This window comes from Rhizobium sp. Rhizsp42 (assembly GCF_047304155.1).
Taxonomy (GTDB): Bacteria; Pseudomonadota; Alphaproteobacteria; order Rhizobiales; family Rhizobiaceae; genus Rhizobium.
The window spans coordinates 1-115,343 of sequence record NZ_JBGLYS010000009.1 but is presented as its reverse complement, the minus strand read 5'-3'; the positions used below and the strand labels follow the sequence as shown (position 1 = coordinate 115,343).

102 protein-coding genes and 6 pseudogenes (1 of these 108 running past the window's edge) are annotated in these 115,343 nt (G+C 61.6%); 49 read left to right on the top strand and 59 right to left on the bottom strand.

Going from position 1 to position 115,343, the window contains the following annotated elements; genetic code table 11:
- Together pcaF and pobA are read left to right on the top strand one after the other, a co-directional pair.
- Positions 1-1,174 carry the 3' portion of a 3-oxoadipyl-CoA thiolase gene (gene pcaF / locus ACCD05_RS11600; protein ID WP_413392704.1) on the top strand. 32 nt of this gene lie to the left of the window's left edge, so the window shows 1,174 of its 1,206 coding nt (coding positions 33-1,206); its start codon lies beyond the left edge, outside the window; its stop codon occupies positions 1,172-1,174.
- A 41-nt stretch (positions 1,175-1,215) separates the two neighbouring features.
- Positions 1,216-2,388 (top strand): 4-hydroxybenzoate 3-monooxygenase, encoded by a 1,173-nt coding sequence (gene pobA / locus ACCD05_RS11595; RefSeq protein WP_413392702.1) that lies wholly within the window; start codon positions 1,216-1,218, stop codon positions 2,386-2,388.
- Here pobA and pcaQ read toward each other — a convergent pair.
- Complete coding sequence (gene pcaQ / locus ACCD05_RS11590) at positions 2,367-3,320, bottom strand: pca operon transcription factor PcaQ (RefSeq protein WP_413392700.1); 954 nt, start codon at positions 3,318-3,320, stop codon at positions 2,367-2,369. The genes pobA and pcaQ overlap by 22 nt on opposite strands.
- A gap of 93 nt (positions 3,321-3,413) precedes the next feature.
- On the opposite strand from pcaQ, the gene pcaD reads away from it, so the two are divergent.
- The 10 genes from pcaD (at position 3,414) to ACCD05_RS11540 (ending at position 11,985) form a co-directional block, all read left to right on the top strand.
- Positions 3,414-4,223, top strand: coding sequence for a 3-oxoadipate enol-lactonase (gene pcaD, locus ACCD05_RS11585; protein ID WP_413392698.1), 810 nt, complete (start codon positions 3,414-3,416; stop codon positions 4,221-4,223).
- Positions 4,216-4,620: a 4-carboxymuconolactone decarboxylase gene (pcaC, locus tag ACCD05_RS11580; RefSeq protein WP_413392696.1), complete on the top strand. Its 405-nt coding sequence runs from the start codon at positions 4,216-4,218 to the stop codon at positions 4,618-4,620. The genes pcaD and pcaC overlap by 8 nt, the downstream gene beginning before the upstream one ends.
- A gap of 9 nt (positions 4,621-4,629) precedes the next feature.
- Positions 4,630-5,379, top strand: a complete 750-nt coding sequence (gene pcaH / locus ACCD05_RS11575) for a protocatechuate 3,4-dioxygenase subunit beta (RefSeq protein ID WP_413392694.1) — start codon at positions 4,630-4,632, stop codon at positions 5,377-5,379.
- Positions 5,379-5,993, top strand: a complete 615-nt coding sequence (pcaG, locus tag ACCD05_RS11570) for a protocatechuate 3,4-dioxygenase subunit alpha (protein WP_413392692.1) — start codon at positions 5,379-5,381, stop codon at positions 5,991-5,993. The genes pcaH and pcaG overlap by 1 nt, the downstream gene beginning before the upstream one ends.
- A gap of 59 nt (positions 5,994-6,052) precedes the next feature.
- Entirely contained in the window at positions 6,053-7,102 is a 1,050-nt protein-coding gene (locus ACCD05_RS11565) for a 3-carboxy-cis,cis-muconate cycloisomerase (protein WP_413392691.1), read from the top strand.
- A gap of 125 nt (positions 7,103-7,227) precedes the next feature.
- Positions 7,228-8,400, top strand: a complete 1,173-nt coding sequence (locus tag ACCD05_RS11560) for an ABC transporter substrate-binding protein (RefSeq protein ID WP_413392689.1) — start codon at positions 7,228-7,230, stop codon at positions 8,398-8,400.
- A gap of 251 nt (positions 8,401-8,651) precedes the next feature.
- A complete protein-coding gene (locus tag ACCD05_RS11555; protein ID WP_018897878.1) occupies positions 8,652-9,515 on the top strand; it encodes a branched-chain amino acid ABC transporter permease in 864 nt (287 codons plus the stop codon).
- 13 nt (positions 9,516-9,528) lie between these two features.
- Positions 9,529-10,527 (top strand): branched-chain amino acid ABC transporter permease, encoded by a 999-nt coding sequence (locus tag ACCD05_RS11550; RefSeq protein WP_413392686.1) that lies wholly within the window; start codon positions 9,529-9,531, stop codon positions 10,525-10,527.
- On the top strand, positions 10,524-11,288 hold the full coding sequence (locus ACCD05_RS11545) for an ABC transporter ATP-binding protein (protein ID WP_413392684.1): 765 nt from the start codon (positions 10,524-10,526) through the stop codon (positions 11,286-11,288). Before ACCD05_RS11550 ends, ACCD05_RS11545 begins: the two co-directional genes overlap by 4 nt.
- Positions 11,269-11,985 (top strand): ABC transporter ATP-binding protein, encoded by a 717-nt coding sequence (locus ACCD05_RS11540; protein ID WP_413392682.1) that lies wholly within the window; start codon positions 11,269-11,271, stop codon positions 11,983-11,985. The genes ACCD05_RS11545 and ACCD05_RS11540 overlap by 20 nt, the downstream gene beginning before the upstream one ends.
- A 23-nt stretch (positions 11,986-12,008) precedes the next feature.
- Here the strand turns inward: ACCD05_RS11540 and ACCD05_RS11535 are convergent, their stop codons facing one another.
- The 12 genes from ACCD05_RS11535 to ACCD05_RS11480 all read right to left on the bottom strand — a co-directional run bounded on the left by ACCD05_RS11535 (position 12,009) and on the right by ACCD05_RS11480 (position 29,389).
- On the bottom strand, positions 12,009-12,503 hold the full coding sequence (locus ACCD05_RS11535; RefSeq protein WP_413392680.1) for a GNAT family N-acetyltransferase: 495 nt from the start codon (positions 12,501-12,503) through the stop codon (positions 12,009-12,011).
- 127 nt (positions 12,504-12,630) lie between these two features.
- Entirely contained in the window at positions 12,631-14,994 is a 2,364-nt protein-coding gene (locus ACCD05_RS11530; RefSeq protein WP_413392678.1) for a beta-glucosidase, read from the bottom strand.
- A 33-nt stretch (positions 14,995-15,027) separates the two neighbouring features.
- The gene (locus tag ACCD05_RS11525; RefSeq protein WP_047514171.1) at positions 15,028-15,507 is read right to left on the bottom strand and encodes a MarR family winged helix-turn-helix transcriptional regulator; all 480 of its coding nucleotides are present in this window, start codon (positions 15,505-15,507) and stop codon (positions 15,028-15,030) included.
- Positions 15,508-15,568: 61 nt separating this feature from the next.
- Entirely contained in the window at positions 15,569-16,159 is a 591-nt protein-coding gene (locus ACCD05_RS11520; RefSeq protein ID WP_112949301.1) for an isochorismatase family cysteine hydrolase, read from the bottom strand.
- 2 nt (positions 16,160-16,161) lie between these two features.
- Complete coding sequence (locus ACCD05_RS11515) at positions 16,162-17,211, bottom strand: ABC transporter ATP-binding protein (protein ID WP_047514163.1); 1,050 nt, start codon at positions 17,209-17,211, stop codon at positions 16,162-16,164.
- The gene (locus tag ACCD05_RS11510; RefSeq protein ID WP_047514160.1) at positions 17,198-17,977 is read right to left on the bottom strand and encodes an ABC transporter permease; all 780 of its coding nucleotides are present in this window, start codon (positions 17,975-17,977) and stop codon (positions 17,198-17,200) included. Before ACCD05_RS11510 ends, ACCD05_RS11515 begins: the two co-directional genes overlap by 14 nt.
- Positions 17,978-17,987: 10 nt before the next feature.
- On the bottom strand, positions 17,988-18,902 hold the full coding sequence (locus ACCD05_RS11505) for an ABC transporter permease (protein ID WP_112949300.1): 915 nt from the start codon (positions 18,900-18,902) through the stop codon (positions 17,988-17,990).
- The gene (locus ACCD05_RS11500) at positions 18,892-19,968 is read right to left on the bottom strand and encodes an extracellular solute-binding protein (protein WP_111562487.1); all 1,077 of its coding nucleotides are present in this window, start codon (positions 19,966-19,968) and stop codon (positions 18,892-18,894) included. The genes ACCD05_RS11505 and ACCD05_RS11500 overlap by 11 nt, the downstream gene beginning before the upstream one ends.
- Positions 19,969-20,342: 374 nt before the next feature.
- Positions 20,343-22,580, bottom strand: coding sequence for an MGH1-like glycoside hydrolase domain-containing protein (locus tag ACCD05_RS11495; RefSeq protein WP_112949299.1), 2,238 nt, complete (start codon positions 22,578-22,580; stop codon positions 20,343-20,345).
- 17 nt (positions 22,581-22,597) lie between these two features.
- Positions 22,598-25,282 carry a carbohydrate-binding protein gene (locus tag ACCD05_RS11490; RefSeq protein WP_413392674.1) on the bottom strand — a complete coding sequence of 895 codons (2,685 nt, stop codon included), beginning with the start codon at positions 25,280-25,282 and terminating at the stop codon, positions 22,598-22,600.
- Positions 25,283-25,295: 13 nt separating this feature from the next.
- A complete protein-coding gene (locus tag ACCD05_RS11485) occupies positions 25,296-28,838 on the bottom strand; it encodes a molybdopterin cofactor-binding domain-containing protein (protein WP_112949297.1) in 3,543 nt (1,180 codons plus the stop codon).
- Positions 28,835-29,389, bottom strand: coding sequence for a (2Fe-2S)-binding protein (locus tag ACCD05_RS11480; RefSeq protein ID WP_413392671.1), 555 nt, complete (start codon positions 29,387-29,389; stop codon positions 28,835-28,837). Before ACCD05_RS11480 ends, ACCD05_RS11485 begins: the two co-directional genes overlap by 4 nt.
- 358 nt (positions 29,390-29,747) lie before the next feature.
- Here ACCD05_RS11480 and ACCD05_RS11475 point away from each other — a divergent pair, with 358 nt between their 5' ends.
- The 7 genes from ACCD05_RS11475 to ACCD05_RS11445 all read left to right on the top strand — a co-directional run bounded on the left by ACCD05_RS11475 (position 29,748) and on the right by ACCD05_RS11445 (position 36,632).
- The gene (locus ACCD05_RS11475) at positions 29,748-30,884 is read left to right on the top strand and encodes an FAD-dependent monooxygenase (protein WP_111562482.1); all 1,137 of its coding nucleotides are present in this window, start codon (positions 29,748-29,750) and stop codon (positions 30,882-30,884) included.
- Entirely contained in the window at positions 30,881-31,681 is an 801-nt protein-coding gene (locus tag ACCD05_RS11470; protein ID WP_112949296.1) for an alpha/beta fold hydrolase, read from the top strand. Before ACCD05_RS11475 ends, ACCD05_RS11470 begins: the two co-directional genes overlap by 4 nt.
- A gap of 68 nt (positions 31,682-31,749) precedes the next feature.
- The gene (locus ACCD05_RS11465) at positions 31,750-32,502 is read left to right on the top strand and encodes an Asp/Glu racemase (protein ID WP_112949295.1); all 753 of its coding nucleotides are present in this window, start codon (positions 31,750-31,752) and stop codon (positions 32,500-32,502) included.
- Between the two features lie 11 nt (positions 32,503-32,513).
- Entirely contained in the window at positions 32,514-33,167 is a 654-nt protein-coding gene (locus ACCD05_RS11460) for an N-carbamoylsarcosine amidohydrolase (protein ID WP_112949294.1), read from the top strand.
- A 44-nt stretch (positions 33,168-33,211) separates the two neighbouring features.
- Positions 33,212-34,243: a leucyl aminopeptidase gene (locus ACCD05_RS11455; RefSeq protein WP_111562479.1), complete on the top strand. Its 1,032-nt coding sequence runs from the start codon at positions 33,212-33,214 to the stop codon at positions 34,241-34,243.
- A 120-nt stretch (positions 34,244-34,363) separates the two neighbouring features.
- Entirely contained in the window at positions 34,364-34,849 is a 486-nt protein-coding gene (locus ACCD05_RS11450) for a MarR family transcriptional regulator (RefSeq protein WP_112949293.1), read from the top strand.
- 712 nt (positions 34,850-35,561) lie between these two features.
- A complete protein-coding gene (locus tag ACCD05_RS11445; RefSeq protein ID WP_112949292.1) occupies positions 35,562-36,632 on the top strand; it encodes an ROK family protein in 1,071 nt (356 codons plus the stop codon).
- Here the strand turns inward: ACCD05_RS11445 and ACCD05_RS11440 are convergent.
- The 7 genes from ACCD05_RS11440 to ACCD05_RS11410 all read right to left on the bottom strand — a co-directional run bounded on the left by ACCD05_RS11440 (position 36,605) and on the right by ACCD05_RS11410 (position 43,133).
- On the bottom strand, positions 36,605-37,612 hold the full coding sequence (locus ACCD05_RS11440) for a phosphosugar isomerase (RefSeq protein ID WP_112949360.1): 1,008 nt from the start codon (positions 37,610-37,612) through the stop codon (positions 36,605-36,607). The genes ACCD05_RS11445 and ACCD05_RS11440 overlap by 28 nt on opposite strands.
- Positions 37,613-37,677: 65 nt before the next feature.
- A complete protein-coding gene (locus ACCD05_RS11435) occupies positions 37,678-38,571 on the bottom strand; it encodes an ABC transporter substrate-binding protein (protein ID WP_413392667.1) in 894 nt (297 codons plus the stop codon).
- Between the two features lie 69 nt (positions 38,572-38,640).
- Complete coding sequence (locus ACCD05_RS11430) at positions 38,641-39,426, bottom strand: amino acid ABC transporter ATP-binding protein (protein ID WP_047515116.1); 786 nt, start codon at positions 39,424-39,426, stop codon at positions 38,641-38,643.
- Positions 39,423-40,289: an amino acid ABC transporter permease gene (locus ACCD05_RS11425; RefSeq protein WP_112949291.1), complete on the bottom strand. Its 867-nt coding sequence runs from the start codon at positions 40,287-40,289 to the stop codon at positions 39,423-39,425. Before ACCD05_RS11425 ends, ACCD05_RS11430 begins: the two co-directional genes overlap by 4 nt.
- The gene (locus ACCD05_RS11420; protein WP_112949290.1) at positions 40,286-41,236 is read right to left on the bottom strand and encodes a BadF/BadG/BcrA/BcrD ATPase family protein; all 951 of its coding nucleotides are present in this window, start codon (positions 41,234-41,236) and stop codon (positions 40,286-40,288) included. Before ACCD05_RS11420 ends, ACCD05_RS11425 begins: the two co-directional genes overlap by 4 nt.
- Before the next feature lie 218 nt (positions 41,237-41,454).
- On the bottom strand, positions 41,455-42,354 hold the full coding sequence (locus tag ACCD05_RS11415) for a TolB family protein (protein WP_112949289.1): 900 nt from the start codon (positions 42,352-42,354) through the stop codon (positions 41,455-41,457).
- Positions 42,355-42,359: 5 nt separating this feature from the next.
- A complete protein-coding gene (locus ACCD05_RS11410) occupies positions 42,360-43,133 on the bottom strand; it encodes a sugar phosphate isomerase/epimerase family protein (protein WP_112949288.1) in 774 nt (257 codons plus the stop codon).
- 344 nt (positions 43,134-43,477) lie between these two features.
- Here ACCD05_RS11410 and ACCD05_RS11405 point away from each other — a divergent pair, with 344 nt between their 5' ends.
- Both ACCD05_RS11405 and ACCD05_RS11400 read left to right on the top strand, forming a co-directional pair.
- Positions 43,478-44,140 carry a LacI family DNA-binding transcriptional regulator gene (locus ACCD05_RS11405; RefSeq protein WP_413392663.1) on the top strand — a complete coding sequence of 221 codons (663 nt, stop codon included), beginning with the start codon at positions 43,478-43,480 and terminating at the stop codon, positions 44,138-44,140.
- Positions 44,103-44,531: a substrate-binding domain-containing protein gene (locus ACCD05_RS11400; protein ID WP_413392661.1), complete on the top strand. Its 429-nt coding sequence runs from the start codon at positions 44,103-44,105 to the stop codon at positions 44,529-44,531. The genes ACCD05_RS11405 and ACCD05_RS11400 overlap by 38 nt, the downstream gene beginning before the upstream one ends.
- 36 nt (positions 44,532-44,567) lie before the next feature.
- On the opposite strand, the gene ACCD05_RS11395 is transcribed toward ACCD05_RS11400, so the two are convergent.
- Positions 44,568-46,013: an NAD(P)-dependent oxidoreductase gene (locus tag ACCD05_RS11395; protein WP_112949287.1), complete on the bottom strand. Its 1,446-nt coding sequence runs from the start codon at positions 46,011-46,013 to the stop codon at positions 44,568-44,570.
- Positions 46,014-46,554: 541 nt separating this feature from the next.
- On the bottom strand, positions 46,555-47,469 hold the full coding sequence (locus ACCD05_RS11390) for a LysR family transcriptional regulator (protein ID WP_112949285.1): 915 nt from the start codon (positions 47,467-47,469) through the stop codon (positions 46,555-46,557).
- A 105-nt stretch (positions 47,470-47,574) separates the two neighbouring features.
- Between ACCD05_RS11390 and ACCD05_RS11385 the strand changes: the two genes are divergently transcribed.
- The 3 genes from ACCD05_RS11385 (at position 47,575) to ACCD05_RS11375 (ending at position 49,701) form a co-directional block, all read left to right on the top strand.
- Entirely contained in the window at positions 47,575-47,829 is a 255-nt protein-coding gene (locus tag ACCD05_RS11385; RefSeq protein ID WP_112949284.1) for an Atu4866 domain-containing protein, read from the top strand.
- A 69-nt stretch (positions 47,830-47,898) separates the two neighbouring features.
- On the top strand, positions 47,899-49,317 hold the full coding sequence (locus tag ACCD05_RS11380; RefSeq protein ID WP_413392659.1) for an NAD-dependent succinate-semialdehyde dehydrogenase: 1,419 nt from the start codon (positions 47,899-47,901) through the stop codon (positions 49,315-49,317).
- Positions 49,318-49,332: 15 nt separating this feature from the next.
- Positions 49,333-49,701, top strand: a complete 369-nt coding sequence (locus ACCD05_RS11375) for a hypothetical protein (RefSeq protein ID WP_112949283.1) — start codon at positions 49,333-49,335, stop codon at positions 49,699-49,701.
- A 254-nt stretch (positions 49,702-49,955) separates the two neighbouring features.
- Here the strand turns inward: ACCD05_RS11375 and ACCD05_RS11370 are convergent.
- Both ACCD05_RS11370 and ACCD05_RS11365 read right to left on the bottom strand, forming a co-directional pair.
- A pseudogene (locus ACCD05_RS11370) lies at positions 49,956-50,084 on the bottom strand (LysR family transcriptional regulator); the annotation flags it as partial.
- Positions 50,085-50,174, bottom strand: a pseudogene (locus ACCD05_RS11365) (TetR/AcrR family transcriptional regulator); the annotation flags it as partial.
- Between the two features lie 162 nt (positions 50,175-50,336).
- On the opposite strand from ACCD05_RS11365, the gene ACCD05_RS11360 reads away from it, so the two are divergent.
- Positions 50,337-51,041 (top strand): aspartate/glutamate racemase family protein, encoded by a 705-nt coding sequence (locus ACCD05_RS11360; protein WP_112949282.1) that lies wholly within the window; start codon positions 50,337-50,339, stop codon positions 51,039-51,041.
- Between the two features lie 156 nt (positions 51,042-51,197).
- Here the strand turns inward: ACCD05_RS11360 and ACCD05_RS11355 are convergent, their stop codons facing one another.
- From ACCD05_RS11355 to ACCD05_RS11340, 4 genes and pseudogenes are all read right to left on the bottom strand, one after another.
- Positions 51,198-51,521, bottom strand: a complete 324-nt coding sequence (locus ACCD05_RS11355) for an alpha/beta hydrolase (protein WP_112949281.1) — start codon at positions 51,519-51,521, stop codon at positions 51,198-51,200.
- 144 nt (positions 51,522-51,665) lie between these two features.
- A complete protein-coding gene (locus ACCD05_RS11350; RefSeq protein ID WP_112949280.1) occupies positions 51,666-52,247 on the bottom strand; it encodes a TetR/AcrR family transcriptional regulator in 582 nt (193 codons plus the stop codon).
- Positions 52,248-52,308: 61 nt separating this feature from the next.
- Positions 52,309-52,717 (bottom strand): annotated as a pseudogene (locus ACCD05_RS11345) (DUF1348 family protein).
- A 304-nt stretch (positions 52,718-53,021) separates the two neighbouring features.
- A complete protein-coding gene (locus ACCD05_RS11340) occupies positions 53,022-53,960 on the bottom strand; it encodes an AraC family transcriptional regulator (protein ID WP_112949358.1) in 939 nt (312 codons plus the stop codon).
- A gap of 107 nt (positions 53,961-54,067) precedes the next feature.
- Between ACCD05_RS11340 and ACCD05_RS11335 the strand changes: the two genes are divergently transcribed.
- The 3 genes and pseudogenes from ACCD05_RS11335 (at position 54,068) to ACCD05_RS11325 (ending at position 56,507) form a co-directional block, all read left to right on the top strand.
- Positions 54,068-55,270, top strand: a complete 1,203-nt coding sequence (locus ACCD05_RS11335; RefSeq protein ID WP_413392656.1) for an MFS transporter — start codon at positions 54,068-54,070, stop codon at positions 55,268-55,270.
- Between the two features lie 126 nt (positions 55,271-55,396).
- Positions 55,397-56,116: pseudogene (locus tag ACCD05_RS11330) on the top strand (DMT family transporter); the annotation flags it as partial.
- Positions 56,117-56,243: 127 nt separating this feature from the next.
- Positions 56,244-56,507 carry a hypothetical protein gene (locus ACCD05_RS11325; RefSeq protein WP_413392654.1) on the top strand — a complete coding sequence of 88 codons (264 nt, stop codon included), beginning with the start codon at positions 56,244-56,246 and terminating at the stop codon, positions 56,505-56,507.
- A gap of 19 nt (positions 56,508-56,526) precedes the next feature.
- Here ACCD05_RS11325 and ACCD05_RS11320 read toward each other — a convergent pair whose 3' ends face one another.
- The 4 genes from ACCD05_RS11320 to ACCD05_RS11305 form a co-directional block, all read right to left on the bottom strand.
- Positions 56,527-57,564: an AI-2E family transporter gene (locus tag ACCD05_RS11320; RefSeq protein WP_112949279.1), complete on the bottom strand. Its 1,038-nt coding sequence runs from the start codon at positions 57,562-57,564 to the stop codon at positions 56,527-56,529.
- Between the two features lie 150 nt (positions 57,565-57,714).
- The gene (locus ACCD05_RS11315; protein WP_112949278.1) at positions 57,715-59,529 is read right to left on the bottom strand and encodes an SLC13 family permease; all 1,815 of its coding nucleotides are present in this window, start codon (positions 59,527-59,529) and stop codon (positions 57,715-57,717) included.
- A gap of 57 nt (positions 59,530-59,586) precedes the next feature.
- Positions 59,587-60,108: a DUF1269 domain-containing protein gene (locus ACCD05_RS11310; protein WP_112949277.1), complete on the bottom strand. Its 522-nt coding sequence runs from the start codon at positions 60,106-60,108 to the stop codon at positions 59,587-59,589.
- A gap of 137 nt (positions 60,109-60,245) precedes the next feature.
- Positions 60,246-61,301 (bottom strand): alpha/beta hydrolase, encoded by a 1,056-nt coding sequence (locus ACCD05_RS11305; protein WP_413392651.1) that lies wholly within the window; start codon positions 61,299-61,301, stop codon positions 60,246-60,248.
- Positions 61,302-61,687: 386 nt separating this feature from the next.
- On the opposite strand from ACCD05_RS11305, the gene ACCD05_RS11300 reads away from it, so the two are divergent.
- From ACCD05_RS11300 to ACCD05_RS11275, 6 genes are all read left to right on the top strand, one after another.
- Entirely contained in the window at positions 61,688-63,517 is a 1,830-nt protein-coding gene (locus ACCD05_RS11300) for an SLC13 family permease (protein WP_112949275.1), read from the top strand.
- A 109-nt stretch (positions 63,518-63,626) separates the two neighbouring features.
- The gene (locus ACCD05_RS11295; RefSeq protein ID WP_112949274.1) at positions 63,627-65,069 is read left to right on the top strand and encodes an amidohydrolase family protein; all 1,443 of its coding nucleotides are present in this window, start codon (positions 63,627-63,629) and stop codon (positions 65,067-65,069) included.
- A 258-nt stretch (positions 65,070-65,327) separates the two neighbouring features.
- Positions 65,328-66,389, top strand: coding sequence for a helix-turn-helix domain-containing protein (locus ACCD05_RS11290; RefSeq protein WP_162724572.1), 1,062 nt, complete (start codon positions 65,328-65,330; stop codon positions 66,387-66,389).
- A 373-nt stretch (positions 66,390-66,762) separates the two neighbouring features.
- Positions 66,763-67,812 (top strand): helix-turn-helix domain-containing protein, encoded by a 1,050-nt coding sequence (locus ACCD05_RS11285; RefSeq protein ID WP_112949272.1) that lies wholly within the window; start codon positions 66,763-66,765, stop codon positions 67,810-67,812.
- A gap of 381 nt (positions 67,813-68,193) precedes the next feature.
- Positions 68,194-69,231 carry an efflux RND transporter periplasmic adaptor subunit gene (locus ACCD05_RS11280; RefSeq protein WP_413392648.1) on the top strand — a complete coding sequence of 346 codons (1,038 nt, stop codon included), beginning with the start codon at positions 68,194-68,196 and terminating at the stop codon, positions 69,229-69,231.
- Positions 69,228-72,374: a multidrug efflux RND transporter permease subunit gene (locus ACCD05_RS11275; protein WP_112949271.1), complete on the top strand. Its 3,147-nt coding sequence runs from the start codon at positions 69,228-69,230 to the stop codon at positions 72,372-72,374. Before ACCD05_RS11280 ends, ACCD05_RS11275 begins: the two co-directional genes overlap by 4 nt.
- A gap of 49 nt (positions 72,375-72,423) precedes the next feature.
- Here ACCD05_RS11275 and ACCD05_RS11270 read toward each other — a convergent pair whose 3' ends face one another.
- The 12 genes from ACCD05_RS11270 to ACCD05_RS11215 form a co-directional block, all read right to left on the bottom strand.
- Positions 72,424-73,404, bottom strand: coding sequence for an urea transporter (locus tag ACCD05_RS11270; protein WP_112949270.1), 981 nt, complete (start codon positions 73,402-73,404; stop codon positions 72,424-72,426).
- Between the two features lie 102 nt (positions 73,405-73,506).
- Positions 73,507-75,210, bottom strand: a complete 1,704-nt coding sequence (ureC, locus tag ACCD05_RS11265; protein ID WP_018897751.1) for an urease subunit alpha — start codon at positions 75,208-75,210, stop codon at positions 73,507-73,509.
- 9 nt (positions 75,211-75,219) lie between these two features.
- Positions 75,220-75,525 (bottom strand): urease subunit beta, encoded by a 306-nt coding sequence (locus ACCD05_RS11260; RefSeq protein ID WP_047511344.1) that lies wholly within the window; start codon positions 75,523-75,525, stop codon positions 75,220-75,222.
- 10 nt (positions 75,526-75,535) lie between these two features.
- The gene (ureA, locus tag ACCD05_RS11255) at positions 75,536-75,838 is read right to left on the bottom strand and encodes an urease subunit gamma (RefSeq protein WP_018897749.1); all 303 of its coding nucleotides are present in this window, start codon (positions 75,836-75,838) and stop codon (positions 75,536-75,538) included.
- A 24-nt stretch (positions 75,839-75,862) separates the two neighbouring features.
- Positions 75,863-76,621: an urease accessory protein UreD gene (locus ACCD05_RS11250; protein ID WP_413392645.1), complete on the bottom strand. Its 759-nt coding sequence runs from the start codon at positions 76,619-76,621 to the stop codon at positions 75,863-75,865.
- Positions 76,622-76,792: 171 nt separating this feature from the next.
- Positions 76,793-77,323, bottom strand: a complete 531-nt coding sequence (locus ACCD05_RS11245; protein ID WP_413392643.1) for a YqhA family protein — start codon at positions 77,321-77,323, stop codon at positions 76,793-76,795.
- A 53-nt stretch (positions 77,324-77,376) separates the two neighbouring features.
- Positions 77,377-78,075, bottom strand: coding sequence for an urease accessory protein UreF (locus ACCD05_RS11240; RefSeq protein WP_413392641.1), 699 nt, complete (start codon positions 78,073-78,075; stop codon positions 77,377-77,379).
- A gap of 71 nt (positions 78,076-78,146) precedes the next feature.
- On the bottom strand, positions 78,147-78,725 hold the full coding sequence (locus tag ACCD05_RS11235; RefSeq protein ID WP_112949267.1) for a HupE/UreJ family protein: 579 nt from the start codon (positions 78,723-78,725) through the stop codon (positions 78,147-78,149).
- Positions 78,726-78,821: 96 nt separating this feature from the next.
- Positions 78,822-80,258, bottom strand: a complete 1,437-nt coding sequence (locus ACCD05_RS11230; RefSeq protein WP_112949266.1) for a GntP family permease — start codon at positions 80,256-80,258, stop codon at positions 78,822-78,824.
- A gap of 303 nt (positions 80,259-80,561) precedes the next feature.
- Complete coding sequence (locus ACCD05_RS11225) at positions 80,562-81,572, bottom strand: hydroxyacid dehydrogenase (RefSeq protein ID WP_112949265.1); 1,011 nt, start codon at positions 81,570-81,572, stop codon at positions 80,562-80,564.
- The gene (locus ACCD05_RS11220) at positions 81,569-83,425 is read right to left on the bottom strand and encodes a DUF2264 domain-containing protein (RefSeq protein WP_112949264.1); all 1,857 of its coding nucleotides are present in this window, start codon (positions 83,423-83,425) and stop codon (positions 81,569-81,571) included. The genes ACCD05_RS11225 and ACCD05_RS11220 overlap by 4 nt, the downstream gene beginning before the upstream one ends.
- Before the next feature lie 5 nt (positions 83,426-83,430).
- Positions 83,431-84,462 (bottom strand): LacI family DNA-binding transcriptional regulator, encoded by a 1,032-nt coding sequence (locus ACCD05_RS11215; protein ID WP_112949263.1) that lies wholly within the window; start codon positions 84,460-84,462, stop codon positions 83,431-83,433.
- A 137-nt stretch (positions 84,463-84,599) separates the two neighbouring features.
- Here ACCD05_RS11215 and ACCD05_RS11210 point away from each other — a divergent pair, with 137 nt between their 5' ends.
- Together ACCD05_RS11210 and ACCD05_RS11205 are read left to right on the top strand one after the other, a co-directional pair.
- Complete coding sequence (locus tag ACCD05_RS11210; protein ID WP_112949262.1) at positions 84,600-85,883, top strand: ABC transporter substrate-binding protein; 1,284 nt, start codon at positions 84,600-84,602, stop codon at positions 85,881-85,883.
- A 72-nt stretch (positions 85,884-85,955) separates the two neighbouring features.
- Entirely contained in the window at positions 85,956-86,600 is a 645-nt protein-coding gene (locus ACCD05_RS11205; RefSeq protein WP_112949261.1) for a ThuA domain-containing protein, read from the top strand.
- Positions 86,601-86,674: 74 nt separating this feature from the next.
- On the opposite strand, the gene ACCD05_RS11200 is transcribed toward ACCD05_RS11205, so the two are convergent.
- From ACCD05_RS11200 to ACCD05_RS11165, 8 genes and pseudogenes are all read right to left on the bottom strand, one after another.
- A complete protein-coding gene (locus ACCD05_RS11200; RefSeq protein ID WP_112949260.1) occupies positions 86,675-88,120 on the bottom strand; it encodes a lytic transglycosylase F in 1,446 nt (481 codons plus the stop codon).
- 78 nt (positions 88,121-88,198) lie between these two features.
- Positions 88,199-89,863: an arylsulfatase gene (locus tag ACCD05_RS11195; RefSeq protein WP_112949259.1), complete on the bottom strand. Its 1,665-nt coding sequence runs from the start codon at positions 89,861-89,863 to the stop codon at positions 88,199-88,201.
- 197 nt (positions 89,864-90,060) lie between these two features.
- Complete coding sequence (locus ACCD05_RS11190) at positions 90,061-91,383, bottom strand: BatD family protein (RefSeq protein ID WP_112950653.1); 1,323 nt, start codon at positions 91,381-91,383, stop codon at positions 90,061-90,063.
- Positions 91,380-92,933, bottom strand: coding sequence for a VWA domain-containing protein (locus tag ACCD05_RS11185; protein WP_112950654.1), 1,554 nt, complete (start codon positions 92,931-92,933; stop codon positions 91,380-91,382). The genes ACCD05_RS11190 and ACCD05_RS11185 overlap by 4 nt, the downstream gene beginning before the upstream one ends.
- The gene (locus ACCD05_RS11180; protein ID WP_112950655.1) at positions 92,930-93,919 is read right to left on the bottom strand and encodes a vWA domain-containing protein; all 990 of its coding nucleotides are present in this window, start codon (positions 93,917-93,919) and stop codon (positions 92,930-92,932) included. Before ACCD05_RS11180 ends, ACCD05_RS11185 begins: the two co-directional genes overlap by 4 nt.
- A complete protein-coding gene (locus ACCD05_RS11175) occupies positions 93,906-94,412 on the bottom strand; it encodes a DUF4381 domain-containing protein (protein WP_112950656.1) in 507 nt (168 codons plus the stop codon). Before ACCD05_RS11175 ends, ACCD05_RS11180 begins: the two co-directional genes overlap by 14 nt.
- Entirely contained in the window at positions 94,412-95,383 is a 972-nt protein-coding gene (locus ACCD05_RS11170; protein ID WP_112950657.1) for a DUF58 domain-containing protein, read from the bottom strand. The genes ACCD05_RS11175 and ACCD05_RS11170 overlap by 1 nt, the downstream gene beginning before the upstream one ends.
- Positions 95,362-95,772 (bottom strand): annotated as a pseudogene (locus ACCD05_RS11165) (inositol monophosphatase family protein). Before ACCD05_RS11165 ends, ACCD05_RS11170 begins: the two are co-directional and overlap by 22 nt.
- A 254-nt stretch (positions 95,773-96,026) precedes the next feature.
- Between ACCD05_RS11165 and ACCD05_RS11160 the strand changes: the two are divergent.
- From ACCD05_RS11160 to ACCD05_RS11150, 3 genes and pseudogenes are all read left to right on the top strand, one after another.
- Positions 96,027-96,398: pseudogene (locus ACCD05_RS11160) on the top strand (PQQ-dependent sugar dehydrogenase); the annotation flags it as partial.
- Between the two features lie 395 nt (positions 96,399-96,793).
- The gene (locus ACCD05_RS11155; RefSeq protein WP_413392635.1) at positions 96,794-97,807 is read left to right on the top strand and encodes an ABC transporter substrate-binding protein; all 1,014 of its coding nucleotides are present in this window, start codon (positions 96,794-96,796) and stop codon (positions 97,805-97,807) included.
- 59 nt (positions 97,808-97,866) lie between these two features.
- Positions 97,867-99,303 carry an amidohydrolase family protein gene (locus ACCD05_RS11150; protein ID WP_162724722.1) on the top strand — a complete coding sequence of 479 codons (1,437 nt, stop codon included), beginning with the start codon at positions 97,867-97,869 and terminating at the stop codon, positions 99,301-99,303.
- A gap of 45 nt (positions 99,304-99,348) precedes the next feature.
- Here the strand turns inward: ACCD05_RS11150 and ACCD05_RS11145 are convergent, their stop codons facing one another.
- Positions 99,349-100,239, bottom strand: coding sequence for a LysR substrate-binding domain-containing protein (locus ACCD05_RS11145; RefSeq protein ID WP_112950660.1), 891 nt, complete (start codon positions 100,237-100,239; stop codon positions 99,349-99,351).
- 148 nt (positions 100,240-100,387) lie between these two features.
- Between ACCD05_RS11145 and ACCD05_RS11140 the strand changes: the two genes are divergently transcribed.
- The 7 genes from ACCD05_RS11140 to ACCD05_RS11110 all read left to right on the top strand — a co-directional run bounded on the left by ACCD05_RS11140 (position 100,388) and on the right by ACCD05_RS11110 (position 106,774).
- A complete protein-coding gene (locus ACCD05_RS11140; RefSeq protein WP_413392632.1) occupies positions 100,388-101,431 on the top strand; it encodes an ABC transporter substrate-binding protein in 1,044 nt (347 codons plus the stop codon).
- A 68-nt stretch (positions 101,432-101,499) separates the two neighbouring features.
- The gene (locus ACCD05_RS11135; protein WP_112950662.1) at positions 101,500-102,291 is read left to right on the top strand and encodes an SDR family oxidoreductase; all 792 of its coding nucleotides are present in this window, start codon (positions 101,500-101,502) and stop codon (positions 102,289-102,291) included.
- Positions 102,292-102,302: 11 nt separating this feature from the next.
- A complete protein-coding gene (gene allB, locus ACCD05_RS11130) occupies positions 102,303-103,736 on the top strand; it encodes an allantoinase AllB (protein ID WP_112950663.1) in 1,434 nt (477 codons plus the stop codon).
- Between the two features lie 5 nt (positions 103,737-103,741).
- Positions 103,742-104,581, top strand: a complete 840-nt coding sequence (locus tag ACCD05_RS11125; RefSeq protein ID WP_112950664.1) for an ABC transporter ATP-binding protein — start codon at positions 103,742-103,744, stop codon at positions 104,579-104,581.
- On the top strand, positions 104,578-105,354 hold the full coding sequence (locus ACCD05_RS11120; RefSeq protein ID WP_112950665.1) for an ABC transporter permease: 777 nt from the start codon (positions 104,578-104,580) through the stop codon (positions 105,352-105,354). Before ACCD05_RS11125 ends, ACCD05_RS11120 begins: the two co-directional genes overlap by 4 nt.
- A gap of 43 nt (positions 105,355-105,397) precedes the next feature.
- Positions 105,398-105,811, top strand: a complete 414-nt coding sequence (locus ACCD05_RS11115; RefSeq protein WP_018900979.1) for a DUF3830 family protein — start codon at positions 105,398-105,400, stop codon at positions 105,809-105,811.
- A gap of 6 nt (positions 105,812-105,817) precedes the next feature.
- Positions 105,818-106,774, top strand: coding sequence for an acetamidase/formamidase family protein (locus ACCD05_RS11110; RefSeq protein WP_112950666.1), 957 nt, complete (start codon positions 105,818-105,820; stop codon positions 106,772-106,774).
- A gap of 83 nt (positions 106,775-106,857) precedes the next feature.
- Here ACCD05_RS11110 and ACCD05_RS11105 read toward each other — a convergent pair whose 3' ends face one another.
- From ACCD05_RS11105 to ACCD05_RS11085, 5 genes are read right to left on the bottom strand one after another with little or no spacing between them, the layout of a single operon-like run.
- The gene (locus tag ACCD05_RS11105) at positions 106,858-107,643 is read right to left on the bottom strand and encodes an ABC transporter ATP-binding protein (RefSeq protein ID WP_413392628.1); all 786 of its coding nucleotides are present in this window, start codon (positions 107,641-107,643) and stop codon (positions 106,858-106,860) included.
- 1 nt (position 107,644) lies between these two features.
- Positions 107,645-108,493 carry an ABC transporter ATP-binding protein gene (locus tag ACCD05_RS11100; protein WP_112950668.1) on the bottom strand — a complete coding sequence of 283 codons (849 nt, stop codon included), beginning with the start codon at positions 108,491-108,493 and terminating at the stop codon, positions 107,645-107,647.
- Positions 108,486-109,397, bottom strand: a complete 912-nt coding sequence (locus ACCD05_RS11095) for an ABC transporter permease (protein ID WP_112950669.1) — start codon at positions 109,395-109,397, stop codon at positions 108,486-108,488. Before ACCD05_RS11095 ends, ACCD05_RS11100 begins: the two co-directional genes overlap by 8 nt.
- Before the next feature lie 4 nt (positions 109,398-109,401).
- On the bottom strand, positions 109,402-110,463 hold the full coding sequence (locus tag ACCD05_RS11090) for an ABC transporter permease (RefSeq protein ID WP_112950670.1): 1,062 nt from the start codon (positions 110,461-110,463) through the stop codon (positions 109,402-109,404).
- Between the two features lie 24 nt (positions 110,464-110,487).
- Positions 110,488-112,083, bottom strand: coding sequence for an ABC transporter substrate-binding protein (locus tag ACCD05_RS11085; RefSeq protein ID WP_112436487.1), 1,596 nt, complete (start codon positions 112,081-112,083; stop codon positions 110,488-110,490).
- Between the two features lie 128 nt (positions 112,084-112,211).
- Between ACCD05_RS11085 and ACCD05_RS11080 the strand changes: the two genes are divergently transcribed.
- The 3 genes from ACCD05_RS11080 to ACCD05_RS11070 are packed head-to-tail and all read left to right on the top strand — an operon-like array spanning position 112,212 to position 114,994.
- On the top strand, positions 112,212-112,922 hold the full coding sequence (locus ACCD05_RS11080; protein ID WP_112436488.1) for a GntR family transcriptional regulator: 711 nt from the start codon (positions 112,212-112,214) through the stop codon (positions 112,920-112,922).
- A gap of 13 nt (positions 112,923-112,935) precedes the next feature.
- On the top strand, positions 112,936-113,844 hold the full coding sequence (locus ACCD05_RS11075) for a dihydrodipicolinate synthase family protein (protein WP_112436493.1): 909 nt from the start codon (positions 112,936-112,938) through the stop codon (positions 113,842-113,844).
- Positions 113,845-113,854: 10 nt separating this feature from the next.
- Positions 113,855-114,994 carry a mandelate racemase/muconate lactonizing enzyme family protein gene (locus ACCD05_RS11070; RefSeq protein WP_112436489.1) on the top strand — a complete coding sequence of 380 codons (1,140 nt, stop codon included), beginning with the start codon at positions 113,855-113,857 and terminating at the stop codon, positions 114,992-114,994.
- 168 nt (positions 114,995-115,162) lie between these two features.
- Here the strand turns inward: ACCD05_RS11070 and ACCD05_RS11065 are convergent.
- The coding region (locus tag ACCD05_RS11065; protein ID WP_413392624.1) for a Gfo/Idh/MocA family oxidoreductase at positions 115,163-115,343 on the bottom strand (181 nt) is incomplete at its 5' end.

The window sequence follows — 115,343 nt, the reverse complement described above, 5'->3', positions numbered from 1 at the left end:
CACGCCGATCGGCCGCTTCGGGGGGGCGCTCGCCTCCGTGCGCGCCGACGATCTCGGTGCTGTCCCTCTGCGCGAGCTGATTGCGCGCAACGTCTCGGTGGATTGGGAAGCGGTGGACGATGTCATTTTCGGCTGCGCCAATCAGGCGGGCGAAGACAATCGCAACGTTGCCCGCATGTCGCTCCTTCTCGCCGGCCTGCCGGCAAGCGTGCCGGGCACGACGATCAACCGGCTGTGCGGCTCCGGGATGGACGCCATCATCGCGGCTGCGCGGGCGATCAAGGCTGGCGAGGCCGAACTGATGATCGCCGGCGGCGTCGAAACCATGTCGCGCGCGCCATTTGTCATGCCCAAGGCGGATACAGCATTCTCGCGCCATGCCGAAATCCACGACACGACCATCGGCTGGCGCTTCGTGAACCCCGTGATGAAAGAGCTCTACGGCGTCGATTCCATGCCCGAAACCGGCGAGAACGTCGCCGAAGACTATAAGGTCAGCCGCCAGGATCAGGACGCCTTCGCGCTAAGGTCCCAGGAGAAAGCGGCGGCGGCGCAGCAGAATGGCAGACTTGCCAAAGAGATCGTCGCGGTTTCGATCCCTCAGCGCAAAGGTGACCCCGTTGTCGTCGATCGAGACGAACATCCTCGCGCTACCACGATCGAGGCGCTAGCCAAGCTCGGGACGCCATTCAAGCGCGAGGGCGGAACGGTCACCGCGGGCAATGCGTCTGGCGTCAACGACGGCGCCGCAGCGCTGATCATCGCTTCGGAAACAGCCATCAAGAAATACGGCCTCACGCCAATCGCCCGCATTCTGGGCGGGGCGTCAGCCGGTGTGCCTCCTCGCATCATGGGCATCGGCCCGGTGCCCGCTTCGCAAAAACTGATGGCCAGGTTGTCGATGACCCAGCAGCAGTTCGACGTCGTCGAACTCAACGAGGCCTTCGCCAGCCAGGGCCTCGCGGTGCTACGCCAACTCGGCATCGCCGACGACGACCCGCGCGTCAACCGCAACGGCGGCGCGATCGCGCTCGGCCATCCGCTCGGCATGTCTGGCGCGCGCATCACCGGCACGGCAGCCCTGGAGATGGCCGCCAGCGGCGGACGCTTCGGCCTTGCGACCATGTGCGTCGGCGTCGGCCAGGGGATCGCCATCGCGCTGGAGCGTGCCTGACGCGCCGTTAAGCTTCGCGGGAGAGGAAGCTGGGAGGATACATGCGCACCAAAGTCGCCATCATCGGCTCGGGTCCATCGGGGATGTTGCTCGGCCAACTGCTGACCGAAGCCGGCATCGACAACGTCATACTCGACCGGGTCTCCAAGGATTACATTCTCGGCCGTGTGCGGGCGGGCGTGCTGGAGGACGGCACGGTCGGCCTGATGGATAGGGCGAAATCCGGCGCACGGATGCATGCCGAAGGGTTGCTCCATAACGGCTTCTCGCTTGCCTTCGATGGCCGCGACCATCGCATCGATCTCGTCGGCTTGAGCGGCGGAAAGCGCGTCATGGTCTATGGCCAGACAGAGCTGACCCGCGACCTGATGGAACAGCGCGAGGCAAGCGGCGCGACGTCCATCTACGAGGCGGCCAATGTCACGCCGCACGATTTCGATGGCGATAATCCATACGTAACCTACGAGAAGGATGGCGTAACCCATCGCATCGACTGCGATTTCATTGCCGGATGCGACGGTTTTCACGGCGTGAGCCGCAAGGCGGTGCCGGAGCGGTCGATCCGCACCTTCGAGAGGGTCTACCCTTTCGGTTGGCTCGGCATTCTGGCCGATGTCGCGCCTGTTAGTCATGAGCTGGTCTATGCCAACCATCCGCGTGGCTTTGCGCTCTGCTCGATGCGCTCGCAGACCCGCAGCCGCTATTACATCCAGGCTCCGCTCGATGAAAAAATCGAGGACTGGAGCGACGACCGCTTCTGGGATGAGCTGCGCCGCCGACTGCCCGCACATCATGCCGAAGCGCTGCTGACCGCCCCGTCCTTCGAGAAGTCGATCGCCCCGCTTCGCTCTTTCGTTGCCGAGCCCATGCGTTTTGGCCGCTTGCTTCTGGCAGGCGACGCGGCCCACATCGTGCCGCCGACAGGCGCCAAGGGCCTGAACCTTGCGGCCAGCGATGTGCACTACCTGTTCTCAGGCCTTTCGGAATATTACGCGGAACATTCGCGCGCCGGGATCGACGCCTATTCGCAACGGGCGCTATCGCGGGTCTGGAAGGCGGTCCGTTTTTCCTGGTGGATGACGACCATGTTGCATCGCTTCCCTGATACCGACGACTTCGGCCAAAAGATCCAGGAGGCGGAGCTCGATTATCTCACGCATTCGCAAGCAGCAGCGACGGTCCTGGCCGAAAACTATGTCGGATTGCCCTTCTGAGCGTCCGTCTTTGAACCGGGCACCTCCATGGCCGCCTCACGGATGGTCTGCATCAGGATCGAAAGCGGCAGCGACGGGATGGCGTCGTTGCGCATGGTCAGGCCCACGGGGCCCTTGGTCTCGCTCGTATCAATCGGCAGCACCGCCAGCGCGCCATCCTCGATGTCGTTGGCGACGACGCCGGCGGAGATGATCCATATCGCATCGCTCGCGCGCACGAAGGCGCGGCCAAAGCTGTCCGAGACCGTTTCGATCTGGTTCGGGAGGCTGGGCACGCCGTTGGCGATCAGGAGCCCCTCGACGAAGGGGCGGATGATCGACGCGCGGGTCGGCATCAGGATCGTGTAGTCACCGAGCGCATTGAAGTGCGACTGCCTTGCCTTGAGCAGCGGATGGCCGGCGCGCACCGCGAAGACCACCTGCTCCGAGTAAAGATGCTCGAAGGAAAATCCTGTCATCTTTTCCGGCCCTGCAAGCCGCCCCACAACGAGGTCGAGATCGCCGACACGAAGCTGCTCGAGAAGCACCGCGTTCTCGCCGGTAACGATCTTCAGCCGGCTCCAGGTGTTTTCCTTCAGAAAAAGCTGCATCGCCCGCGGCATGATCCTCGTCGATACTGTCGGCAAGGCGCCGATGCGGATCGGTGGCGCATCGCCGATGCGCTCCTGCGTGACTGAATCGAGCCCCTGCCGCAGTGCCGTCAGCGCCGCGCCGGCGTGTTTCAGAAAGACCTCGCCATAGCGGGTGATCTTGATACCGCGGCCGTCGCGCTCGAAGACTTCGACGCCCAGAACGCCTTCAAGCTCTCGAATGGTCTTGGTCACCGCGGGCTGGCTGACATGCAGCAGCTCTGCCGCCTTCATCACGCTTTTCTGGCGCGCGACCTCGACAAAGGTTTGCAGATGGCGGAACTTTATGCGGCTGTCGATCATCTCTTACATAACTCTCAAGTTATAGGATCGCCACGAAATATCATTTTACCTAACCAGATTAAACATTCAATTTCCTGTCAGGAGGAGTTTCCAGTGCAGTTTGCCCGCGTCAACGACATCGCGATCCACTACCAGGTTATCGGCGACCCGGCCGACAAGCCGGTACTTGTCTTTGCGAATTCGCTTGGCACCGATTTCCGCATCTGGCGCGACGTGATTGTCCGGCTGGCAGGCGATTTCGCCATTCTGCTCTACGACAAGCGCGGCCACGGCCTCTCAGATGTCGGCCAGACGCCCTACACGATCGAGGACCACGCATCGGACCTGATCGGCATCATGGAAACGCTTGCGATCAAGAAGGCGATCATCTGTGGCCTTTCGGTTGGCGGGTTGATTGCCCAGTCGCTCTACCGGCAGCGGCCCGATCTCGTCAGCGCGTTGATCCTCTGCGACACCGCCCACAAGATCGGTACCGCCGACAGCTGGAACACGCGCATCTCGGCGATTGAACAGAACGGCATCGACAGCATGTGCGATGCCATCATGGAGCGCTGGTTCACACCGGCTTTCCGCCGCCCGGAAAACACTGCCTATAACGGCTATTGCAACATGCTCGTCCGGCAGCCAGTGGCCGGTTATGTCGCCACCTGCGCGGCCGTGCGCGATGCCGATTTTACCGAAGCGGCGAAAGCGATCGCCGTGCCGACGATCTGCGTCGTTGGCGATCAGGACGGCTCGACGCCGCCCGACCTGGTCAAATCGCTGGCACAGCTGATCCCCAACGCCCGCTACGAAATCATCCGCGATGCTGGCCATATTCCCTGCGTCGAGCAGCCCGAGGCGCTGACGGCGGTGATCCGCGCATTCATCGACTTCGCATTAGATGGAAAAGCTCATGAGTGACACTCCGCTTGCCTCCGAGCGCTACAGGCAAGGCATGGCGACCCGCCGTGCCGTTCTGGGCGACAGCCATGTCGATCGTGCCGAAGCCGCTTCGACGGCATTCGACAAACCGTTTCAGGACCTCATTACCGAGGCAGCCTGGGGCCACCTCTGGTCGCGCCCGGGGTTGACCAAGCGCGAGCGCTCTGTCGTCACGATCGCGCTTCTGGCCGCACTCGGACAGGACGACGAGGTGGCCATGCACGTGCGCGCCACCGCCAATACAGGGGCCAGCCGGGACGACATCTGCGAAGCGCTGCTGCATGTCGCGATCTACGCCGGTGTCCCGGCCGCCAATCACGCGATCAAGATCGCCAAGCAGGTCTTCGAACAGATGGACGCCGAAAAGGCGGTTTGAGAGGAAGTCATGTCCGAAATACCGAACCGCAAGCCCGAGACGGGCGCCTTCTTCGCCCGCGACCTCAGCTGGCATCCGCCTGCCTATGCGCCCGGCTACAAGACCTCGGTCCTGCGCTCGCCGAAGCGCGCGCTTCTTTCGCTCGACGGCACGATCTCGGAGATCACGGGCCCGGTCTTCGGCCACTCGATGATCGGCGAACTCGACAACGATCTGCTCCACAACTTCGCCAAGCCGGGCGAAAGCGCGATCGGCGAACGCATCATCGTCCATGGTCAGGTGCTCGACGAACGCGGTCGGCCGCAGGCCGGCGTTCTGGTCGAGTTCTGGCAGGCGAACGCCGGCGGTCGCTACCGCCACAAGAAGGAAAGCTATCTGGCGGCGATCGATCCGAATTTCGGCGGCTGCGGGCGCGCGATCACCGATGAGGACGGCCGCTATTTCTTCCGCACGGTCAGGCCCGGCGCCTATCCATGGCCGAACGGTGTCAACGACTGGCGCCCGGCGCACATCCACTTTTCGATCTTCGGCCACGGTTTCTCGCAGCGCCTGATCACCCAGATGTACTTCGAAGGCGACCCAATGATCTGGAAGTGTCCGATCGTCGGCACCATCCCCGACAAGGCCGCCATCGAACAGCTGATCGCGCCGATGGATTGGGGCAACACCATCCCCATGGACAGCCGAGCCTACAGGTTCGACATGGTGCTGCGCGGGCGGCGTTCGACGATGTTCGAAAACAAGCTGGAGGGCAACTGATGGCCCAGGAACTGCGCTATCTCAAGGAAACGCCCTCGCAAACGGCGGGTCCCTACGTCCATATCGGCCTGACGCCGAATTTCTGCGATATCGGCGGCGTGTACGAACGCGATCTCGGCGTCGCGATGGTCAACGACAAGACAACAGGCGAGCGGATCACCATCACCGGCCGCATCTTCGATGGCGCCGGCGCGCTGGTGCGCGATGCCGTCATCGAGATCTGGCAGGCCGACAGCGCCGGGCTCTACAACAGCCCGTCGGAAATGCGCGGTGCCGCCGATCCGAATTTCACCGGCTGGGGCCGCTGCCCGACCCGCGCCGAGGATGGCGTCTATAGCTTCGATACCGTCAAGCCGGGCAAGGTCCCTTTCAAGGACGGGCGCAGGCAAGCGCCGCATATCAGCTTTTGGATCGTCGCGCGCGGCATCAATGTCGGCCTGCAGACGCGCATGTATTTTCCGGACGAGACCGAAGCGAACGGCGCCGACCCACTCCTTCAGCGTATCGAACACCGGGATCGCGTTGCAACGCTTATTGCCGTGCGCGACGGTTCTACCTATACGTTCGACATCCGGCTGCAGGGCGAAAACGAGACCGTGTTTCTCGATATCTGACGACGGAGCGGAACCGTTCATTCCACATCCGCCGAAGACCATGAACAACGGGACGACACATGGGCGCGACTGCCTTCGACCACCCCTTTCTCTCCGGCCTAGCTGGCGACGAGGAGACGTCGGCCTGGTTCACGGCCGAGGCCGATATCCGCGCCATGCTGCAATTCGAGGCGGCACTTGCGCGCGCCGAGGCCGCCCATGACGTCATTCCTGAGGCTGCCGCGCAGGCGATTTCCGCCGCCTGCGCCGAGTTCAAGGCCGGCCTACCCGCTCTTCGCGCCGCCACTGCCCGCGACGGCGTCGTCGTTCCCGAGCTTGTTCGCCAGCTGCGCGCCACCGCCGGCGACGCGTCCCCTCATGTCCATCTCGGCGCCACCAGTCAGGACGTCATCGATAGCAGCCTGATGTTGCGGCTGAAGCCCGTCGCCTTTGTGTTCGCGGCGCGTCTGGCGACACTCGAGCTGCGCTTCGGGGAGCTGCAACAGACCTTTGGTGACAAGCCGCTGATGGGCCGGACCCGCATGCAGGCGGCAATTCCGATCACCGTTGCCGACCGGCTGCGCGCTTGGTCAGCTCCGTTCGCCGGCTACCGCGAGACACTGACTGCGCTGCGCTTTCCCCTGCAGTTCGGAGGGGCGGCCGGCACGCTCGATAAGCTTGGCGACAAGGCGTCAGCGGTGCGGAGCTCGCTGGCGCAGGAACTTGGTCTCGTCGATATCCAGCAATGGCAGAGCCAACGGGCCGTCATCGCGGAGTTTGCCGGTCTGCTCACACTGATTTCGGGCAGCCTCGGTAAGTTCGGCCAGGACGTCGCGCTGATGGCGCAGGCGGGAGACGAGATCGAATTGACGGGTGGCGGTGGGTCATCCGCCATGGCGCACAAGCAGAACCCCGTCGCGGCCGAAACGCTGGTGGCACTAGCACGCTTCAACGCGACGCAGATCTCCGCGATCCAGCATTCCATGGTGCACGAACAGGAGCGCTCCGGCGCGGCCTGGACGCTCGAATGGCTGGTCCTGCCGCAAATGACGATCGCCACCGGTGCTGCGCTGCGACTGGTGCATGAACTGGCGAGTAACATAAGCCGCCTCGGCACCGCCGATGCATAACTTGTAGATCATGAATTATGGCATTTATTTCATTTTACATCACCGTTTCGCATGACAAACTGGCCTGAAAACTTTAGCTGCGCGCTAAATTGGCGTTGGAGTCGCCAAAAAGGGAGAGAGAAAGAATGAGGAAGCTGCTTCTGGCCGCCGCCGCGGCCCTGCTCATGGGTTCGGGCGCTTATGCCGACACGATCAAGGTTGGCGTGGTTGGCCCGTTCTCCGGTCCGTTCGCCCTTCAGGGCAAGAACTTCAAGGCCGGGATCGACGCCTATATGGCGACCAATGGCAACAAGGTCGGCGACAACACGGTCGAGATCATCTATCGCGACCTCCCGGCCGCCGACCCCGCGCAATCCAAGTCGCTCGCCCAGGAGTTGGTGGTTAAGGAAAAGGTCCAGTATCTGGCCGGCTTCTATTTCACCCCTGACGCGATGGCCGTGACGCCGATCCTGAAGCAGGCCAATACGCCGCTGGTGGTCATGAACGCTGCGACCTCTGCTATCGTCACAAAGAGCCCGCTGGTCGTGCGCACCTCCTTTACCACTTGGCAGACATCGACACCGATGGCGCAGGTTGCCTTTGACAAGGGCGTCAAAAAGATCATCTCGGTAGTCAGCGACTACGGACCGGGCGTCGACGCCGAAAACGCCTTCAAGGCGGGCTTTGAGAAGGCGGGCGGCGAAGTCGTCGAGGCGATCCGCATGCCGCTTACCACCAATGATTTCAGCCCGGTCATGCAGCGCATCAAGGATTCCGGCGCCCAAGGCGTCTTCGCCTTCCTGCCGTCGGGCCCGACAACGCTCGGTTTCGTCAAGGCCTATAACGAGAACGGCGTGAAGGGCGCCAACATCCAGCTCTTCGCCCCCGGCGACCTGACACAGGAATCCGACCTGCCAGCGCTCGGCGATGCAGCACTCGGCATGCTCACGACCTTCCACTACGCCGTCTCGCACGATTCCCCTGAGAACAAAGCCTTCGTCGAAGCGGCCGGCAAGGCGATCGGCAACCCCGCGGAGCTCACCTTCCCGGCTGTCGGCGCCTATGACGGCATGCACGTCATCTACAAGATGATCGAAGCGACCGGCGGCAAGCAGGATGCGCAAAAGGCAGTCGACGCGGTTAAGGGCCTCGCCTGGACAAGCCCGCGCGGTCCTGTTTCCATCGATCCCGAGAGCCGCCACATCACGCAGAACATCTATCTGCGCGAAGTCGCCAAGAGTGACGACGGCAAGTTCATCAACAAGGAAATCCAGACCTTTGAGAAGCAGGGCGATCCGGGTCTTGCTGCTTTGAAGTGAGCGGTTTCGCAGGAAACGTTATGCCAGCGGTTACGACGTGAACGTTGTGCCGCAGGCCCCCTCACCCTACCCTCTCCCCGCTGGGGAGAGGGGAAGTGAACACGGTGCCTGACATCCCTTCCGTCCTTCGGGGGCCGAAGGACGGGTCAAGACAAGCGGCGCAACCTCGCGGTGCCGCCAGGGATAAGGGGCCACGCGGGGCAAAGCCCGGCAGTGTCTGCCTCGTATATAACAAGGACCATACCGAACCCATGCAAACTGTCTTCAGCATAGCCGTCGATGCGCTCGCCTATGGCATGGTGTTGTTCGTAATCTCGATCGGCCTTTCGGTGACCATGGGCCTGATGCGGGTCGTCAATCTGGCGCACGGCGCCTTTGCGATGATCGGCGGCTATATCGCCTCCTATGCGGTGCGCGACCTTGGCCTCGGCTATGGCATCGGCGTGATTGCAGCCGTGGTCGGCACGATCATCATTGCCATTCCGATGGAGCGCTTCCTTTATCGCCGCATCTACGGCGCCCCCGAGTTGACGCAGGTGCTGATGACGATCGGCATCACCTTTTGCATCATCGGCATCGCCAACTATGCGATGGGACCGACGCTGAAGACCATACCATTGGCTGAGAGCCTGCAGGGCTCAGCCAACCTCGGCTTTCGCACCATTCCCGTTCACCGCCTGTTCGCGATCGTCTGCGGCCTTGGCGTCGCCGTTGCTCTGTGGTTCACGATCGAGCGGACGAGCTTCGGCGTGAAGCTGCGCGCCTCGGTCGACAATGCGGCCATGGCGGCAGCACTTGGGGTGCGCACGGAGATCATCTATGCGCTGAGCTTCGCGGTCGCCGTCGGGCTTGCGGCTTTCGGTGGCGTCGTCGGCGCCGAACTGCTGCCCGTCGAGCCATACTACGCGCTGCGCTACATGGTGACCTTCCTGGTCGTCGTCTCCGTCGGCGGCGCTGGCTCGATCCCCGGCGCGTTGATCGCCTGCTTGGTGCTCGGCGGCATCGACACGACCGGCCGCTACCTGATGCCCGAATTCGGCGAATTCTTCTTCTACCTCGCCGTCATCGCCATCATCTGCATCTTCCCGCGTGGCTTTGCCGGAAGGGCGAAATAGGATGACGCTCGCCATGAACACCAACACCGACACGACTGCCACTGTCCGAAGCCACCGCTCCGCAGGTCGCGATCTCGCGGGCATCGCGGTAATCATTGTGCTCGCCGCCATCGGCTACCTGTTGTTTCCCGACAACCTGGCGCTCTTGACGCGCATCATCGCCATTGCGCTGCTGGTGCTGTCGCTCGACCTCGTCACCGGCTATTGCGGTATCGCCACGCTCGGCCATGCGGCCTTGTTCGGCAGCGGCGCCTATGCCGCGGGGATCGTGTCCGCTCACTATGGCATCACTGATCCGCTGCTGATGACGCTGGCAGGCATCGTCGGCGGCGCGGTTGCGGGGCTGATCTGCGGCGCGATCATTCTGCGCGCGCATGGGCTTCCACAGCTGGTGCTGTCGATCGCGCTGATCAACCTCTTCCACGAATTGGCCAACAAGGCCTCGTCCTGGACAGGCGGGAGCGACGGCCTCTCCGGCATTTCCGCCGATCCCCTGCTCGGCTATTTCGAATTCGATCTCTATGGCCATACCGCCTATGTCTTCGGCGTTGTCCTGCTGCTCGTCGTCTTCGTTTTGCTGCGCCTGCTTGTGCGTTCTCCCTTCGGCATGCTCTGCCGCGGCATCAAGGAAGACCCGCTGCGCATCAAGGCGATGGGCGCATCGCCGAAGGCGGCGCTGATGAAGATATACGTCATATCGGGCGCCGTCGCCGGGGTTGGCGGGGCGCTGACGGCGATCTCGACGCAGGTCGTAGGCCTCGACAGCCTATCCTTCACGCTGTCGGCTGAAAGCCTCGTCATGCTCGTGCTTGGCGGCACCGGCTCGCTGTTCGGCGCGCTCTCGGGAACCGTCATCTTCATGCTCTTCGAGGATTACGTCTCGGCCGCCAATCCTTTCCATTGGCTGACCATGGTCGGCGCGCTGTTGATCCTCGTCGTCCTCTTCGCGCCGAAGGGCATTTACGGCACGGCCGCCGCCCTGCTTTCGAGCCGCAAGGAGGCCGCCGAATGAGCGCGGTCTTCGAAGTCGCCAACCTGAAGAAATCCTTCGGCGGCCTGGCCGTCACCAACGACGTGTCGATCTCGATGCATCCCGGCGACCGCGTCGCGCTGATCGGGCCGAACGGCGCGGGCAAGACCACCTTCGTCAATCTGGTCACCGGCAATCTGGCGCCCGATTCCGGCGATGTCCGGCTGGGCGGAGAGACCGTGACCCGGGTGGACGCCGCCGGTCGCGTCAAGCGCGGGCTGGTCCGCTCGTTCCAGGTCACCAGGCTTTTCCAGGATATGACGCCCGCCGAGCATGTCGCGCTCGCCATCCTGCAGCGAGACGGACGGACGGGCCGGATGTTCGGCAACTTCCTGTCGATGCCGGGTGTCATGGACGAGGTGACCAGCATGCTGCACGCGCTGGGCCTCGAGCGCCTGATGCACCGCAAGGTCAACGAGATCGCCTACGGCCAGCAGCGCCTGCTGGAGATCGCCGTCGCCATGGCGCTGAAACCGAAGGTGCTGCTGCTCGACGAACCGGCGGCCGGCGTGCCGCAGAGCGATACCGGGCGCATCGAACAAGCGCTGGCAGACCTGCCCGCCGATCTTGCCGTGCTGATGATCGAGCACGACATGGATCTCGTCTTCCGCTTCGCCAAGCGCGTTATCGTGCTCGCCGCCGGCGCCATCATTTTCGACGGCTCGCCCGCCGATGTCACCAAGGACGAGCGCGTGCGCGAAGCCTATCTCGGGAGCTATGCCAATGCCAGCAACGTCGCTTGAGGTCGAGAACCTATCGGCCGGATACGGCCCGACGCGCGTGCTCGAACATGTTTCCTTCTCGGTTCCTGCCGGCGCGCGGCTTGCGGTACTCGGCCGCAATGGCATGGGCAAGACCACGCTGCTCGCAACGCTTGCCGGACAGACAAAACGCTACGACGGCCGCATCAAGCTGGGCTCCGCCGATGTCACGGCGATACCGAGTGCGGCGCGGGCGCACCAGGGATTGGGCTATGTGCCGCAGGCACGCTGCATCTTCCCGACGCTGACGGTCGAGGAGAACCTCTTCGTCGGCTTGAAAGGACGCCCAAAGACGGCGATCGAGGAAGCCTATCAGATGTTTCCGCGCCTCAAGGAACGCCGCCGCAATCTCGGCAACCAGCTTTCCGGCGGCGAGCAGCAGATGCTCTCCACCGCCCGCTCCATTCTCGGCCGCCCCTCGGTGCTGTTGCTGGACGAGCCGCTGGAGGGCCTGGCGCCCGTCATCTGCGAGGAACTGATGACTGCTTTCGCCGAACTCGCGAAGACCGGCGACATGACCATCCTCCTCGTCGAGCAGCGCATCCAGAGCGCGCTGGAATTCGCCGATCAGGTCATCATCCTTGAGCGTGGCAGATTGGCATGGAGCGGCACGCCGCAGGCGCTGGCTCAAGACCACGACGCCGTCGAGCGGCTACTGGGTGTGGGCGGCCTGCACTGAGATGAGCGCCTTTCGGCGCTCGGTCAAAGGTCCATGACCATCTCGTGCCAGGCCACGCCGCCATGATCAGAGGCGGATGGCTGCGTGTATCGGTAGCCCATCTTCCCATAGAGGGCCACGTGCTGCTCTTTGCACATCAGATGAATGCTCTTCTTGCCCGCTTCCCGCATTTCCTGGATGAACCGTTGCATGAGCGGCTTAGAATAGCCCTTACCCTGCTCAGCCGGATCAACGACCACCGACATGATGACGACGTTCGGCGCCGCTGGATCGTGACCGACCAGTTCCTTGAACGCCTCGTCGGACATGACGACGTCGAATGCGCAGCCGCTGTTGATAAAGCCCGCGATCCTGCCTTCCGCCTCCAGGATCAGAAAGCCCTCGGGATATTGCGCAATGCGTGTGGCGATCTTCTCCAACGTCGCCGCCTCGTCACCTTCATAGGCGGCCGTTTCGATCTCGAAGCAGCGGACTGCATCGGCTGGAACGGGATGGCGGAAAGTGGGGCTGGCGGTCATGGCATCGTCCTATCGGTTGCCCGGCTTGCTTACCAATTTTCGCATGGCCGCGCCATGCCCCCCACAAGCCGGCAGTTGCCGGACGTTGAACCTGTTCGGCATCCATCGGCGCGCCTTTAGCCAAGCCTCAGCCCGGTGGAATGTCGCCATCGTCGTCGTTCAAGCGCGCGAAGACCCGAGCGATATCACTCTCCTTGACGCTATCGCCGACATACCAGCTCAGCGTGTCGTAAAAGCCGAGGAAAGACCCCTTAGTCTTGCCGAGAAGGGCTGTCGCCTCGATCTCAGAGATCGAAAGCGCCGCAACCATGAAATCGACAAGGGCGGCCTCGGCCTTCGGATGAGAGAAGACGATGGCCGTGGGAGAATTGGGCAGGATGACGGGCAGCGCGGCGGCTTGTGGCCGGCACGGCACAATCTTGGACAGACGGATGTCGCGCGACGAGGCCGCTGCCTCGATCTCGAAGGCTTCGGCGTCGAGAACCCAGGCCGAGCGCGCGGTATCGAAATAGCGGAAATCGCGTGACGCGAGCGTGAAGCACACCGTCTGCGCTTCGCCCGGCTGCAGATCCAGCTTGCTGAAGGCCTTGAGTTCGCGGACCGGCCGTCTCAGGCCCGGCGCATGCGGACGCACATAAAGCTGGACCACTTCCTTGCCGGCGACCGGGCCGCTGTTGCGGACGGTGACGCGCACGGTGCAGGCCGTATCCGCGGCAATCTCGTCCTGATCGATCTCGATCGTCTCATAGACGAACGAGGTGTAGCTGAGCCCATGTCCGAAGGGGAATGCCGGCGCAATCGCCTTCAGATCATAGAACCGATAGCCGACGAAAATACCTTCGCTATAGAGATGACGGCCACGTTCGCCCGGATAGGTATGCCATCCCGGAATGTCCTGCATGCGAACCGGCATGCTGGCTGAGAGCTTGCCGCAAGGGTTCTGCTCGCCGAACAGGATGCGGGCGAGGCCTTCGCCACCGCCCTGCCCGGCGTAGAAGCCGGCCAGCACGGCGTCGACATCCTTGATCCAGGGCATCTCGACCGTATCAGGCATCGAGAGCACGACGATGAGCTTGCAGCCTGTCGCCGAAAGGGCCGCGATGAGAGCGTCATGGCTAGGCGCAAGCTTCAGTGAGTGGCGATCGTTGCCTTCGCCATTCAGGCTTGGCTCGTTTTCAGCAAACACTAAAATAGCATCAGCGTCCGACGCTGCATCGACGATCACGCCGATCGAAGCCGACAAGTCCTCATGCGCGGATGATGAGAAAGGCAGGTGCCGCACCTTGAAGCCCTGCCCCGCCCGCGCGGAGATCTGGGTGAATGGGCTATCGACACGATAAGGATTCGTGGTGGCAGAGCCCGATCCCTGGATGACGGGAGTGAGTGCGCCATCGCCAACGATCAGGAGGTTGCCCAAGCGCGCGGGATCAAGAGGCAGCGCCGCGCCTTCATTGCGCAGCAATACGATCGATTCCGCCGCGATGTCGCGCGCCAGCGCATGGTGAGCCTCGAGGTCCGCCGTGACGCCGCGCCGCTCATGCGTCTTGCATTGGGCGACCAATGACAGAACCCTCGCGCAGGCCGCGTCGATCACCTCGGGCTTGATATCCCCGGCTTCGATTGCCGCAAGCAGGCGCGTCTTGCGCGGCCGGCTTTCCGGCATGTCGAGTTCGGTGCCGGCGCTGAGCGCGGCGCCACGATCCTTGATCGCATGCCAATCGGACATGACCAGACCGTCATAGCCCCACTCCTCGCGCAGCACCGATGTGAGCAGCCAGGGATGTTCGGCGGCCTGGACGCCGTTCAGCGGATTGTAGGCGCTCATCACGGTCCACGGCGTGCTCTTTTCGATCGCACGTTCAAAGCCTGCCAGGTAGATTTCGCGCAAGGCCCGCTCATCGACATCCGAGCTGGTGGTCGTTCGTTCGATCTCGGAATTGTTGCAGGCAAAGTGCTTCAGCGAGGAACCGACACCATTGTCCTGCAGCCCCGAAATGACCGCCGCCGCGATATCGCCGCTGATGACAGGATCTTCGGAGTAATACTCGTAGGCCCGGCCCGCGAGCGGGGTGCGGCGGATGTTGATGCCGGGGCCAAGCAGCAGGTGAACACCGAAATCCTGGCACTCGGCCGCCAATGCGGCGCCCATGCGATAGGCCAGGTCGACATCCCACGAACAACCAAGCAGGTTGCCATTCGGGAAACAGGTTGCCGGGCGGGTCGTGCCGAACATGCCGCCCGATCCATCGCCCTGTTGGCCGACGACGTCGAGAAACGCTTGAAGACTATCCTCGTCGTTGTCGCCAGCATCGATCTGGGTCGTCGAGTAGCGGACGCCGTAGGCGCCGTCGGTCATCACGATCGAGGGTATACCCAGTCTTTCGATCGCCGCCGTCTTCCACAAGCCGCGTCCACTTAAGAGATCGACCTTCTCGGCAACCGTCATCTGGTCGACAAGCGACCGGATCTCGTCGTCGCTGGGGTTGAACATGCTTGCTCTCCGATATTGCCGCTCAGATGGTAATCAGCAGATTTTCTGAAGGAGTTCCATCAGCATCATCCGCTCGGCAAGCGTCAGGGTGCTCAGTGTTTCCTGCGAAATCTGCAGCGCGACCGCCAGGTTGCGATCGACCATCGCCTCGCCATCCGGCGTCAGGGTCAGCACCAGCCGCCGCGCATCGGTCGCGTCGGGTGCGGTGTGGACCAGCCCGCGCTTCACAAGGCGATCGACGACGCCCTTGATGGTCGCCATGTCCATGGCGGTCTCGCGGCCGAGATTGCCCTGCGAACAGGGCTGGAGATCCTTGAGCCTCACCAGTGCCGCCCACTGGGTGGTGGTCAGCTTTTCCGCCATCAGGCTCGCAAAGATCGCCACGTGACGCTGGTTCGCCTGCCGGAGATAGAAGCCGATCTGCTCGCCAAGCGCGTACTGGGCCTGCTGGCCGTCGGCATCGCGCGCGGTTGCTCTCTTCCTTGCAACCTTGTCTTTGAACGGGACGTCCATGGGATCTCTCAAATCTGCCTCGCCATGGTGATGACCAGCAATCACGCTGCCGAATTCGGCTTCACCACAAATTCAGGATGGTTTCTGTCGACAAAATTTCAATCTGGTCGGTAAGCCTCGCCGCCAGGATATCGATGACCATGGCGTGGGCCTTCATGTCGCCGCTTGCCAGCGCATCCTTAGCCAGAATGACGCGATAGCCGGCATCCACGGCATCAAGAACGCTGGCGTAGACGCAAACATCGGTCTCGACGCCGGAGAAAATCAGCGTATCGATATCCGATCCCTGCAAGCGCTCGGCGAAAGCCGGCGATCCAAAGATCGAGTAGGTTTCCTTATCGACGATGGAGCCGGGGCCGGCGATCGCCGCAAGCGGTGCGACGAGATCCAGCATGCCGACATCAAGTTCATCGAGCGTCACCGACGACCAACGGCGGTAGTAATACTTCCAACGGCCCTTAGCCTCTGCCGCGTTCCGCGGAACGACGAAGCGGGCAAAGAGGGTCTTTGCCGGTCGCGCTTGGCTGAGCGCGACCACGTTTGGAAGAATGCCCGCTATCGCCGGCGTATGCCACGCCGTCTCTTCGGCAAACAGGCGTTGCATGTCGATGACGACGTGCAGCGCGTTCTGAGAAAGCGGCGCGGACGCCATGATCAATCCGCCACCGGAACGGTGTGTTCCGGACCCCAGCTCAGCGTAACAGTGTCGCCATCGCTCAGGACCTTGCCGTCGCGGTTCTGCGCGAACAACTTCAGTGGCAAACCACCGGGTCCCTCAAGCAGATAGGAAAGCACGGGACCTGCATAGATGACCGTCGTGATCCGCGCCGTCAGGCTGTTGCCATCTGCCGGGCCGGACACGATCGACATTTTTTCCGGGCGCACCGCGAGCGTCACGTTCGAGCCGCTGGAGGGCAGCGTTCCGGTCGTCTTCACCACTGTGCCATCGGCAAGGCGCACGGCGCCGTTCTCGACGGTACCCGACAGGAAGTTCGAGTCGCCGAGGAATTCCGCCGCGAAGCGCGTCAGCGGCCGTTCGTAGACGGTTTCCGGATCGCCGATCTGGACGATGCGGCCCTTGTCGAGAATGGCCACCTTGTCGGACAGCGTCAGCGCTTCTTCCTGATCGTGGGTCACGAAGATCGTCGTCAGGCCGCTCTCGCGCTGGATGCGCAGCAGTTCGACCTGCATCTCCTGGCGAAGGCGGCGGTCGAGCGCAGACAGCGGCTCGTCAAGCAGAAGCACGCTCGGCTTGATCACGATGGCGCGGGCGAGCGCTACGCGCTGCTGCTGGCCGCCGGACAGCTGCTTGGGCGTGCGATCGCCAAAGCCGGGCAGACGCACCATCTCAAGAGCGCGTTCGACCTCCTTGCGGGCGGCGGCACCCTTGATGCCGCGGCGCTCAAGGCCGAAGGCCACGTTCTGGGCAATCGTCATGTGCGGGAACAGCGCGTAGGATTGGAACATCATGCCGATGTTGCGGCCCCATACCGGGATGTCGGTAACATCGTTGTTGCCGATCGTCACGACGCCCTGATCCGGTTTGATGAAGCCCGCGATGATGCGCAGCAGCGTGGTCTTGCCGGAGCCGGATGGGCCGAGAAGGCTGGTGAACGAGCCTTCGGGGAATTCGGTGCTGATATCGGACAGGACCGGCGTCGTGCCGTAGGTCTTGGCGACGGAATTGACTTTAACGTTTGTCACGGGTGTCTCCGGGCTTGGCGAAGCGCGCAAAAATCAAGATGATCGTCATCGAGCCGAGCAGGAGAACGGTCGAGATCGCGTTGATTTCAGGGGTGAAGCCCTTGCGGATCGAGGAGTAGATCTGCACCGGCAGCGTGGTGTAGCCGGGCGTGGCGAGGAAGTACGAGATAACGAACTGGTCGAGCGACACGGCGAACGCGAACAGCGCGGCGCCAAGGATACTCGGATAGAGCAGCGGCAGGGTAACCGAGAAGAACGCATGAACCGGTGTCGAGCCAAGGCTCATCGCGGCTTCTTCGAGGTCCGCGCGGATCGTCCGGAAACCCGTGCCGACGACCAGCACCACGTAAGGGATCGCAAGCGCGACGTGGCCGATCAGCAGCGCGTGCATGCCGCGCCCGATCCCGCTCCAGTAGAAGAAGATCAGCATCGCGGTGCCGGTGATCAGCCACGGAATGGCGATCGGCGGCAGCAGCATCAGCTGCAGGAAGCTCTTGCCGCGAAACGTCCGCCGCGACAGCGCCACCGAGGCCATGGTGCCGAGCGCCGTCGCCAGGACGGCGGTAATCGAGGCGATGATAATGCTGTTCAGGCCCGCGGTCAGGAGCACGGAGTTGTTCCACAGCGCCTGGTACCATTGCAGCGAGAAGCTGAACGGCAGTTCGTAAAGCGGCGATGCGTTGAAACCCATCGCCATCATCACGAGAATGGGCGTGTAGAGGAAGATCAGGATGGCGATGAGATAGACACGTCCAAGCGGTTTCATGATCTTCTCCTCAAGCTGTCGCGCCACGGCGCAGAACGCCGGAGAAGGTTGCGAAGATTGCGAGCACGACGGCAAGCAGTGTGAAGGAGAGCGAGGCGCCCAGTGGCCAATTGAAGGCCTGCGTGAACTGGTCCTCGATGACCGTGCCCATGGTCACCCCGACACGACCACCAAGGATGCGCGGCTCCATGAACGAGCCAATGACCGGGATGAAGATCAGAACGGAGCCGGAAATCAGGCCGGGAGCGGCGAGCGGCACCAGAATCTTGAACAGGATGGTCCACCAGCGCGCGCCAAGGCTTGCGGCGGCCTCGATGATCGCGTCGTCGATCGCGACCAGCGCGATGTAGCAGGTCAGGATCATGTACGGCAGGTAGCCGTGCACGAGACCAACCACGATGGCATATCGTGTGTAGAGAAAGCCGATGGAACCGACATCGGGTGCGATCATGTGCAGCAGATTGTCGAGGAAGCCGTTTTCCCGGAGCACCATCGTCCACGAAAAGACGCGCACCAGGCCATTGGTCCAGAATGGCAGAAGAATAAGGATCAGCAACATCTCGCGCGTCTTGCCGAACGTCGAGCGAACAAGCGCCACGGCTGCCAGGAACCCGAGAACAGCGCAGAACAGCGTCGTCCAGAAGCCGATCAACAGCGATGTGATGCCGATACCGACCAGATAAGGCTGATCGATAAACGCGCGGTACTGCTTCAGCGTAAAGACGATCGGGGCCTTGCCCATCGGTGTCGCCGACATGAAGCTGAACACCAGCATTGTCAGCAGCGGCAGGAAGACTGCTAGCGTCAACCAACCATAGGTCGGAAGAAGCAAGGCGGTCGCCGAAACCCAAGACGGGAGTGCGCCCCGACTGCGCGGACCCGAAGGTCCGCGCTCTGACGCCAATGTCGCTTGATTACTGTGCATAGAAGGCTTTCACTTCCTGCCATACGTTGTTGAAGGCTTCCCGGCGATCATCCGGGATGCCCGAAACGATGCCCATGGTCTTCAGGTATTCAGGCTTATGCACCTGGCGGCTCAAGTCATCCGCCGGCAGCGCCTCGAGAGCGGCCGAGTTGGACGAAGCCGGTGCGCCGACCTTGGTTGCCCATTCGACATAGAAGGTGGGATCGATCATCCAGTTCGCGAAAGCGAGTGCGCCTTCGACGTTCGGAGCCGATGCCGGGATGCCGAGGCCATCCACCCAGCCGATGCCGCCTTCCTTGGGGACAACGAACTGAACGGGAAGCTTCGAGTTGCGCTTGGAGCGCACCGAACCACCCGACCAGAACAGGGAGAGGTCGAATTCCTTGGCCGCGAACGACTTGTTCCACTGATCCTCGGTGGACCAGAGAAGCTTGACGTTCGGCTTGATCGACTTCAGCGCGGCCGTGACCGCGGCAAGGTCCTTCGGGTCGTTGATATCCTGGCCGCTCATCAGCGCGCCGACACCAACATTGATGATGGCATCGTCGTCCATCGCGACGCGGCCCTTGTAGGCAGGGTCCGCCAGAGCGGCATAGCTGTCTGGAACCGGCATGCCTTCACGAATGGCGAGCGAGGTCATGCCCCAGACCCAAGGAACAGCATAACCCTTGCCGTCCTTGTTGAAATTCGCGTTGGAACGGAGGTTCTCGTCAACGGTCGCGACATTCGGAACCTTGCTGAAATCGATCGGCTGCAGCAGGTCTTCGGCGACCGCCTGGGCGCAGCGCGCGGCGTTGAGGACGACGAGATCATATGCGCCCGGATTGGTGCGCATCTTGGTCAGCATTTCCGATTCCGAGCTGTAGTAGTCGTGAACGACTGTGATGCCGGTCTTCTCGGTGAAAGCCTTCACGGACCAAGCTTCGTCCGTGCCGTAGCCCTGCCAATTCAGAACTGTGATGGTGCCGGCCGAAAAAGCCCTGCGCGGCAGGCTGGAGAAACTAACGCCGGCGACAAGCGCTGCGGACATCAGCTTCATCGTGTTGCGTCTGGTGAGTTCAGTCATTGTGGCACCCCTCTGGAACATACACGGTTATGGACGATCGTGACTGCGTCAGCGACCTCGACGGATCGGCAGAGCCGAAAACAGAAGACGTGCTGAACGCACATCAAACCGTTTGTGTACAAACTATAATCAGGGAAGGCCGAATTCTCGAACCGCATGACTTCAGGCCGAGCAGAAGCCTGCGCCGCCAGAAGGCGACACATCGCTATACAATCGACACAAAGGCACTCAGTTTCAATAGTGATCCGCTTCAATCGATCGATTGTCAGCAGACCTTCAGTTCAACCCTCTGATTTTAGCAATCAGTCTTCTATTTTTTTATTTGCACACAAACTATTAATGACGATTTGACAAGTGTCAAGCGCTACCTTGCGTCAGCCTGCGTTCGTGGCGGAAAAATAGACGTCGAGCCGGCGTTCATCGCCGCTCTCCGCAATCGAGAGGCGCAGCCCATCAGCGCTTGCAAGATAACCGATATCTTGGCCGTCGAGACGGACTGCAAGGACATTGCCTGTCTCCAGACCCGGCAGATCGATGTAGCCGGCTGCAGCAACAGGCGCGACGGTGCAGGACAGCCGCCCATCGCTCATCACGATGCGCGAGAGCGTCGTTTGCAAGTCCGTCCGCAACATTGCGCGACCATTGAGCGTCATGGACAACTGGCCAGCCTCGCCCCGCAATTCCAGCGTTCCCGCCGGAGAGACCATTGGCCCTACGGCCAGATCGCGGCCGGTGTTGCGGACGGTAAAGCCTGTCCATGGATCGAAATCGACGATTTCCCCTGCCGCCATCAAGGGAAGCATTGCCGCCCAGATGTAGAAGGGATCGGTATCGCCCTGATCCATCGCCTCGCCCGTTACGGCATTATAGTTTTCGGCGGCGATGCGATCCGTGCGCCAGGATTTCATGAAGAGGTCGTAGCTCTGGCTGGCGAGCTTGCTCGCTTCCGCCATAAAGCCGTAGCGCCGCAGGCCAAGCCAGACCATGTAATTGACATTCGGCCAGATACGGCCACGCCAGTAAACGTTGTCGGCGAAGGCCGGATCGTCACGCGTCGCATTCGGCAGCACGAAATCGCCGCCGAACGTATTCTCGTCGCTCAGATGCTCGAGCAGACGCGCGGCGTGCTCCGGTGTCGCAGCGCCGCACAGCAGCGGGTAGAAGCTGGTCGGCGACAGCGAGCGGACGAAGCCGCCGTGGCGTTGGCGATTAGCGAAGATGCCGCGCGCCTCGTCCCAAAGCGTCTCGGAGATCAGCTTCCGCTGGCGTTCAGCCAGCGCCGCGAATTCGCGCGCGTCATCATGCTTGCCAAGCACCGCGGCCATTTTGGACAGCATTTCCGCGTCGAGCGTTGCCGCGCAATTCAAGCCCAGATCGAATGTCGACAGCGTACGGGTGACGGGATCGTAGATCGCCTCATCATGGGTCGCGGAATTGTCCATCCCGGTTTCGTTGCGGGCGGCGAACGCAGTCCCCTTGTAAAGGCCCTCGCCCACATCGGACGTGCCGCAAGACAGCAGACCGAAGCCATCGGGATCGCGATTATCCTGCCACCAGCGCCGATTGCGCGCGAGCGCATCATAATTCGCCTGGATCATCGATCGTTCGCCGGTGCGCTGATAAAGCTGCCAGGCGACGAGCGCGCCGAACGGCAACTGGGTTCGATCGACCCAGGCGTCGTTGGAGGTAACGATGCAGGCGATATTGCCCTGCGGGGTGGCGCTGGCCATGGCGGTCGCCATGTTCTCACGCGCGAGATCGGCATCGAACACGCCGGCGAGCAGAGCCGCGAAAATCTGGTCGTTGAACCAGACCGCGAATTTTCCGAGGTTCCAGATGCGCGTTACCGCGGTGTAGGAACGCGCGTTGGTTTCGTCCCAGATGGTGTTCCAGGCAACGACATCGCGCATCGCGTCGAGCGCACCCTCGAACACGCCTGTCTGTGCATCCGAGAGCTCAGCCGGCGCCCCGGCCGCAAGGCAGGCCTGTGCCTTGGCGATCGCCAGTTCGGCACTGTCGGCAACGCCCGCCGCATATGCGCCCTCGCGCATCATTTCGAGATTGAAACGCAAGGCTATGACGGGCGCCTCGTTCTTTCGTGTCGCGGTATAGAAGTAGCCATTCGCTTCGAAGTCCGCCCGCAACGCCTCGATGCTGTCGTGGCCGGTCACATGGACCGGCGCCTCGGCGGTCGCGACCGCGACAAAGCGCGTGCCGACCTTCAGGAGCGTGACGTTACGGCCTGCGTCATGGATGGCGACCTCACCGCCATCGGCGGAGATCGCCAAGGTCAGCCAGAACCGCAGCCCCCATTCGGCGGAGACCTTGCCGTTCCAGCTGCCCCGGATGGCGAAAGGATCAGTCTTCGTCGTCGAAAAGGCGACCGTCGTCCCGCTGAGATCGGTCTCCAGCTCGATCAGCGAGCCGTCGATGGCGTGACGGCCAAGGCGGACCGTGTCTCGCCGCGGCTCGATGGCGGAGGTCGTCTTGCTGCGAGTCGAATAGAGAACCGGGGTGATCCGCACGCCAAGCGGCAAGAAGACCATTTCCGCAGGCCGGGTGGACCAGCTGTTCCAGGCGCGCATCAGGGGGATTGTCGAATGTTGTAGCATGGCTCTGTAACTTCCGGTCAGTGTATCAACGGGATAAGTTTCGGTGCAGCGGAAAGTCCGCTTTTGTCGACGGTATCGCCGACATATGGCGTGTCGGCGTAATAGCGGTTCGCCGCCGTGTTCGCGACGCGCAATTCCAGCGAATGGATACCGGGTTGCAGTCGCCCCAGCGAAAAACGATAGGGTCGCCAGCCAAGTCGATCGACTTGCCGGCCGTCCAACCGGGCCGCGACCACGGTCGCGACGTCAGGCAATTCAAGAAACCACTCCGCCTCGTCGCCGATCTCCAACGCCAGCCGGTAGATGCCGGTGCCCGAAAACTCAGCAAAGCCCTGCGTCTCCCATCCGCTCTCCACCGAGATCGGCGCGAAACTGGCACTGCCTTCCGGCGCGAAAGTCCAGCCCTCGACGAGAGAGACGGAGCGCGCACGATCGAGCGGCGGCTGCGTCGTGAGATAGCCTTCGCCGACCACGCGGTCCGTCGTCTGGCGCAAACGCAGGCAACGCACCTCCTGTGGCTCAAGCGTTACCGTCAGCCGGTTGAACGCTGCCATTCGCTCCGTCGTGCCGGTCGCTGCCGACCAGATCTCGCAGTCGAAACCATCACCGAAGGTGATCTCGCTCACCATCGGCGTTTCGCCATCATTGAACAGAACAATCCGCCACCAGCCATCGGCGTCCTGCCCCACCCATTGCCAGGGGAATTCCCCGGAACGGCCAGCGATGACGGGACCGAACGATGGTAGCGCCTCCAGAAGCGCTTCGATATCACTGCCGCCAGGCATCCGGTCGATATGCTTCGACACTATCGCATCCGAATGAACGGCAGCGTCGCGCACGGTCGAGAGGCGATCGCCCGAGGACACAACCATACCGCCGGCAGCGCTGAACGCGTTGAGCGCCTGCACCGTTTCCGCGGCTTGCAGTACGGAGGCCGACGGCAGGATCACGGCATCGAAAGCGAGCCCCGATACCAGCATGCGGCCACCGTCGATCCTGGCCTTGATCAGATCGGCCTCGCTGACGAACATGAAGTCGCAACGCTTGGCGAGCAGCCCTTCGCACCACGCGCCGATATGGGTGGCGTGACTGTGGCGCGGGCCTTCGGCGTAGGCCGTCTGAAGCGGATAGAGGATTGCCACCGGCGCGCGCGGCGTTGCCGGCTCGATAAAGGCGGAAATGCGCGCGGTCTCCTGCGCAAACAGGTCGTGATAGCTCCACCATGGCTCGAAATTGATGCCCGGCCCGAAATCGAAACGCGGATTGGCGAATGGCGTCGGATCGTGGTCGCGTCCATCGGTCTGGTAGACGCCATGCCACAAGAACTGGCGGGTACCGAGGCAATAGAGCCGGATCGCCTGCGCCCGCATCGTCTCCAGCGTCAGCTCCCACTGCCCGGCGGCGCGCACCGGGGTCCGCTCGGCGCTGGCATAGGTTTCAACGACACAACGGCTGCGGCCATTGGAACGCGCAACGGAATCGCCGATCTTGGGCGCAAGCTGGGCGACGAAATTGTTGGAATCGACTGCTGTCTGGTGCCGGTAGGCATCGATACCAAAGAAGTCGACGGCAAGCGCCACCCGGGGGTCGATACTGGTGAAGCCACCGTTCAACGACCAGGCGCTGATATGCGGCAGGATTTCATGGCCGGTGAGTTCAATGCCCTTGCTCTCGGCCCATCTCCGCAATGTTCCGGAGAAGGCCTCGTTCATCAATCCGGAATAGGCGGCATAAAATCCGGCGCGCAGCTGCAACGTCGTGGGGCCTACGTCGCGCAAAAGGGCGAGCAGGCTCTTGGCAAACGGTTCTCCCGTGCCGCTCGCCACGGCATCGATCAGGCTCGGCGCAAACAACAGGCTGTTGCCGAGACTGCCGGAAATCTGATCCCACTTGTAGAAGCCCGCGGCCGGCTGGTCGTAGAAGACGAAGCTGACGGGATCGGGCACAAGATCACCGAGTACGTCGATCAGCGGATCAAGCCCTACCGCGACGAACTGCTCCGCGGCCTCCGGCAGCAGATAGTTGATCAACCGCGATGTGGTCGAGCGGGCGCTGACGAACACGGTCAGCATCTGGCCGTCCTCAATCGTTCCGTCGAACGCATATGCGCAGGCCGCGTGGTCGCTATCAACGATGGAGGTGCGTGCGGTCACATCGATCACCTCATCAAGGCTTCCGATCGCCGCCGACGAATGAAGCAAGGCCGCCTCGACCGTCCATTCGCACCATTCGAAGACACTACCTTCATATTGCCACTCGACGATATCGGCGCCCATCGTCCGTGTGAATGGCGGATGGATGCCGCTGATCTCGCCCTGCGCCTTTTCAGAGGACGACCAGAACAGATGGCGCTCGCGCAACTCGTCGCGACCAGCGACCGTACGGCCGCCGGCATGTCCGCTGATCCAGTTGTAATCGTCATAGATCCCGAGCTTCAGGCCAAGCCTCGCTGCTATTCCGGCAGCTGTCCGGTAGGCTTCCAGATAGGCCGGCGACAGATAGTCGTCGCGCGGCATCGCAAGCCGCGCCTGGATCAGGATCGTACCAATCCCCTTCAGCTTGAAATCGCTGAGCTGAGCGTGGCAGACCTCTTCTGTCGGAATCGAATGCCAGAACCAATAGGCGGATGGGCGAAACGCAGCCGTCGGGTTCTCGAACAGGCCGCGATGATCGGTATCCGTTCCGGTTCGGATCTGTTCCAAGTCGTCTCCCCCTTTAGTGGCTTGCTGCCGTCACACGCTTGATAGCGTCCGCCGTATTGCTCCAGCCTGGTTTATCCGGCGCGAAGCGTGCGCGAAGATAGTCTCCCAGATCCTTGATCTGGCGCTCGTTCAGTTGCTCGCGAAAGGCCGGCATCGACATCACTTCCGGTGCCTCGCGGCCAGTGGCCTGCGCCAGGATCGCCGGCGCCTCGACGCCATTTAGGATTGCCTGGATGAGATTGTCGGGTGTCGCCGCATGCAGGTTGCTGTTCAGCGCCAGAGACGACAGGATGGTGTTGCCGGTGTGGCACGTGGCACATGCGCCGTTGAACAGCCGCTCGCCACTGGGCGAAATCCTGGCGGCGGACGCCTTGGCGGCGTCGCTGGCGACAATGGCTGCCTCGCTCTGCGCCGTGGTCTCGACCGGCGTCTCATTGAGGCTTGCGAGATAAGTGGCCATCGCGCGGATGTCGCTGTCGGGCAGCGGCTGCATCACCTCCACGACATGGGCCATCGGGCCGGCGGCACTGCCGTGATCACGCGAATGCCCAGTGCGCAAGTAGTCGTAGAAGGCATCCTCGGTCCAGCTGACCGGGCCTTTGGCGAACGCATTCAGGGCCGGCGCCTCCCAGCCATCCGCAAAGCCGCCGGAAAGCCGGGCGCTGCCGCTCTTTTCCGCGCCAAGCGCATTGCGCTCGGTGTGGCAGGCGGAACAGTGGCCAAGTGTCTCCACCAGATAGGCGCCCCGGTTCCACTGGGCGTCGCGGGACTGGACATAATTGAACGGCTCGGCCTTGAGGAAGAGAGCGTTCCAGCCCGCCATCATCGCGCGGATGTTGTAGGGAAAATTGAGCTTCGTCTCCTGCGCCTTCTCGGCAACGGGCGCTTGCGTCATCATGTAGGCGTAGAGCGCCTGGAGATCGGCATCCTCAGCGCCCGCAAACGACGTATAGGGGTGCGCGGGGTAAAGGTGGTGCCCGTCGCGGCTCACGCCTTCGCGCATGGCCCGCTCGAAGGCGGGATAGGACCACGCGCCGATACCAGCTTCCAGATCCGGCGTGATGTTGGTGGCGTAGACCGCGCCGAACGGCGTGTCGAAGCGGCGTCCGCCGGCGAAAGGCATCCCGTCGTTGCCGACGTGACAGACATTGCAGGCGCCGGCCGCCGCGGCGAGACGCCCGCGTTCGATGGTGGCGGCACTGTAGACATTGAGATCGGGACGCGGAATCGTGCCGATCGCCGGGCGCCAAGGCGAGGCCATGGTGACGAGACCCGACAAAGCGGCGACCGCACCGGCGGCCGAGAGACCGATGTTCCACCACTTCCGCTTCTTCGCCTTTGGCGCAGCAACCGGCTCGTCTGTCTTGCCGTTCAGCGCGGCAAGCACCAGTTCGGGCGTCAAGGGCAGTTCGCGGAAGCGAATGCCGGTGGCGTCATAGACCGCATTGGCGATGGCGGAGGCACTGGGAACGGAAGCCGACTCGCCGACGCCAAGCGGCGGCTCGTCCTGACGTGGCACCATCAGCACGTCGATCGCGGGCACCTCGGGGAAGGTGATCAGCGGATAGCCGCCCCACTCCTTGGATTCGACGGCGGTCGAGGAGAATTCGACCTTTTCTTTCAGCACCCGGCTGGTCGACTGGATGATGTTGCCGTGGATCTGGTGGCGCACGCCGTCGGGATTGATCATCATCCCGGAATCTTGCGCGCATGTCACCTTGGTGACCGCGATCTCGCCCGTCTTCTTGTTGACCGCGACATCGGCAACCCAAGCCGCCCAAGCGGCGGCCTTGCCCGGAAACGGGCCGTGCACATAAACGGCATAGGCAAACCCGCGGCCGTAAAGCAGATCACCTTCGCCGCCGAGTGTACCCCACGTCGTATGCGGCACCCATTTTGCCCGCTCGGCGAGCGCATGGACGAGATCGACGGCACGCGGATCGTGAAGATAGCGCAGCCGGTATTCGATCGGATCGACGCCGGCCGCTGCCGCCAATTCATCCACGTAGCATTCGTGGGCGAAGGTATTCGGCATAGCCGACACACCACGAAACCACGAAGCTCTCGCGATCGGCGGCATGTCGTGCACGGTCACACGCAGGTTGCCATAGGCATAGGGCGGTATCGCGGTACGATCGCCCATCTGCACGACATCGGAAACCGGCGGCACCTTGCCGGTGAGGATCAGCGAAAGCGTTGGCGCCAGGTTTGACGGGTAGCGCGTTTCGAAATCATAGGCGGATGGACCGCCTTCCAGATCGAGCCCACCACGCACATCCATGATCTGGGCGGCACCCTTGGGCTCCCAGGCATGCTCCTGGTCACGCGTCAGCTGTACGCGCACCGGTGCGTTGACCGCGCGTGATAGCAACGCCGCGTCGGCCGTGACGTCGTCGGCGCAGTTGCGGCCATAGCAGCCCGCCGCTTCCAGGCGCTCCACCTGAATGAGATCTTCCGGCATGTCGAGAAGCAGCGCCAGATCGCGACGCATCGGAAACGGGTTTTGCGTGCCAGACCAGACAGTCAGCCCGGCGTCGCTATAATCAGCGACAGCGCAGGACGGGCCGATGGAGCCGTGCATCTGGTAGGGCCAGACATAGGTTCGGTTCATCGGCTGCGCGCTGCCGGCGAGCGCCATATCGACATTGCCGCGATCGGCAAGCTTTCGCGGCGTCGATGGGTTGGCGCGAAGCGCTTGTTCCGGAGCATTGAGATCAGGCCACGCAGGCGGCGTGCGCCAAACGACCTTCAGGCTCTTCGCCGCCTCGATGGCGATTTCCTCGCGCGTCGCAACGACACCGACGAAATCTCCGATCGCGACCACGCCAACCAATCCCTGGATGTGCGCCACCGACGCCTCGTCGATCGAGATCAGGCTGTTGCCGACATGATCACCGTGGTCGAAGCCCGCATAGGGCGGGCGCACGACGCGCCCGTGCAGCATGCCGGGCACGCGCACATCGTGCACATAAGTCCAGCGTCCCGTGGCCTTTTCAGGAATATCCACGCGTGGCCGAGACGAGCCGACGAGACGGTAATCCGCAGCGGGCTTCAGGACAGCCTCATTGTCGATCGAGAGCCTGACATGGTCGCCGGCGACGATATCGCCGAAGCTGAGCTGCCAGTTCTCGCCACCATCGGCGCGAATGATGCCGCCTTCCAGGATCAACCGCTCACGCGCTACGCCCATGCGTTCAGCCGCCCTTGCAAGCAGATGATGGCGGGCGGTGGCGGCGGCCTGGCGCAAAGGCACGGCCGTGATCTGGATCGTCTCGCTTGCGATCGTGGCACCCTGGTTCGGCGCAGCCGAGGTGGCGCCGAGCACCATCTCGACCTGTTCGAAGGGCGTGCTCAATTCCTCGGCCACGATCTGGGCCAGCGAGGTGCGTATCCCCGTGCCGAGGTCGACATGCCCGTTGAAGGCAATCACGCGGCTATCGGCATCGATCGCGATATAGAGTTCGGCGGCGTCGCCCAGCGACACGTCATTGACGACAAGCAGCACATCGGCTGCGGACATGTAGCGGGTCTTGGGTATCTCGCGATGGTCGGTCATGGCGAAACCTCAGTCTTGTTGCCCGATGTGCCGCGATCGGCTTCGCGATTATCCAGCATGTCAATGCGCGCGCGTTCGGCCCTGACATAGGCGACGGCACGCCGGGCCGCAGCAAGTATTTCCATGTGAGTTCCACAACGGCAGAGATGATGGCGCAACGCCTCGCGAATGTCGTCCTCATTGGGGTCGGCATTGCGGTTGAGCAGGGAAACCGTGGCAATGATCATGCCGTTCAGGCAATATCCGCACTGCGCCGCGGCCTCCTCGATGAAGGCCGCCTGAACCGGATGCAGATGCTCAGGCGTGCCGAGGCCCTCCAGAGTCGTCACTGAACGCGTACCAACAGCACCGAGCGGCACGGTGCAGGATCTGACGGCACGGCCATCCATGAGCACGGCACATGCGCCGCACTCGCCCAGCCCGCAGCCATATTTCGGGCCGTTGAGCAAAAGATCGTTTCTAAGAATATAAAGGAGTGGTGTTTCCCGGCTTGCTTCAACGCTCTTGATGGCGTCGTTCACATTCAAACTGAAGCAAACTGGCAGTGTCAAAACAGGCCCTCCGCAGAGAACTCGACACAGACCCAGCCTTCGCTCGCTGACCGAACCGTTACACGGCGGACCTCATGCAGACGCCCGCAAACCATAACGATGCGATCGTTACCGATTCTTCGCATCTATTGCCCCTTTTATATTTTTTATAAGTGTATACGCTCCATAATGACAAATGACAAGCCGAATTCAACTGGTCGAAATTCGCTATAATATTCAATTGCCAGGCATATTTCTGAGAGTTTTTGATGAAAATCAAAGCTTCGCCATTGCAATTTAGAGCGTATGCGCTAGACTTTTCGCAGACTTCATAATGATGGGAACAACGCTGCCGATAAGGCAGTCAAGAAAGGTCGCCATGTCCAACGGAAAAGAAAAGATCGCGATTATCGGCGCCGGCCTCGGCGGCGCGGTCGCTGGCGCGCTGCTTCAGCACGCGGGTTTCGATGTCAACATCTACGAGCAGGCGCCAAGCTTCTCGCGTTTGGGCGCAGGCATACACATGGGGCCGAACGTCCTGAAAATCTTCGAGCGTATCGGCGTTGACCAGAAGGTCATCGGCATCAGCAGCACGCCGAGCCACTGGTTCAGCCGCGACGGCATCACCGGCGAGTACACCGCGCGCGTTTCGCTGGAAGGCTACGGCCACACCTACTGCACTGTCCACCGCGGCGACCTGCAGACCATTCAGCGCGAAGCGCTGCAGCCCGGCACTCTGCATTTCGGCAAGAAGCTCTCGCGCGTTGACGACAACGGCACGGATGTTCTGCTGGAATTCGAGGACGGAACCTCCGTGCGCGCCGATATCGTCATCGGCGCCGATGGCATCAATTCGCGTGTTCGCGAAACGCTTTTGGGCGAAGAGAAGCCGAATTACAGCGGCTGGGTCGGTCACCGCGCGCTCATTTCGTCCGACAAGCTGAAGAAATACGATCTAACTTTCGAGGATTGCGTCAAGTGGTGGGGTCCGGACCGTCACATGATGGTCTACTACACAACCTCCCGCCGCGACGAATATTATTATGTCACCGGTGTGCCCCATCCTGCGTGGGAATTCGATTCGGCCTTCGTCGAAAGCAGTCGAGACGAGATGGCAGCCGCGTTCGATGGCTATCATCCGGTCATTCAGGCGCTGATCGAAAGCACCGACGAAGTGACCAAGTGGCCGCTGTTCAACCGCAATCCGCTGCCGCTTTGGAGCAAGGGCCGCCTTGTCATGCTCGGCGATGCCTGCCACCCGATGAAGCCGCATATGGCCCAGGGCGCCGCAATGGCGATTGAAGACGCCGCCATGCTGACCCGTTGCTTGCAGGAAACCGGCGTCAACGGCTTCAAGACCGCGTTCGGACTATACGAGGCCAATCGCCGCGACCGCGCCACCCGTGTCCAGACCGTGTCGAACGCCAACACCTTCCTGCTGGCGCAAGAGGATCCGGCATGGGTATACGGTTACGACATCTACGCCGAGCCGCTGAAGAGCGAGACCGCGGCATGAGCGGCGCTGCACTGTACGGCGCGAATGTCTTTGCGAACGGCATCCGCCAGCACTACCTGCGCTATGGCGGCAAGGGCCGGCCTGTCGTCCTGATCCCCGGCATTACCAGCCCGGCGATCACCTGGGGCTTCGTCGCCGAACGGCTCGCGGAGCGCTATGACGTCTATGTTCTCGATGTGCGTGGCCGCGGCCTGTCCTCGACCGGTCCGGATCTGGACTACGGCTTGAATTCGATGGCCGCCGACGTCGTCGGTTTCGTCGAAGCCCTCGGCCTGGAACAGCCGGCATTGCTTGGCCACTCCATGGGTGCCCGCATCGCCATTCGCGCGTCGATCGCCGCACCCGCGGCCTTCTCGCGGCTTGCGCTGATCGATCCGCCGGTTTCCGGCCCGGGTCGGCGCCCGTATCCCAGCAAGCTGCCCTGGTATGTGGATTCCATTCGCCAGTCGCGGCAGGGAATGACCGCCGAGGACATGAAGGCATTCTGCCCGACATGGACCGAGGAGCAACGCACCTTGCGCGCTGAATGGCTTCACACCTGCTACGAGCCGGCGATCGTTACGGCGTTTGAAGATTTCCACAAGGATGACATCTTCCCGGACCTGCCGAAGCTCACTCATCCGGCGATGCTGATGGTGGCCGGGCGCGGCGGCGTGATCCAGGCCGAGGATGAGGCGGAAGTCCGCTCGCTCCAGCCCGCCATCGAGATCACCCGTGTGCCCGATGGTGGCCACATGATCCCGTGGGACGATTTCGACGGCTTCTTTGCAGCGCTTGGGGATTTTCTCTCCCGCTGATCTAGCGACACGGCGGGCCAGCGCCCGCCGTTCCTGTTTTCCAGTTTCATGCTTCAAAGGATACGTCCGTGCAGAAGATTTATCGTATCGGCCAGATCGTTCCGAGCTCCAACACGACGATGGAGACCGAGATCCCCGCCATGCTGACCGCCCGCCAGTCGATCCGGCCGGAGCGCTTCACTTTCCATTCGAGCCGTATGCGCATGAAGAAGGTCGTCAAGGAAGAGCTCGCGGCCATGGATGCCGAGTCCGACCGCTGCGCCATCGAGCTTTCCGACGCCCGCGTGGATGTGCTGGGCTACGCCTGCCTCGTTGCGATCATGGCGATGGGCCTCGGCTACCACCGCGAATCGGAAAAGCGCCTGACCGGCCGCACGATCGAGGAAGGCACGAATATTCCTGTCGTCACCAGCGCCGGCGCTCTCATCGAGGGCCTGCAGGTGATGAAGGCCAAGAAGATCGCTGTCGTCGCGCCCTATATGAAGCCTCTGACCGAACTGGTCGTGAACTATATCCGCGAGGAAGGCTTCGAGGTGAAGGACTGGCGCGCGCTGGAGATTCCCGACAATCTCGACGTTGCCCGGCACGATCCCGAAAACCTGCCGGCGATCGTGCAGACGCTCGACCTGACCGATGTCGATGTCATCGTTCTGTCGGCCTGCGTTCAGATGCCTTCGCTTCCGGTTATCGCCAAGGTCGAGGCGATGACAGGCAAGCCGGTGGTCACCGCCGCCGTGGCAACCACTTACTGCATGCTGAAGTCGCTCGGTCTGGAAGCGGTTTCGCCGGATGCCGGCGCGCTTCTGTCCGGCGCCTACTGAGGAGAGCCGCAATGCAGAGCGCCGAAGCGAATTATCAGGGTGTCTGGGGCAACCGCATCGGCTTCGGCCAGCGGCCCGCGCTCGTCGTCATCGACTTCCTCAAGGCCTACACGATCGAAGGCGCGCCGCTTTACGCGCCCGGCGTCGTCGAGGCGGTGGCCGAGACGCCCGAACTGATCGAAGCCGCCCGCAAGGCCGGCATTCCGGTCATCCACACGCGCATTCTCTATCTCGCGGAAAACTGCGCGGATGGCGGCATGTGGGTGAAGAAGTCGCCCGTCATGAAGGCGATGGTGGAAGGCAATGTGCTCGCCGAGTTCTGCGACGAGATCGAGCCCGCCAAGAACGAGCTTGTCATCGTCAAGCAGTATGCGAGCGCCTTCTTCGGAACCAGCCTTGCCTCGCATCTGCATGCGCAGGGTATCGACACCGTCATCATGGCGGGATGCTCGACCAGCGGCTGCATCCGCGCCAGCGCGGTGGACGCGGTTCAATATGGTTTCCGGGCGATCGTCGTTCGCGATTGCGTCGGCGACCGGCATCCCGATCCGCACAACGCGAACCTGTTCGACATCGACAACAAGTACGGCGATGTCGTCTCGAAGGAAGAGGCGATCGCAGAAATCGCCAAGGTCCAGTCTGGGGCCAAGTCCGACTGTCCGTAACTGTACGAGGCACATAAGTCCTCAAGCAAAATAAGGGAACGAGCATGGATCAATTCAGTTTCACGGAAATCTGCCTGCATCAGCTGAAGATGTCGGGCGTTCACGAGGGTGAGAAACTCATCGTCCTCACCCAGGGCAACGAGCGTCTCGACTACGCCGACGCCTTCATGGCGGCGGGCATGCGTCTTGGCGCGAAGATGTACCACATGCGTTTGCCGCCGGTTCCGCCGGCAGGTGCATGGGCCGTCGGCCAGACCGGACTGGCATCCATGCCGGAGGCCGTGGAAGCGCTCAAGGCAGCCGACATGCTCATCGATTGCATCTTCCTGCTCTTCAGCCCGGAGCAGATGGCGATCCAGGCGGCCGGCACGCGTATCCTGACCGCGGTGGAGCCGCCGGAAGTCCTCGCCCGCATGCTGCCGACGAAGGAACTGCGCGAGCGCGTCGAATTCGCCGGCGAGCTTCTGTCCAAGGCGAAGGTGATGCGCATCACCTCCGAGCACGGCACCGACGTCACCTACAAGCTCAACACTTATCCGGCCATCACGGAATATGCCTGCACCGACGAGCCGGGCCGCTGGGACCATTGGCCGTCCGGTTTCGTCTTCACGGGTGGTGATGACGACGGTGTCGATGGCACGATCGTCGTTGCTCCTGGCGACATCCTGCTGCCGCAGAACATCTATGTGCGCGACCCGATCATCTACACGATCGAAAACGGCTGGATCACCGACATTCGCGGCGGCCTCGACGCCGAGCTGGTCAAATCCTACATGGCCGGCTTCAACGATCCGCGCGGCATGGGCATGAGCCATGTCGGCTGGGGTCTCAACCAGAACGCCAAGTGGCACCGCATGGTGCCTGGCGAATTCCCCGGCGGCATGGGCATGGAAGCCCGTTCGTTCTACGGCAACGTCATGTTCTCCACCGGCCCGAACAACGAGCTCGGCGGCCCGAACGACACCGCTTGCCACCTGGACATCCCGATGCGCAATTGCTCGCTGTTCCTCGATGACGAACCGATGGTTCTCAACGGCGACATCGCCGTCAAGGAAATGAAGTATAACTTCGGGTGATACGAGCCACCATGGCGCTTCGCGCGACCCCGCGCGGAGCGCCATGCCTTGACCGTCACAATCTGCTGTGGTGTTTCATGCCGCACCGCAGGACACCATAAATGATGGATCACGCTGAGAATGACCACCAAAGACACCGACCAACAGCCACCGGAAGCGCCAGCATCGCAGGGTGGCTACCACGTTACGGAGCAGGTCGGACATCTTCTGCGCAAGGCCTATCAGCGGCATCTGTCGATCTTCCAGACCAACGCAAGCGATCCGGACCTGACCTCGGTGCAGTTCGTGACCTTGTGCGCGCTGCATGACCTGGGTCCGAGTTCACAGGTCGAACTCGTCAAGGCGACCTCTGTGGATCAGGCCACGATCCGTGGCATTGTCGATCGGCTCAAGGTTCGCGGGCTGGTCAACCTGTCCAAGGACGAAGCCGATGGCCGCAAGGTCGTGATCTCCCTGCTGCCCAAGGGAGAGGCCTTGCTGCAGGAGATGTATCCCCGCGCCTATCATATCAGCGAAGAAACCGTGGCGCGGTTGAACCCTGCCGAGCGGGTTGCCCTGCTTTATCTGTTGCGCAAGATTGCCGATGACGAAAGCGATGAGCAGTAGGCTCGGCTTCGGATACGGACGGGCAGCGGCTTGATCCTAGCGCGCGGCTCGCCCTCGAGCACTTCCAGAAAAGAGCGCTTTGCACGGCTTGCGAACTCCGCGCATCCTGAAAGCTGGTTGAAAGCTTCCACCGGAGAGCTAGAAGGTTGCACCGTGGAGGAGGCACAATGTTCGTGACGAAATGCGGTGCGCCCAGCTTTTCTCGGAGGAGACACTCAATGCGTTTGACACGCAACCTTTCAATGGAATTGCGCTGAAGCGCTATGTACCCACGTTTTCAGCGAACGCGCCGACCCATTATTCAATCACACTGCCCCGACTGGAGCGCGTTTGGCGTAGGAGTTATTTCGTGCCCGGTGGCGCAGACTTCAAATGTCTTCCTTGCGCATAGCGAGCTGCCAAACCGCGGTCACCTCTCTTTTAGTCGAGACGTTGCGTTTTCGTCCAGGCAAAGCCGTGACGCCCGGCTTTGCCTGGCACTTGCGTGCCCTCATCGCGACGGCAGCCGCCAAGGCATTCATTTGTCAAGGAACATTCCCAATGGTAAAGCTCCTTAACTATTCAACAAGCAGGCTTCGATTTGTCTCAGTCATACGTCAAAGAGCCCCCTACCCTGACGGACAGCGCGCGTGCTGTGCTGAGAGCAATTGCGACCGATGGTCCGGCCACTCGTCCGCAGTTAAGCGCCGCGTTGCAGTTCTCGAAGCCGACAATGTCTGCTGCCGTCAGCGAACTCGAAAAATACGGCTTCTTGACGCCGGCAGGTGTCAATCGCGGGAATGTGGGGCGGACTTCGATTACCTATTCAATCGGCAGCAAGGCGGGCCTGGTTATTGGAGTGGACTGCGGGACGACACGGATCCACGCAATTGCCACCGGGATCGATGGTCTTCAGGTCGCAGAGGTCGAGACCACCTATGAGCCGTTGCCGGACAGCCAGCGGTTCGAACGTGTCGAAACCGTTCTTTCCGACATCCTGGCGAAATGCCCCGCGCAGCGGAGCGATCTCAGCTGTATTGTCATCGCACTTCCGAACATGATTTCGCCGACACTCGCGCGGTTGCCGAACCGCCAGAGGTTTCTGGATGTGATCGCGCGCCTCAGCGAAACGTACCAGGTGCCGATCCTTCTTGAGAACAACGTAAACTGCGCCGCCCTCGCAGAATACCATCAGGGCGCTGCAAGGGATCACTCGTTCGCGGTCTATATGCAGATCGGCGTAAATGTGGGCATGGGCATCGTGATCGACGGCAAGCTGTTTCGCGGTTTCAAGGGAGGCGCTGGCGAGATTGCGCATCTGCCATTCCCCTGGTCCGAAAGCGAGCAGCCCGCACCGCTCGGGGTCGAGTCCTATCTTGGCGCCAAGGCACTCTTGGAGCGCGCCGGCGAGACGTGGAAATCCACGGCCCAGGAAGCGCCAGGGGACACCAGCAAGCTATTTGCCATAGTGGAAAGCGAGCCGACGGCGAGCATGATCGTCGATCGGCATGCGCGCGACATCGGCAATCTGGCCGCAGCATGCGTCAGTGTCCTAGATCCGGAACTGATCGTTGTGGGCGGAGGCGTCGGGCAGAATGCTCGTCTTCTGCCTGAGATTAGAAATACCGTCGAAAGGCTTTGCTGGCCGGTTGATATCGTCGTTGGCGAACTGTCGAACAAGGCCACTGTGGTTGGAGCGGTGCGCCTTGCCATGGACTTTGCCCTGGCAAGGCTTCTTGGAGAGAACGCCAAGGCGGCGTTCCTTTTCTCGCCGGATCAGGCGTCGCGCTTGGTGTCGGTCTGACGATAACGGAAATTGCAGACTGGCAGACCGGCCTCCTCCGACAGCGTCGCGATGAACAGCTGCGCGGGGAGCGCCTGAAGGACCGCGTTACCGATCTGGCTGCCGAAGTCGGGCACTGGGATTACGACGAGATTTTCGGCGTCGGCGATGTCGGCGCGCGTCGTGATCAGCACTGACGGAATACCGAACCCGGCGAGGTCCTGCGCCAGCTTCACCTCACGCCCGTCGCCGAACAACAGCACGCCGGTCGAGCCGTCATTCGGCTCCATCGGACCGTGCAGGAAGTTCAGTGTGTCCCAATCCTGAGCAGCCACGCGAGCGGCCTCGCGAATAAGCAGTGCCGCGTAACCGGCGGTGCCATAAGCCGTACCGGCGCCAACGCAGTCGATCGAGGTCTTGCCGGAAAGCATACGGGCGGCCTTGTCTGCCTGCGCGCGTGTCGCCTCCAGCACCGTCGCGGCCAATGCCGGAAGCTTGGCCCAGTCAGCGCCCGAAGGAGTGCCGGCCTTGTCGGCAAGGAGTGCTCCGGCGACGAGTGAGCCGAGATAGCTGGTTGTGTTCGGACCGCTATCGGTCCCGCTTTCGGTCGCGATCATGTGTTTCACAACGCGAGAAATTGGCGTGCCATCAGCCTTTGCGATCCCGTAGGTCGCCGCATCCGGCCGGATCTCCATCGCACGGGCAGGCTCCTCGCTTCGCCCGGAGGCGGAAAACGCGATGTATGCACTGCCTGCATCTATGGAAGCGTCGTACAGATCCGTGCCGGGCAGAGAGAAAGCGCGCAAGCCCTGGCTGCGCATCTGCGCGGAGACGACATTGGCCGCATAAAGGCTTGCTCCGATACCGACCAGCACGACGGGACCGCTTTGGATCGGTGCCACATCCAGGGTTTTCAAACGTTCGGAAATCGCGGCAATGCAAGTCTCAAGTGCGGTCGGCTGCAGCGCGATCGCCTCGCGGTAGGGTACTCTGTCGTTCATCATCGGATCCACTTCAAACAAAATGAGGCGGCCGGAGATCTCCCCCGGCCGCCGGCGCACTCAAATCAATCGTCGAGTTTCATGTAGTCGTCGAAACGGGCCGCATCGTTGATCGTGACCTTGTCGAGCTTGTTTTCGCCCAGGCCCCACTTGTCGAAAATCTTGGCGTAGCTGCCATCGTCGATCATCGACTGCATCGTCGCGGCGAGGGCGTCGCGCAGTTCCGGGCTCTCCTTGGAGACGAGCATGGCCTGGTAACCGACGGCATACTGGGCGCCGGTGACAAGCTCCAGCTTCTTCGCACCTTCAGGCTGGTGCTGCAGGCTGTAGGCGGCAACGCCCGTCGTATCCATAGAAACGTCGACGCGGCCGCTCTGCAGTGCGATCTTGATCTGGTCGTTCGACGGGAACTGCATGACCTCGAGCGGCTTGTCGCTCGGGCAAAGCGTCTTCTGCTTGTCGAGAAGCTGAAGCGGGATCGACCCCTGCACGGCGCCCGCCTTCAGGCCGCAGGTGTCCTTCATCTTGTGAACGTTCTTCGGGTTGCCTTCCAATACGATAATGCTGGTGCCTTCCAGCATATAGTTCACGACATCGACGATCTTTTCGCGTTCGGCGAAGTCGCCAAAGGCGGACATGCCCATATCGAAACGTCCAGCCTGAATGCCCGGAATGATGCTGGCGAACTGCGCGGGCATATCGGTGAACTTCACGCCCAGACGCGTGCCCATCTCGTCACGCAGTTCTTTCTCAAGCCCGGTGATTGTCTTGTTGTCTTCCGCGTAAAAATCATACGGAGGCGTCTGCGGCTCGGTGCCAACCTTGATCTCTCCCGCAGTCTTGATCTTCTCAGGGAGCATGTCGTGGAGCTTCTGATCCGGACCTGCGGCGGAGGCGGTTCCGGCGACGAGCAACGACATCGCTGCAGTGGCAAGCAGGATGTTAAATGCGTTTTTCATTTGTCATTCCCCTTTTGTAAATTGCACGAGAAGGACGTGCGACCTTTTCAGATTCTCACTGCCGACTGGTCAGTGCATGCGCCTGAGAAATGCTCGGGTTCGTTCCTGTTGAGGATTGTCGATGACATCGCGCGCAGTCCCCTCTTCCACGACCACGCCCTGATCCATGAAGACGACCCGGTCGGCGACGTCGCGCGCGAAGGACATCTCGTGAGTAACGACAATCATCGTCATGCCCTCGTCCGCGAGCTTGCGCATGACGCTCAGGACCTCGCCGACCAGTTCTGGATCGAGTGCCGATGTCGGTTCATCGAACAGCATGAGCTTCGGCTCCATGGCCAGCGCGCGGGCGATGGCGACACGTTGCTGCTGGCCGCCGGATAGCTGGTAAGGATAGGCGCCTTCCCGGCCCTCCAGGTCGACCATTTTCAGCAGCTGCTTGGCTCGCGCGACCGCCTGGTCACGTGATTTTCCGCGGTTCAGAATTGGTGCCTGGCTGATGTTGGTCAGAACATCCTGATGCGCGAACAGATTGAAACGCTGGAACACCATGCCGATATCGCGGCGCTGGACTGCCAGTTCCTTGCCACTCATCTCGTGGAGCTCGTCGCCGCGCTCGTGATAGCCGATCAACTGGCCGTCGACGACAATACGACCGCTGGTCATCGTCTCCAGATGATTGATGCAGCGCAGGAATGTCGACTTGCCACTGCCCGACGGACCGAGGAGACAGACGACCTCCCCCTTGCGGACAGTGAGATTGATACCCTTGAGGACATCAAGCGTCCCGAAGGACTTGTGGACGTCGATTGCCTCAACCACGACGGAGGCAGATTGCTTTGAACGATCACTCATCCGTTTCTTCCTTCCGCGCGCATGAGACGGAGCGCAGCTTTCCAGACAGCGGGAGGCTGTTTCGCCGACCGGCCGAGGCGCTGTTCGATTGCGTGTTGAATGCAGGAGGCGATCGTGGTCATCACGAGGTACCAGATGCTGGCAACGATCAGCAGTTCGATGATCAGGAAGTTTCGCGCGTAGATGTTCTGCGCCCTCGTCAACAGGTCCTGCGCCGCGACGACGGAGACGAGCGAAGTGGTCTTCAGCATCGAGATGGTCTGGTTGCCGATCGGCGGGATGATCACGCGCAGCGCCTGGGGAAAGATGATCCGAAGCATCGCCTGCGCTGGCGTATAACCCAGAGCCTTGGCCGCTTCACCCTGGCCACCATCGACGGCCAACAATCCACCACGAATGATTTCGGCCATGTAGGCGGCTTCGTTCAGGCTCAGAGCAAGGAGAGCGGCAACGAACGCCGTGACGATGACGTTGGTGTCGATCTGGAAAATACCGACATCGATACTGGGGATGAAGAGCTGGATGTTGAACCAGAAGATGATCTGCACGAGCAGCGGCGTGCCCCGGAAGAACCAGATGTAGAGGCTGGAGAAGCCAGATAGAACTGGGTTCGAGGATAGCCGCATCGTTGCGAGAATTGCGCCCGCGACGATGCTGATGACCATCGAGAGCACTGTGAACAGGATCGTCAGGCGGATGCCATCAAGGATCGTCTCGTCGAAAATGTACTGCGGTATCGTCGACCAGCTGATGTGCCGGCTAGTCGCGACCATGTAGATCAGGAGTAGGACGACGGCGATCAGCACGACCGCTATGGCGCGCTGCCCCCAATTTTTCGCCGGAACGATCTTCTTGGCGTTCATGCCATTCTCCCTGGCTGATTAGTATCAGGACGCCCGGCCCTGTGCGGCGTAGGGAGGGTCTGCATCGCTCCCCCTTCGGAAAGAAGCCGGGCGAGCTTGATAGCCCCGACGACGGGAGGCTCACCAAGAAGCGTGACCGCCGCCCCCGGCACACGTCGGGTCAAGGCCGTCCTGAAGGCTTCGAGCAGCCGCTCCTGTCGGCTGATAACGCCACCCGCGGTAACGACCGCGTCCATCGGCGCTCCCCGCTTTGCAAGCTGCTCGACGAGAAACGCAAGAGCATCGCCACCTTCGGCAATGACCTCGTCCGCAATGCGCGAACCCGAGGCGGCGGCATCGAAAACGAGCGGCGCGAGCGCACCAATCCGATCAGCGGAGCCGAGCCGAGACAGCGCGCGTCCAAACTCCACCGGGCTCTGCACTTCAAGTGTGTCGAGCAAAGCCTTGCCGAGATTGTCAATTGGAGATCCCGCATCGAGAGATAGGCGAACCTTCCTGGCGGCGTCGCGGACCAGGCCGCTTGCGCTGCCCTCATCGCCCAGGAACCATCCCCATCCGCCAGCGGACATCATTTCCCGATGGCGGTTGCGGGTGACGGCGATCGATCCGGTACCCGCGATCACCGAGATACCCGTTGGCTTCGACGCCGCCGGCAACAGGAGCTCGGAATCGTTCAGGACCAGAACCAGGCCGGAAAAGTGCTGGGAAAGAAGGGCCTGAAGACGAAGACAGTCTGCATCCGCGTCGCAGCCACGCGCGCCAACCACGACCACGTCCGGCTGACCACCCTCGACTGCGAGCACCAGCTCAGCGAGGCTCCTGGCGTCTTCCAGCTCGCCCCGCTCACGCCATCTGGAGGTCTCCAGCACGTGTTCCGCCCTGGAGCCGTCTTGTCGTTCGACCAAGATGTGTGTCTTGGTCCCGCCCACGTCTACACCCGCAATCATCTGCCACTCCAATTTCATTAGTTAACTTACCTAACTAATGGATGGATGCAAGCATCTTTTTAGTGCGAGCTGGGTTTTGTTTATATGTTTGTGTTTCGGGGCCAGGAATGAGCGTCGGAGTTCACAGGGCTTGGGTTGCTACAGGTATTCCACGAAACCCGTAGCAACCAGTCGCCCCGAAAACCGGCCTCAGCGACGCGACCGTCGCGCAATCCCCGCTATTCGTCTCGGCGCGGATAGCGCACATAGGCAAAGGAAGCTGAATCTGGCGCCCATGAGGCAACATTGATGCTGCCCTGGCCGCCATTGAAGCGATCGATGTCAACAATGCCGCTTCCATCCGGATTCATGATCCGGATTACTACGTCCTTGTCCGCGGGGTGCCCCAGGGTTCCCGAGGGAAATGCAATGTAGGAGACGAGCTTTCCATCCGGCGACAAGTGTGGGAACCAGTTGACGCGCTCGTCATGCGTTATCTGTTCCAATCCGGACCCATCCGTCCGCATTCGAAACACCTGCGCGTGCCCAGGCAATTTGGCAGCGGCTTCCGAGTTGAAGTAGATCCACTGTCCATCCGGGCTGTATTCGGGCCCATCCACGGGGCAAGCGCCGTCGGTCAGAACGACATCGGCTCCACCTGCCGCGGGAATTGTGCAGACGCGAGTGACGACCTTTCCACCCTCCATCTCCAGTCCGACATAGGCTAGCGTCTTTCCATCGGGCGAGATGCCGTGAAGATAGTAGCGAAAACCACGGCTGGGATCCTGCTCGTTGGAGACCCGCTCCGGCTTCCCGCCCTCGATCGCAACGCGATACAGATGGCCGTCATTGGCGCTGATATACAGCCACTTTCCATCCGGCGAAATGACATGGTCGTTGTTGAGATCCTCGACGGGTGCGGTGTTGATCCGGATGGGACCATTGAGCCCGTCCGGAGAGATGCGAAAGAGCCTGCCGTCGCCATTATAGACAAGCCATTTCCCATCCGGCGTCCAGTTGGGCGCTTCAATAAGCTCCCCCGTTTCAAAGATGACTTCGATCCGCTTGCCATCGCTGGATGAAACGACAAGCTGGCTGATCTGGCCGTCGTGAAGGCGGCGTGGTGATTTGGGACGCATGGCAGTTACCTTTGCTTATGAGAGGGCGCGGCGACGGCGTGTTTCATCCAGCCGTCGAGATAATTGATTGATCGAATAAGGAAATCCGGGACATCGACCGCGTGGTCATGCTCCATGACCAGAAGATCGACGCTGGTGAAGGAAAGCGCCTGGCCGATCGCTATCCAGTCGAGCACACCGGAACCGATATAGGCGCCGCCCTTTTGAGCCGGGTCACCATGTGGGCCTGCGACATCGCGCATATGCAGGGCGGTGATGCGTGTTCCATGACGCTGAAGAACCACCGCAGGATCGAGCCCAGCTGACGTCAGCCACCCGAGATCGCACTCCCATTCGAGCTCTGGCGCGGCAGCCAGAAGCAGCTCGATCGGTGTCTCGCCTGTGCGCATCGGCGCCAGTTCGGCGCCGCCATTATGCCAGCCGAGACGCAGGCCTTCCGCTGACAAATCCGCGGAGAGGTCGGCAAGCTTTCTCGCAAGCTCGAGGCCGGACGGCCTGTCGGCAAGAATTTCGGCTGAGACGCCCGGCACAATCAGTCGAGCAACACCGAATTCCTCGACCAAATGCCGGCTAAAAGCGCGATCCTTCAAAAGGCCGAGCGGCACATGTGCGCTCGGCATCGTCATTCCGCGTGAACGCAGAGCCACGCCGAAGCCGGGTGTATCATAGTTTCCGCTCCAGCCTTCGACCCTGAAAACGCCATGCCTCCCCAGAAGCTCCAGGATTGGGTCCAGCGGCTCGATGTCACGTGCGGTATCGAGCTGGAACGACAAATGCATCGCTTCAGCTCTCTAGGCGATTGAGGAACGAAATCGACCGACACGCGCCCTCGTACAAGTCATTGGGCTCATCGTGTTCGACCGCGACGTGGTCCGCGCCGGTAAATAATGCCAGAGCCTTGCCCAATCGATCATGCCATCGCCCATTGCCGCCCAGCCCCTTCTGCGGCGGTCCCCACCTTCTGATAAGTCAATTTTCTCTCCTGGTCTAAAAAACTCTGCGCAGCCGGATATTTCGCCATCTGCATGCTGCGGCCCTGCCCAGCGCTCGTCGCCGATATTGGGGTCGTTGTCATGCACCTCGAAGGCGATGCCCTGATCGCCCGAGCAAGGCGCGCATTCCTTTGATCCTGTGGGAATATCTGAAATTGGACGCGACATCGATGCGACCGCGAAAAGTCACACTGGCCGACATTGCAGCTAAGACAGGCTACGGGACAAACACCGTGTCGCTTGCGCTACGAGGAAGCACGCGCATCTCGCAGGCAGCGCGAGACCTGATCCGCGGTGTAGCGGACGAAATGGACTATGTGCCCAACAAGATCGCGGCGTCGCTCGTCCTAAACCGGAGCAACACGATCGGGTTGATCTTGCACGAGATCACCAACCCTGTTCTGACGAGTGTCGCTCACATGGTTCAGAAGACACTCGGCAAACACGGGTACAGCGTCCTTTTCGCCTCGTCGAACGGCGACCCGGAAGAGGAACTCAAGGCGATCGCCGCTTTCCGAGCGCGAATGGTCGACGGGCTTCTCATCTACCCGATCGCACATTCCAACGTCGATCACTTTAAGGCGCTTCGGCGCAACAACTTTCCGACGGTGCTGTTGATTCATACGGACGCAACCGGCATCGATGCAGTCGGCATTGACGAACGAAAGGGGGCGTTCGACGCTACGAACCATCTTATCGAACGCGGGCATCGCCGCATCGGAACGTTGGGACCTTCATTCACCAGCACCGTTGGTAATGTCGGCAAACTGCAGGGGTTATCGCGATGCACTTGAAGCTGCCGGCATTGCTTATGACCCGGCCATTGTTTCGATCCCCATTGATCACTCGATCAAAGCAAGCTTCCATGCAATGGACGAGCTCATGGCGCAAGATGACGCGCCGTCCGCCATATTCGCCACAAGTGACCTGACCGCCCTCGCCGCCCTACGCTGGGCGGCGAAATCCAACTTCAAGGTGCATGAGGAATTGGCGATCGTCGGCTTTGACGACACTGATTATGTGGCACAGGCGACGACACCAATTTTATCGATTCACAACGACGTCGAGCAACTGGCGACGGAGGCAGTGGAACGCCTCTTGTTCCTCATTGCCAACAAGGAGCTGCTGCCACCCGCGGAGACACGCACCACGCCTGGGCGCCTTATCATTCGCGACAGCTCATAGCATTCGAGGTCCTGCCGGCATCGGATCGTTTGCGGATCAGCTTCGGTACGGAGCTCTTAACCCCATCATCTCGATAAAGCCCGACAGGTGATTTATGCCGCTGATCAGATCCTCGCCGTTCGCCTCGATGACCGCGCGACGCTTATCATCGGAGGCAGAAGCGATGGTACGCCAGCGGTCGGCCAGCTCTGACAACAATGACCCCAACTGCGCGGCTTTGCCGCCGGAGTGGCAAAGGTCGAGCAGGTGTTGGACGGTAACCGTTCCTATCCCGTCCGGGGTCTTGCTACCTGCGGAGCTATACCCTTCCGGCAAAGTCCCTTTCAGGTTCGTGACGGTTTGCGTCCGGATGGCATCGTAGATTTGATCGATAGCCTGCTTCGCGCCGGCGACGCGCGAGGGATGATCGGTGTCCGCGGCAGCGTGCGGCAGAAGCTCCAGCCGATCCGGGTAGCGCTCCACGAGGCGCAGATAAGGAACCATTGGGCCAGTCAGTTCGCCGGTCGCAGCGTTCTTGAACAGATCGGCATCGATTGCGGCGTGCCTCACCTGACCGCTCGCCAGCGCATTCCCCAAAGCATCGACATCGACAAGTTCACCGCGATCATAATTCACCAGGATAGCTCCGGGCGCGAGCATGGAAAGCACTGTCGCATCGATCAAGCCCGAGTTGGCATAGCGTCCTGTTTCTGCATCAAGGCTGCCGAGACCGACATGCACGCTGAGGACATGCGCGCCGGAAGCGGCTGAGGCAACGCTGTCGCCGTAGACGAAGCCTTCAGACTCGATCCATTTGCGATGATGGGCGCGGGCATGGACGACGACACGCATACCGAAGGCCCGCGCCAGCTTTGCCAGCTCACGACCGATATTGCCATAACCAATAATGGCGATCGTCTTGCCTTCCAACTTCTCCGTCGGATAGTCGCGGAGCTGGCGGCCAGTATCGAAATCTCCTCCGGACGTCAGGGTGTGAAGCGTATCGACCGGCAGGTCGGGCAGGACCTTCAATATGGCCTTCATCGCCATCTGGGCAGTCGCCCGGCTGTTGATGCCGGGTGTGTTCATCAGCGGCGCCACCCCGCCTTCGCCGCCACCACCGCCCCATGAGAGCGACCCCATATTGCCGGTACCGGCGCCGATCCGCACGCCGCCGAGCGGGAACACCGTCTCGGCCGGCAGGAAGGTGGCTGCCGCGATCACCGCGTCGTATTGCCCCTTTCCCGCCGCCGCCAGCAATTCGGCGGCAGTGCTGAGATCTGGCTGGTAGAAGAAATGCAGCACGCCCGGCTGCAGTGGACCCGCATCCCCGATGGCGCCGAAATGAAAGACACCGCCCCGGGATTCGATATAGGCCCTCGCCTCCGATGGGTCGGGTTTGCCATCCTCCCCAAGCTTCAGTCCTATCAGATCGCAGACAAGCACCTTGTAGCTGCGGGACGGATCAAAGACGCTTTCGCCTGCGGAGGATGGGCTGGTCATGGGAATGCTCGCAATTTTTTCTCGTCTTGCAGGTCTAGTTTAAAAACGGCTCATGCGAAACGGTTTCAGACGAACCGGGGTCGGAAGCTGCGCCGTCATCGGCGGCGTAGTCTAGCGCGGGATAAATCAGAAACTGAGCCATCAATGGGAGAGAAGCATCTCGCGCTCGCAACGCACCGGGATGCATGATCACGACAGCTCCATCTGGCGATAGAGGAGAACCTGTAAGTGAGTTCGGCAAGCAGCTTCGGACACAGAGTATTGAACAGGTACGCGCCCGCCTTCAGCGAGGTGTAGAGGATGGACACGCCAAAGCCGATCTCCATTGCGAAGTCTGGGCGCGTTTCGTGGCCGCGATAGTTCACGGACTGTCGATGCGGGCTCGAGACGAGATGTCGAGAGATGCTTTGATCGCAAGCGCGCGTGTGGCCGCGGCGTCCCTTGAAGTCCTTCGTGCGAAGGTTCACGCCGATTAGGTTGTAGAATCCGCCGGAACAAGGACCGCTTCACGCGCCGCTGCATCCGGGAGCGTACAACTTCATCATGCATTTCCGCAGGAGCTGGCTTGGCCCCTGGCAACGCCCTTCAGCTGCTCGCGAAAGTTACGCGTAACGACGGAATGATCATCAGGATGGGTCGCCAGTGCAAGCCGAGCTCGCGGCGCATCGCCTATGATCGGCAGGAAAACCACGCCTGGCACGTTGATGTTGGACAAGGGAGCTGGAACGATGGAAACACCAAGTTCGACTGCCACCAGGTTCGCAATCGAAGTGATCTGAGGGGAGACCTGTCCAATCACCGGCTCGAAGCCGGCCCGCCGGCAGGCATCGATGACCTCGTCATAAAGATCAGGCCCAAGACTACGGGAGTGCAAGACCAGAGGTTCATTTTTCAGAGCACTAAGCGGGATCGCATATTCGGACGCGAGACGGTGGCCGGAGGGGAGCACGACCATCATGGCATCCTCGGCGAGGTAGGTCACCGTCAGCCCTTCGGGCGCCGTCGGGCCTGGCCGGATGAACACGGCATCGATCGATCGATGCCTCAATTGCTCGAGCAGCTGCAACGTGTTGAGCTCGGCAAGCGTGATTTCGACCTTCGGATAGGCACGCCGAAACGATCTTATGATCTTCGGGACTGCCTCATTGAACGCGGCCGAGCCGGTGAAACCGACCCGCAGCCGTCCGAACTCACCGGCCGCGCCACGCAAAGCCATCTTCCTCGCATAGTCGAGCTGTCCAAGGGTTACATAGACCTCCGCCAAGAATGCCTCGCCTGCCTCCGTGAGCGAAGCCCCCCTTGGGAGCCTGTGGAACAGCGGCACCCCAATCTCCTCCTCGAGATCCTTGATCTGACTGCTGAGCGGAGGCTGAGCAATTCCCACCCTCTCCGCGGCACGGCGGAAATTGCCCTCTTCCGCGACCGCAATGAAATAGCGCAGGTGCCTCAGCTCCATCTGACCTCTCTCAATTGATACGTAAAAGATATCACAAAATACTTTCGATATATTGGATATTTCTTATCGCGTAGCGCATATCTCGGTCAATAGAAAGGAGCGGATATGCGCACAACAGACGATAACGCCCTGCATTCCTTCGTCGGCATGTGGGTCACCGAGGATGGCTACATACGTCAGGAGTTGCTGCCGAACGGTCGCTACGACGAAGCACGCGGCAACAAGCGGAGCGCCTACCAAGGGCACTATGCAATGACCGGGAACCATATCGAATATTGGGACGATACCGGTTTCACCGCAGACGGCGAATTCATCGAAGGCGTCCTGCATCACGTCGGGATGCGATTTCATCGCGAATAACGCCGGCCCAATCTGTCGAGCTGGCACTAAGGCTCGGCTGCCAAACCCCGGCAGAAGTCAACGGACTGTTTGCCGATACTTCGGGTACCCCCAGAAAGAGAGAGCATGATGATAAAGGTATATAATCCTGCGGATGGCAGCCTCGTCGGCGAAGTCCCTCATTTTTCCGCCAAAGAGGTCAAGGCGGCGATCGACCGCACGTGTGATGCCTTTCCTGCCTGGTCCCGCAAACTCGCAAAAGAACGGGGCGATCTTCTTCGCCGCTGGTTTGAACTGGTGCGCGACGACAAGCGCATCTTCGCCGAAATCATGGTGAGAGAAAACGGAAAATGCCTTTCGGAAGCCATGGGCGAGATCGATTATGGCCTGGGCTTTATCGAATGGTATGCCGAAGAGGCCAAGCGGGTCTACGGCGACACCATCCCATCGCATGCGAACAACGCAGCGGTGCTGGTCTTCAAGGAACCGGCCGGCCCGACAGCGTCGATCACCCCATGGAACTTTCCCTTCATGATGATCGCGCGCAAGATCGCAACCGCGCTTGCCGCGGGCTGCACGATGATCATCAAGCCTTCGGAGGAGACGCCGCTCACGGCCTACAAGCTGCTCGAATATGCTCGAAAGGCCGGCATTCCCGAAGGCGTCTTCGAAATGGTGACAGGCGATCCTCGGGAAATCGGGCCGCTATTCACCGGTGACGATCGCATCCGAAAGATCTCCTTCACCGGCTCCACGGCCGTCGGCAAGCTGCTTGCGGAGGCAAGCGGAAAAAACCTGAAAAAGATGACGCTCGAGCTGGGTGGCAATGCGCCATTCATTGTCTTCGACGACGCTCACTTCGACGACGCAGTCGCCGGCATTGTGTCCGCGAAGCTGCGCAACTCCGGGCAGGTCTGTATCTCGCCGAACCGAATTTACGTCCACAGTAGCATTTATAATAAGTTCGTTGCCGCTGTTGCGGAACGTGTGGCCAAAATTCGAGTCGATCAGGGCCTTCAAGACGATTTCGTTGTCGGCCCGTTGGTCAACAAGATCGGCTTCGACAAAGTTGCCGGCCTCGTCGAAGAGGCCAAGGCGGCGGGTGCGCGTGCCGTTCTCGGTGGCAAGCCTCACGCCAACGGCGGTTTGTTCTATGAACCGACTATTCTCGCTGACGTCACGGACGACATGAAAGTCGCTCGAACCGAAATTTTTGGACCGGTTTTTCCGATCTACCGGTTTGACAGCGAGGACGAGGTCGTCAAGCGTGCCAACAATTCCGAGTATGGACTTGTTGCATATGCCTACACCAAAGACCTTGCGCGCGCGTTTCGGCTGTCGCGCGACATTGATGCGGGCATGGTCATCCTGAACTCGCCATCCGTGGGAACTGCCTCCGTCCCGTTTGGCGGTGTCAAGCATTCCGGCTTTGGCCGCGAAGGCAGTTACTACGGCATCGAGGAATATGTCGAAGTCAAATACGTTCTGATGGCGAGCCTCGATCGCTAAACTTTCCGATTGGAAATGGCGGCACTGCCGCCGTTTCCCCTTCTCGGAAACGTCACCTTCTTAATCTCCCCCCAGGACAAACAAATCATGAATGCGAAAGCAGATCCGCTAAGATGGCGCGTCTTCGCCATGGCGGTAACAACGGCTATCACAATCGCGAACGTCTATTACTGCCAACCGATCCTGTCCAAGATCAGCGATACGCTGGGAGCAACGGATGCGCAGATCGGAAACCTTCCGGTCTTGACCCAAGTGGGCGTAGGGATGGGTCTCCTGTTCCTAGCGCCGCTGGGCGACATGCTTGACAGAAAAAGCTGGTCATCTGCCTTGAGCTTCTTCTCGTATGCGCATTGCTCGGCATGTCGGTCGCAGACACGTTGTTGACGGTCTACGGTCGGCTGCTTGCCGTCAGCGCCTTGGCGCTGCTGGTTTCGATACTCAACCTGTCCGCCTCGAAAAGACCATCTGCTCCGCACATCTGAGCGTCACGAAAGCTGGGATCCGATCGCCAGCATTTCAGCGCCGTTGCTTCAATGCCTCACGAGGGGCGCAGTATCGCTGAAGGCGAGTACGACTGCGCCACATTCCGACGGTCCGACGCAATCAGGCTTTGTTGAGAACACTTGATGATCATAAAATTCGTTCAATTTCGCCGTCGCCAACAGATTCACGAGCCAATCGACAAATACTCTCACCTTGTGACCGAGATGCCGGTTCGGCGGATAGACGATGTAGAGCGGGATGCTTGCACCATGCCATTCCGGCAAGGTGGGAAAATCGTGATGGGTGCTTGTCTTGCGGATTCCCACGACTTCAGTGATATCAGCATAGCTGAAACCATTGTAGCCGCCGCTCATGATGAGGTTGCGCGCAGAAGCGTGAATGTCGACCGAAGTCGTCTATAAGGTGCTCATGCAATATCTTCCTTCTAGTAGTGCTACTGTCAGTCGGAAACAGCTGACTGTTGAATTTGCGTTCCTTCACGGCTAGTACGAAGGCGAAACAGACCGGCGGCGGACATGAAGACAATCGGAATTCTCGGCGGTATGTCCGCCGCTTCAACGCAGATCTATTATCGGGAACTCTGCAATCGAACCCGACAAATCCTGGGAGGCCTGCACTCTCCGGAATTGGTCATACGCTCCCTGGATTTCGCACGGATCGAGGCCCTGCAGATCGCTGGGAAATGGGAAGAAGCCGGCGAGATTTTGAACACAGAAGCGAAGACCCTTGAGCGCGCCAACGCGGATTTCATTGTCCTGGCGACCAACACCATGCACAAGCTGGCCGAGCAAATGATGCACGGCGTGTCGATCCCCTTGCTGCATATCGCCGACGCCACCGCATCACGCATCAAGCTGGAGGGTCTGCGCAGCCCGGGACTGATGGCGACCGCATTCACAATGGAGCAGTCCTTCTACACCGACAGGCTGGTTGCGGCCGGTGTTACGGCGATCATACCGGAAACGCGCGATCGAAGCGAAACGCACCGGATCATCTACGAAGAGCTTTGCTGCGATGTTGTTACCAAGCAGAGCGAAGAGGCCTATGTCGCCATCGCCCAACGTCTCGTCGATCGAGGCGCTGATTGCCTGATCCTCGGATGCACGGAAGTCGGCATGCTTCTTAACCAGGAGAATGTGTCCGTACCCGTGTTTGACACGACCCTGATCCATTGCGATGTGGCCATCGCAATGGCCCTCGACGACCAGGTGCCGTCATAGGTTATTAGTTAAAGCTCGTGTCGACGACACGACTTGCCGAAGTCCCGCACCCTTTTAACCAGCCAAGGTCAACAATCCACGAGATTGCCCCGCGGCACCGCGAGACACAAGAGAGCCTGATTCAGAGAAAACAGCGGCATCTCGTCGCTGACATGGTCAACGACCCGGCTGACCACTTTTTACCAGCCCCTTGGCCTGCGGAGCGCTTCCAGCCTGCGTTATGACAATGCCGCCATAGCTGTGGCCGACAAGCAAAACGCGACCACCAGCCTGGCTGATAGCCCGCGTCGTCGTCGCCACATCATCGCTGAGCGAAGTCTCGGGCTCTTGCACTACGGTAACCTTGTAACCGTCCCGATCAAGAATCTCCGCAACACCGCGCCAGCCGGATCCGTCGGCATAGGCACCGTGAACCAGCACGACATTCTTGACGGGCTCTGCTGCCTGAACCTGTGCGACAGCAAGGGTTGCAACTGCCAACAGCGGCGAGGATGTGAAGCTTCCGGCACAGGATCACATGACGAACAGATGGTTGACGGCCCGGCGACAAGGCGGCCGAAGCGGCGAGCGCTTGGCCTGTAAAAACTCAGGCGAAACAAACGCCCCGCTTCTCGTTTGACATGGTCAGGCTCGCGAAGCCGCCGCTTGCAATACGGATGCTTCAACACGACGCCGCGCATTGTCGAGGAGGCGTTTGAAGACACCTTTGTCGTCGAGTGCGCGTGACAGTACCAACGCGCCCTGTATTCTCGAGACCACCTCTTCCGCCATCATGACGGCCTCGACGCGTCCTGCGCCAGCTCGCACAAGCGCGCCCGCCAGAGCGTCGATCCAGCGAACGAAGTGGGCGGCGATCGCGCCGGCATAGCGCGACCTTGTCTCGTCCAGCGCGAAGGCGCCGACAAGGCACACCCGGCCTCCCGAGTGGAAATAGGCCTCTGTATTGCGCCACATGGCGGTGATCGCGGCCGTGGCATCGTCCTCGCGCAGCGGCGCGTAGACCTCACGTTCGAACCAGCCGTCGACCTCCTCCAATACCGCTGCCGCCATCTCCTCCTTCCCGCCCGGAAAGAAATGATAGAGGCTGCCCTTGCCAATGCCGGTGCGCGCTGTGATGCGCGTGAGCGTGGCTCCTTCATAACCGAGCTCACGGAAAATTTCCGCAAGCAACGGCACCACATCCGCACGCTCATATAGTGTCTTCAACAGATCGAACTTTCTTCCTGAGGATTAAGGTCGGAACTCAATCAGAACTGGGGTTTTGACCTTAGAGGCTGAGATCGGAGAGACCTGGATGATCGTCGGGGCGGCAGCCGAGAGCCCAGCGAAATTTCCGCTACGTCTCGCGAATTGGCATATCGTTGATGCAGGCAAATCGACGTTGCATCAATCCCTCCGTATTGAACTCCCAGTTTTCGTTTCCATACGACCGAAACCAGCTGCCGCTGTCGTCATGCCACTCGTAAGCAAACCGCACGGCGATCCGATCGCCGTCATGTGCCCAGATCTCCTTGATCAACCTGTAGTCCGGCTCCATTGCCCATCTACGGGTGAGGAAAGCCACGATCCCAGCCCGGCCGTTGACGAACTCAGCGCGGTTTCGCCATTGGCTGTCGGGGGTATAGACGAGCGACACCTTTTTCGGGATTACGGCTATTCCATCCGTCTTCCGCCATACGGACTTTTTGGGTGGCGGTTTCGAGTGTGAAGGGGGGATCAGACTAGACACGGCAATCTCCTGCATGAATTTGTACCTATCGGTTTTTATTATACCGATCAGTACAAATTTGGCATGAGGGGCAGGCCTCGAAGCAGCCGTTATGGATTCGATCGCCGCGAGGTCGGATCAATGACAGTTGAGCCGGCAGCACCAAACTGACTAACGCCCGCTTGCCTTAAGCGCATCGGCGATCTTTTCCGCCACCGTTATCGGCACGATGCAGTAGATTTTCGGATGCGGGGCGTCTTCTACAGGTATCGTCACCGAATGGCGGCGCCATAATCTTTCCGCTTCTCGCGAAAATGGCTCGGGGAAGCACCGATCACGCGCTTGAACGCGCGACTGAAGGACGCCTCGGAATCGTAGCCGAGCCGTTCGGCGACGGTTGCCACGCGCTGCCCCTCGCGCAGCCATTCATGGGCCTGGTGCATGCGCATTCGCGCCACGTAACGCGCCGGCGTCTCGCCGACGACGCTGACGAAGCGCTGGGCGAAGCCGGAGCGCGAGGCGCCCATGTGGCGCGCCAGTTCGTTCACGCTCCAGGCGTGCGCGGGGTCGAGGTGGATGGCGGCGAGCACGCGCCCGACTTCCGGGTTGCGCACGGCGGCAAGCCAGCCGCTTGCGTCGCCGCAACCATGCTCCACCCATGTGCGGATGATCGTTGCCGTCAGCACGTCGGCAAGGCGCGACAGGATGCCGCCGGCGCCCACGCGGTTCATCTCGACCTCCCGCATCATGGCGTCGAGAAGCGGCGGTATCGTCGGCTCGCTCTTGGCGAGATCGCTGGTGCGCATCACATCGGGCATCAAGTTGAGGAGCGGATGGCGCTTGTCGACGTTGAAGCGCATCACTGCGAAAAAGATGAGGTTATTGCTGTCGGTGCATGGACATTGCAGGTCCACGATGCCATCGCAGAGCGGCTTGCGCGGCAGCTGCTCGACCGGCGTCGGCGAAATACCCGGCTCGCTCGCGATCACATGCGCGTCGCCGCGCGGCAAAAGCACGGCGTCGCCGGGGCGTAGCTCCGTCCACGCGCCATCGGGGGCCTGCAGATAGGCGCTGCCGGCCGCCAGGAAGTGAAATCGTGCTTCCGCCTGTGCGGGATAGGCCGTGGCCCAGGGCGCTGATGGCTGGCAGCGACCATATTCGACGCCATCGAGCCGCAGCCCGCGCAGCATCTCGGTCAATGGATCGGTCATCATGGCCTCCGGCAGGTTTGGACGAATTGTTATGCTTTATAGATTTTCCAGCATGGAAACGCCAGATGCTTGAGCGTAGCGTCGCCGCAGAATTTACGGAGATGCATATGAACATTCACTCGGAGATCAACCGTCCAGCCGTGAAGGGCGAGACACCTGCCGCATGGGCAGGCGTTGTTTCGCTGTCGCTTGGTGTATTTGGGCTCGTGACGGCGGAATTTCTACCCGCGAGCCTTCTGACGCCGATGTCGCATGACCTTGGCGTCAGCCTCGGCGCGGCCGGGCAATCGGTGACGGCCACCGCCGTGGTCGGCGCGCTGGCGGGGCCGGGTATCGTGCTTGGCACAGCCCGCTTCGATCGCCGTTACACGCTGCTCGCGCTCACCAGCCTGCTCATCATCTCAAGCCTGATCGCCGCCACGGCAAACGGGCTGGTGACCTTGCTCCTGTCGCGCGCGCTGCTCGGCGTCGGGCTGGGCGGATTCTGGGCGATGTCGCTGGCGCTTGCAATGCGCCTCGTACCGGAGCGGCTGATGCCGCGCGCAATGGCGATCGTGATGACCGGCGTGTCGGCAGCCACCGTCTGTGCCGCACCTGTCGGCGCCTGGGTCGGCGAGGCGTTCGGCTGGCGCGCGGCCTTCTGGATCGCCTCCGTGCTGGGCGTCGTCGCATTCCTCGTCCAGGCGTTCACGCTTCCGGCCATGCCGCCGACAAGTTCGGGCGGCCTCGGCACGATGGCCCAGGTCTTGCGCCGTCGGGCCATCCGCCTCGGCCTCGTCACCATACTCTTCGTCGTCGCCGGTCATTTCGCAGGCTTCACCTTCATCCGCCCGTTTCTTGAAACGGTGCCGCATTTCGGCGTCGAGGCGATTTCCGGCATCCTTCTCGCCTTCGGCATCGGCGGTTTCATCGGCAATATCGTCGGCGGCCTGATCGCCGAGCGCAACACGACGCTTGCCATAACGCTTGCTGCCTCAGGCATTGCCGTCACCGCCTTCCTGCTTGCCTTCGCCGGCGAGGCACCGGCGCTGGCTGCGGTCGCCACAGCCCTTTGGGGCTTTGCCTTCGGCGCATTGCCGGTCAGCGTTCAGAGCTTCATCACCGAGGCTGCCGCCGACGAGGCCGAGAGCGCGGGCGCACTCATGCTGACGACGTTTCAGGTCGCGATCTCAAGCGGCGCCGTGCTTGGCGGGCTTATCGTGGATGTCCAGGGTGCGGCGGGCGTCTTTGCTTTCGCCGGCATCGCGGCTCTGCTTGGCGCCACGCTGATCGGCTTCGCCAGCCGGCGCAGAGTGGTCGCCGCGGGCTGATAATGTCCGATACGCATCTTGCCCCGCGCAGTGATGATCCGCGCGGGGCCTACCTTTGTTCGCGATCGGCAAGACGGCCGGCGCCTTCATCTGTGCAGCACGGGGGAATTGTGGCATAGTTGATTCATGGCGATACATGTCTTGGCAGTCCATCGCGACACGGTCGGGACGGAAAAGGGGGCGGGCGGTTCGCTTGCAGCCGCCTATTCCGTGGGCATCTTCTGCTGGCTGCTATCATCAGGCGTCTACATCGCCGCCAAATGGGTCTCTCCTGAAATGCCGCCCTGGGCGCTTTGCTTCTGGCGCGTGCTGATCGCCTGGGCGATCCTGATGCCGATCGTCTACCGGCATTTCGTCGCCATGATCGCGCTCGCGCGGGCGCGCGGTCTCGAACTGCTCATCATCGGCGGCATCGGGCTCGCGATCTGCCAAGGCCTTATTTTCGTCGGCCTCGAACATGCCGACGCCACGACTGCCGGCATCATCATCGCGCTGATCCCGATCATCACCATGATCCTTGCCCGCTTCATTCTGGCCGAGCCAATGGGGCGCTGGCAGGTGATCGGATCGATCCTCGCCTTTGCCGGCATCGTGGTCATCATCGTCAAGGGCAGCCCGGCCGCACTCCTGCGTCTAGATTTCAATCCCGGCGAATTATGGATCGTCGCCGGCGCCTTCTGTTTCAGCCTCTACACGGTCCTGCTTCGCCGGGCGAAATTCGATGTCAACCGCCTTGCGCTTTTGGTGCTGCTGCTGGGCGCCGCGGCGCTGACGGCGCTGCCCTTCTATCTGTTCGAGCTCGCCTCCGACGAACGCTCGACCCATGGGATGGGCTTCGCGTCCCTAATGTCGGGGCGGGCCGTCGCCGCTCATTGACAAGACGTCAACGCGGCAAATATCTCGCGGAGCTTTTCATTGATGGAGAGGCAAGATGCGCCTGAACATATGGACTGCGTTTGCACTGGCTTCCTTGATGGCGCTCACCGCTTCGCCGCCAACCCCGGCCTATGCGGTGACAGTCAACATTCACGTTGGTTCCGATCTCAACTTCGGTCGCGCGATCAGCTGCAGGCAAGGGCAGCAACTCCTTCAGAACCGCGGTTTCCGCAATGTGCGCCGCGTCGATTGCAGGGGCCGAACATTCATCTACCACGCAAGACGCGGCAGCAGCGATTTCGAGATTGCCTTGAGCGCCCACACGGGCCGCGTGATCCGCATGACCAGGCTTCGCCGATAGGCATCCATCAGCCTGGGCTTCATCGGAGCCTGCCATCAGGTTCGCCGGGCGCGCCGAGGATTTCCGCTACCCAGCGTGTCGAGGAAAAGCGTGCGCAGAAGGTAAGGATCGCGATCGTGATCGGGACGCCGATGAAGGCGCCGAACACGCCCCAGACGAACGACCAGGAAAAGACCGAAAACAGCACCAGGAACGGCGACATCGCAAGCGCGTAACCGGCAACACGCGGCTCGATGTAACTTCCAATGACAAACTGTATGATGTTGAGCCCCGCGAAGATCAGGATCGCGGCCTCTGGCGAGCCGAATTGCGCCAAGGCGTAAGCGCTTGGCAGCAATGTTGCCACGAAGGGCCCCATGAACGGGATGTAGTTCAGCGTAAACGCAATGACGCCCCATTCGGCTGCGAAGCGCAGACCGAAAAGCGCGGACAGCACCCAGACCAGCGTGCCGGTGGCAAGGCTCATGACGGTGCGGACGGCCATGTAGCGCCGCAGCTTGGCTGCCGTCTGCAGCACGCCGCCTATGATCGCGTCCGCCTTCTCTTCGCTCAGAGCCTTTCGAATATTGCGCGCGACGGCCTCCGTATCGAGCAGTCCCAGGAGCACATAAACGACCACGACGATCCAGAAGGAGATCATCGTGTTCAAGCGGGCGGTCGCGCCTTGCAGTACGCGGAGCAGCGAACTGACGTTGAAATAGTCCGCCCAGACGCCGGCGATGACGATGCCGTGCCCGTCGAGCCATTGGACGAGATCGCCATAGAGCAGCTGGAAGCGAGCAGCATCGCCGACGACGGAGCGGCCAATGCGCCCGAAGCCCCAGGCGGATATGGAGGCGAGCGCGATGAAGACGCAGACGATCACTGCGACCACCACCGCAAGCGCCAACAGCTTGGGGAGAGCCCGCTGCAGGCTCTGCTGAAGCGGCCAGACGAGACCGATGATGAAAAGCGCGCCGGCAACGGGAGCGAAGACGCTGGCAGCCATCCGGAGAACGCACAAGACCGCTATCGCAGCAAGGATCGCCAGGAGAGTGATAACCGCTCGACTATTCATCCAGTCGACATCCCCTCCGATTGCCTTCGAGCGACCATCCTCACAAATATGATTGGGCGGGCAATCGGTTGCCTGTCCCAAAAGCATGCCTGCCGTCTCTAATCTGCGTGATTATCGACTGCTCGCTGTCGGCTGGCGTCCTGCCGACACCTAGGTGAACGGCCATATCCGCGGAACCAGGAAGACGGCCACGATGAAAAACCACGCCATCAGGGGCGTGCCGAGTTTCCAATAGTCGCCGAACCGATAACCGGCCGCGCCCATCACCATCATGTTTGTTGTTGTCGCGATCGGCGTCATGAAGGATGCGGACCCGGCGATGCAGAGGCTCATCAGCACTGGATGCGGCTGGATATGCATCGCCGCCGCAGCCGCCATTGCGATCGGAATGACCAGCATCGTCGTCGCCGTATTGCTCATGACCTGCCCCAACACCGCCGTGAGTACAAAGAGACCTGCCACCAGAGCACTCGGTCCGGCCGAGCCGAGCGCAGCGACCAGCTCATCGGCGACGAACTTCGCCGTACCGGATTGTATCATCGCCGTCGAAATCGGCGTCATCGCGCCGATGAGAATGACCGTCGTCCAGTGAACGGCGCGGTAGGATTGCTCGACGGTAATCGCACCGGACGCAACAAGCACGCAGGCGCACAGGATGCCCGCGACGGCAGGCGGCACGATGTTCGATGCCAGCATGACGACAAGCCCGATCAGTGTCGCCACGGCGACCTTCGCGCCCGGGCCCATCGGCACGGCGTGGCGACGGACGAGATCGGGGGAGTCGACGACGAGGACGTCCGGATCATCCAGGCGCAGATCGAGCGCTTCCCAGCTGCCTTCGAGCAGGATCGTATCGCCGGCCTTGATTTGCGGATTAGCATAATCGATCTCCGCGCCGCCGCGATGCACCGCCAAGACGACGAGATCGCCGCTCTCGGTGGCGAGGCCCGGAAACATCGATTGCCCGATTAGGTTGGAGCGCGGCGGGATCATCACCTCGGCCAGGCCGGACCTGCGATTGAATGCGGTGCTGCCGCTGCCCGTCGGTGCATCCTCACGAACGGCAAGATGGAGACGCGCAGCCACTTCCGCGACCGCCTGGGCAGTACCTCGCACGAGCAGATAATCATCGGCAATCATGGCCCTGTCCCGGACCGGAAGACCGGATGCGGCAGCCTGGACGGCCATCAGCTGCATGTCGCTCGCGGCACCCAGATCGATCTTTTCAGTGGGTAGCCCAACGAGCGGCGAGTCCCGCCGAATGCGGAGCCGGAAGAGGCCATCCTCAAGGCCGTAATGTTCGACCAACGTCTGGGCGTGGCCGCTGAAATCGGCGGGCAGCCGTGCATTCGTCTGCTGGGGGAGCAGATACTTGCCCAGCAACAGGACGACAAAGACGGTTCCGGCAAGAAGGGGAACGCCGACGAGGGCGAATTCGGTAAAGCCGAAACCTTCAAGCCCAGCATCTTCAAGCGCCTCCGAAACAAGAAAATTCTTGGGAGCGCCCGTCAACAGCAGGTTCGCGCCGGCATGGGCGGAGAATGCCAAGGGCATCAGCAATTGCGCGGGCGATTGGTTTAGCCGCACCGCCGCAAACACCGCGACGGGGATGAGAGCCGCCACGGCGCCGCTGCCGCTCAGAAGCGACGTCAGGCACCCAACGGAAATCATCAGAACAAACAAGAGCCGGCTGCGGTTGTTCTGGCCGGCGAGCGAGATGAGCGCTTGTCCGCACCACGCGGTAACGCCGGTTCTCTCGAGCGCTGCGCTGACGATAAAGAGGCTGGCGACGAAGAGGACGGCGCGATCGCCAAAGCCGGCCAATGCCTGATCCAGCGTGACGAGCCCCGTCGCCCATAGCGAAAGCGCCGCCGCGAAGGCGACGGCGATCACGGGCAGCCTGTTCCACGCAAAAAGAACAATCGTCGCGAGGATGATGCAGCAGGTTGTCTGGATCGGGGTCAAGCAGGCCCTCCCCGCCTAGCACGCCGGTATCGAAGAAACCTCCCATGCATGGCTGCGTTACGAAGTCGCCGCTGGCGCCGTCTCCGCTTCAGCCTGGGCCGCAGACAGCGCTTGGCGCAATTCTGCTTCCCTGGTCTCATCGAAGGACGTCTGCAGAAGCTCGCCGCCAATACCCTTGAGATCGGCCAGCACCTTATCAACAGTCATCTTGCGCACGAGCAGGAAGAGCCCGGCCGTGCCGGGCTGCAAGGCCGACGCCGCCTTCTTCATGAATTCGTCGTTGATGCCGACATCGCTGAGTTGGCCGGCAAGGGCGCCCGAAGCAGCACCCAGCGCCGTGCCGACCAATGGCATCAGGAAGATCGCGCCGATCAATGTTCCCCACAAGGCGCCCGAGGCAGCACCGCGTGCAGTGAGATTGACCATCTGATTGAGCTTAATCTGCGCCTTCTCGTTCTTCACGACGACAACCGCGTCTTCCAGTTCGATGAGGTATTCCTGCTGCAGCGACAGCACCTTCTGTCGCACCTCCTCGGCCTTCGCTTCCGTTGGGAACCCGATGAAAATCAGATCGCTCATGTCCGCCCCCTTGCTGAAAAATCGACCGTTAGCGACAACGTGCATGCGCCGCATCTACGCTAGCAATTGCCGCGGCAATAATGATGCGCGGCGAATCCCAATATTGCGCCGGTCGTCCCATTTTCTGTCTGGACGTCTCATTGGCTGGTCGCCATGGCGAAGATCAGTATCGGCGCGGCAACCGCAAAGGTCGCGGCGGCGCCGATAGCATCGACCGCCGTCGTGGGCCTTGCGACATCAGCGTCCGAGATTTGCTGCCCCTTTACCAGCCGATCGCCGATCAGCCGAACGGCCTCGGGGCTGGTCGCGAATAGCGCGTGATTGACCCGATCGCCCGAACTCAATGCGCTCAGATCCAGCACCGTGACGCCCTGCAAATCCGAGAGGGCCTGGCGGTAGTCTTCCTGCGAAGGGTCGATGCCGCCAAGGCGAGCATCTCCGCGCGCAATGAACCGCGACAAGCGCAGCGCCAAATCGTTGCGCGCGACGAAGATCGTGATCTTGGGCCGCTTCGGCCCCATATCCTCCACCTGCCGGCGAAAGACGCCGACATCCAGATCCGGAGACGCGAGGATGAGGCTGGAGACCTTGCTCGGCACGCCGCCCCGCCGCAGAGCGACCTGCCTGATCGCCTCGACCGTGAGCCACGCGCCCATGGAATGGGCGAGCACCACCACTTCGTTGATCGATTGGCTGTCGATCGCGGCCTCAAGCAGGTTTGCCAGATCCGATCGCGAGTAGGATGCGTTATCCAGGTCGCGCTTGTAATCGAGAAACCGTCCGCGCGACGGCCATGAAAAGAGGATCGGGACAGCATCCGCATCGGAATCGTACACGAGTTGCGCAAAGCGGAAGACCGCGCGATCGAAGGTCGTGCTGTAACCATGCACGAAGACGAAGGCGCGCCGTTTGTGGGCGCCTGGGGCACGAAACGCGGCGGCGATATCTTCGCGCTTGATCGGGATTATCGATGTCGCGGCGAAGGTGCGTTCGGGATCGCCGGGAGAACGGCGCGGCAGCTCAAGCGTGCCGGCCTTTCGGTTTGGCGGAACTGAAATCCCGATCCGGGTGTAGGACACAGACGTGCCTCGCTCCCCGCCGTAGAGCACCGAGGGGTCCTCGACAGGCGCCCGTGTCGTCGCCGCGATGAGCGTGATCTGATCGGCGTCTTTTGCTGGACGGGTTACATTCAAAAGCCCCGCCTGCGGGCCGGCGCATGTCACAAGACATGCGTTAAGAGCCAAAACCATGAACAGCCGCCGCCAGCGCATCGTTATCTCGGCACGTCAGGGCGGCGATGCGAGACCCTTTCGCCAACACACACGGTTACCATCGCAAAACGCTCTCCAAGCCCTATCATGTTCACCTGCTTCCAGGCCCCGCACGGGGTCAATAGCTCCAGCGATGAAATCGATCAGGCTAGGAATACTCCGGGACGCACAGCGTAGCTTCGGGACGCCCGGCTCATGACATCTAGTATCCCCCGGCTCATCCTGTGGATCGATTTCACTGGCCCTGATCGGCCATCAGTGCCTTTGAAATCGTCTCAAGATCGGGTCTTCTCAAAGGGATAGTGGAATTGAGTCCGGTAGCCCTCGTCGCGATCATCGTCGCTGCAGCGATCGTTCTCTTCGTGTGGAACAGGCTGCCGGTCGCGGTTGTCGCAATGCTGGTGTGCTTGTCCCTTTGGGCGTCGGGGATCCTCAGTCTCGACCAGGCACTTGCGGGCTTCGGCGATCCAGTCGTCATCTTCATCGCGACGCTCTTCGTTGTCAGCTCGGCGCTCGAACTTACCGGCGTGACCGCCTGGATCGGCAATCACCTGATCCGCGCCGCAGGCGAAAGAAGCCGCACGCGCTTTCTCGTTTTGATGATGAGCCTCGCGGCGATCCTGACGATGTTCGTCGGAACGACCGGTGCCGTCGTGGCGCTGCTACCCGTTGTCATCGTCATCGCGGTGCGCCTTGGCCGCAGGTCCTCGCAACTTCTCATGCCGCTTGCCTTCGCAGCGCATGCGGGCTCCATGCTGGCGCTGACCGGCACGCCGGTGAATGTCCTTGTCTCCGACGCCGCCATCGACGCGGGTTTCGCTGGCTTCGGCTTCTTCGAATTCGCGCTGGTCGGCCTTCCGCTGCTCCTCGGCAGCATGGCGATCATTGTCCTTCTTGGTGAGCGCCTTTTGCCGCAACGAAACGGCGCAGCCATCCCCGCGGATTTCAGCCGGCACGCCCGCACGCTGGTCGAGCAATATGGATTGGGCAATGACGTCCACCGACTGCGCATTCGCGGCTCTTGCCACTATGTCGGCAAGACGCCATCGGCAATCGAGGTCGCGCGCAACGAGGGAATGCAGCTGGTGGCAGTACACGAGGGCGACACGGCCCGGCCGATCAGCCGGCAGCACATCGCCGAAGGCGACCATGTTCTCCTGCGTGGCGATGCCGATGTCGTCGCGAAGTTCGCGGCGGAGACGCACCTGTCCTTTCGCGAGCAGACAGGAGGCGCCGACGACTTCCTCTTTACCCACAAATCGGGACTGGCAGAGGTGGCGATCCCACCGCGATCGGGCCTGATCGGGCAAAGCGTCTTCCCGGGCATGGTGACCGAGAGCGGTGACCTGATCGTCCTCGCCGTCCAGAAGGCAGGGGAGCCGGTAGGTGACGTCGAGGCAAACAACCAAACCGGCGCGGTCGTGCTCGGCGCCGGCGATACGATGTTGTTGCAGGGAACCTGGAAGGCGCTGGACACGCGGCTCAGCGACCCGGATGTACTGACCGTCGGCTCACCGGATCTCGTTCGCCGGCAAGCTGCGCCGATGGGCAGCGAAGCAAAGCGTACCGCCGCGGTCTCGGCTGCGATGATCCTTCTTCTCGCGACCGGCCTCGTACCGCCCGCCGTGGCAGGCTTGCTGGCGGCCGGAGCAATCCTTCTGTCGGGAATCCTGACAGCGGAGCAGTCCTATAATGCGATCGGCTGGTCGACTGTGGTGCTCGTCGCGGCGATGAAACCCCTCGGCACAGCGATGACTGAAACCGGCGCTGCGCAACTCGCCGCCGACCACCTTCTCTATATTCTCGGGCAGAGCAGTCCGACCATGCTTCTCGCCGGCCTGTTTCTGCTGACCGCGGTGCTCGGACAATTCATCAGCAACATGGCGACTGCCTTGATCGCGATCCCGATCGGCGTTGCGGCGGCGGCCGGCATGGGCATCTCCCCACGCCCCGTGATGATGAGCATCGCCGTCGCGGCTTCGGCAGCCTTTCTGACGCCGATAGCAGCGCCGGCGAACGCCTTAGTCATGGGGCCCGGTGGCTACACCTTCGGTGAGTATTGGAAACTCGGCTTGCCGCTACTCGCCTGGTTCTTCGTCGTCGCCGTCTTCATCGTCCCGCTCATCTGGCCTTTCTAGGTCGAGGGTAATGTCATCGTGTTTTCTGCGCCCTCATGGGCGTCATTACAGGTCATGTCACGGCCACGCAGATAGGCCGCAACGCAAAGAAACCAGGGAGGAAAAACCCATGCTGCGGATGGGAGAAAAGTATCGCCACCTTATTCACGACGCGGGCTGCGGCTGCTCGCATCCCGACTTGCAGAGGGCCTCGCGCCGGCTGGAAGCCTTCTCACGTCGCGATCTCCTATCGGGATTGGCGGCAACCGCCCTGGTCGGCGCCCTGCCCGCGCAGGGTCTCGCACAGACGACGGCCAAGCCGAACACAACCCTCTTGAGCAACGCCCGGCTCTTCGACAGCAAGGCCGGCACGGTTGTCGATAATGTCCAGGTGCTGATCAGCGACAACCAGATTGCCGATGTCGATCGCTCCCATGCGCCGCCGCCCGACGGCGCAACGGTTCTGGACTGCCGAAACGGCGTCATCATGCCGGGCCTCATCGATGCGCACTGGCACACCATTTTCGCAGCTGTGCCGCTGAACCTGCTCCTTGGCGGAGACCCCGGCATCGTCTTCGCCGCATCGACCGCCGAAGCCGAGCGCACGCTGATGCGCGGTTTCACGACCGTGCGCGATCTTGGCGGTCCTGTGTTCTCGTTCAAGCAAGCGATCGACGCCGGCCTTATTCCCGGGCCGCGGATCTATCCGTCCGGCGCGATGATCACCACATCGGGCGGGCATGGCGACCTGCGTCTTCCCACCGAGATTCCGAGGGACGGAAACAAGCTAAGCAGCGGCGAACTCTTTGGAGGCGCTGCGATCGTCGACGGTGTAGCCGAATTGCAGCTTCGGGTACGCGAGCAGCTTCTGCACGGCGCTTCCCAGGTGAAGATCGTCGGCAGCGGCGGTGTTTCATCGCCGCGCAGCCCGCTTGATATGATCACCTTCAGCGAGGACGAACTGCGCGCCGCGGCCGGCGTCGCGGCAGATTGGAACACCTATGTCGCCCTCCACGCCTACACCACCCGCGCCGTTCAACGCGCCTTGCGCGCGGGCGTGACCTGCATCGAGCACGCTCATCTGATCGACGAAGAAACAGCGATCATGATGGCCGAAAAGGGTGTCTGGCTCAGCACCCAGCCCTTCCTGACGATGGCGGACGCGGCCTCTCAGAGCGGACCAGGCGTTGAGCGCGCCAAGCAGATCTTCCTCGGGACCCCGACGCTCTACCAATATGCGCGCAAGCACGGCATCAAGACCGCCTGGGGATCGGACGTGCTCTTTTCTCCTGAGCTCGGGGCGCGGCAGAACATCATGCTGACCCATTTGGGCAACTGGTACAAGAACGCCGAAGTGCTTCAGATGGCGACATCGGGCAATGCGCAGCTGCTCGAACTCTCCAACATGCGCAACCCTTATCCAGGCAAGCTCGGCGTCATCGAGAAAGGCGCTCTGGCGGACCTGGTGGTGGTCGATGGCAATCCGATGGAAGACCTGGCCCTGGTCGAAAACCCGAAAAGGAATGTCCTGGCGATCATGAAGGATGGGCGGCTGCACAAGAACACCCTTTAACACAGCGGATCTTTCACGGGCGGCAGTCAGATCCACCTCCCCACATCCGGAAACACGTTAACCGGGAAAATGGACACGCTTTGCGTCTTTCTTTTACATAGCAAGAATTGTATTAGTGATCTTCGCTTTAGATTTACCTTCTGCACACAGTCAACATTGCCGTCATGGTGCAAATCAGCTTCCCTCCGAGTGCACCACCGCCTGCGTCGATACTGGTCACTTCATGCTTGCTTAGTCTTGTGTTCAAGGAGCGACATCATGAATGCACGGGTAGAATTGGGGTCGACATCCGCCGCGGCTTTCGCGGACGAACCACTAAGATGCGCCATCGAATGTGATACTTCACGCGCTCGCGCGCCGGAGCGGTTCGAGGTTTTTCGAAACTGGCATTCGTCCATCCTCGATGTAGGCCTGAAGAGCGGCGAGACGAATACCTTCGAGGCGACGGAGAAAATCTGGCAGCTCGGCGATATCGCCTTTGCCGTCATCGATGCGTCTCCCGATCATCTCCTGCGCTGGGAACACAAGAAGAAGCCGGCCGTCGACAATTGGGTCGTCAGCGTCAAAAACAGCCGCGCATCGAGCATCGCCGATGTCACCTCCCGGCGAAAGCTTGGTATAACGAACCTCACGGCGCCGCATGCCTGCGAAAGCGAGGGGCGGCTGATCGCGCTTTTTTTGCCGTACGACACGGTCGATGCCTCCCTCGACCCCGAGATCGCGGACGAAGACGCCCAATTCCTTGCCGACTATCTGATCCTGCTGCATCACAATCTCACTCATCTGCGCCGAAGCAACGTTGCGAGGGTCGCCGAAGCGACCATACACATGCTCGCAGCCGTGCTCGCGCCGTCTCACGAGAAGCTGGCGCAGGCACAGGCGCCCATCGATGCAGTGATAACGACCCGCGCCATCAGGGAGATCGATGCCAAGCTTGCCTACCCGGGCCTGAGCCCGGAGTATCTGTGCAAGAGTGTCGGCGTATCGCGCTCTCGCCTCTACCGGATTTTCGAACCGGCGGGCGGAATCTCCAACTATATCCGCCGAAAACGGCTGCTTGAGACGCGCCGCGCGCTAGCCGATAGCGCCAATGTGCACTCGATCGCGCAGATCGCGGAGAACATGGGTTTCACCGATCCATCGACCTACAGCCGTATGTTCAAGCGCGAATTCGGCCTGTCGCCGAAGGAAGTGCGGGCGCTGGGCTGGCAGGGAATGCTGCATCCGGGATCGCTCAAGATGGATCAGGCAGGTGGCGGCAATCCCACATTGAATACGCTGCTCATCGGCAACTCTCTTGGCATGTCGATGAGCAATTGAGGATTTTGGCGAGATTTCGTTCATTCCGCTTGGTAGGCGAAAATGGACACTCTGCACAGGATTGGGATGGAATGCATATATTCAAACCGGAACATATGAATAGAGTTGCGTGATATCTACACGCGATTGCAACTAGTAATGTCCTGCCTGAACTCAGCTTTCTAAGTTCGACCAACGTGCTTTCCCGTTCCTCTCGGCCAGCGCCTTGTTGCTGATGAGCCGACGCTGATCGCCATCGAACAAGGAGTAATGCTTATGAAAGCCCGAAGCGCATTGGCGATCCGCCACACCGTGCCTGTAAACGCGCGCGACATCCTCCCCTCCGGGCAACCAACCTTCTGTCAGACATAGATGCTCAACAGCAGGATGGATCATGCAGCACGACAGCAACATTGCCGGCAAGGACGAGGGCCAAGCTCCCCTCACACGCGTCGTCGACATCGACACTTCCGCCGCGCCGCCCGCCGAACAGTTTGATCTCTACCGATCCTGGAATGCCAACCTCGGCGATGTCACGCTGCTGCGTGAAAAGTTCAATTCCTTCAATGCGCATCAACAGGTCTGGCAGCTAGGAAGCCTCGCGCTGATGTCCCTGGATTACCGGGGCACCGGTTATCGCCGCCGTTGGACCAACAAGAAGGATCCCGTTTTCGATCACTGGATCCTTAGCGTCCCGCTGACGGTCTCGGACAATGGCGGCCCGAGCATCCCCGGCCAGTTGCACTGGCATTGCCTTGCCGCGCCCTACGAGGCGGAAGGCGAGGATGACGGCGCGCTTGCGCTGCTGCTTCCCCGCGATTTCGCGTTCTCGCAGCCCTTTGACCTCGCCATTCGCCCCGAGATGGCAGCACTGATCGTGGACTACCTTCAGCTTCTCCATCGCTCGCTTCCCAACAGAATGGAGCGCGATGCCGAACATATCGCGGTCGCGACGACCACATTGCTCGCCGCCTGCCTTGCGCCATCGCGTGATCACCTCGTCGAAGCCGAAGGACCGATCAACGGCGTGATCATGGCGCGTGCCAAGAAGCTCATTGCCGCGCAACTCGCAAAGCGCGATCTATCGCCGGAAAAGCTTTGCCGCGATCTGAATATCTCGCGGTCCCGGCTCTATCGAATTTTCGAGCCAAGCGGCGGCATTTCCAACTACATCCGGCGCCAGCGCCTGCTGCGCACCAGGGACATCCTTTCCGATGACAAGGACAGGCGCTCCATCTCGCTGATTGCCGAGGAATGGGGCTTCATGGACCCATCGACATACAGCCGAACCTTCCGGCGCGAGTTCGGGATGACGCCGAAGGAAGCCCGCGAGACGGGATGGCTGCGGACCAACGAGGCGCCGAGACTTTCCGCCGCCCATTTCGCCGCCGGCCCGCCTTGGAGCTCTCTGCTGGCTAGCGGCGATATAGCGAACCGCTCCTAACAGCCCATGGGAAGATCCTTACAAGCCCCGCCGGACCGCTCGCGGCGCCGTCCGCGTTCGTGACAACGTGGCTACTCGCTCGTGGCTGTGCAGTTTATCCCAGCGTCGTGCACAGTATCCATTTCTGCGAGAATGAGCGCGAAACCACTGTTTAAACAGCATTTTCCGCTTTCCGGGCCATGCCCTGCAGAAATAAGCTTCGAGCGCTGCCGTCGGAGCGGAAGGTCCGGACTCGCGTTCCGTCCACCGCTTCGGCCATGGCCATTGGCGCTTTCAGGAGTGTGACGGATGGGAATTCCTGGCAGATTTTCTGGTGTCTTTCTCGCCTCGTTCATCGCAGCCTCGCATTCAATAACGGCACAGGCTCAGGATGTGCCGAAAGTGGCGACAATCACCGTTGCAGTTGAGGATGTTTCGCCGAAGCATGAATTCGTCGGGCGCGTCGAAGCGCTCAATGCCGTCGACATCCGCTCCCGGATCGATGGCTTCGTCGATCAGCGGCTGTTCGAGGAAGGTGCCGTGGTCGAGGAGGGCCAGGAACTCTTCAAGATCGACAGCCGGGCGCTTGAGATCGCTCTGGCCGACGCCAATGCCAACCTCGCCCGCGCCAAGGCGACACTCCTTGATGCCGAACGCCAGATGGTGCGCAACCAGTCCCTCAACCAGACCGTTGCGCGCGCAACAATCGAACAGAGCGAAACCGCGCGGGACACAGCCGCAGCCAACCTGCAATCGGCGGAAGCGGCCGTCAAGCAGGCCGAGCTCAATCTCAGCTACAGCCGCATCGTGGCTCCCTTGAAGGGCCGGATCGGAACCGCCGCATTTTCTCCCGGCAGTTTCATCACCACCGCCTCACCCGCATTGGCGCGTGTCGTGCAGATGGATCCTGTCAGGGTGGTCTTTTCAGTCAGCGACCGCTCATTGCTGGATCTGCGCGAAGCAGCCGGCAATGTGAGCAAGGACGAGCTGGCCCAGCGCTACCAGACGCGTCTCAGGTTATCCAACGGACAGATCTATCCGCAGAACGCACCCATCGCCTTCCTCGGAAACGAGGTGGATGAAGGTACCGGCACTCTGGCCGTCCGCTCGGTCTTTCCAAACAGCGATTTCCTGTTGATCCCAGGCCAGTTCGTGACCGTCGTCGTCTCCGAGACCGCGCGGAAGGAACGGCCCACGGTTCCGCTGGGCGCAGTGCAGCAGGACCGCGAGGGCAAGTACGTCATGCTGGTCACAGCTGACAAGAAGGCCGAGGAGCGCAGGATCAGCGTCTCCGAGCAGCGAGAGGGAAGCTGGATCGTCGAGGACGGACTGAAAGGCGGTGAAAACGTCATCATCGAGGGGCTTCAGAACGTCGCCGCGGGATCCGCAGTCGAGATCATCGCCGAGACAAGCGCGTCCCAGCCGGCGGTGGCGAAATGAACATTTCCGCTCCCTTCATCGGCCGCCCGCGCTTCGCGATGGTAATCGCGGTCGTCATGCTCATCGCCGGCACGGTGGCACTCCTACAGATCCCGGTCGCGCAGTTCCCGCAGATCACGCCGCCGGAAGTGCAGGTCACCGCCAGTTACCCAGGTGCCAACGCGCAGGTGATGACCGACAGCGTCGGCGCGCCGATCGAAGAGCAGGTCAACGGCGTCGAGGGCATGATGTACATGTCCTCCTCAAGCACCGACAACGGCACCTATAGCCTGACCGTCACCTTCGAAGCCGGGACTGATCCCGCCATCGCCCAAGTCAATGTTCAAAACCGCCTTGCGCTGGCGACCCCCCGCCTGCCGGCAGCCGTCACGCAAGCGGGCGTAACCGTGCGCAGCCGCTCGTCGAGCATGCTGCTCGGCCTTGCACTCTATTCGCCGAAAGGCACGCGCGACGAAGTCTTCATCAGCAACTACGCGACGATCAACATCCGCGACGCCATCTCCCGCCTTCCCGGCGTTGGCGAAGCCGCCGTGTTCGGGCCGACCTACAGCATGCGCATCTGGATGATGCCTGATCGCATGGAGGCGCTGGGCGTCACGGCGGCCGACCTCATGACCGTCATCCGAGCCCAGAACGCCCAGGCATCAGCCGGGCAGATCGGCTCGCCTCCGGCGATGACCGGGCAGCAGCTGCAACTTACGGTGACGGCGCGCGGACGGCTCGCGGATGCCGCCGAATTCGGAGACATCATCGTCCGCAGCAATCGCGATGGCGGCGTTGTCCGGCTGCGCGATGTCGCTCGCGTGGAGCTCGGCGCCCAGTCCTACGACACGGCCTCGACGCTGAACGGCCGTCCCAGCGCGACCGTGGTCGTCTATCAGGCATCCGAAGCCAACGCGCTTGCCGTATCGAACGCCGTGCTTGGCGAAGTCGAGCGGCTTTCGAAGCAGTTTCCAGATGATGTCGCCTATACGCTGGTCTTCGACACGACCTCGTTCGTGCGGGAAACCATCCGCGAGATCTTCGTGACGCTCGCGATCACCTTCGTGCTCGTCGTGGCCGTCGTCTACGCGTTCCTGCAGGACTGGCGCGCCACCGTCATCCCGACGCTCACCATCCCGGTCTCCCTGATCGGCGGCTTCGCCGTGCTCTATGTTCTCGGCTATTCAGCGAACACGATCACGCTCTTTGCCGTCATTCTTGCCATCAGCCTCGTGGTTGATGACGCCATCATCGTCGTGGAAAACGCCCAGCGACTGATGAGCGAAAAGGCGATGGATATACGAGCCGCGACACTCGCCACCATGCAGCAGGTGACCGGACCGATCGTCGCGACCACACTGGTTCTCGCAGCACTCTTCGTCCCCGTGGCGTTTCTGGCCGGCATCACCGGTGAGCTCTACCGCCAATTTGCCGTGACGATCCTCGTGACCGTGGTGTTCTCGACCATCAACGCGCTTACCCTCAGCCCGGCGCTCTGCGTGCTCATCCTGAGGCCGGCACCTGAACGCAAGACTGGCATTTTCGGCCGGATGAACAACGGGCTGGAGGCCTCCCGCCGCTTCTATCTCGGGCTGTTCATGATGTTTGCCCGGCGTCTCGTGCTGGCCGGCGTGCTCTTCGTCGCCGTCATCGGCGGCATCTACGGTTTTTACCGCGTTCTGCCCACCGGCTTCGTGCCGGCCGAGGACCAGGGCTACCTGTTCATGAACGTGCAGCTTCCCAACGCCGCATCGCTGGAGAGAACGCAGCAGACGATCGCGCAAGTCAGCGCGCTTCTGCAGCAGACGCCCGGGATCGCCAATACGATCGGCATCGCCGGCGTCAGCATGGTAGGCGGCGGCGGATCGAACAGCGGCATGATCATCTCCGCGCTGGAGCCCTGGAGCGAGCGCCCCGCCGACCAGAGCGCCTTCGCTCTCATCGCCAAGCTGCGCCCGCAACTGGCGGCCATTTCGACGGCATCGATCGTGCCTTTCAATCCACCCGCCATCCCCGGCCTCGGCACGACAGGCGGCTTCGATTTCCGGCTTCAAGCACGTGCTGGCCAGAGCCAGCAGGCGCTGGCCGAGGTCATGCGTGACCTGATCATCCAGGCAAACCGAACACCCGGCCTTGCCGGCGTCTTCAGCACCTTCTCCGCCGACGTGCCACAGGTCTATCTGGACATCGACCGAAAGCAGGCCGACCTCTACGGCGTCTCGCCGGCAGCGATCTTCAGCACGCTGCAGGCGCATCTCGGATCGGCCTATGTCGACGACTTCAACATCTTCTCAAGAGTGTATCAGGTGCGGCTGCAGGACGAGCCGGCCTATCGCCAGCGTATAGACGACATCCAGCGGCTCAGGGTGCGCAGCCAGTCCGGCGCGCTCGTTCCGCTGCAGAGCATGATTTCCATCCAGACGATCTATGGGCCGAGCGCGGTCAACCGCTACAACCTGTTTTCATCGGCCGCAATCAACGGCCAAGCCGCGGCCGGCACCAGCTCAGGTCAGGCGCTCACGATCATGGGCAACCTCGCCAATGAAACCATGCCCGACGGCTTCGGTTTCGAATGGACCGGGCTCGCGCTTCAGGAGCAGCAATCGGGCAACGAGACCGTGATCATTCTGATCGCCGGCATCGTCTTCACCTATCTCTTCCTCGTCGCGCAATACGAGAGCTGGAGCGTACCTGTCGCCGTCATGCTGTCGGTCGCGGTCGCGGTGGTCGGCGCTCTGGGCGCACTCGTGGTCGGCGGGATCGACCTCAACATCTATGCCCAGATCGGCATGCTGTTGCTGATCGGCCTTGCGGCCAAGAATGCGATCCTGATCGTCGAATTCGCCAAGGAGCGTCGCGAGGAAGGGATGAGCACGCTCGACGCGGCCTCCGAAGCGACGTCCCAGCGCTTCAGACCTGTGCTGATGACCGCGCTCGCGTCGATATTGGGCGTAGTGCCACTGGTGGTCGCAACAGGCGCCGGAGCGGGAAGCCGCCAGGCGATCGGCGCCACTGTTCTTGGCGGCCTGCTTCTCGGCACTGTTCTCGGGCTTGTGGTGATCCCGGTTCTCTACCTGGTCGTTCAGACCGTTCGCGAGACACTCAAGCAACGGCTGTTCGGTGTCGAGCCCGATCCCGTCACCAACGTCGCTGCGGAATAGGTGGCTTGCGCCGGCTCTATCCGGCCCGGCTTTCCTTAGCCGCCGTGGGCTACTCCGCGGATGCCGGCTCAAGCGCTTTGAACGCGCCCTGCCCCAACAGCATCAGCCAGGTCACGAGCACGAATGTGGAGGTCAGAACAGGCATTGCGATGGGCGTGAGGAAAATGGCGACGGACGCCCAGAGCCAGCTGGAGATGACGGCGCCGAAGACCGCGTAAATCAGACTGCGCCAATTGAAGGCGAGGAAGACGCCACACAGCGCCATCGCCGTCAGCGCTGAATTGTAGCCGAAGAGACCATCGCGAACCGCGCCCTCCGGACCGCCATAGACGGCCGCGACCAGCGTGCCGACCACCGCGCCAAGCAGGCCCATTGCAGCGCTGATACGGGAATTCAGGGCGATTGCGACGATGATGAGATAGCCGGAAATCCAGTTGTCCTGGAAGAATATCTGCCCGATCGAGGTCCCTATCCCCTCGTACCAGGTCGCAAAGACATAGGGCACCGTATCGGAAAACTGTTCGGGCGATACCGGCTTGGCCATCGGCCCCGCATCGATCGCGTCGAACTTCAGCACCGCGAAGAGAAACAGCCATCCCACGAGAACGAAAGGCATCGTCAGGGGTGCGGTCTTGTAGGGTGCCAGAACCGCGCCCATGCTGGCAAAAGCCATGGTCGTGAAGGCGGCGGCGCAGACGAGGTAGACGACCATGGCCACGGACGGGATCGCACCCGTGCGAAAATCCTCGCTGGTGAAGGCGACGAGCGCCAGGCCGACCAGCGCGCCGTTGAAGCCATATAGCCCGTCCCGCATTACCGCCCTGTCGGCCTTCAGAACAAGCGCGGTCGCGGTGCTGGCGACGACACCAAGCACACAGATCGCGGCATAGATCCAAGAGTTCCAAGCGAGTGCCACGAGGATAACCAGCCCCGATAGCGGATTGTTCTGGAAGACGACCTGGCCCACGCCGCGCAGTGACCAATCCACGAAGAACAAGGATGGATGATCACGGAAACGATCCAAATTCATTGATCTCTGCTCCTTCGGCTTGGCCCGGAAGCGACAGCGTGCCTCGTTCCCGCGGCGTGTTGGTCCGGCCCGGGCGCGACCTCACGCCCGAGCTTTCCTCGTCTAGAAGAGGAAGTATCGTTGCGACATCGGCAACACATCCGCCGGTTCGCAGGTGATCAGCTGGCCATCGACGCGCACATTGTAGTTCTGCGGATCGACCTCCAGCTTCGGCGTCAGGTTGTTGTGCACCATGTCCTTCTTGCGCACCGTCCGCGTGCCCTTCACGGCCGCGAGCTGCTTGGAGAGCTTCAGCTTCTCGCCGATACCGTCGTCGAGTGCGGCCTGCGAGACGAAGGTAACGCCGGTCGAGCCGAGCGCCCTTCCAAGCACGCCGTACATCGGACGGTAGTGCACCGGCTGCGGCGTCGAGATCGACGCATTGGGGTCGCCCATCGGCGCGATCGCGATCATGCCGCCGATCAGGACCAGTTGCGGCTTGATGCCGAAGAAGGCCGGCTTCCAGAGCACGAGATCGGCGCGCTTGCCGACCTGGATGGAGCCGATCTGGTCCGCAAACCCATGCGTCAGCGCCGGGTTGATCGTGTATTTGGCGACATAGCGTTTGACGCGGAAATTGTCGTTGCGCCCGCTATCCTCGGGCAGCGGACCACGCTGCACCTTCATCTTGTGCGCCGTCTGCCAGCACCGCAGCGTCGTCTCGCCGATACGGCCCATCGCCTGCGAGTCCGACGACATCATCGAGAACACGCCGAGATCGTGGAGAATGTCTTCGGCCGCGATCGTCTCGCGCCGGATGCGGGATTCCGCGAAGGCCACGTCCTCCGGAATCTGCGGGCTGAGGTGATGGCAGACCATCAACATGTCGAGATGCTCGTCAACGGTATTGATTGTGTAGGGCCTTGTCGGGTTGGTGGATGATGGCAGCACATTCTCCTCGCCCGCCGCCGTGATGATATCGGGCGCATGACCGCCGCCGGCGCCCTCGGTGTGGAAGCTGTGGATCGTACGTCCCTTCATGGCCGCGAAGGTGTCGCGCACGAAGCCGCTTTCGTTCAGCGTATCGCTGTGAAGAGCCACCTGCACGTCCATCTCGTCGGCAACCGTCAGGCAATTGTCGATCGCCGCCGGCGTCGTGCCCCAGTCCTCGTGAAGCTTCAGCCCGACGACACCGGCGCGGACCTGTTCGCGCAGCGGATCGGGCAGGCTGATATTGCCCTTTCCGAGCAACCCGACATTGATCGGCAGCGCTTCCGCGGCTTCCAGCATGCGGTGGATTGCCCATGGACCAGCCGTCACCGTGGTCGCGAGTGTGCCGACGGTCGGGCCGGCGCCGCCGCCGACAAGCGTGGTCGTGCCGCTTGCCAGCGCTTCATCCGCCTGCTGCGGGGCGATGAAGTGAATATGCGTGTCGATCCCGCCAGCGGTGAGGATCTTGCCTTCTCCAGCGATCACATCCGTCGCGCCGCCGACGACGATATTGACGCCCGGCTGGATATCGGGATTGCCCGATTTTCCGATCCCGGAAATGCGTCCGTTCTTGATGCCGACATCGGCTTTAATGATGCCCCAGTGGTCGATGATGATGACATTGGTGATGACGACATCGGCGACCTCGGCATAGGGGCGCTGCCCCTGCCCCATGCCGTCGCGGATCACCTTGCCGCCGCCGAAGGTCACCTCTTCGCCGTAGACCGTGCGGTCTTCCTCGATCTCGATGACGAGCTCGGTATCGGCCAACCGAAGCCTGTCGCCCTTGGTCGGGCCGTAGAGATCGGCATAGGTCTGCCTTGTGATCGTTGCCATCATAGCCTCCTACAGCTTGCCCATGACCTTGGCGTTGAACCCGTAAACCTCACGCTTGCCGTCGAGCGCCACGAGCTCCACCGTTCGTTCCTGGCCCGGTTCGAAGCGAACCGCCGTGCCGGCCGGGATGTTGAGCCGAAAGCCGCGCGTGGGCTCGCGGTCGAACAGCAAAGCCTCGTTGGTTTCGTAGAAATGGTAGTGAGAGCCGACCTGGATCGGCCTGTCGCCAGAGTTGGCGACATCGACCTTCAGTGTCTGTCTACCCGCATTGATGTCGATCGAGCCACTCTCGATGAAATATTCGCCGGGGATCATGATGGCCTCCTCAGGGAATCGGGTTGTGGACGGTCACGAGCTTGGTGCCGTCAGGAAAGGTTGCTTCCACCTGGATGTCGTGGATCATCTCGGGCACGCCCTCCATGACCTCCTCGCGGGTCAGCAGCGTCGCGCCATAGGACATGAGGTCAGCCACCGTCCGCCCCTCGCGGGCACCCTCCAGAAGGGCTGCCGAGATATAGGCTATGACCTCAGGATAGTTCAGCTTCAGACCCTTCGCCCTGCGCCGTTCCGCGACCAATCCGGCCGTAAAGATCAGGAGCTTGTCTCTTTCACGCGGTAGCAGTTCCATGAGCTTGCCTCCTTGTTTTGCTGTTCACGTTGCCCAGATGCGCGGAGCGACGGCCTTCTTCATCAGGCCGCGTTCGCGAAGAATGCTCCACGCTTGCAGAAAAAGTGCCTTGCCCTCGGACATGCGGTTTCCGAGATAGCGGCAGACGATCACGCGCTCGAGCTGGCTGGCCGAGAAGACGCCGCGCGCCCTCTCGCCGAGTTCGTCACGGATATGCTGAACGGTGTTTTCCAGCGCCGGACCCGCATAGACCATCGTTCCGACAATGGGCTTTCCGGCGAAGAAGACCGGCGCGTCCAGAACATCAGGCGCGTGAGAAAACGCCATTCGCTCGAACCAGATCAGCTCATCACCGCGAAAGATTTCAACGCGCTGGGCGAGCCGTCCGGCAGCAAACCCCTCGCCGGCGGCCGGGCGGCCGAGGCTCACGAAATCCCAGCCGACATAGGCCGCGTCTTCGCCGAGCGTAACGCTTGTGCTTATCGAGGCATCCGCGCCTTCGAAAAGGATCGTCTCCTGCGGAAGGTTCTCGCAGACCGCACCGGCGCCGACATCGATCCGTATGCGCTGCGTACTCGTGCCGATTTCGCTGCGGTAAAACTTGGTCGCGCCAGGCGTCGTCAGTACGCAGCGCGCCTCGGGCGCGAGGCCGCAGGTTATGTTGAGAACATCGCCGCCTGCCACGCCGCCTGGCGGATGCAGGATGTAGACATGAGCCGAACCATCGTCCTCAGGATGAAAGGCGCGCTGCACAGCCAGCGGCCCGACATGGCGCCGGCGCATCAGGCGCGTCTTCCCGTGGGAGTTCGCAAACCACAAATCTAGCTCGGCATGCCAACCATCAGCCATCGGCGATAAACCTTCCTAAATCCGGCCTCGCGGCCCTTGCTGTCCCTCTGCTACCTCGACATTTCATCTGCTGTTCAAGCTCGGGCGTGGTCGCACAAAGCGCGTTCACGCTTGATCGCCTGGTTTCTGCTTCTCGCTTCTCTCGTGTCGCGTACCTTCCGAAAGATGGTGCGAGCTGGCAGTCAACTTCATGGCGCCCGCCAAGAGCAGCGCCGAGACCGGCAGCACGAGTGCCTCCCACTGCGGCGGCGTCTGCATTTCACCCACCTGGGCTGCGAAGTGCACGACCAGATAGAGAATGATCATCTGAAAGAAGAGGTTCTTCAGTTCCGCGACGGTATCGATGATCATCCACTGCGGTAGTCTCGATCGCTGTTCCGGCGGGATATCGAGGGCAAAGCCAAGCGCGATGCCGCAGCCGACAACCATCAGGACGATGCCTAGGAGGATCTTGTCTGTCGCCCGCAGGACCGAGACGATGACCGACATATCCGGATTGAGCCGGGTCATCCGGAAGGTTTCCACCAGCATCAAGATCGCCTCCCAAAACATCAGGAAGGCACCGAACAGCACACCCGCGGCAGCAAGTATGAGAATGGACCGAAGGCCGCGGAACAACGAAATCAAGACACTCATCCCCCTTGGATCAATTCGACTGCATGGGCGCGCCTGGCTCGCTTGGTCGGCGCCTAGGAACGAAACAGCCGGCTGTATTGCGTTTCATGCCATGCGCTTGCCATCGCCATTGCCGGCGCCGCATTGCCGATCTCGTCGTCACCAGTCGTCTCCGCCGTGCGCGCCGCACGCTCGATGACGTCAGCGGCCGCGATCAGAAGGCGCTGGCCAGCCGTATGTCCCAACGGCACCAGCCGAATGGCGGCCGATACCTGCCCTTCCACCGCACTCCACAACAGCCCGCGAAGCGCATCCGCCGGCGCGATCTTCCAATGCGTGGCCGCGAGCGCAAAAACCGCCGGGTAAGTCAGCTTCCTGCCGCTGAAGGTCTTCGCGGCGGAGACGCCGAGATCGCAAAGAACGGTCAGCATCGACGCGCCCATCTGCTTGTCCTCCAGCTCGACCTCCTTGCTTTCGCGCGCCGCCGACAGCCATGCATCGGCTTTCAGGAAGGCTGGGCGGTCACCCACTTCGAGCGCATGCATCATGCGCAGGAACAGCGCCGCGTCGCAGACGGCGTAGCTGTGTTCGATCAGTCTGAAGATCCAGTCGCGGGCTGTCGCCTCGTCGCGAACTATCCGGGCGTGGACCGCCCATTCGAGGCCACGGGAATAGGCGAACGCGCCAACCGGCTGGCTTGGGCTGACCAGCCGCAGCAACTGAAGCGGCAGACCGCTCGATGTTGGTTGGCCCAATGTTGGTTGGAACGTCACATCGATCTCCCGAAACGATCGCCCGTGGCCGGACTACACACCGGCCCCGGGCCTTCAAATGCCCATGTCCTTCAGCTCGCCAACAGCAGGACGCCGCCAAGCGCCGTGGCGCCCCCGGCGATCCGCAGGGCCGTCGTGCCTTGCGTCAGGCGGCCGGCCGCGATGCCCATTCCCATCCCCACCGCATGCAGCAATGCCGTCGCCAGCACAAAGCCCACACCGAAGGACAAAGCGTTCGCACCCGCCATCTCGGCGCCATGCGCATGCCCGTGAAAGAATGCGAAGCCGCCGACAATGGCCGCAACCAGCGTGGGCGACGCAGGCCGGGCAATCGCGACCAACAGACCGATGACAACGGCCGAGGCAAGAATGACCGGCTCGACAAAAGGCAGGTGCATACCCGCGAGTGCTGCGACAAAGCCGAGTATCATGACACTGACGAAAGCCGCGGGAATAGCGAGCCGCGCGCGGCTGCCGAGCATGACCGCCGCCAGACCGACCGCGACCATGGCGAGAACATGATCCGGCCCCGAAAGGGGATGCAGGAACCCGGAAACGAAAGACCCGTGATCACCAGGGCCTACATGCGCGAATGCCGGCGTACTCGCCATAAGCAGCGGCGCGAGGATCAAGAGATGCATCTTCTTCATGGCACGAATCTCCCTAAGGTTGGTCGAATAGGAACGATTGACATCCAGTAGTTCAGGCACTCCATCGAACTCATGCCGGCGCTGCGGCCGGCCTGCTCAGAAAGAGCCGAACATCGACCCGAGCACGAAGACCGCGACAAGCGAGATGATGACGCCGACAATCACGGTCATCACCATGTCCAGATAGCTTCCCGAATGCGTCTGCTTGCTGATCTGCAGCAGCAGAAGCACCGTGCCATTGTGCGGCAATGCATCGAGCGTACCGGCGCTGATCGTCGTCAGGCGATGCATGAGTGCGGGATCGATACCGTGTTCGGCCGCAAGCTTCATATATTCAGCGCCAAGCGCGTTGAGCGCGATCGCCATGCCACCAGACGCAGTGCCAGTTAGCGCGGCCAGCGCGTTCATAGCCACGACCAGCGATACGAGAGGGCCACCGGGCATCTGCAGAACGGCATCGCGCACGACGTTGAAAGCCGGCATGGCCGCCACCACCGCGCCGAAGCCAACGAGACTGGCAACGGTCATGATCGGCAAGACGGCCGAATTGGCGCCCGCGTCGAGACTTTCGCGCAATGCGCCAAGCCGCCCGTAATTCAGTCCGATCACGGTGACGATCGCCGCGGCGAGCGCGATGAGGACGGCCCAGACGCCGATCGTCGAGGTGATATTGATGCCAAGCGCTGCTTCCGCGCTGGAGAAGTCGATCCGGGGCAAGACAACAAGCGCCATCAGGAAGTTGACACCGATGACGACGATCAGCGGCAGCACCGCGAAGAGGAAGGATGGGCCTTGATCGCTCTTCTTGCCATGGGTGAGTTCGCTCGGGTCGAAATCGCCTGAGGTCGTTGCCTGTTCGCGGACCTTTTCGCTGATGACGACAGGCGTTTCGTCCTCCGTGTACCCCTCGTTGGCGGCGCGCGCCCTAGCCTCGATATGGGCGAGCCACCACATCCCGAAGGCGAAGGTGATGATCGAGGCGATGATGCCGAGGCCGGGCGCGGCGAAGGTCGTCGTGCCGAAGTAGGGCATCGGTATCGCGTTGTTTGTCGAGGGCGTGCCTGGCATGGCCGACATGGTGAAGGTGAAGGCGCCGAGACCGATCGCCGCCGGCATCAGTCTGGCCGGAATATTGGCGGCGCGGAACATTTCGCGCGCCATGGGTACGAGCACGAAGAAGGCGACGAACACGCTGACCCCGCCATAGGTGACGACGGCGGAGGCCAGCACCACGGAAAGCATGGTCCGCTTCACGCCCAGCCGCTCCGTCAGGAAACGGGCGATAGAGGTGATGGAGCCGCTATCGTCCATCATCTTGCCGAAGATGCCACCGAGCAGGAACATTGGGAACCACTGCGTGACAAACCGCGCCGTGCCGCCCATGAACGTCGAGGTCCAGTGCGGAAGCAGCGGCTGGCCTGAAGCCGCGGCAACGATGAGGGCAGCCGCGGGCGCCAGGAGCAGCACGCTCCAGCCGCGATAGGCGAACCACATCAGCAATCCAAGTCCCAGCAGAATTCCAAACAGCCCCATGGATCCGCCTCTCAATCCCAGCCAGATAAGCGGAGATGTTATGCGATCCACTGCCTTTCACCCGTCCAGGTGCAGCTATGATCCGCGTCACAACTCACGGCCTTACCCGGTTTTCATGAACCACCCCTGCGGATGTGTCGACCGCTCACGCGCGCAAAGCCATGAGGCGGAGCAAGAAATGGACACCGTGCTCACTCCTGGGATTTCTCGCTCAGCGGAGTGTCCGCTAGAGTCGCACCATCCGCAGCTCCGTATCGCTGCCGCCTTGAGGCGCTGGGAACCGGCCTTTGGCCTTATACGACCTCAAGCCATTTTATCGAGGTCGGCCAGCGTAATCCCGTATTGCAGTGGCTGGCTGCTCAAGTATCGCTCTATCTCATCGACCGCCATTTCACCCAATCGCGTCCGCTCGAGGCCGACGGCGCCTGCGATATGGGGTGTCAGAAACACGTTCGGCAGGTCGTAGAACGCGGATGTTCGTTCAGGAATCTCGGGGTCGGTCACATCGATGATCGCATCGATCCGGCCGCTCGAAAGCGTGGCGAGAAGTGCCGCTTCATCGATGATGGCGCCGCGTGCCGTATTGATGAGCGTCGCACCGTCCTTCATCAGCGCCAGCTTTTGGGCGTCGATCATGTGATGTGTCGATGGGAGCGAGGGCGCGTGCAGCGACACGATTTCGGCGCTGCGCATCAGGGTATCAAGATCAGCCTTTTCAGCGCCGATTGCCGCACACTCCGATGCGCTCAATGTCGGATCAAAAAGGATGACCTTGAAATTGAAGGGCTTCAGCAGTTCGATCACGCGCCGGCCGATGCGCGAGGCGCCGATGATGCCGACGGTACGGCCGTAGTTTCCGATCGCAAGCCGCTGCATGGGATGGGTGCGATCGCGGTTGCGATCCGCGACGTAAGTGTCGCGAAACCGGAAAACCTGCTTGCCGGCGAAAAGGATGGCGGCAAGCGTGAATTCGGCCACTGGGACCGCGTTCGCCTCGGCCGCATGACTGATGGCGATGCCCGCGCGAAATACCTCTTCGTCGATCAGCCCCTTCACCGTTCCCGCCGCGTGGGCGATGATCTTCAGTCCCCCGGCCAGTGAAAGCACATCGCGGCCGACATAGGGGGAGCCCCATCCGGTTATGAGGATTTCCGTTTCGGGCAATATGCGCCTGGCGCGCTCGTCGGCGAAGGTCTGCAGCGGCTCTCGGTCAAGCAAGCGACCCAGACTTTCCAGCCGGTCGAGAAGGCGATCGGGAAGAACGTGCTCCGTGCGAGCCGGGTGCATGGCAAGCGCGATACCCGGTCGGCTCATGGCATCTGCCCCGGCGCTTCGATGGCGCTGACGATTAGGCCGTCCCTGGCTATGCGGGCCTCAAGCGCCGAGATGTCAGGTGCCGCGGGAGGCGTAGTCCATGCGCCGGAAGCCGCAGCCGGATCATCGAGCGCGAGCACGGCCGTGATGAGCACGGTCTCGCCGGCCGGGATTTCGCCTCGCAATTGAGGGATCAGCGTCTTGGCGACGATCAGGTTGGTATTCGGCAGAGCTTTCTGCGCCAGCCCGGTTCGGTTCACCGTAGAGCCCAGATCGACAATGCCGGAGAAGTCGGCATCGCCGATGACGTGGGCACTGCCCGGCCCTGCCTCAAGCACGTCGAGATCGAAGTCTCGTTTGGCGATCGCAAAGCCGCCTTCGGCCGTTTGCATCGGGCGTGGAGAATTGATCCTGTGAACGCGGATGTGCCAGGGCGCTGCGGGGATCAGCCAAGTTTCGACGGAAACATCCTTGAATGGCGACCATCTCGAATAGAGCACGTCGCCGGCGAGCTTCGCCTCGACATTGGTTTCGCGCACGCGATAGTGCAGTCCATCGTCGCTAAAGGCGAGCGCGGAATCGAATGCACCGCCGGCGAAACTCCGTTCATCTGCTTCGACGCTGAAGCCATAGCGTGCTGAATAGGCGAACTTCGCGTATTTCTCCGTGCCGAAGCGCATCTGCAGGTTTTCTTGTCCCGAAGACAGGGCGACGACATCGCCACCTGCCCGCATCAGCACCATGCCGGGATGGCGCTGCGGCAAGACGCTTTCGCTCGAAGCCGGAGCCTTCTCCTCCGCAGTCCAGAACGGGTGGTCATCCGCGATCGCCAGCGGCAGAAAGGCCTTGAACGCCCAATAGGGCGATCCCGCCGAGTTGTAGCTTTCCGACATCAGCAGGTTCGGATAGCCGAAGCCGATCGACAGGATGCCATCGCGATTGGTCATCGGCTTGTCCTTCCACCAGCGCAGGTGCTGCAGGCAGAGGTGCTTGATCTCGCCCCAGGGCAGCGCCTCCAGATCGGCAAAGGCGAGCGCCGACCAGAAGCCGGCGCAAGCGAAGCGATAGGTCAGGCTGCGGCCGAAGGGGATGGTCGCGCCATCGGGGGCAAACCAGTTGCGAAAATCTTTTGCAAACAGAACGGCGCGCTCGCGGTAGCGTTTCGCGTAGTCGTCATCGACAAGCTTGGAATAGATCAGCCCGTAGAAATGCATGGCAAAGGGGATGTAATGGTCGACGCGGCGCACGTTGCCGTCGCGATACCAGCCGTCACCGATATAGAAGCCCTCGAGCTCCTCGAGATATTGCCTTGTCAGGCTGCGGTCGAAATCGGCACCGACGCGATCAAGGGCGATGTCGACGAAGATTCGGAAGAACTTCCAGTTGTTATCCGCATAATCGAACTGCCGCGCATGCTTGAGATAGGCGATGACATTTGCCCGCGCCCGCTCGCTCAGAGGCTCCCAGATCTTGTCCGGGACAAGAGCAAGCGCGAAACCGAGCGCCGCGAGCTCGACCATTCGCTGGTCGCGCCCGTTGACCGTGCCCCAATATTCCGGGTGGTCGGGATCCGTGCCGTTCGCCAACCCTTCCGCAAAACGCTGCCAGTGGGCAAAATCGCCCTTTCCCGCTCCAAGCGGAGCCAGGCCCCAAAGCGGACGAGCAAACCCTTCCAGGTCGGCGGCGGCGCGGTCAAAATGGGCGCCGGCACTATCCAACCGAACCCGTGCATTGCCCTCTGAAAAATAGGGAAGCAACGGATCGAAGAGAGCAAGGAGCGCGCGGCTCATGTCCTCGCGCGTCTCCAGCGGGTTGCCTGCTAACGGATTGGCGCTGGCCGGATCATAGGTCATCTCTATCACTCATCGGTTTTCAGCATTGGCACGGTGCCGCCCACAACAGGGACGACCGCATGGCATACGTGGCGGGCCGGCGCTGACCGATCATGGAACCTGTCGATCATCAGGCCGATGGCCTCGCGGCCGAGAGCGCCCCGATCAACGCGCATGGTGGAAAGCGGCGGGTTGGTCATCGAGGCGCAGGGCAGATCGTCGAAGCCGACAATCGCGAAGTCCTCAGGTACACGAAGGCCCGCCTCGGTGACTGCCTCCAGAACACCGACGGCAATGAAGTCGTTCATGCAGAAGGCGGCAGTGAAGCCCGCGTTTCCATCCAGGATGGCGGCCATCAATTCGTGGGCTTCCCGGCTGGCACTGCCTTGAAAACTCATCGGGACCATCCTGCTCGCGGCTCCCTCCACCGAGGCGATCGCCGCGTCAAAGCCCCTGACGCGTTCGCGGATGGTGTGGCGATGCGAGCCGGTGAAATGCAGGATCTTGCGATGTCCCGCCGCAAGCAACCGTTCGCCGGCCTGGAGGGCACCGAAGAAGTTGGCGGGAGAGACACCGTCGAGGCGAAGCTGCGGATCAGTGCCATTGACGAGAACGACCGGAATCTTCTCCGCCTCGATCCACTGTCGCAGTGCGGGGTTGGGATCGATACCAACAAGAAAAAGGCCTTCGGCATTGGCGGCCTTCATCTGGTCGCGAATGGCATCAGGCATGGCGCGATCCTCACGCACCAGCCGGACTTCGAAGGACATTCCTGCGTCCGCCGCACCCGCCCGCAAGCCTTCGACGATTGTTTCGTAAAAGACGCTCAGCCCGCCGGTCGCGCCGTCGCTGGCAATCAAGGCGAGACCACCAGGCATTGGCTCGGAGGAGCTCTTGGTCTGGTAACCATGCTCGGCCGCGACCCGCAGGATGTGCTGCCGGACGCTTTCGCTGATACCCGGCTCATTCGCCAGCACACGCGACACGGTCGATACGGAGACGCCAGCGGCGGCGGCAATATCGGCCTGACGCGGCCGCTTTGATTTAATCTCGCTCATAAACGCAGAGTTATGCAAATTACGCAAATTTGCAACAGAAAGATATTTTATTGCAAACGGAAAGTTTTTGCGTAATCTTCCCGCCACATGCCCAAAAGGCGTTGGAGGACGCCGGGCAGACAACCGGAGGAATCAGCATGCAGATCAATCGACGTTCATTTCTGATGGGCTCCGCCGGCGTGGCGAGCGGCCTTGCACTCGGCGCTGGCATGCCGGCCTTTGCGGCGGACACACAACTGCGCGCCATGTGGTGGGGCTCGAACGATCGGGCAAAGCGCACGCTCGATGTCGCCAGGCTTTATCAAGGCAAGACGCCTGGTGTGTCGATCATCGGCGAATCCCTTAGCGGGGACGGCTATTGGACCAAGCTCGCGACACAGATGGCCGGCCGCTCGATCGCGGATGTGTTTCAGCTCGAGCCTGGAACAATCTCCGACTACTCCAAGCGCGGCGCCTGCCTGCCGCTCGATGAATTCGTGCCCTCGACGTTGAAGGTCGATGCCTTCGGCAAGGACATACTGAAACTGACGACCGTGGACGAAAAGCTCTACGGCGTGGGTCTTGGCCTCAATTCCTTCGCGCTCTTCTTCGATCAGACGACATTCGAGACAGCAGGGATCCCCTTGCCCACGCCTGATCTCACCTGGGATGAATACGCCAAGCTGGCGGTCGAGCTCACAAAGGCCGTCGGCAAGACCAATTACGCGGGCGGCCCCTACGGCGCGCGCTACACCTACGTGTTCGACGCCTGGCTGCGACAGCGCGGCAAGAGCCTCTACAAGGACGCAGCGCTTGGCTTTGACGTCGAAGACGCCAAGGAGTGGTACAGCTTCTGGGAGGATCTGCGAAAGAAGGGCGGTACCGTCGCCGCCGATGTGCAGACGCTGGACCAGAACACGATCGACACCAATTGCCTGGCGCTCGGCAAATCTGCAATGGGCATGGCCTATTCCAACCAGCTCGTCGGCTACCAACTCCTCTCGAAGAACAAGCTCGCCATCACCATGCTGCCCCGCGAGAAGAAAGGCGGGCCATCAGGCCATTATTATCGCCCGGCTCTCATCTGGAGCGTCGGCGCGACGACGAAGAACGGCGAAGCCGCCGCGCAGTTCATCAGCTTCTTCGTCAACGACCCGGAGGCCGGCAAGATCCTCGGTGTGGAACGCGGCGTGCCACTATCGCCGGCAGTGCGCGAAGCGATATTGCCGAACCTGAACCCGACGGAGCAGGACACCGTGAAATACGTGAACCTGCTCAAGGATCAGGTGGGCGACTACCCGGCACCCGCACCTTTGGGATCGACCGAGTTCGACCAGCGCGTCCTGCGCCCGATCGCCGACGAGCTTGCGTTCGAGCGCACAACGCCCGCCGAAGCGGCGGCGCGGCTGATCGAAGAAGGAAAAGCCACGATCCGCAGCTGAGTTCGTGCATGTTGCTGAACCGCCAGGCCACCGTGACCCGGCGGTTCCGCGCCTCAAGGATAAGGACAGATCATGCGCAAGGCGATCATCGTTTGGGGAGGCTGGAAGGGTCATGAGCCGGAGCAATGCGCTCGCATCGTTGCCGGCCTTCTAGCCGAAGACGGCTTCCAGACCGAAGTCACCAACGATCTCGGCATATTCGGTTCGCCGCAGCTTGCTCAGACGGATCTTCTCGTACCCGTAATCACGGGCGAAAGCCTCGAAAAGGCCCATGCCGACGCCCTCGTGGAAGCCGTACGCAGCGGTCTGGGGCTTGGTGGCCATCATGGCTCGCTCGCGACCTCATTCAAGGAAAGCGCGCCGTTCCGCTATGTCTGCGGCGTGACCTGGGTCGCCCATCCCGGCAACATCATCGACTTTCGCGTCGCGGTTACCTGCCCGGAGGACCCGGTGATGCAGGGCATTCCGGATTTCGACTATCGGTCCGAGCAATATTACCTGCACTACGACCCCTCGATCGAAATCCTCGCAACCACCACCTTCACCGGCGAACATGACCCTGCGGCCAGCAATGTCACCATGCCGGTCGTCTTCAAACGCCGATTTGGCGCAGGGCGCGTCTTCTATTCAGCGCTCGGTCACGTCGCTGCCGAATTCGATCATCCCCACATGCCGCTGATACTGCGACGGGGCTTGAGCTGGGCCGCACGCCGCTAGCTGTGATCGCGCAAGCTGTCATATGGCAACGTGGAAGCCAAACGCGCCGCCACTGTCTTGTGATCCGCGATCGTCTAATCCGCCTGAGGAAGTCCTACCTGCTTTCGCTCGCCCATTCGATCGACGAGCAGGGAATAGGCGACGTAGTATTTGTAGATGTTGCTGACGTATTGAACGGTCTCGCGCCCGACGATCGCTGCGGCTCCATTCTCGACATTGCCGAACCAGACATTGGGATCGAGCCCCATCGTCTTTGCTTTCTCTCGAAATTTCCGGAGGTTGCCCGGACCGGCATTGTAGGCCGCGAAGGCGAAAAGCTGTCGGTCCTTCGGCGATAGGGCCTCGTCATCGATATATGTCTTGATCAGGTGGCGTAGATATTTCGCGCCGGCCTCGACATTGCGATCCGGGTCCTTGTCGATGCCACTGATGCCGACGACCTTGTCCTTGGCCGTTGATGGCAGCATCTGCATGATGCCGACCGCCCCGCGTGGTGAGCGCCGGGACTGGTCGAGCTGCGATTCCTGGTAGCCCTGGGCCATCAGCATCAGGTAGTCGAACGTGTAGGTGTCGCCGTATTTGCGGAAGATTTCGACAAGCGTCTGGAAGCGTTCGACGTCCGACGGCGAATAGGCTCGTTTGACGATCTTGTCCTGCTTGAAGAAGCTGTTACGCAGGATATTGCCGAAGGTGGTGCCCACCTTGTGCGTCGCCACGAAGGCATTCAATTCCGCCATCAGCTCGGGGCTATTCTTGCGGATGGCCCAGGCAATCTTCCCTTCAGACGACAGAACGACATCATCGCGTACCTTCATGTCGGGGAAGACATGCGACCAGATATCGGCCTTGTAACCGTCGACGATGGTGAAAGGCAGAAGGTCGGCGTTGACCATCTCCATCAGGTCTTCGTCCTCCAGGCTCTCGTCCATGGCATCAATGATGATCTCCGGCTTGCCGGCGGCCGCCAGCCCCTTGTTCTTTGCCAGCAAATGCTCGTGATAGCTGCTTGATGGCCGGACGGCGACATGCTTTCCGGCGAGATCGTCGATGCTCTCCAGCGCTGGACTTCCTGGAGCCGCGACCAGGACCTCCTGCGCATCGCTATAGAGCGGGTCGGTGAAATCGACCTCCTTCAAGCGATCGTCGGTCACGGTGAGGTTGGCCATGACGATATCGCCTAGGCCTTCGTTCAGCGCCGGCAGCAGCCTGTCGCGCGGCATCGGCACGAAGACGATGGTGATATGGTCGATCTGCTTCTTGCGGTCCTTGTTCAGGACCTTCTCCAGCTCCCGCCCAAATTCCACTGCCGTGCCGAACTGGCGCCCCTTGTCGATGAAATAGACCGTCTTGCTGAACGGCACGAGGATGCGAATGATGCGACGCTCCTTCATCGCCTGGAGATCGATGACGTGCTTTTCGATCAGGGCGCGGGCTGCAGGCCCACGAGCTTCGACAACCATGGGAGCGAAGAGCGCCACGACCGTGACCAGAGTGAGCCCCGCCTTCAAACAGAACCTCATTGCGGCCTCCCAGCCTAAGCCATCATCCGGTGAGCGCCGCGGCAGCATTGTGCGCGCTGCCGCGGCGATACAAGAGAACTATTGCGGCGCGAGCCGCTCAAGCTCGTTGAGCCGCTTCAATGCTGCCTGCTGGCGCAGCAGGCCGTAGTTAATGTTGCTTGCGTTCAGGCTGCTGCCTTCCTGGTAGGGGTAGTCGGTGAAGTCGGAGAAGAAGTCCTTGATCTTTGCCTGTACCGGCACCAGCAGCCACATGTTGCGGGCGAGGAACTCGATGGCGCCGCCGCCTTCGTGCAGCCCGCGTTCATAGGGGTCCATGCGCAAATTGGCGATGTTGGCCCAAGCCGGAACCTCGCGTGTCGCCGTGGCGATGTTGCCCTCGCTGTTGATCGCGAAGCTGAGCTTCCAGTCGTTCCAGCGGATGGCGTTGAGATTGCCGCCCTGGTCGAAGTAGTAGACCGCATCGCGAGGACCCGTCTTCACTTCACCCTTCAGCATGGGGGCGAGGTCATAGCCGTCGAGATGCACCTTGAAGGTCTTGGTGCCCGAGGTGAAACCGGCCTTCATCTCTTCCTTGATGTTGGCGATGCCCGCAGCGCTTGCGAATGTCGGCATCCAGTCCATGAGGGTGACGATATCGTTGACCTCGGTTCCGGGCTGGACGACGCCCGGCCAGCGGACCATCATCGGAATGCGGAAACCGCCCTCCCATGTCGTGCCCTTTTCACCGTGGAACGGCGTCATCGCGCCATCCGGCCATAGCGCAAGCTCGGCGCCGTTGTCGGTGGTGTAGAGGACGATGGTGTTGTCGGCGATGCCGAGTTCGTCCAACTGGTCGAGAAGCTGCCCGACATGGCCGTCATGCTCCACCATGCCGTCGGCATGGATACCCTTGCCGGTTTTGCCCATCGAGTCCGCTTTCAGGTGGGTGAAGACATGCATGCGTGTCGAATTGAACCAGACGAAAAAAGGCTTGTCAGCCTTCGCCTGCCGGCCGATGAAGTCCTTCGCGGCGCCTAGAAACTCCTCGTCCACCGTCTCCATGCGCTTGGTATTGAGCGCGCCGGTATCTTCGATCTTTCCGTCCGCGCTGGCCTTGATCACGCCGCGCGGCCCGAACTGCCGCCGGAAGGCGGGATCCTTCGGGTAGAAGTAGCCTTCCGGCTCTTCTTCCGCATTGAGGTGATAGAGGTTGCCGAAGAACTCGTCGAAGCCATGCTTCGTCGGCAGGTGCTGGTCCTGATCGCCGAGATGGTTCTTGCCGAATTGGCCCGTGGCGTAACCTTGCGTTTTCATGACGTCGGCGATCGTCGGCATCCAGTCCTGGATCCCGTGCGGATCGCCCGGCATGCCGATGGTCAGGAGGCCGGTGCGGAACGGTTCCTGGCCGAGAATGAAGGAGGCTCGTCCGGCCGTGCAGCTTTGCTGGCCATAGGAGTCCGTGAAGATCGCGCCCTCCCTGGCGATACGATCAATGTTGGGCGTGCGATAGCCCATCAGCCCCATCGTGTAGGCGCTGATCTGCAGGATGCCGATATCGTCGCCGAAGATGACGAGGATATTCGGCTTCTTGCCTGTCGTCCCCGACTGCGGCTGGGCGGCCTGTTGTGCTTGAGCGCTGGCAGTGTTCCCCATGGAGGCAGCCGCCAGAGCGGTTACGGCAAGAGAACTTCCGCCAAGCAGAAGGTTGCGGCGGCTCACGGATGCCGATTGGGAATCGCGGTTGCCACTTTCGGTATTATCCATCTGGTAGTCTCCTCGATTGGAACCGTGCCAGGATAGACAGCGCGACTTCTCGCATCCGCAAAAGGACGTTGCGTTAAATCGAGCGTAGAACTCCGACACATTGCGACGTGCAGGTCATGCGTTACGTGTGATCGGTGTCAGCTCTTGTGCACCACAGAGACCCGGGCAGACCTGACAGCCCGGACCGTAGCGTCGCTTTAGATACCGCGCGAGAGGTTCGTACCGTTCGTACTGTAGCCGTATTCCGGGTTCAGTGGCGGAAGACGGCACTGATTGACGACCCCAGCCGTTTTCCTGACATCGACGGCGGACGCCAGAGCCTTGCGATCGAAATTGCCGCCTTCCTGTTTGAAGAGCTTTCGCGAAAGCGTCTCCACTTGGGATGACAACTCGGCGGAACCTGCCCGCGCCCACATCTCGAGCGTGCGGAACCCCAGGTGGCGGCTCCATTGCTGAAGGGCGTTGTAGACCTCCATTTCAGGCGCGGTCAGGATCGTCTTTCGCAGTTCCTTGAGGCAATGGCTATAGGACGAGCGGCGTCTCTCGCGAGCACGATCGATCCGTGACCTGATCGTGGGCAAGGCCCGGTAGCCGATCCAGAGCAGCCCTGAAACCGCAAGAAGAAGCACGATGGCGATCGCCGCTTTCTGGCGCTGGACATAAGGAAGCGGGCGGGGCGCATCCTCAAGCACGGGCTTGATTTCGGCTGTGGAGCTCAAAGCAGCCGATACGTTGATCGTCATCGCGGGCAACGAGGCGGACTTGCTCTCGTGGCTCGACACGTCGAACCAGCTGTAGGAGACCTCCGGCAAGACGAACGCCCCTTCCCTCTCGGCGGTATAGACAAATGTCTCGGTTCGCCGGCTGGCCGTGTTGCGGCCAAGGGCGATACCATCCTGGATGGCGGGTGCGTTTTCATATCGGTGAAGGCCGACTACGTCTCCCGGGTCCAGCGGCGGTATCATCATCGCCTGGGTATCTTGCGCGGTGATCGATATCATTCTCGTCAGCGCATCCCCGACCTTCATGGAGCGAGCGTCGGGATCGAACGACTGCTCGACCACAAGATTGCTTGCCGCGAACGTGACCTGCTGCTCCTCGCCCGCTACCGCCTTGACATCGAAGGACACCGCCGGCGCGTTCACCGTCGCTTTCGTTTGCTTGCCGTCGGAGGCGCGGCCGAACTCGATGCCAAACGCCGGCGATGTGTAGGCGCCGGAGACCTGCGGCACGATCGCATATGTCTTGCGGATGCCGGTATATTGCACGCCGTCGATCGTTTCGGTGAGGTTTTGCGAGCGCACGTCCGGAAGCGTGACCAAGGCATTGGGAAGATCGAAAAGCGGAAACTGCGGCGGCGACGTGAAGAAGTCGGGAACGTAAACATCCACATCGACAAGGACTTGCTGGCCGGCAACGATCGCGCCTGTCCCCTCCACGGTCGTCCGGACGAAAGGTTCGGCGCCATGTGCGAATGAGGGAACGGCAAGCAAAGCGGCGAAGAGGATTGCCTTTCTCACGGCTGCGCTCCTCCGGCCTCGATCGCGAATTTCCTGACCATGAGATCAGCGGGACTGACCTGGATGTTCTTCATCCACATCTCCGAAGTCTGCTCGGCAACCGTCATTTCGCCGGCCTTGGCCTGCTTCCCCTTGTCGTCGAACTGGATGCTGTCGGGTTTCTGGTTAGGGTCCTGTTCCTGCTCCTGCTCCGCATCCTTTTGTTGCTTCAGCAGTTGTTGGGCGATCGCCAGGTTCGCGGTGGCGTCGGGCCAGTCCGTCCGCTGCTCCAATGCCTTGGTGTAGGCGGCGACTGCCTCTTCGAGCTTGCCCAGATGCAGCAACGCGTTGCCCTGGTTGTACCAGCTCTCCGGCGTATCGACGGACGCAAAGGCGTCGAGCGCATCCTGGTAGCGGGCGGCGCGATAGAGCGCGGTGCCTTTCCACATCGGATCGCGAAAATGGCCAGCGGCTGCCGGATAGTCACCCTTCTGGTAGGCTTGGCGCCCCTGCTGGTCCGGCGTGAGCCACATGTCGGCGAAATCGAAGGCGGAAGCCGATGTTGGCGAGAGGACATGAATGGCTAGAAAGACGACGGACAACCTGACGAGCCAGCCGCGCCGAAATGACAGGGCCGACAACAACGCCGCAGGAGCGACCAGCCACCAGCCGAGGTCGTGCCAGCGGTCGCCCTGGGTCGCCGTCTGCTGGACGAAGTTGGTCCGGACCCGCTGCGCCAGCCATTGAATATCGGTGTCATCCTGGGTGATGGTCGCGACATCCGCGCCGGTATCGCTGCCGAACTTTTTCAGGGCATCGACATCGAGTTTGGCCGTCAGCCGAGCACCGCCGGCACTGTCGAGAAAGCTGCCGTCGGCCTGCTTCACCACGCCCCCCTCCGACATGCCGATACCGAGAACGACGATAGCGCTGCCGATCTGCTTGGCGCCCGCGGCTGCGGCCGGTTCGATGCCATCCGTCAGAAGCGCGATCGTCCCTGAGATTCCATCCCGTTTCAAGAGGTCGTCGGCCAGCTTCAGCGCGGCCAAGGTGTCCTTGCCGGGCTTCGGCATGATGCCGGTCGCCAGTGCATCGGTATAGGTCTCGATCAGTTCCGCATCGTCGGTGAGCGGCACGACGAGATGCGCGGTTCCGGAATAGGCAACCACGGCGGTACGCGCCCCGTTGCGCGCCGCAAGCAGATCATCGATCTTCAGCTTGGCCCGCTCGATCCGGCTTGGAGAGATGTCGATCGCATCCATCGTGGGAGAAAGATCGACGGCAATCACCAGCGAGGCGGTATCGGCGACGAACGGCGGCGCTTCGCGTTTCCAGGTCGGCCCGGCGACGCCAAGCGTTGCAAGCGCAAGCAGGGCGGCGAGAACCCAGGCGGGTGCATAGCGGTGCCTGAGATCCGGCTGAACGATCAGGCTGTCGAGCAAGTGCGGCGCGATCAATCCTTTCCAGCGGTTGCGAGTATCCCCCGCCCGCGATGCCATCCAGATGATGATGGGCGGCGCGACGAGGGCAAGGAGCCAGAGCGGACGAAGGAAGTGAAAGTCCGAAATCACGCGCTGGCCCTCCTGCGGATAAGGCCAAGCATGCCGGTCAAGCCGTACCACGCGACGGCTAGCGCTACGGCTGCGCCAAGCGGCCAGTGAAAGAGCTCTATGCGCGGCCGCCAGGAAAGCTGCTTCTGATCCTGTGGCGTGATCCGGTCGAGCTCGTCATAGATATCCTGCAACTGGTTCTGGTCACCGCCGAAAAAATAGCGCCCGCCGGTGGTTTCGGCGATCTTCCGCAAAGACGCGGTATCGAGCTTGTCCTCGCCCGTCGCGGCCGGGTTGCCGATACCGACGGCGTGGATGAGGATGCCCTTGGTCCTGGCGATATCCGCCGCCTTGAGTGGCGGCATCTTGCTCGCCGTGTCGTTGCCATCGGTCAGAAGGATCATCACCTTCTCAGGCACCGTGGTCTTTTCGAACATGCGAATGCCGAGACCGAGCGTATCGCCCAGCGCCGTTCGCGGCCCGGCGACGCCAGGAAGCAGTCCCTTGAACAATGTCTCGACCAGGGCATGGTCCATCGTGAACGGTGCCAGCGGGTAAGGAGCATCGCCGAACGCGATCAGGCCGATACGATCGCCGGGACGCTTGGCGATGAAGTCCCCGACGACGGTCCTCACCGCATCGACACGCGCCTTCGATGCCCCGTCAGGCGTCACGAAATCGCGGGTGTCCATCGACTGGGAGAGGTCGAGCGCCAAGAGAATGTCGCGCTGCGGTTCTGTTTTCTCCAATGGCGGCTCCACATATTGCGGACGCCCCAAGGCGACAACGATGAGACACCAGATGAGAACATCGACGACGACCTGCGACCAGGACCGTCTGGGCACCACCGAGCCAACCGTGGGTTCGACACCGGCGGCACGGGCGACCTGATCGAAGAAGGCCAGCCTGACCGACGCCGAGATCTCGCGATGCGCAGGCACGAGCCACCAAACCAGCAGCGGAAGAGGCAGAAGCAGCAGTGCCCAAGGCATATCAAGCTGATACATGATGCCTCTCGATCCAGCGCCGCGAATCGCGCAGGAGATCATCCGTGGCATCGGCGCCCGGTATCGCGCCGCCGCGATATTCCAGATCGTCGAGATAGCGTTTCAAGGCGTCGCCGATCTCGCCATGAGAGCTCAGAAACCCGACCCATTCATTGCCTGAGACCGCCGCGATCGTCTTGCGTGGCCAGGCCGCGAGCGCCGTTCGCTTGAGCAATTCCCCGAGCCGCGCGCTTGCCCCAGCGCGCGTTTGGCCGTTTCGGAAATCGCCCGCGATCTCGTCGAGAAGCCGCAGTGCCTCGCGACGATAGGCATTGCGGCGCCAGCGCTTGTAGGCAAGCAGCCCGGAGAGCAGGATTGCCGCCAGCAGGATCAGCGCCAGAGCGAGCCACCCCCAGGTCTGCGGCATCCAGGAGACGGGCTGCGGGACTGCGATGTCCTTGAGAGAGCGAAGGGCAGCCTCGGTGATGGGATCCGGTCGGGCCTCCTCTTCCATCACCGCCTCCGTTGCCGCCAGGCGGATTGCTCAAGCAGGCTGCGCAATTGAGGCGCGACCTCCTCGGCCGCTGAGATCGGCAGCATCGGTAGCCCGAGTTGACGCTGCCAGGCACGAAGTTCGTCGCCACGATCCTTCGCGACCGTGTCGATGGACCGGCGCACCGCCGGCTGGCCCAGTGGCAACTCGGCCTGCAACGTTCCACCGCTAACGACGATATCACCGGAGGACGGCAAGTCGAGCAGGAAGGGATCGTAAACAAGCAGACAGACGACATCGTTTCGCGAGGAGAGCTGCAGCAACAACTGGCGCGTCGTCTCGCTGTGGCCATCGAAATCGCTGACAACAACGACAAGAAAATCATGCTGGGCGATCTCGGCCACCCGGTGCAGCACCTCATCGAGCGCAGCCGGCGACGGGGGAAACGCGTAGGTCGCATTCAGTCCGCCGTTCAGGCTGGCGATCCTGTCGGCGAAAGCGATCACGGCATTTCGGCTGCGATGCGGCTTCACGTCGCTGATGGTCTGGTCGTCGAAGACAAAGCCACCGACGCGATCGCCGGAGCCCAGGATGCGCCAGGCCGTGAGCATCGCGGCCTGCGCCGCCGCGACCGACTTCATCGCCAGTCGGCTTCCGAAGAACATGTTGATGCGCTGATCGACGACGAGAATGGCGGGGCGCTCCTTCTCCTCGCCGTAAACCCTGACGACAGGCCTGCTGGTGCGTGCCGTGACGCGCCAGTCGATCGACCGCACATCGTCGCCGGGGAGGTATTCGCGCAGCTCCTCGAAGACGAGACCGCGGCCTCGCATGGCCGATTGCATGCGCCCGGCCAACTGCTGGCGACTGCGCGCTTTCTGGACAAAGGTAAGGTCTCGCGCGCGCCCCTCGAGCGCGATCAGCTCTTGTGTCGTCACATGGACGCCATCCTCGCGATCCCGCTCGCCGCTCACCTGCAACGGTTGCCGCATGGCCAACCGCTTCCGCGTGGGATCAGAACACCGGCGGCGTGGTCCCAGGGCTTCAGGCTCTCGTTGAGGCAGAAGCTCATCGCGCCAGTCGCGAGCATGCGGTATTCCCATGCGGAGCAACGCCATGTCGTGACCCGCAGGAACTTCAGCAGCTTCGGTGCAAGCTTGGTTCGCAGGTCTGGCTCGAACATGTGTAGCGGAATGAAACCGTGCATTTCGTCAACCGGGGTTGGCGCGGCGACAGAGAGACGCGTGCGGGCTCCGTCCGCCGCCACATGCCATGCGCCCTCGCCCGGTCGCGCAACCAGGAAATCGCCCAGCACCGGTTAGTGTACGATACCGGCGATGGTCGTGCCGCCGGAGACGATCGCCAGGATGCTGCCAAACATCGGCGTTGCATGCGCGAAATGCCATGTGCCGTCGACCGGATCGATGACACGGCAAGTTCGGCATCGGCTAGACGTTCGAGAATGGACGCATCATCCAACACGGCCTCTTCCCCGACGATGGTGATACCTGATAGCCGCGCCTTCATCCTTTCGCTGAGCAACGCTCGGATGCGATATCGGCATTGGTGACGATACCGTCGGCCACCGTCTTGGCGCGGATGCTGTCCGACGAGACCGATCGGAAGCGTGGCAGCCATCGCAACCCTTACGGTCTGGCGTTTGCGCACGACGGAAAGTTATGGCTGCACGCGCTGGGCCCGCGGGGCGGCGACGAGGTCAACCTGATTGAACCCGGCCGCAACTATGGATGGCCGCTGATCTCGAACGGTGACAATTGCAGTGGCATGGCGATCCCCCGGCATTCCACCAGGCCAGAATTTTCACCGCCAGCTCTCTACTGGAACCCGGTTATAGCGCCGGCCGGCATGGCATTCTTCAACGGCCAGCTTTTCCCTGAATGGCGTGGTTCGGAATTGGTCGGCGGTCTCGTTGCTACCGGCTTGGTGCGGATAAGTTTTGCCGCGAACGGCGCGGTTGACGAGGCCGACCGCTGGGATATGCAGACGTGAATCCGCGACGTGGCTGAGGCAACTGATGGCGCAGTATGGCTGACGCCTTCCAGACAATAGGAAATGACTGAGCGCCATGGCGTCGGCGAGTAGCTGCGGCGCCCTTGGGCTACATCATCCACCGCGCCGCCAGTGAAGCCATTTTGTCATCGCTCGCACGCGAAAAGAGCAGTAGCCGGTATCGGCGGCCGGTTCTAACGTGACGATGTCTTTCGACATCCAGGCGCGGAATCCAGCCTCGCTTCAACGGTAGACACTCTAACAACCTGACGGTCCGCGAACCACGGACGCCATAGGCGCCTGTGGACACAACGATTGTTGCCCGGATTGTACGCGTCACCGCGCATTGCCGCGTCATGTCGCATGACACGGCCTTCAGAATGGGAACACAAATGAAAAAATTCATCCGGTCACTAATAATACCCGCGCTGATGTTCGCGTCGCATGTTCATGCGGCCGATCTTCCGATCAAATTGACGCTCGACTGGAAGATCCAGGGTATCCACGCTTGGTTTTATCTTGCCAAGGAAAAAGGCTACTTCTCCGACGAGGGACTGGATGTCCAGATCGATCAGGGGGAAGGCTCGGCGGTCACGGTCACACGCATCATGTCCGGCGCCTATGATGCAGGCTTCGGCGACATGAACGCCATCATCCAGAATGCGTTGATGAAGCCCGACGTATCGCCTGTCATGGTCTATCAGATCTACAATCAGCCGCCGTTTTCAGTCCTGGTCAAGAAGGATGGCCCGGTCACCGACCTGAAAAAGCTGGCCGGTCTCAAGATCGGAAGCCCGGCCGGCTCGGCCGCGGGCCGTCTCTTCCCCGCGTTGACCTCGAACACTGGCTTCGATCCAAAGAGCGTGGAAATGGTCAATGTCGCACCGAACATCCAGGAGCAGATGTTGATCCGCGGAAACGTCGATGCAAGCCTGGTCTTCAACGTCACCAGCTATCTGAACCTGATCGGTCTTGGCTTGGACCCCGACAAGGATTTCACCTGGTACAATTATGGTGATCACGGCGTGGACATCTATTCCAACGGCCTGATGGTCTCCCGCAAATTGATCAACGAACATCCGGAAGCCGTTCAGGGACTGGTTAAGGCCGTGAACAGGGCCATGATCGAGATCATGCATGACCCCGCGCTCGGCGCCGCGACAGTCAAGGCCGTCGAGCCGCTGATAAACGAACAGCTGGAAAAGCGCCGGATCGAGTTCGCCATCAAGAACCTGATCGTATCGGAAGAAACCGGCAAGGTCGGCGTCGGTGATGTCGATGTCTCGCGCCTGGCGAGATCGATCTCCAGCATCGAGGCTGCCTACGAGCTTAAGGGCGACGTGACGCCAGACAAGGTATTCACAGCCGAATATCTGCCGCCCCTTGCTGAGAGAACCGTCAACTGATCTGAAATAGGCAAGCTCCGGATTTCATCGGAGTTCGCCCATCATGAACGAGAATGCTTATGCGTGACCGTCAAATCACTGTGGCCAAGGCCCTTATCGGGGAGAGCTATGAGCCGGTCGGACCAGTCGAAATCCGGATCGAATCCGGCCGCATCACCGCCATTCGATCAGCAACCGACGACCCCGCGACGCCACGGATCCTGGCCATGCCCGCATTGGTCGATGGACACAATCACGCAAGACCGCTGTCGCCAACGTCGTTCGGCGCCGGCATGAAGCCGCTGGAGACCTGGCTGCCTTCGCTTGCCGTCATGCCGGCCGTTGATCCCTACCTTGCCGCCGCCGCCTCATTCGGACGATCCGCACGCGGCGGCTGTGTTGCCGTCATGGTGCATCTGATCCGCCCCATGGGCCGCGAGCCGTTGGTGAAAGAAGCGCACGACTATGCCCGCGCCGCGTCCCATGTCGGCGTGTCGATCGGCTTTGCGGTAGCCATGCGGGACCGGAACCCGATCGTCTACGGCGACCATACCGACATCGCGACAAAGCTCGCCGATCGATACAAGATCGACGATATCTGGCGAGCGGAGACGATGTCGCCCCAGGAACAGATCAAGCGCGTTTCCGACGTTGCCTTGGCACTGGAAAATGAGATACACGTCGATGTCCAGTTCGGACCCACCGGCGTGCAATGGTGCTCCGACGGCCTTTTGGAAGCGATCGCCCGTGCATCGGCGGAGAGCGGCCGTCGCGTCCACATCCATCTCTTGGAAACGCGTGAACAGCGCAGGTGGGCGGACCGTACTTATCCTGGTGGCATCATCGAACGTCTGCGTGAAATCGGCCTGCTGTCCCCTCGCCTGACCGTCGCGCATTGCGTTTGGGCAAGGCCGGAAGAACTCTCGATCCTGGCCAGCCATGGCGTGAAGGTCGCAGTCAATCCCTCTTCGAATTTACACCTGAACTCCGGCATCGCGCGCGCGGGACGAATGAAGGCGTCCGGGCTTCGCTATGGCATCGGCCTTGATGGATGCGCGTTCGACGAGGACGATGACGCGTTGCGGGAACTGCGCCTGTTTCGTATGCTCAATGCTGGCGTGGCGTTCGACGAGCAGATCACGCCCGCGGATGCGCTGACAGCGGCCTGCGTAACCGGGCGCGAGATGGTCGGCCTTCCCGCCGGCGGCCGCATAGACGTCGGCATGCCCGCTGACCTCTTGCTGCTCGATCTCGACCGACTGGACCGGGACCGTGTGATGGAGGTCGATCCCCGCCACTATCTCTTCGCGCGTGCAACGCAAAAGGACGTCGTCGAGGTGATCCGTGGCGGGAAAGCGATCGTGCGGGACGGTAAGGTGCTTGGGATAGATCTCGAATCCGTTGAAACGGCGCTTCGCCAGCAATATCGCGCGGCGATTGGTTCGACGCAGCATATCCAGGAGGCGTTCGCGGCTCTCGAACCTCTGATCGGCGAGCATTATCGCGGTTGCTGCTAGGGCGCAGCTTCCGCGCCGGGACTAGGAGCGCGGCAACCGCTCGATCTACGCCATCGCCTTGACCAACCTGTCCGCGAAGCTGGAAGCGGCGATCGGCAGGACGCGTCCCCTGAGTTGGCATAGCACGAGGTCAGAGCGTGGTATGTCGCGCTCGTCGATCGGCCGACCGACAAGCCCCATGCCGAAATCCTGTCGAGGCGCCCCGGCCTCGATCTGAAACGAGATCATGTTTCCGCGAAGAACCAGCCCTCTCAGCATCTCGAACGAATTCGATTCCGCCATGATGTCGAACCGAAAGTCGCGGCGGGCAATCACCTCATCGAGAACCTGTCTCCCGCCGAGGCTTTGATCCGGCAATGCGAGCGGCTGTCCGACACAATCGGAAAGCCGAAGCACCTGCTTGGCCGCCAATGGATGATCTTCCCGCATGATCGCGACCAACCGCTGCGGCAGCGACGTCAATATGCGTATGCCCGGCCGCATGTAGGCTCGGTAGACCAGGGCGAGATCGACATCGTATTCGACGAGCGCGTTGATCGCCGCGTTATGGTCCATCACCTTCAGATCGAAAACGAGCCGAGGGTTGTCCTTTCGGAACTCCCCAATCTGAAACGGCAGGAAGTCGAGGGCAAGCGCCTGGCTGCAGGCGATCTTCACCGGTCCGCGCCTCAGGCCCCGCAGGTCTTCGACTTGCGAACTCAGCCGCTCCGCATCGGCGATCTGACTTCTGGCATAGCGGACAAACAACTCGCCCGCCGTGGTCAACTTCACGCCACGCGCACGCCGTTCGAATATCGGCGTTCCTATCTCCAACTCCAGATCCTGGATCTTGCGGTTCATCGCCGAGGCAGTGATGTTCATCCGCTCCGCCGCCTGGCGGATCGAGCCCGCTTTGGCTATTTCAGAGACTTGTTGCAGCAATTTCAGATGGCGCATCGCTTGCTCCGAGTGAGGCCTTTTTGGCACCGTTCACGCACAAAAATTGCGGTTGAGATACACACTGGACCGTGTACTCTCGCATTGCAACATCAAAGAACAAGCCGCGACAAAGGCGGCCTCCAACGACCAGACAAGGGGAACAACAATGGCTAATCACCAGATGACGACGCGCGCCCGTATGCTGGCGCTAGCCGCCGCCGCACTTTCCGCATTCGCAGGCACCGCCGCACAAGCAGAAACCAGCATCAAGATGGTCCTGAACTGGAAGTATGAAGGGCCTCAGGGCCTGCTTTTCCTCGCCGAGGACAAGGGTTACTTCAAGGAGGAAGGCCTCGACGTGACGTTTGACCAGGGCAACGGCTCCGGTGCAGGCGTTCCGCTGGTTGCCAACGGCGCCTACGATATGGCGTTCGGCGACATCAACGCCTTGATCGAACTCGCAGCCAAGAAGCCCGAAGACGCGCCTGTTGGTGTCTTCATGATGTACAGCCAGCCGCCCTTCACGGTCGCCGTCAAGGCGGACAGCCCCATCAAGTCGCCGGCCGATTTTCCTGGCCACACGCTGGGTGGCGCGGCCAATGATGGCGCGCTCAAGCTCTTCCCGGCGCTGTGCTCCATCACAAAGATCGATTGCACCAAGGTGAACATCACCAACATGCAGCCGAACCTTCGCGAGCAGATGCTGATGAAGGGTCAGGTCGAAGGCGTCTTCGGCTACGTCAACACGATCCGCTTCAGCTCCAAGCTCATCGGCGTAGATCCTGACAAGGAACTGCGCTTCATCCGCTACGGCGACTACGGAATGGATCTCTACTCGAACGCCATCATCGCTTCGAAGAAGCTGGTCAAGGACAATCCCGACGCGGTGAAGGGCTTCCTGCGCGCCATCAACAAGAGCATCAAGGATGCGATCAAGGATCCGGATGCGGCGATCGCCGCCGTTCAGAAGCGCGAACCGCTGATCAAGCCGGTCATCGAGCGCGAACGCTTCGAGGCGACCATCGCCAACGAGATGAACCATGACGAAATCGCCAAGATCGGCTTCGGTGAGGTCGATGACGCCCGTCTCGGCAAGTCGATCGACATTATCGTCAAGGCAAAGGAACTGCCGCGTACACCGGCGCTCACCGAAGTCTTCGATCGCAGCTTCCTTCCCGCCAAGGACGACCGTCTCACGGTCATGAACTGAACCATCCAATGACGGCGGCGCCAGCGCGCCGCCCCTCCCATCACAGCTGAAATAACGGAAACAACATCATGGACCTGATGCTGAAGGATAAAGTCGTGTTCATCACGGGCCCCGCCAAGGGCATGGGCGCGGCCATCACGCTTGCCTTTGCCAATGAAGGCGCCAAGCTCGCGCTCGTCGGCCGTGATACGGCGGCGATCGAGCCTGTCGCTGAAGAAGCCCGGTCCAAAGGCTGTTCCGTTGTCGTTATCGGATGCGACCTGACGGACGCCGGACAATGTGACGCCGCCGCCCTGAAGACCGTCGAATCCTTCGGCCGTATCGATGTCCTCGTCAATGTCGCGGGCGGCTCCGGCCCGATGGGCAAGACCGGGGTCGAGACCACGCCGGAAGAATTCGACGATATCGTCACGCTCAACATGAACGGCTGTTTCCACACGATCCGCGCGGTTCTGCCGTCTATGATCGAGAACAGCTACGGCAAGGTCGTCAATGTCGGGGGCACCTTCGGCATGAAGGGGCGTGCCGGCCGCCTTGCCTATTCCGCCTCCAAGTGGGGCCTGCGTGGAATCACAAAGAGCTTCGCGCTCGAGGTCGGCCAGCACAACATCAACGTCAACTGCGTCGCCCCAGGCATGGTCGATGGACCACGTTTCCGCGACAAGGTCTGCAAGACCATGGCCCTGAAGTTCGGCATCACGGAAGAAGAAGCAGCAAACCGCCACGCGGAAGACTACGCGCTGAAGCGCATCACCGTCGACGACGATGTTGCCAATGCCTGCCTGTTCCTCTCCAGCGACGTCTCTCGCCAGATCACCGGCGTAGACCTGCCCGTCGATGGCGGCTGGGCTGCCCTTTAAGGAGATATGAGATGACCACCGAGATCATTGCGGACCTCGTCGTCCACGGCGGCACGATCGTCACCCCCGACACCCAGTATCAGGCGAGCATCGCCATCAAGGATGGCAAGATCCTCGCGATCGGTGAGAAGGGTGCGATGCCCGAGGCCAAGGACCGTCTGGATGCGACCGGCCTCCATATCCTGCCCGGCGCGATCGACGTCCATGTGCATTTCCGCGACCCCGGCTATCCGCAGAAGGAGGACTTTGCGAGCGGCACGGCGGCGGCGGCCTTCGGCGGCGTCACCACCGTCTTCGACATGCCGAACACGCTGCCGGCGATTTCCGATGCCGCATCGCTTGCCGAAAAGCATGCGATCGCAGGCGCCAAGGCCCATGTCGACTATGGCCTGTACGCCGTGCTCGGCGAAGACAGCCTGCCGAATATCGGCGAACTGATCGAGGGCGGCGTCATCGGCTTCAAATGCTACATGGGCAACACGTTCGGCCGTATCCCGTCGCCGACGACAGGCGCCATGCTCGAGCTCTTCGAGATCGTTGCGCCGACCGGCAAGCGCATTTCGCTGCACGCCGAGACGAATTCGATCATGGAACGCCGCGAAGCACGGTTGCGCGCCATGGGCCGCACCGATCCGCTGGCCCACCTCGCCGCCCGCCCGGCCGTGGTGGCGACGGAAGCCGTTGCGCGCGCCGCCATCCTTGCGGAATGGACCGGCGCACGCATCCACATCCTCCACATTTCATCCGCCGCCGAGCTTCGGCCGCTGGCGGAAGCGAAGGCTCGCGGTGTCGACATTACCGGCGAGACCTGCCCTCAGTACCTGCTTCTGTCCGCCGATGACTACGAGGCGAAGCGTGGCGTCATCCGCGTGAACCCACCGGTGCGCGAGACCGAGAACCAGGACCCGATCTGGCAGGCGCTTGCCGACGGCACGATCGACATGATCGCTACCGACCACGCCCCCCATTCGATCGAGGAAAAGACCCGCGACGACATCTGGACCGTCGATTGCGGCTTCCCCGGTGTCGAAACGCAGATGCCGCTGATGCTGACCGAGCTTGATCGTCGCGGAGCAAGCCTTTCCGACTATGTGCGCTGGAGCGCCGAGAAGCCCGCCAAGTGCTGGGGCCTTTACCCGACAAAGGGTGCGCTGATGGTGGGTTCGGACGCCGATCTCGCGATTGTCGATACGAACCGCGAGTGGACGATCGACGATGCGCAGATCCAGTCGACGGCGAAAATCTCGCCCTGGCACGGGATGAAGGCGACAGCGCTTCCGATCCACACCATCGTGCGCGGCCGCTTCGCGATGAAGGACCGTGCGCTGCAGGACAGCGCCAAGGGTTGGGGCCGCTCTGTCCATGCGATCCAGCAAATGCCGGCACCGGACGTTCGTAACGCCGACCAGACCATGGCCGCCGTGACAGCGCCCAGGAAGGGCTGATCGCCATGAACCAACCTCTCGCAACCGGGGTCGTCCCCGGCAATCCCGTGATCGATCTGGAAAGAGTGAACGTCACTTTCGGTGGCGAGAAAAACAAGACCGTGGCGTTGGCGGAAACGTCGCTCAGGATCGAAAACGGCGAGTTCGTCGCCCTTGTCGGCCCCTCCGGCTGCGGCAAGTCGACGATCCTGAAGCTCGTTGCCGGCACGCTTTCGCCATCGCAAGGCAATATCTTCGTCACCGGTCGGGAGATCGGCGCGAACGAGGTCAGGATCGGCATGGCCTTCCAGAACCCGACCCTGCTGCCCTGGCTTAACATCCGCGACAATGTGATGATGCCGCTGAAGATCGTTCCGCCATTCAAGCATGGCTATGCCAGAAAAAAGAAGGGCGAATACCGCGATCGCGCCGAAACGCTGCTCGCCAAGGTCGGGCTTTCAGGTTTCGGCGATAAATTCCCCTGGCAGCTCTCGGGCGGCATGCAGCAGCGTGCCTCGCTCTGCCGCGCGCTGATCCATGACCCAACACTTCTGCTTCTGGACGAACCGTTCGGGGCGCTCGACCAGTTCACCCGCGAAGAACTGTGGGAGATCATGCAGACGCTCTGGATCGAACGGCGCCCAACCGTCGTTCTTGTCACCCACGACCTGAAGGAAGCTGCCTATCTCGCGACCCGCATCTGCGTGATGCAGGCGCGACCGGGCCGCATCATCGAGGACAGCACCGTTCCCTTCGCCCGTCCACGGACCATCGACGTCTCCTTCCAGCCCGAATTCGTGTCCCTGACGCAAAGGCTCCGCGAGCGCATCGTCGCCGCACGCGCCGTTAACGAGGTGCAGTCATGACAGCCGCCGCCAAACGCCAGATCCTGTCCGCCACCTGCATCCTCGGCTTCTTCGTGCTGTGGGAGGTCATATGCCTCGCCTTCAACGTCTCGGATCTTGTCTTGCCGCGCCCGAGCCAGGTCATCGTAACGCTTTGGACGCAGTTCCCGGCCATTTGGCCGCATACAGTTCAGACGGTGTACACAACGCTGCTTGGTCTCGGCCTCGGCATCATCCTTGGGCTGGCGCTCGGCATGCTGATCGGCTCGTCGCGGCTTGCCTATGATGTCGCCTATCCGCTGCTGGTCGGCTTTTCGTCCATCCCGAAGGTCGCGATCGTCCCGATCCTTGTGCTCTGGTTCGGTTCCGGCACCGTTCCCGCCGTGCTGACGGCCATGGTGATGTGCGTCTTCCCAATTGTCGTCAATGTCGCCGCCGGTCTCGCGTCAACGGAGCCGGAACTGCAGGACGTCATGCGGACATTGAAGGCGACGAAGCTCGAAATCCTCTGGAATATCGGCTTGCCGCGTACCATGCCGTATTTCTTCGCATCGCTCAAGGTCGCGGCCACACTCGCCTTTGTCGGTACCGTCATCTCCGAAACCGTTGCCTCCAACCGGGGGATCGGCAATGTGATGATGATCGCGAGCTCCAGCTTCGATGTGCCGCTGGTCTTCGCCGGCCTGTTCATTCTGGCGGCGCTCGGTGTTGCTCTCTACGCGATCTTCTCGGTGATCGAGGCGCGCGTTACCGGCTGGGCCAGACGTGGCGACAATTTTTCCGCTGGCGGCTGATACGCCCGCCAGCTCTCCTCTATTCGCATTAACAGGAACAGCAATGACCAAGCTCAAGATCACCGCCGGCCCCTTCACCTTCGACGCCCGCCTGGAGACGGAGGATGCGCCGAAGACCTGCGCTGCCTTCCTCAAGCGCCTGCCCTACGAAAGCAAGATCGTGCACGTCCGCTGGAGCGGCGAAGGCGTGTGGGTGCCGCTCGGCGACGAGGACTTCGGCGTCGGGTATGAGAACCACACCAGTCATCCGGCCCCCGGCCACATCATCCTCTATCCCGGTGGCATCAGCGAAACAGAAATCCTGCTTGCGTATGGCGGCGTGGACTTCTCTTCCAAAATGGGCCAGCTTGCCGGCAATCACTTCATCACCCTGACGTCGGGCCTCGAGAATCTGAAAACGCTCGGCAACCTGACGCTCTGGGAAGGTGCGCAATCCATCCGCTTCGAACTGGCCTGATCCAGCATGCCCCATCACGACGTCTTCCCCACACCGGACACCGTGCATTGGGGCCACCTCGATGCGCGCCGCCCGCCAGTGATCGAGATCGATCCTGGCGACACCGTGACGATCCATAGCGTCAGCGGGTCGCCTTCCGAGGCTTCACGCGACCCGGCCCATTCGATCCGACCGGAATTGCAGGAGATCCACGCGGCGCTGGCGCCATCGCACGGCCCTCACATATTGACCGGCCCAATCCATGTCCGTGGCGCCAAGCCTGGCGACGCCTTGCGCGTCGAGATCCTTGATGTCAGGCTTCGGGATGATTGGGGTTTCAACATCATCAGACCAGGCAAGGGCGCGCTGCCGCATGATTTCACGCAAGACGAAACCCTGCACCTGAGCATCGATCGCACGGCCGGCACCATCACCACCCCTTGGGGCATGGTGATGCCGGCACGACCGTTTTTCGGGATCATGGCGACTGCACCTAAGCCTGAAGATGGTTGCCTGACCTCGATCATCCCCGACTATTTCGGCGGCAACTTGGATAATCGCGAGCTGACTGCCGGCTCGATCCTCTATTTGCCCGTCTCCGTCGAAGGTGCATTGTTCTCGGCCGGCGACGGCCACGCGTCACAGGGAGACGGCGAGGTCTGCCTGACCGCTGTCGAGACCGGACTGAGCGGCACATTCAAGATCGATGTCATCAGTGGCGCAGAGCTTGCGATGCCCTACGCCGAGACAGCCAGTCACCTGATCGCCATGGCGTTCGATGAGGACCTGCAGGAGGCGATGCGGGAGGCGCTCCGCTTCGCGATCGGGATGATCGTCGAAAGAACACATCTGACGTCGGTACAGGCCTACAGCCTTTGCAGCATGGCTGCCGATGTACGCGTCACGCAGGTCGTCAACGTCAAGAAAGGCGTCCATATAATGATCCCCAAGGCTTTGATCGCACAGAGTGCCAGAGACGCCTAAGGGGCGATTGGGCGTGGCCATTTCCGTGTTGGCTCGCGGCCTGACCTTGCCCGCCCGGAGACTCAAACTTGGCCATGACCTCTTTACGGGGGAGACGCGGTCAATGATTGCTTGGACCGTGGAATATACCCCCTGCTGCCATCAAGCAGAGTTTTCGTATAGGGGTGCTCGACATTGCTTTCCAACAGCTGCTCGCGCGTTGCGATCTCGACGAAAACGCCGTCCTGCATGACTGCCACCCGGTTGCAGAGATGCGCGATGACAGCCATGTCGTGGCTCACGAGGATGTAGGTCAGCTTCGAGCGTTCGCGCAGATCTTTCAGGAGATTGAGAATTTCCGCCTGGATCGAGACGTCGAGCGCCGATGTCGGTTCGTCGAGCAAGAGAATCTTCGGCTCGAGGATAAGCGCACGGGCAATGGCCACGCGCTGCCGCTGCCCGCCGGAGAGCTGATGCGGGAAGCGATGGCGGAAGCCGGGCGGCAGGCCGACGTCGCGCAGAACCTGCTCGACACGCTCCTGCCTACGATCCAGCCCATGGATCTCGAGGGGCTCCAGCAGCGTGCGGCCTATCGTATGGCGCGGATGCAGGGAGCCGAAGGGATCCTGAAACACCATCTGCTGCTTGGCGAGTTGTGCGCGCGACCGTTTCGGGCCGACCACGTCGCCGTCGATCGAAACCGAGCCGCTCCATTCCTTGATGCGTCCCGCCAGCGCGCCAAGCACCGTCGACTTGCCGCACCCGCTTTCGCCGACCAGGCCGAATGTCTCGCCGGGCGCCACCTCAAAGGCGACGCTTTTGACGACCTGCTTGAAATCACTGCCGCTGCCGAAGGACACGGCGAGATCGTTTACCGATATGATGGACATGTCACGCCTCCGCCCAGCTTGCCTGACGCTTCAGCACTTCCAGCCGATCCCTGGGGTGGTCGAGACTGGGCAGCGCCTCAAGCAGGCCGCGTGTGTAGGGATGGGTTGCTTCGTCGAGCCTGGCGGCTTCGATCGTCTCGACGATCCGGCCGGCATACATGATGATGACGCGGTCGCAGAAGCTCTTCACGAGGTTGAGGTCGTGCGAGATGAAGATCAGGCCGATGTTGCGTTCGGTGATCAGGTCATCGAGGATCGACAGCACCTGCTGGCGCACCGTCACGTCGAGTGCGGATGTCGGCTCGTCGGCGATGATCAGCGAAGGCGAGGAGATCAGCATCATCGAGATCATGATGCGCTGACCCATGCCGCCCGAGACCTCATGCGGGTATAGATTGAAGACGCGCTGCGGGTCGCGGATATTCACCCTCTCCAGCATCGCGAGCGTACGCTCGCGCGCCGCCTTCTTTCCAAGGCGCTCGTGCAGGATGACGGTCTCGGCGATCTGCTCGCCGACGGTCATGACGGGATTGAGCGAATATTTCGGGTCCTGCAGGATCATCGAGATCCGGCTGCCGCGGATCGCGCGCATGTCGGCCTCGCTGGCGGCCAGGAGATCGACGTCCTCGAAGCGCAACTCATCGGCAACGACATGGGCATTGCCCGGCTGCAGCCGCATGATCGCACGCCCGGTCGTGCTCTTGCCGGAGCCGGATTCGCCGATGATGCCGACTTTCTCGCGGCCGACATCGAAGCTCACATTCTTGACGGCGTTGACAACGCCGGACAGCGTCGGAAACTGCACCGACATGTTCTTGACCGAGAGGATCGGTTTTGACTGTTCAGGCATTGCGGGGATCCATGATGTCGCGCAGTCCGTCGCCAAGCAGATTGAAGGCGAGACTGACCAGGAGAATGGCGATGCCGGGAACCGTCGTCAGCCACCAGGCATCGAGGAGATATTGACGACCGGAGGCCGCCATGGCGCCCCATTCCGGCATCGGCGGCTGCGCGCCGAGACCGAGGAAACCAAGACCGGCAGCCGTCAGGATGACGCTCGACATGTTGAGCGTCAGGCGGATGATGATCGACGGCGCGCAAAGCGGCACGATATGGCGAAACAAAATGCGGCCCATTCCCGCGCCCTGCAGCTCGGCTGCGACGACGAAATCTGCGGCGCGGAACGTCAGCGTTTCGGCACGCGCCAGACGCGCGATCGGCGGCCAGACGGTGAGCGCTATTGCGATGACCGCATTCTCGATCCCCGGACCGAGGGACGCGGAAAAGGCGAGCGCCAGCACGAGACTTGGAAAGGACAGGAAGATGTCGGTGATGCGCATCAGGACGACATCGACCCAGCCGCCGAGATAGCCGGCGGTCGCGCCGATCGCAAAGCCGATGGGCGCCACGATGACCGTGACCAGGATGCTTATGTAGAGCGTAGTGCGCGCACCGTAGACGAGGCGCGAATAGACGTCCCGGCCGAATTCGTCGGTGCCGAACCAGTTGGCCGACGACGGCGGCTTCAGCGCCATCGTCAGATCCTGCGCGATCGGATCATGATTGGCGAGCAGCGGCGCGAAACTCGCGATCAAAACCAGCAGCAGCACGACAACGAAGCCGGCGAATGCCAATGGGTTGGCAATCAGGTTCAGCCACAGGACATAGGCCTTGTGGAGCCGCGCCTGACGTGTCGAGGAGAACTCCTCGTTGATCAGCCAATTGTGCAGATCGTTGAAATAGCGTGTCGCCATGATGTCACCGGGTACGCGGATCGAGGAACCGATAGGTCAGGTCCGACAGGAGATTGATGGCAATCGAGATGATGCCGATGAGGAGCACGCTGCCGAGCACCGCGTTCATGTCAGCGAAGAACAGCGCCGACGTCAGATACTGGCCAAGGCCGGGCCACGCGAAAACCGTCTCGATCAGGACCGTACCGTCGAGCAGGCCGCAATAGGCGAGAGCCACGATCGTCAGCAGTTGCACGCGGATATTGCGAAACGCGTGGCGCCAGACGATCGCCCGCTGACCGAGGCCTTTGGCCTTGGCGGTCAGCACATATTCCTGACGCAGCTGCTCGAGCATGAAGCTGCGGCTCATGCGGCTGAGATAGGCCATCGCGGCATAGCCGAGGATCAGCGCGGGAGCCGCGACATGCAGCAGCGCGTCCCGGAAGACCTCCCATTCGCCGGCAAGGATCGCATCGACGAGGATGGAATTGGTCGGCCCCTCGACGAGCCCCTCATTATAGACATCGAGACGGCCGCTGCCGGGTATGAGACCGAACTTCGCGTAGAAGACGAGAATGACGATGGTGCCCAGCCAGAAGATCGGCGTCGAGTGGCCGAGCAGTCCGACGACACGCGCCAGATGATCGACCCAGGTGCCTTTGCGGACGGCCGAGATGATGCCGAGCGGAATACCGAAGCCCGCGCCGATGATCGTTGCCAGCGTGGCGAGCTCCAGCGTTGCCGGGAAAACGCGGGCGAGATCGCTGGCGACGGGATTTTTCGTCACATGCGACTGGCCGAAATCCAGATGCGCGACATTGCCGAGATAGGTTCCGAACTGCACATAGAGCGGCTGATCCAACCCCATTTCCTTGTAGACGCGCTCGTAGGTCTCGTGATCGGCCTGGTCGCCGATGACGGCGATGACAGGATCGGCGGGAACCATGCGGCCGACGACGAAGGTGATCACGAGCAGGCCGAGCAGCGTTGTCAGGATGACGGCAAAGGATGCCGTCACCTTGCGCAGTGCGCCAAGAGCCGCCCGTGCGCCTGCCGGCGCGTTTCCAGATGTCTGTGAGATACTCACGTCATTCTCCTCGACAGGAAGGGCTTATTCGCCCTTCGAGACGGTGTCCCAACGGGTGAGCCAGGTCGAATGGCCGACATAGCCCTTGACTTCTTTTCTGACCGCCTTCGCGTCCGTACGCTGGAAGGAGGTGATCAAGGCCGGCGAAGCGTCCAGATAGGCCTTGTTGATCTTGGCGTAGAGATCGGCGCGCTTCTGCTGGTCGGTCTCGTGCGCTGCGGCCGTGACCATGTCCTGAATGTCCTTCGGAACCTCCCAGGCGGAGCGCCAGGCGATCAGGCCAGAGAGTTTCGCATCGTCGGCATTGTTCGGGTTCGTGGCATAGGACGCCAGAACCGCATGCGGGTCGGGCAGGCGTTCGCCGGTGCGCGCCGAGAAGATCTCGAACTCGCGGTTGCGGAACTTACCGATATGATCGCCACCCTGGAGATCGAGCTTGATGCCGGCCTTGGCGGCGTTGGCCTGCAGCGACTGCGCGACTTCATACTCCGGTGTCACGGGCGTCGCGTAATAGACCTTGGAGAAACCGTCGGGATAGCCGGCCTCCGCCAGCAACTGCTTGGCCTTGTCGATATCGAGCTTGTACGGGTTCTCGGTGCTGGCGCCCGGCAGGCCACCCGGAATGATCGTCTGCTGCTTGATGCCGTAATATTTCATGACGGTGTTGGCGAGGCCGTCATAGTCTATGAGATAACGGAAAGCCTCGCGGACCTTCGGCTTGGAAAGGATTTCGTCCTTCTGGTTGAGCGCCAGATAGTAGAAGCCGAAGCCCGGCGTCTTCTGGATATCGGCCTTGCCACCGGCCTCGATCGCCGCCAGATCGGTCGAGGACAGACGCGTCGCGACATCGACGTCACCGGCTTCGAGCTGCAGGCGCTGGCCAGACGATTCCGGCATATGGCGAAGGATGACCCGGCGCATCTTCGGCGCGCCCTGCCAATAGTCCTTGAAAGCCTCGGCGATCAGAAGGTCGTTGACCCGCCAGGTCCGCAGCGAATAGGGGCCGGACCCGGCATCATTGGTCTGCAGGAATTCGCGGCCCATGTCGCCGTTCTTCTCGTTCTTGGCGAGAAGCTGGCTATCCAGGATCGAGGTCGAGAAGCTGGCGAGCGAGAAGAGGATCAGGTTCGGGCTCCAGACCTCGGGCGTCTGCAGCACGACGGTTGAATCGTCGGTCGCCTTGATCAGCTCATCGACATTCTTGTCGGTGATCCCCCACTGGCGAAGATCGACCGAGGGCGCCAGGCCGAGCTTCACCAGGCGGCGCAGCGACCACTCGACATCCTTGGCGGTCAGCGCGTTGCCGGAATGGAAGGTGACGCCGGAGCGGATCTTGAAGGAGAAGGTCTTGCCGTCGTCGGATACCGTCCAGCTTTCGGCGATGCCCGGCCGCGGCTTGGTGATGTCATCGGCGGAAAGCACGATCAGACGCTCATAGAGGTTGGCGACGATTTCCGCCGATTCCAGCTGGTTGAGCTCGTTCGGGTCGAGACCGCGCATGGAGGACATGTTGGTGGCGATCACCAGCTGATCCTTGGGCGTGGCCGCCTGCACGGCGAGCGGCATGACAAGCGTCGACGCCACCACAGCCGATGCCATCAGAAAACTGCGTCTTTTCATCGTCCTATCTCCTCCCTGGTGCGCCGGACCTCGCCCCGAGCGCGAATTTTCATATCGACATCGATCTGAAATCTGGTATATCAGATCTCACAAAACGATTTTGTCGTCAACGGGGGAATTTTCGGGACATGCAAAAAGAGGCATCGACGCAGCCTGGCGCAGACCGCATCGAAAAGATCGACCCGCGTTTTCTGACGACATTGCGCGACCATGTGCACAAGACGCTGCGCACCGCGATTCTCTCCGGCCGCTTCGCGCCGGATGAGCGCGTCAACGAGCGCCAGCTCGCCGAGCAGCTTGGCGTCAGCACGACACCCATCAAGGAAGCCCTGCGTCAGCTTGAGACCGAGGGCCTCGTCGAAACACTGCCGCGTCGCGGCGTGCTGATCCGCTTCAACGCGAACTGGGCCGAAGAGATGATCCTGGCGCGCGCCGCGCTGGAATCGATGATCGCCCACCTCGCCGCCAAGCGCATCGAGAAGACCGAAGCAGCCAAGCTGGAAGACATCGTCGCCCTGATGCGCAAGGCGACCGAGGACGGCGTGGCAGACGACCTGATCTCGCTCAACGAGACGTTTCATGAGCAGATCCACATCGCCTCGCGATGCCAGTACCTCTCGCGGATGATCGAACGGCAGCAGTTCTACGACGGCAGCATTCGTCGCGTCATTCATTCCGATCCGCTTGAGCGCGGCAAGGCGCTAGCAGAACATGCCGCGATCGCCGCCGCCATCATCTCCAGCGACAGCGACAAGGCCGAACGCGTGATGCGCGACCACGTCGTCCGTTCCGGCGAAACCTACCTCAACATCGTGTTCAAGAAGAAGGAGGACATCTGACGTGACCGAGGCAATGGAAAAGATCCGCAAGGCCCTGACGGGCATATCGGGCGTACCCGTGACCCCCTACAAAGCGGATGGCAGCGTCGATATCGCCAAGCTCTCGGCCCTGATCACCCGCGTAGCCAATGCGCGGGTCCACAATCTGATGGCCGCCGGCAACACCGGTGAGTTCTTCACCCTGACCATGGATGAAGTGCGGGCGGTCCACTCCGCGACGATCAAGGCGGCCGGCGGCAAATCGCTGGTGAGCGCTGCTGTCGGTCGTTCGCTGACCGAAGCCAAGGCGCTTGCCCGCGATGCCATCGCCGAGGGCGCCGATGCGATCATGGGCCATCACCCGATGGACCCCTTCGCCGGTCCAAGCTATCAGGCGCGCTACTTCCTCGAGCTTGCCGACGCCAGCACTGTTCCCGTCATCGCCTATGTGCGCAGCGACACCTTCTCCGTCGCCGATTTCCGCAAGCTTGCGCTGCACCCGAATATCGCCGGTATCAAGTTTGCATCCGGCAACCTCATGCTGCTCGCCGAAGTGATCCGCGCCACCAGGGATGCGCCGGCGATCTGGGTCTGCGGCCTCGCCGAGGGTTGGGCGCCAGCCTTTTATGCGATGGGCGCCCGTGGCTTCACCTCCGGCCTCGTCAACGTCTTCCCTGAACGCTCGCACGCCATCCACCAGGCGCTGGAAACCGGTGATTATGCGGCCGCCCGCGCGCTCATCGACGATATCGCCGGCTTCGAGGCGCTGCGCACCAAATATCTCAACGGCGCCAATGTCACCGTCGTCAAGGAAGCGCTCGGCATGCTTGGAACCGAGGTCGGCCCCGTGCGCGTGCCCGGCGTCGAGAGCCTGACCGAAGCCGAGCGCGCGGACCTGCGCGCTATCGTCGACAATGTCGCCGAAAAGAGCCGCGCGGCCTGAGGAAGATCCCATGCATATCACAGGCATCAAGACCTACATGCAGCGTGTGGACGATCGTCCTCGCCTGCTTCTCAAGATCGAAACAAGCGAAGGCATTTCAGGCTGGGGCGAGTGCTACAACCACGGCCCGGACTGGGCGCTGCCGCCACTTCTCGACTATCTCTTTCATCAGATCGAGGGCGAGGATCCGCGCCGCGTGGAATTCCTCGTGCTCAAGCTGAACCAGCAATGCCGTTTTCCTCCGGGTGCGCTAGGGCTGGCGGCAATATCGGCGATCGACCACGCGCTCTGGGATATCGCCGGCAAGGCCGCCGGCCTGCCCGTCTACATGCTGCTCGGCGGCAATGTGCGCGATCGCGTCAAGGTCTATTGCGGCGTCTATACCGCGCCGGACCCGGAAGCGGCACGGGACCAGTCGCTCGAGCTGAACGAGAAATACGGCTACACCGCCTTCAAGCTCAGCCCCTATCGCCGCGATCTTCATACCGGTCGCTGGGGCGAACTCGTCAAGGAGACGGGCGACTGGTTCGGCAAGATCCGCGAGATCACACCATCGCATTTCGACTACGCCTTCGACGCCCACGCAAAGATCTTCGAACCATATCAGGCCGTTCAGCTTGCAGCCGCCATCGCCCCCAACGATCCGCTGTTCTACGAGGAGCCGATCCGGCCGGAACACATCCCGGCATGGACGGAGCTGAAGTCGAAGGTGACCGTTCCCCTCGCAACAGGTGAATCGCTCTATTCGCGCTTCGAGTTCCTGGCGCTGCTGTCTGCGCGTGGCGCCGATATCATCCAGCCGGATATCTGCGTGGTTGGCGGGGTCAGCGAAATGCGGCGCATCGCGGCGATCGCGGAAGCCCATTATGTGACGGTCGCGCCGCATAACCCGATGGGTCCGCTGGCGACGGCGGTCAATATTCACTTCTGCGCGGCCCAGCCGAACTTCAAGGTGCTGGAGTTCAAGCCGCACGTCCATGCGCCGTGGGCGGCCGACCCCTACATGCCCGTCGACGGCCACATGGAACTGCGCCCGGATCGCCCCGGCTGGGGCCTGGAGATCGACGAAAAGGCGCTGCAGACGGAAGATTACATCCACTGGGAGCGGAAGATCACCCGCAAGCCCGACGGATCGACGGCCTATCCATGAAATGAGCTACGGCTGGCTGCCGCGCGTGAATGCGCCGCAGCCAGTGTTCGATCTAGAGATTTGGATGTTGTCGTTCTTGAAGGGACTCGAACCGCTGCAGCCAGAAAGAGAAATGGCCGGGTCGGGCCCCGGCCATCTCCTATGTGGCTTTCGGTCGGGAGAAAACCGTCAGCCGATCTTGATCAGCTTGCCTTCCTTGACGGACTGGACGGCCGCGTCGGCGAGCACGAGGGCGGCGAGGCCATCGGCGCCCGAGGGGGAAATCGTGGCGCCCTTTTCGATGGCGGCGATGAAGCTTGCGATCTCGTTGGCATAGGCTTCGGTGTAGCGGGTCATGAAGAAGTCGTGC

Excerpts from the sequence above, each read along its gene's own strand:
- pobA (WP_413392702.1), top strand. The coding sequence starts at position 1,216 with ATGCGCACCAAAGTCGCCATCATCGGCTCGGGTCCATCGGGGATGTTG.
- pcaQ (WP_413392700.1), bottom strand. The coding sequence starts at position 3,320 with ATGATCGACAGCCGCATAAAGTTCCGCCATCTGCAAACCTTTGTCGAG.
- pcaC (WP_413392696.1), top strand. The coding sequence starts at position 4,216 with ATGAGTGACACTCCGCTTGCCTCCGAGCGCTACAGGCAAGGCATGGCG.
- pcaH (WP_413392694.1), top strand. The coding sequence starts at position 4,630 with ATGTCCGAAATACCGAACCGCAAGCCCGAGACGGGCGCCTTCTTCGCC.
- pcaG (WP_413392692.1), top strand. The coding sequence starts at position 5,379 with ATGGCCCAGGAACTGCGCTATCTCAAGGAAACGCCCTCGCAAACGGCG.
- ACCD05_RS11565 (WP_413392691.1), top strand. The coding sequence starts at position 6,053 with ATGGGCGCGACTGCCTTCGACCACCCCTTTCTCTCCGGCCTAGCTGGC.
- ACCD05_RS11560 (WP_413392689.1), top strand. The coding sequence starts at position 7,228 with ATGAGGAAGCTGCTTCTGGCCGCCGCCGCGGCCCTGCTCATGGGTTCG.
- ACCD05_RS11555 (WP_018897878.1), top strand. The coding sequence starts at position 8,652 with ATGCAAACTGTCTTCAGCATAGCCGTCGATGCGCTCGCCTATGGCATG.
- ACCD05_RS11550 (WP_413392686.1), top strand. The coding sequence starts at position 9,529 with ATGAACACCAACACCGACACGACTGCCACTGTCCGAAGCCACCGCTCC.
- ACCD05_RS11545 (WP_413392684.1), top strand. The coding sequence starts at position 10,524 with ATGAGCGCGGTCTTCGAAGTCGCCAACCTGAAGAAATCCTTCGGCGGC.
- ACCD05_RS11540 (WP_413392682.1), top strand. The coding sequence starts at position 11,269 with ATGCCAGCAACGTCGCTTGAGGTCGAGAACCTATCGGCCGGATACGGC.
- ACCD05_RS11535 (WP_413392680.1), bottom strand. The coding sequence starts at position 12,503 with ATGACCGCCAGCCCCACTTTCCGCCATCCCGTTCCAGCCGATGCAGTC.
- ACCD05_RS11530 (WP_413392678.1), bottom strand. The coding sequence starts at position 14,994 with ATGTTCAACCCCAGCGACGACGAGATCCGGTCGCTTGTCGACCAGATG.
- ACCD05_RS11525 (WP_047514171.1), bottom strand. The coding sequence starts at position 15,507 with ATGGACGTCCCGTTCAAAGACAAGGTTGCAAGGAAGAGAGCAACCGCG.
- ACCD05_RS11520 (WP_112949301.1), bottom strand. The coding sequence starts at position 16,159 with ATGGCGTCCGCGCCGCTTTCTCAGAACGCGCTGCACGTCGTCATCGAC.
- ACCD05_RS11510 (WP_047514160.1), bottom strand. The coding sequence starts at position 17,977 with ATGAAACCGCTTGGACGTGTCTATCTCATCGCCATCCTGATCTTCCTC.
- ACCD05_RS11505 (WP_112949300.1), bottom strand. The coding sequence starts at position 18,902 with ATGCACAGTAATCAAGCGACATTGGCGTCAGAGCGCGGACCTTCGGGT.
- ACCD05_RS11500 (WP_111562487.1), bottom strand. The coding sequence starts at position 19,968 with ATGACTGAACTCACCAGACGCAACACGATGAAGCTGATGTCCGCAGCG.
- ACCD05_RS11495 (WP_112949299.1), bottom strand. The coding sequence starts at position 22,580 with ATGCTACAACATTCGACAATCCCCCTGATGCGCGCCTGGAACAGCTGG.
- ACCD05_RS11485 (WP_112949297.1), bottom strand. The coding sequence starts at position 28,838 with ATGACCGACCATCGCGAGATACCCAAGACCCGCTACATGTCCGCAGCC.
- ACCD05_RS11475 (WP_111562482.1), top strand. The coding sequence starts at position 29,748 with ATGTCCAACGGAAAAGAAAAGATCGCGATTATCGGCGCCGGCCTCGGC.
- ACCD05_RS11470 (WP_112949296.1), top strand. The coding sequence starts at position 30,881 with ATGAGCGGCGCTGCACTGTACGGCGCGAATGTCTTTGCGAACGGCATC.
- ACCD05_RS11460 (WP_112949294.1), top strand. The coding sequence starts at position 32,514 with ATGCAGAGCGCCGAAGCGAATTATCAGGGTGTCTGGGGCAACCGCATC.
- ACCD05_RS11455 (WP_111562479.1), top strand. The coding sequence starts at position 33,212 with ATGGATCAATTCAGTTTCACGGAAATCTGCCTGCATCAGCTGAAGATG.
- ACCD05_RS11450 (WP_112949293.1), top strand. The coding sequence starts at position 34,364 with ATGACCACCAAAGACACCGACCAACAGCCACCGGAAGCGCCAGCATCG.
- ACCD05_RS11445 (WP_112949292.1), top strand. The coding sequence starts at position 35,562 with ATGTCTGCTGCCGTCAGCGAACTCGAAAAATACGGCTTCTTGACGCCG.
- ACCD05_RS11440 (WP_112949360.1), bottom strand. The coding sequence starts at position 37,612 with ATGAACGACAGAGTACCCTACCGCGAGGCGATCGCGCTGCAGCCGACC.
- ACCD05_RS11435 (WP_413392667.1), bottom strand. The coding sequence starts at position 38,571 with ATGAAAAACGCATTTAACATCCTGCTTGCCACTGCAGCGATGTCGTTG.
- ACCD05_RS11430 (WP_047515116.1), bottom strand. The coding sequence starts at position 39,426 with ATGAGTGATCGTTCAAAGCAATCTGCCTCCGTCGTGGTTGAGGCAATC.
- ACCD05_RS11425 (WP_112949291.1), bottom strand. The coding sequence starts at position 40,289 with ATGAACGCCAAGAAGATCGTTCCGGCGAAAAATTGGGGGCAGCGCGCC.
- ACCD05_RS11420 (WP_112949290.1), bottom strand. The coding sequence starts at position 41,236 with ATGATTGCGGGTGTAGACGTGGGCGGGACCAAGACACACATCTTGGTC.
- ACCD05_RS11415 (WP_112949289.1), bottom strand. The coding sequence starts at position 42,354 with ATGCGTCCCAAATCACCACGCCGCCTTCACGACGGCCAGATCAGCCAG.
- ACCD05_RS11410 (WP_112949288.1), bottom strand. The coding sequence starts at position 43,133 with ATGCATTTGTCGTTCCAGCTCGATACCGCACGTGACATCGAGCCGCTG.
- ACCD05_RS11400 (WP_413392661.1), top strand. The coding sequence starts at position 44,103 with ATGTCGGCAAACTGCAGGGGTTATCGCGATGCACTTGAAGCTGCCGGC.
- ACCD05_RS11395 (WP_112949287.1), bottom strand. The coding sequence starts at position 46,013 with ATGACCAGCCCATCCTCCGCAGGCGAAAGCGTCTTTGATCCGTCCCGC.
- ACCD05_RS11390 (WP_112949285.1), bottom strand. The coding sequence starts at position 47,469 with ATGGAGCTGAGGCACCTGCGCTATTTCATTGCGGTCGCGGAAGAGGGC.
- ACCD05_RS11385 (WP_112949284.1), top strand. The coding sequence starts at position 47,575 with ATGCGCACAACAGACGATAACGCCCTGCATTCCTTCGTCGGCATGTGG.
- ACCD05_RS11375 (WP_112949283.1), top strand. The coding sequence starts at position 49,333 with ATGGCGGCACTGCCGCCGTTTCCCCTTCTCGGAAACGTCACCTTCTTA.
- ACCD05_RS11360 (WP_112949282.1), top strand. The coding sequence starts at position 50,337 with ATGAAGACAATCGGAATTCTCGGCGGTATGTCCGCCGCTTCAACGCAG.
- ACCD05_RS11340 (WP_112949358.1), bottom strand. The coding sequence starts at position 53,960 with ATGACCGATCCATTGACCGAGATGCTGCGCGGGCTGCGGCTCGATGGC.
- ACCD05_RS11335 (WP_413392656.1), top strand. The coding sequence starts at position 54,068 with ATGAACATTCACTCGGAGATCAACCGTCCAGCCGTGAAGGGCGAGACA.
- ACCD05_RS11325 (WP_413392654.1), top strand. The coding sequence starts at position 56,244 with ATGGCGCTCACCGCTTCGCCGCCAACCCCGGCCTATGCGGTGACAGTC.
- ACCD05_RS11320 (WP_112949279.1), bottom strand. The coding sequence starts at position 57,564 with ATGAATAGTCGAGCGGTTATCACTCTCCTGGCGATCCTTGCTGCGATA.
- ACCD05_RS11310 (WP_112949277.1), bottom strand. The coding sequence starts at position 60,108 with ATGAGCGATCTGATTTTCATCGGGTTCCCAACGGAAGCGAAGGCCGAG.
- ACCD05_RS11295 (WP_112949274.1), top strand. The coding sequence starts at position 63,627 with ATGCTGCGGATGGGAGAAAAGTATCGCCACCTTATTCACGACGCGGGC.
- ACCD05_RS11290 (WP_162724572.1), top strand. The coding sequence starts at position 65,328 with ATGAATGCACGGGTAGAATTGGGGTCGACATCCGCCGCGGCTTTCGCG.
- ACCD05_RS11285 (WP_112949272.1), top strand. The coding sequence starts at position 66,763 with ATGCAGCACGACAGCAACATTGCCGGCAAGGACGAGGGCCAAGCTCCC.
- ACCD05_RS11275 (WP_112949271.1), top strand. The coding sequence starts at position 69,228 with ATGAACATTTCCGCTCCCTTCATCGGCCGCCCGCGCTTCGCGATGGTA.
- ACCD05_RS11270 (WP_112949270.1), bottom strand. The coding sequence starts at position 73,404 with ATGAATTTGGATCGTTTCCGTGATCATCCATCCTTGTTCTTCGTGGAT.
- ureC (WP_018897751.1), bottom strand. The coding sequence starts at position 75,210 with ATGGCAACGATCACAAGGCAGACCTATGCCGATCTCTACGGCCCGACC.
- ACCD05_RS11260 (WP_047511344.1), bottom strand. The coding sequence starts at position 75,525 with ATGATCCCCGGCGAATATTTCATCGAGAGTGGCTCGATCGACATCAAT.
- ureA (WP_018897749.1), bottom strand. The coding sequence starts at position 75,838 with ATGGAACTGCTACCGCGTGAAAGAGACAAGCTCCTGATCTTTACGGCC.
- ACCD05_RS11250 (WP_413392645.1), bottom strand. The coding sequence starts at position 76,621 with ATGCGCCGGCGCCATGTCGGGCCGCTGGCTGTGCAGCGCGCCTTTCAT.
- ACCD05_RS11245 (WP_413392643.1), bottom strand. The coding sequence starts at position 77,323 with ATGAGTGTCTTGATTTCGTTGTTCCGCGGCCTTCGGTCCATTCTCATA.
- ACCD05_RS11235 (WP_112949267.1), bottom strand. The coding sequence starts at position 78,725 with ATGAAGAAGATGCATCTCTTGATCCTCGCGCCGCTGCTTATGGCGAGT.
- ACCD05_RS11230 (WP_112949266.1), bottom strand. The coding sequence starts at position 80,258 with ATGGGGCTGTTTGGAATTCTGCTGGGACTTGGATTGCTGATGTGGTTC.
- ACCD05_RS11225 (WP_112949265.1), bottom strand. The coding sequence starts at position 81,572 with ATGAGCCGACCGGGTATCGCGCTTGCCATGCACCCGGCTCGCACGGAG.
- ACCD05_RS11220 (WP_112949264.1), bottom strand. The coding sequence starts at position 83,425 with ATGACCTATGATCCGGCCAGCGCCAATCCGTTAGCAGGCAACCCGCTG.
- ACCD05_RS11215 (WP_112949263.1), bottom strand. The coding sequence starts at position 84,462 with ATGAGCGAGATTAAATCAAAGCGGCCGCGTCAGGCCGATATTGCCGCC.
- ACCD05_RS11210 (WP_112949262.1), top strand. The coding sequence starts at position 84,600 with ATGCAGATCAATCGACGTTCATTTCTGATGGGCTCCGCCGGCGTGGCG.
- ACCD05_RS11205 (WP_112949261.1), top strand. The coding sequence starts at position 85,956 with ATGCGCAAGGCGATCATCGTTTGGGGAGGCTGGAAGGGTCATGAGCCG.
- ACCD05_RS11200 (WP_112949260.1), bottom strand. The coding sequence starts at position 88,120 with ATGAGGTTCTGTTTGAAGGCGGGGCTCACTCTGGTCACGGTCGTGGCG.
- ACCD05_RS11195 (WP_112949259.1), bottom strand. The coding sequence starts at position 89,863 with ATGGATAATACCGAAAGTGGCAACCGCGATTCCCAATCGGCATCCGTG.
- ACCD05_RS11180 (WP_112950655.1), bottom strand. The coding sequence starts at position 93,919 with ATGTATCAGCTTGATATGCCTTGGGCACTGCTGCTTCTGCCTCTTCCG.
- ACCD05_RS11175 (WP_112950656.1), bottom strand. The coding sequence starts at position 94,412 with ATGGAAGAGGAGGCCCGACCGGATCCCATCACCGAGGCTGCCCTTCGC.
- ACCD05_RS11170 (WP_112950657.1), bottom strand. The coding sequence starts at position 95,383 with ATGCGGCAACCGTTGCAGGTGAGCGGCGAGCGGGATCGCGAGGATGGC.
- ACCD05_RS11155 (WP_413392635.1), top strand. The coding sequence starts at position 96,794 with ATGAAAAAATTCATCCGGTCACTAATAATACCCGCGCTGATGTTCGCG.
- ACCD05_RS11150 (WP_162724722.1), top strand. The coding sequence starts at position 97,867 with ATGCGTGACCGTCAAATCACTGTGGCCAAGGCCCTTATCGGGGAGAGC.
- ACCD05_RS11145 (WP_112950660.1), bottom strand. The coding sequence starts at position 100,239 with ATGCGCCATCTGAAATTGCTGCAACAAGTCTCTGAAATAGCCAAAGCG.
- ACCD05_RS11140 (WP_413392632.1), top strand. The coding sequence starts at position 100,388 with ATGGCTAATCACCAGATGACGACGCGCGCCCGTATGCTGGCGCTAGCC.
- ACCD05_RS11135 (WP_112950662.1), top strand. The coding sequence starts at position 101,500 with ATGGACCTGATGCTGAAGGATAAAGTCGTGTTCATCACGGGCCCCGCC.
- allB (WP_112950663.1), top strand. The coding sequence starts at position 102,303 with ATGACCACCGAGATCATTGCGGACCTCGTCGTCCACGGCGGCACGATC.
- ACCD05_RS11125 (WP_112950664.1), top strand. The coding sequence starts at position 103,742 with ATGAACCAACCTCTCGCAACCGGGGTCGTCCCCGGCAATCCCGTGATC.
- ACCD05_RS11120 (WP_112950665.1), top strand. The coding sequence starts at position 104,578 with ATGACAGCCGCCGCCAAACGCCAGATCCTGTCCGCCACCTGCATCCTC.
- ACCD05_RS11115 (WP_018900979.1), top strand. The coding sequence starts at position 105,398 with ATGACCAAGCTCAAGATCACCGCCGGCCCCTTCACCTTCGACGCCCGC.
- ACCD05_RS11110 (WP_112950666.1), top strand. The coding sequence starts at position 105,818 with ATGCCCCATCACGACGTCTTCCCCACACCGGACACCGTGCATTGGGGC.
- ACCD05_RS11105 (WP_413392628.1), bottom strand. The coding sequence starts at position 107,643 with ATGTCCATCATATCGGTAAACGATCTCGCCGTGTCCTTCGGCAGCGGC.
- ACCD05_RS11100 (WP_112950668.1), bottom strand. The coding sequence starts at position 108,493 with ATGCCTGAACAGTCAAAACCGATCCTCTCGGTCAAGAACATGTCGGTG.
- ACCD05_RS11095 (WP_112950669.1), bottom strand. The coding sequence starts at position 109,397 with ATGGCGACACGCTATTTCAACGATCTGCACAATTGGCTGATCAACGAG.
- ACCD05_RS11085 (WP_112436487.1), bottom strand. The coding sequence starts at position 112,083 with ATGAAAAGACGCAGTTTTCTGATGGCATCGGCTGTGGTGGCGTCGACG.
- ACCD05_RS11080 (WP_112436488.1), top strand. The coding sequence starts at position 112,212 with ATGCAAAAAGAGGCATCGACGCAGCCTGGCGCAGACCGCATCGAAAAG.
- ACCD05_RS11075 (WP_112436493.1), top strand. The coding sequence starts at position 112,936 with ATGGAAAAGATCCGCAAGGCCCTGACGGGCATATCGGGCGTACCCGTG.
- ACCD05_RS11070 (WP_112436489.1), top strand. The coding sequence starts at position 113,855 with ATGCATATCACAGGCATCAAGACCTACATGCAGCGTGTGGACGATCGT.